Origin of the sequence: Streptomyces sp. GESEQ-35, from assembly GCF_017948485.1 — a bacterium.
Classification (GTDB): Bacteria; Actinomycetota; Actinomycetes; order Streptomycetales; family Streptomycetaceae; genus Streptomyces.
Window position 1 is genome coordinate 398,786 of sequence record NZ_JAFFSX010000003.1, and the last position, 115,343, is coordinate 514,128.

The window sequence follows — 115,343 nt, forward strand, 5'->3', positions numbered from 1 at the left end:
CCAGAGTGCCGACGGGGAGGAGTTGGTCGCCGCTACGGCATTCCTGGCCGCGTGGGCGGATGTCCTGGCCGTGGCCCACCTCGCGGGTGGCGTGCAGGCGGCCCTGGGCGTCGCTGCGGCCGTGCTCGCTGCGGATGACGGCGGTGGTGTCGAGGGGGATCCGGGCGCCGGTGGCGATACGGACGGCCTCGCCGTCGGTGAGCGTTTCGGGCTCGGCGTGCCCGGCCAGCACACCCTCGTCCCGTACGTCCCAGGGTCCCGGTCCGGCGACCGCCCAGCCGTCCATCGCGGAGGTGTCGAAGGAGGGCAGGTCGGTGAGGGCGGTGAGGGGAGCGGCCAGGGTGAGGCCGAGTGCGGCGTCGAGTGTGGCGGAGACGGGGGCCCGGCGGGCACCCGAGCGGCCCGCGCGTTCGGCGATCGTCCGGGCCTCGGGCCAGGGGGTGGCCTGGTGGCGGGGGTGTGCCGGGGGTTCGGGGGCGCTGTGCGGGGCGGGCACGGCGTTGTCCTCCCCGCCGCTGTCCTGCTTCACGAGGGCCAGCACCTCCTCGACGTCGAAGTCCTCGGCGTCGTCGCCGGCCCGGACGGCGCGGGCGGTCATCCGGCGTCCGGGGCGCTGTCGGGCTTGGCGGCGCCCTTCTCGGCGTCCGTCTCGGCCTCTTCGGCCCAGCGCAGCGCCAGCGCGGCGGCCTTTCGGGCGGCCTCCGCGACGGCTTCGGGGCCGCCCCCGGCCTGTGCGGCCGCGTAGCCGACGAGGAAGGTGGTCAGCGGAGCCGCGGGCCTGGCCACTCCGTGGGCGGCGTCGCGCGCGAGGTCGAGCAGGACACCGGTGTCGACGTCGAGATCGAGGCCCAGCTCGTCCTTGGCTGCGGAAATCCATTCATCCAACACGTGACCATGCTCCCTGATACGTGCCCTGGCAGTGGCGATGTCGTCCCAGGTGTCGCAGTCGAAGGACGCGACGGGGTCGGGGACGCGGGTGAGGCCCAGCCCGGCGGTCAGCCGGCGCAGGGGGAGGCCGGTGAGGCCGCCGTGCTCCTGAGTGAGCACGGCCAGCTCCCGGCGCAGCGCCTGCGCGCGGTACGCGGCCACCAGCGGCTGGTCGCGGCCGTCGGGGTCGGTCAGGACCGCGCCGTCGGCGGTGCCGTCCCACACCGTTGTCAGCAGCCGCCCGACCGTCCGCTCGCCGAGGAACGGCAGGTCGGCGGAGAGTACGACGACGTACGGGGCCGTGGTGTGCCGGAGCCCGGCGTCGAGCGCGGCAACGGGTCCGCCGCCGGGCGGTTCCTCGTGGGCCCAGGTCACGGGCCGCGCGGTGAGCCTGGGATCGGCGACGACGACGGTGGTCCGCGCCCCGGCGCAGGCGGTCAGCACCCGGTCGAGCAGCGCCCGCCCGCCGACCCGCACGCCGGGTTTGTCCACACCGCCGAGCCGGCGGGCGGCGCCGCCGGCGAGAACGACGGCGTCGTACACGGCGCCGGGATCGCTGGAAGGCTCGTACGCGGTCACTCCCCGAGTATGCGTGCCGTCATGATCGGAGGGAACGTCCGCGTGCCGTTGGCACATGGTGCGCAGCGGCGCCGGGCCGGTGTCACAGGGTGCGCAGCAGCACCGCCGGCTGTTCCACGCAGTCCGCCACATACCGCAGGAAGCCGCCGGCCGTGCCGCCGTCGCACACCCGGTGGTCGAAGGTGAGCGAGAGCTGGACGACCTGCCGCACGGCCAGCTCGCCCTGGTGGACCCAGGGCTTGGGGACGATACGGCCGACGCCGAGCATGGCCGCCTCTGGGTGGTTGATGATCGGCGTGGAGCCGTCGACGCCGAACACTCCGTAGTTGTTCAACGTGAAGGTGCCACCCGTGAGTTCCGCTGGGGTCAGCTTCCCCGTCCGGGCCACCTCGGTCAGCCGGGCGAACTCCGCCGTCAGCGACTCGGCGTTCCGCGCGTGCGCGTCCCGTACGACGGGCACGACGAGCCCGCGCTCGGTCTGCGCGGCGAAGCCGAGGTGGACGTGGTCGAGCTGGACGACCTCCCTGGCCTTGAGGTCGACGGTGGAGTTGAGCTCCGGGAACCGGGCGAGGGCGGCGGTGCAGATGCGTGCCAGCAGGGCGAGGAGGGAGATCTTCGTCCCCCCGGTGCTGGAGGCCTGGGGGTGTCCCCCGGAAAAGCGCTGCATCGCCTCGCGCGCCCGCATCAGCTCCGTCGCGTCGGCGTCCACCCAGCAGGTCGCGTCCGGTATCTCACGCCGGCTCCGGGACAGCTTGTCGGCGACGGCGCCCCGGACGCCCTTCAGGGGGATACGGGTGCCGCCGGGTGCGGAAGCGGCCGGGGACCCGGAGGGTGCGTGCGCCACACGGGCGACCAGGGACTCGGCGGGTGTGGGAGCGAGCGGGGTGACCGGGGCGAGCGGGGACTCGGCGGCTGGGGCGGGCGGCACGGCTGTGGATTGCGGCAGTCGGGCGTGCGACGTGGCGGCTGCCCGCAGCGCGTACTCCACGTCGGCCCGCAGGATCAGACCGTCCGGTCCGGAGCCCGTCAACTCCCGTAGATCCAGCCCGTTCTCCCGGGCGAGCCGCCGCACCAGGGGCGAGATCACGGGGACGGGGCCGTCGGCACGGTGTCCGTTGCCGGACACGGGCCCGGCGTCATTCGCTTCGGGCGTCACCGGTGCCGCAGCCGTACGAGCCGTCGGCTGCACCCTCCGGCGCCGGGCCGGGGCGGCTCCGGTGCCGTACCCCACGAGCACGTTGCCGGAGCCCTCCTGGGCGCGCTCACCAGAGCCCTCGCGCGCGTCCTCGCCGGAGCCCACGCCAGAGCCCTCTGCCGGACCGCCGGAGACCGCCGCTCCCACCGCCACCGTCAACAGCGGTGCCCCCACGGGCAGTTCCGCGCCCTCGTCGCCGAAGCGGGCCGTGACCACGCCGCCGTACGGACAGGGCACCTCGACCATCGCCTTGGCCGTCTCGACCTCGACGACCGGCTGGTCAATGGCGACGACGTCGCCGACCTCGACAAGCCAACGCACGATCTCCGCCTCGGTGAGTCCCTCTCCGAGGTCGGGGAGCTTGAACTCCAACACCTGTGCCATCAGCTCTCGGCCTCCCATTGCAGACGCCCCACAGCGTCCAGGATCCGGTCCACGCCGGGCAGGTGATGCCGCTCCAGCATCGGCGGCGGGTAGGGGATGTCGAACCCGGCCACGCGCAGCACCGGTGCCTCCAGGTAGTGGAAGCAGCGCTCCGTGACACGGGCCGCGATCTCCCCGCCCGGGCCGCCGAACCCGCCCGACTCGTGTACGACGACCGCGCGCCCGGTCCGCCGTACCGAAGCGGAGACCGTCTCGTCGTCGAACGGCACCAGGGAGCGCAGGTCGACCACTTCGAGGTCCCAGCCCTCGGCCCGCGCCGCCTCGGCGGCTTCGATGCAGACGGGTACGGACGGCCCGTACGTGATGAGCGTGGCGCTCCGGCCCGAGCGCCGCACCACCGCGCGGCCTATCGGTTCAACGGCCGTCGGCTCCTCGGGGTTCCAGGAATCCTTCGACCAGTACAGACGCTTGGGTTCGAGGAAGACGACCGGGTCGTCGGAGGCGATCGCGGCGCGCAGCAGGCCGTAGGCGTCGGCGACGGTGGCGGGCGTGACGACATGGAGCCCCGGAGTCGCCATGTAGTACGCCTCGGAGGAGTCGCTGTGGTGCTCGACGCCGCCGATGCCGCCACCGTAGGGGACACGGATGGTGATCGGCAGCGGCATCATCCCGCGCGTGCGGTTGCGCATCTTCGACACATGGCTGATGAGCTGCTCGAACGCGGGGTAGGCGAAGGCGTCGAACTGCATCTCCACGACCGGCCTGAGGCCGTACATCGCCATGCCGACCGCCGTGCCGAGGATGCCCGCCTCCGCCAGGGGTGTGTCCGTGCACCGGTCCTCGCCGAACTCCTTGGCGAGTCCGTCGGTGACCCGGAAGACACCGCCGAGGGCGCCGACGTCCTCGCCCATGACGTGCACGGCGGGGTCGGCGGCCAGGGCGTCGCGCAGCGCGCGCGTGAGGGCCTGCGCCATGGTGGCCGGTTTGAGGGCGACGGTGGTCATCAGTGCGCCCCTTCCCGCTCTGCCTCCAGCTCCGCCGCCACCTGGGCCCGCTGCTCGCGCAGTTGGGGGGTGGGCTCGGCGTACACGTGGGCGAACAGGTCCATGGGGTCGAGCACCGGGTCCTGGTTCATGTGCTCACGCAGGTCGGCGGCGAGCCGCTCGGCGTCCTCGCGCGCGTGCCGGATGCCGTCGTCGTCGATCAGGCCCCGTTTGGTCAACTCCCGCTCCAGGAGGGCGATCGGGTCGTGGGCCCGCCAGGTCTCGACCTCGGCGTCGGCCCGGTAGCGCTTGTCGTCGTCGGCGTTCGTGTGGGCCTCGATGCGGTACGTCACGGCCTCGACCAGCGTGGGGCCGCCGCCCGCCCGCGCGTGCCGTATGGCGTCGCCGAGGACCTCGTGCACGGCGGCCGCGTCATTGCCGTCGACCAGGCGGCCGGGCATGCCGTAGCCGACGGCCTTGTGGGCCAGCGACGGGGCCGCGGTCTGCTTGGCGAGCGGGACGGAGATCGCGAAGCCGTTGTTCTGGACCAGGAAGACGACCGGGGCCTGCCATACGGCGGCGAAGTTCAGCGCCTCGTGGAAGTCGCCCTCGCTGGTGCCGCCGTCGCCAACCAGGGCGAGCGCGACCACGTCGTCGCCCTTGAGGCGGGCGGCGTGCGCAAGGCCCACGGCGTGCGGAAGCTGGGTGGCGAGCGGGGTGCACAGGGGGGCGACGCGGTGCTCGTGCGGGTCGTATCCGGTGTGCCAGTCGCCGCGCAGGAGGGTAAGAGCCTGGACGGGGTCCACGCCGCGGGCGACGGCGGCCAGCGTGTCGCGGTAGCTCGGGAAGAGCCAGTCGCGCTCCTCCAGGGCCAGGGCGGCGGCCACCTCGCAGGCCTCCTGGCCGGTGCTGGAGGGGTAGACGGCGAGGCGGCCCTGCTTGGTGAGGGCGGTGGCCTGCGCGTTGTACCGGCGGCCGCGCACCAGATGGGCGTAGAGCCGGCGCAGCAGTGCGGGGTCGGCCTTCGCGGCGGCGTCCGTGCCGAGCACACGGTACGGCTCCGCGTCGGGCAACAGCGGCGCGGGGTCCATACGGGGCTGCCAGGCGGGCGGCGGCGTTGGCCGATATGCGCCCTGCTGCTCCATGACCGTCATGACGGCACCTCCTCGTGGGAGTGGCTTGGAGAGGCGCGTCGGCTGTGATGCGCCTCACCTACCGATTGTTCGGTCGACGGCACATTTTGGCTACAGGCACCTTCAGGCTGTGGACAAACGGTTCTCCACAGCCTGAAATGAACGCAGTACGTCCATGGTAGAGAGGCGGGGGGACATGGCACCTGAACAAATGGCCGAGGGTCCCGAGAGCACCGGCGCCCTGCCGCCGCCGCGGCCCCTGGACGCCATTGATCAGGACATCCTTCAGATTCTCCAGGCCGACGGCCGTGCCTCGATACGGTCGGTCGCCGAACGGGTCCATGTCTCGCGCGCCAACGCCTACGCGCGGATCAACCGCCTCATCGAGGACGGCGTCATCCGCGGCTTCGGGGCCCGCGTCGACCACCAGCGCGCGGGCCAGGGCACCTCGGCGTACATCACCCTGAAGATCGTCCAGAACACCTGGCGCACGGTGCGCGAGCAGCTGAGGCAGCTCCCCGGGGCTGCCCACATCGCCCTGGTGGGCGGCGACTTCGACGTCCTGCTCCTGGTGCACACGCCCGACAACAGGGCGCTGCGCGAGCTGGTGCTGACCCGGCTCCAGGCGATCCCCGAGGTGCTCAGCACCCGCACGCTGCTGGTGTTCGAGGAGGAGGACCTGGAGCCGCAGGGCTGACCCCCGGGGCCCGGCCTGGAGGCGCAAGGCCGATCCAGGGCACGCCTAGGAGGCCTTGCGCAGTCCCCCGAACACCAGCTGCGCCACCGCGTCGGCCACTTCGCGCTCGTTCATGCCGCGCCCGTCCGGCCGGTACCACTCGACGATCGAGTTGATCATCCCGAAGACCAGCCGGGTCGCGAGGCGCACCTCCACGTCACCGCGCACGTCCCCGTCGTCGGCGGCGGCCTTCAGCAGCTCGGCGACCCGGTGATCGAAGTCCCGGCGCTGGTCCAGGGCCCACCGCTCGGTGTCCGTGTTGCCCCGCACACGCAGCAGCAGCGTCACATACGGCAGTTCGCCGATCAGCACCTCGACCATGCGCCGGACCACGTACTGAAGGCGCTCGGCGGCACGCCCCACGCGCGCGTGCTCCTCGTCGAGGATCCCGAAGAGCCCGTCCAGCGCCCGGCTCACGGCACGGCGCAGCAGCTCCTCCTTGCCGGCCACGTGGTGGTATATCGACGACTTGGAGATACCGGCCGCCCTGGACAGGTGCTCCATGGAGGTGCCGTCGTAGCCACGCTCGTTGAAGACCTGCACGGCGACGGAGAGCAGGGTCTCCGGGGTGTACGTGTCCCGCTTGGCGGTGGTCATGACGTGCTGCCCTCCCGCTTGTCGGAGGCGTACGCGTGACGGTAGAGCGCGAGCGAGGGCGCGTAACGCCCCGAGGGTTCGCGCAGGTGCAGATCGTCGAGGAGGGCGTACGCCCAGTTGCGGCCCAGCTTGCGGCTCCATTCGAAGGGGCCGAGCGGGTAGTTGACGCCCAGCCGCATCGCGGTGTCGATGTCCTCCTCGGTGGCCACACCCTTGGCGACGGCGTCGTGTGCCAGGTCGACGATCCGCGCGACCGTGCGGGCGACGATCATGCCGGGCACGTCTCCGATGACGCTGACGTCCTTGCCGAGCGCCTGGAAGAGACCGATCGCCTCGGTGAGGGTCTGCGAGGTGGTGTCCTGGGAGGCGGACAGGGCGATACGGGTGGCCCTGCGGTAGTCGAGCGCGAGGTCGAAGTAGACGACGTCCCGGAACTCCACGGAGGTCTGGCCGTCCGCGAGCGCCAGTTGCCCGCCACTCGGCAGCACCAGCCGGGTGCCGTGGTCCTCTTCCTCCTCGCGGACGGGGATGCCCGCCTCGCGTACCAGCGCGAGGAGTTCGGCGGCGGGGCCCAGGTCGCCCTCGACGACGACGTACGCGGGCTGCTGGGCCCGTTCCGCGGTGTGCGGCTCCGAGGGCTCGGCGCCCTCCCGGTAGTCGTACCAGCCCTGTCCGGTCTTGCGGCCGAACCGGCCCGACTCGACCAGCCGCCGCTGCGCGAGCGACGGCGTGAAGCGCACGTCCTGGAAGAAGGACTGCCACACGGAGTGCGTGACCGACTCGTTGACGTCCTGGCCGATGAGGTCGGTCAGCTCGAAGGCGCCCATCCGGAAACCGCCGGACTCGCGCAGGATCGCGTCGATGGTGGCGGGGTCGGCGCCCTGGGCCTCGTAGACCGCGAAGGCTTCGGCGTAGAAGGGCCGCGCGATGCGGTTGACGATGAAGCCGGGGGTGTCGGCGCAGGCGACCGGTGTCTTGCCCCAGGCGCGTGCCGTCTCGTACGCGCGCGTGGCCATCGTGACGTCGGTGGCGTGCCCGGAGACGACCTCGACCAGCGGCAGCAGCGGTGCGGGGTTGAAGAAGTGCAGGCCGACGAAGCGGCCGGGGTCGCCGAGCGCGGCGCCGATGGCCGTCACCGACAGGGACGAGGTGTTGGTGACGAGCAGACAGTCCGCGCCGACGATGCCCTCCAGTTCGCGCAGCAGTTCCTGCTTGACGTCGAGCCGCTCCAGGACGGCCTCGGCGACCAGGGCACAGTCCGCGAGGTCGGCGAGGTTCTCGGCGGGCAGGAGACGCGCGCGTGCCGCGTCCCGGTCGGCGGCGGTGAGCCGGTCCTTCTCGACGAGCCGGTCGAGGCGGGCGCCGATTGCGGCGGCCGCCTCCTGGGCGCGTCCGGGGACGGTGTCGTACAGCCGCACGGGATGGCCGGCGACCAACGCGACCTGGGCGATGCCCTGGCCCATGGTGCCGGTGCCGACGACGGCCACGGGGCTGCTTAGGTCGAGTGCTGTCATGTGCGCGATCCTCCCGCACGGGGTTTTCCACAGATGCGGCGGACCCCCTTGTCCCGACCGATCGTTCGGTTACTCTAACTCTGTCTGGCTGTTTCTGCCCATGTCTCTGCCCAGGTCATGAGCTCAAAGACGAGTTCTTGAGACGAGGAGTTGGTCCTGCATGGCCGCCGCACTCACCACGCACCAGCTGATCGCCACCCACCGGCCCACCCTCGATCAGGCGCTGGAAGCGATCCGCACACGCGCGTACTGGTCTCCGCACCCCGAGCATCCCAAGGCCTACGGCGAGCAGGGCAGCCTGGACGCGGCGGCGGGCAAGGCCGCCTTCGACGCCCTCCTGGGCACCCGCCTCGACCTCGGCCAGCCCGGCACGGACGACTTCACGGGCGGCGAAGTCTCGCCGTACGGCATCGAGCTGGGCGTCACCTACCCGCACGCGGACCTGGACGTCCTGCTGCCCGCGATGAAGGCCGGACAGCGCGCATGGCGCGACGCCGGCGCGGAGATCCGGGCCGTGGTCTGTCTCGAAATCCTCAAGCGCATCAGCGACCGGACGCACGAGTTCGCGCACGCGGTCATGCACACCTCCGGCCAGGCCTTCATGATGGCGTTCCAGGCGGGCGGCCCGCACGCGCAGGACCGCGGCCTGGAGGCGGTGACGTACGCGTATGTGGAGCAGGTCCGCACCCCCGACACCGCGGAGTGGACCAAGCCCCAGGGCAAGCGCGACCCGCTCGCGCTCACCAAGCAGTTCACGTCGGTCCCGCGTGGGATCGCCCTCATGATCGGCTGCAACACCTTCCCGACGTGGAACGGCTATCCGGGCCTGTTCGCCTCCCTGGCCACCGGGAACGCGGTCCTGGTCAAGCCCCACCCGCGCGCGGTGCTGCCCCTCGCGCTCACCGTGCAGGTCGCGCGCCAGGTGCTGGCCGAGGCCGGCTTCGACCCGAACCTGGTGGCGCTGGCCGCCGAGCGCCCGGGCGAGGGCATCGCCAAGACCCTGGCCGTGCGCCCCGAGATCCGGATCATCGACTACACCGGTTCGACCGCCTTCGGTGACTGGCTGGAGGCCAACGCCCGCCAGGCGCAGGTCTACACGGAGAAGGCGGGCGTCAACACGGTGCTCGTGGAGTCGACCGGCAACTACAAGGGGATGCTGTCCAACCTGGCGTTCTCGCTGTCCCTGTACAGCGGCCAGATGTGCACCACCCCGCAGAACCTGCTCATCCCGCGCGACGGTATCCGTACCGAGGAGGGCCCCCGGACCTTCGACGAGGTCGTCGCCGACCTCGCCCGCTCGGTCGACGGCCTGCTCGGCGACGACGCGCGCGCGAACGGTTTGCTGGGCGCGATCGTCAATCCGGACGTGAAGGCTCGTCTGGAGGCCGCGGCCGGGCTGGGCGAAGTCGCCCTCGCCTCACGGGAGATCGCCAACCCGGAGTTCCCTGGCGCGGTGGTCCGTACCCCGGTGATCGTCAAGTTGGACGGGGCCAAGCCGGATGACGAGGCCGCCTACATGAGCGAGTGCTTCGGGCCCGTCTCCTTCGCCGTCGCCGTCGACTCCGCGTCCGACGCGGTGGAGCTGCTGCGGCGGACGATCCGCGAGAAGGGTGCGATGACGGTCGGTGCGTACACCATCGACGAGGAAGTGGAGGAGGCTGTCGTCGAGGTCTGCCTTGAGGAGTCGGCCCAGTTGTCGTTGAACCTCACGGGTGGGGTGTACGTCAACCAGACGGCTGCGTTCTCGGACTTCCACGGGTCGGGCGGCAACCCGGCGGCCAACTCTGCGCTGTGCGATGGGGCGTTCGTCGCCAACCGGTTCCGGGTTGTCGAGGTGCGTCGGGAGGCCTAAGAGCTCGGGGCCTGGTGAAGTGCGTGGCTGCGGGCCGTATGTGGCTGGTCGCGCCCACGCGGCGGTAGCCGCATATCGATACAGCCCCGCGCCCCTTAAGGGGCGCTATCCGACCCGGCGCTCCAGTGGTACAGCGTCATCGCCACGCTCGTCGCGAGGTTGTAGCTGGAGACTTGAGGGCGCATCGGCAAGGACAGCAAATGGTCGGTACGCGCGCGTAGTTCGGCCGACAGGCCGCTGCGCTCCGACCCGAAGGCGAGGACGGCGTCGTCCGGGAGCTTCACGCCCCGGATGTCGTCGCCCTCGGGGTCGAGGGCGAAGAGCGGGCCAGGTGGCAGCTCGTCCGGCGGCAGGCGTTCCACCGCGGTCGCGAAGTGCAGGCCCGCCCCGCCGCGTACGACCGTGGGGTGCCACGGGTCGAGGGTGCCGGTGGTGACCACGCCGGTGGCGCCGAATCCGGCGGCGAGGCGGATGACGGCGCCCACGTTGCCGAGGTTGCGCGGGTTGTCGAGGACGACGACGGGCGCGGTGCGGGGAGAGTGCGCCAGCTTCTCGAGGTTGGCGGCACGGGGCGGTCGTACGGCCAGGGCCGCCACGGCGGTCGGATGCGGGCGAGGCACGAGCGACCGGTACGTCGGCTCCGGGACCTCCGTCAGCAGGGCGTCCAGGGTGTCTCGTACGTCCGGCGCCAGCTCGTCGGCGAGGGCGAGCGCGGCTGTCCGGTCGACGGCCACCGCGACCGGGATACCGGCCCCGAAGCGCACCGCGTGCTTGAGAGCGTGAAATCCGTCGAGCAGGACGGAGGCCTCGACGAGCCGGTGCCAGGTGGCCAGGGGGTCGGCGGCGGTCATGCCGTGAAGCCTACGTGCGTGTGCTCGGGGTTCTCCGGGTTCTGGGTGGCGGCCGCGTCCCCGGTCCGCTGCCCCGGCACCTTGGGGCCGCCCTCGCGCCGGAACACGCGTCCACGCGCGCGTGCCGCCCAGCCGCCCAGCCGGCGCAGGAACGACGTCGGCAGGAAGACCGCGTCCGCCGCGATCATCGCCAGCGAGAAGAAGGGCAGTCCGAGGACGACGGCGATCACGGCATGCTCGGTGATCATGGCGGCCAGCAGGATGTTCTTGACCCGCCGGTGGAACAGCGTGAACGGGAAGGCGACCTGGACGGCGACGGTTCCGTAGGTCACGAGCATCACCGCGGTACCGCTGGCCGACAGCAGGTCGGCGAGGGCGGGCCAGGGCGAGAAGTAGTCGAGGTGCAGCGGGTAGTAGACGGCGGTGCCGTCCTGCCAGCGCGAGCCCTGGATCTTGTACCAGCCGGCGGTCGCGTAGATCAGACAGGCCTCGGCCATGATCACGAGCAGGGCGCCGTTGTGCACGATGTTGCCGACCACGTCGAGCAGAATCCGCGGCTCGTCGCTCTTCGCCAGGCGGCCGACGACCCACCACACGGCCAGGGCCACCCACACGCCCCAGAGGATCACCGGCACGGCCGGGTCGCCGTCGAGTTCGCCTCCCGCGGTGACCGCGACCAGCACCAGCCCGAGTGCACCCCACAGGACGGGGCCCACCCGGTCCACCACCCACTCTCCACGCGCGCGTGCCGCACTCGCGCGCCGCTCTCGGCGCTCGTCCAGCGACCACACCTGGCCGCAGCGCGTGAAGACGAGGTAGATGCACATCAGGTGCAGGACGTTGTCGCCGCCGTCGCCCATGAAGATGCTGCGGTTCTGGAGCGAGAGCACGCCGACCATGAAGAGCACGGACATGGTGCGGGTGCGCCAGCCCAGCAGCAACAGGACGCTCGTCAGTACGGCGAGCGCGTAGACGGCCTCGAACCAGACCCCGCTGTCGGACCACATCAGGGCCGTGAAAGCGCCGTTCGTCGAGATCAGCTGCTCGGCGAGGGTGAAGTCCCAGGGACCGTCGGGGCCGTACAGCTCCTGGCGGTGGGGCAACTCCCGCAACAGGAACAGCAGCCAGGTGGCGCTGAACCCGATACGGATCACGGCGGCCTGGTACGGGCCGAGGGCGGCCTCGGTGACACGGGCGATGCCGCCCGAGATCGCCAGCGCGAAGCGGTTCACCGGGCACCCCCCTCGGAGTCGCTGGTCGAAACGGACCACCAGGGCAGTACGCGGTACACCGGCCGGTCCGAGACCTGGTCCGTGCTCCACTCGGGCGGGCGCACATTGGTGGTGCGGGACCGGACCTGGACCCGCTCGATCGTGCCGCCCTGCCCGGCCGCGTCGTCGCGGTCGAGTCGCAGCATCACTGTCCGGCGCAGATAGGTCTCCGAGAGGGCGCCGCGCAGGCCGGACGGGCGGTTCTCTGCGTCGTGCGTGGCGACGAAGAAGTCCCACGCCCGACGCAGTTCGTTCTGCTGGGTGTGGCTGGGCAGCAGATTGCCGTCGATGGCCCGGCCGTCCTGCGCGGACAGGTCGTACCAGCCGCTGGTCCGCCTGCCGCCGTCCGCCGTGCTGATCTGGGCGCGGACCTGGACGGCGATGTTCTGCTGGAGCGGGTTCGGCGCGAAGAGCTTCCAGTTCTGCTCGAACTCCGGGTAGATCCAGTCGTCTATCGCCCGGCCGTGCTGCTTGGTGACCGTGTTCGAGGGCGCGACGTGCAGGAACACCATCCCGATGTGGACACAGACGGCGACGGCGACGCAGGCGAGCGCGATGGCGACGCCGATCTGGTAGCGCAGGGAGAGAGCGGCGACGCCGGTGCGGGGGTCGGCGGCCGGTTCGTCGGAGGCCTGGCGTTCGTCCGGCTCAACCACCCCGTCCGCCCCGTCCGGGGCGTTCGAGCCACCGTCGTACGCGTCCATTCCGCCCCGTTTCCCGATTCCGGTCCGTCTTCCGGCCGCTTGGACGGGAACGGTACTCAGACCCACCCGCCCGGCACACCCCCATCAGTTCTCCCGCCGGTTTTCCACAGAGGATCCCGGCAGGTTATCCACAGCGGTTGACACCTTACGGCGCCCGTCACACCATGGAATCGCACGAACCGAACGATCGGTCGGGAGCAGGCTCCGGACAGAGCCCGAGGTCGAGGGGGCCCCATGGCGACAGCAGCCGCGCAGCAGACGGCCGGCACACAGGTGTACGGCGGACAGGACGACACCGCGGACACGGCGGCGTACGAGCACGCCTTCGACACCGCGGTGGCCGCCGACGAGCGCATCGAGCCGCGCGACTGGATGCCGGACGCCTATCGCGCGACGCTGGTGCGGCAGATCGCCCAGCACGCGCACTCCGAGATCATCGGCATGCAGCCCGAGGCGAACTGGATCACCCGCGCACCCTCACTGCGCCGCAAGGCCATCCTGATGGCCAAGGTCCAGGACGAGGCGGGGCACGGCCTGTATCTCTACAGCGCGGCCGAGACCCTCGGCACCGGCCGCGACGAACTGCTGGACAAGCTTCACACCGGCCGCCAGAAGTACTCCTCGATCTTCAACTACCCGACGCTGACCTGGGCGGACGTCGGCGCGATCGGCTGGCTGGTGGACGGCGCCGCGATCACCAACCAGGTCCCCCTGTGCCGCTGCTCGTACGGCCCGTACGCACGCGCGATGGTCCGCATCTGCAAGGAGGAGTCCTTCCACCAGCGCCAGGGGTACGAACTGCTGCTGGCCCTCAGCCGCGGCACCCCGGAGCAGCACGCGATGGCGCAGGACGCGGTGGACCGCTGGTGGTGGCCGTCCCTGATGATGTTCGGCCCGCCCGACGACGAGTCCGCGCACTCCGCGCAGTCGATGGCATGGAAGATCAAGCGCCATTCGAATGACGAGCTGCGCCAGCGCTTCGTCGACATCTGCGTCCCCCAGGCCGAGTCCCTGGACCTCACACTCCCCGACCCGGACCTGAGGTGGAACGAGGAGCGGGGGCAGCACGACTTCGGCCGGATCGACTGGACGGAGTTCTGGGCGGTCCTCAAGGGCAACGGCCCGTGCAACGAACAGCGGATCACCCAGCGCAGGCAGGCGCACGACGAAGGTGCGTGGGTCCGGGAGGCGGCCGCGGCGTACGCGACCAAGCACGCCGCTCCTGCCCCGCGCACTCATGAGACGGGAGCGGCACACGCATGACGAACACCGACTGGCCCCTGTGGGAGGTCTTCGTGCGCTCCCGCCGCGGCCTCTCGCACACCCACGCCGGCAGCCTGCACGCGCCGGACGCGGAGCTCGCCCTGCGCAACGCGCGTGATCTGTACACCCGGCGCGGCGAGGGTGTCTCGATCTGGGTCGTGCCCTCGTCCGCGATCACGGCGTCCTCGCCGGACGAGAAGGACCCCTTCTTCGAGCCGGCCGCCGACAAGCCGTACCGGCACCCGACGTTCTACGAGATCCCGGAAGGGGTGAAGCACCTGTGACCGTCGCCGTTCCCACCACGGCCGCGCTCGCCCTCGGCGACGACGCGCTGGTGCTCTCGCACCGCCTGGGCGAGTGGGCGGGCCACGCGCCCGTGCTGGAGGAGGAGGTCGCCCTCGCCAACATCGCCCTCGACCTGCTGGGCCAGGCCCGGGTGCTGCTGTCGCTGGCCGGCGACGAGGACGAGCTGGCGTATCTGCGCGAGGAGCGCGCCTTCCGCAACCTCCAGCTGGTCGAGCAGCCGAACGGCGACTTCGCCCACACCATCGTCCGCCAGCTGTACTTCTCCACCTACCAGCACCTGCTGTACGCCCGCCTCGCCACCGCAGAGGGCCCCTTCGCTCCGCTCGCCGCGAAGGCCGTCAAGGAGGTCGCCTACCACCGCGACCACGCCGAGCAGTGGACCCTGCGGCTCGGCGACGGCACGGACGTCAGCCATGAGCGGATGGAGCGCGCGGGTGAGGCGCTGTGGCGGTTCACCGGCGAGATGTTCCGGCCGGTCGAGGGCCTGGACATGGACGCCCAGGAGTTGGAGGCGGCCTGGCTGGAGTCCGTGACGAGCGTCCTGAGCCGGGCCACCCTGACCGTCCCCGAAGGGCCGCGGTCCGGTGCGTGGACGGCCGGGGCGGGCCGTCAGGGCCTGCACACGGAGTCGTTCGGGCGGATGCTCGCCGAGATGCAGCATCTGCACCGCAGTCACCCGGGGGCGTCATGGTGACGGTCACCGCCCTGGAGGCGGAACTCCTCGAGGTCGCCGGGGCGGTGCCCGACCCCGAGCTGCCCGTGCTCACCCTCCTGGAGCTGGGCGTCCTGCGTGCGGTGCGCGTCCGCGGCACGGACTTGGTCGAGGTCGAGCTGACCCCGACGTACACCGGCTGCCCGGCGATCGAGGCAATGTCCCTGGACATAGAGCGGGCGCTGCACGAGCACGGCATACGGGAGGTCTCGGTCCGTACGGTGCTCTCGCCCGCCTGGTCGACGGACGACATCTCGGCCGAAGGGCGCCGCAAGCTACGGGAGTTCGGCATCGCCCCGCCGCGCGTACAGGGGGACACCGGGCCGGTGCCGGTCGCGTTCGGGCCCACCCGCACCCGCGAGACGGACCCCGTCCGCTGCCCGCACTGCGGATCCGCCGACACCGAGCTGCTCAGCCGCTTCTCCTCCACGGCGTGCAAGGCGCTGCGGCGGTGTCGGTCCTGCCTCGAACCGTTCGACCACTTCAAGGAGCTGTGATGGCCCGCTTCCACACGCTCCCCGTAGCCGCGGTCGACCGGCTCACCGACGACTCCGTGGCCCTCACCCTGACCGTGCCCCCGGAGCTGCGGGAGGAGTACCGGTACGCACCGGGCCAGCACCTCGCCCTGCGGCGCAAGGCCGACGGCACGGAGATCCGGCGCACCTACTCGATCTGCTCCCCGGCGCCCGGGCCCGAAGGCCCGCGGACCCTGCGGGTCGGGGTGCGTCTGGTCGAGGGCGGGGCCTTCTCGACGTACGCGCTCAAGGAGATCGACGTCGGCGACGAGCTGGAGGTGATGACCCCGGCCGGCCGTTTCACGCTGGCGCCCGCGCCCGGCCTGTACGCCGCGATCGTCGGCGGCAGTGGCATCACCCCGGTGCTGTCGATCGCCTCGACGCTGCTGGCGCGTGAGCCCGGGGCCCGGTTCTGCCTGATCCGCAGCGACCGTACGTCCGCCTCGACGATGTTCCTTGAGGAGGTCGCCGATCTGAAGGACCGCTACCCGGAGCGGCTGCAGCTGGTGACGGTGCTGTCCCGGGAGGAACAGCAGGCGGGGCTGCCGTCCGGGCGGCTCGACCGGGACCGGCTCACCGGGTTGCTGCCCGCGCTGCTGCCGGTGGAGGACGTGGCCGGCTGGTTCCTGTGCGGACCGTTCGGGCTGGTGCAGGGGGCCGAGCGGGCGCTCCGCGCGCTCGGAGTGGCGCGGACCCGCATCCACGAGGAGATCTTCCACGTGGACCCGCTGACGGCTCCCGCGACTGCGGTCTCGGCCCCGGCACACAGCACCATGACCGCACGCCTCGACGGCCGCGGCGGGACCTGGCCCGTCCAGGACGGCGAGTCCCTGCTGGAGACGGTCCTGCGCAACCGGTCCGACGCGCCTTACGCCTGCAAGGGCGGGGTGTGCGGGACATGCCGGGCGTTTCTGGTCTCCGGCGAGGTGCGGATGGACCGCAACTTCGCGCTGGAGCCGGAGGAGACGGAGGCGGGGTATGTGCTGGCGTGCCAGTCGCATCCGGTGACGGAGAAGGTGGAGCTGGACTTCGACCGCTAGCGCCGTCACCACGCGCCGCCCGGCAGCCTCCCACCCCGCACCACCGCCCGGCAGCTTCCCCACCCGGCACCACCGCCCGGCAGATTCCCCACCCCGCATCACCGCCCGGCGGCTTCCTCACCCGGCATCACCACCTCGCCGTTCCCTCACCCGGAGCCGCCAGGCCGTTCCCTTCTCCTAGAACCTGTTCTATCTTGACGCTCCGTCAGATCAGCGGATCCGCCGGAGGGACAAGGACTGTGGACTTCACCTTCACCGAGGAGCAGCAGGCGGCGGCCGAGGCGGCGCGAGGGGTGTTCGGCGGGGTCGCGCCGGACGCCGTGCCCAGCCCGGCGCTCACCCTGGGCGCCGTGGCCGACGACTTCGACCGGGAGCTGTGGGCCAGGCTCGGCGACGCGGACCTGCTGAGCCTGCTACTCGCCCCGGAGTACGGCGGGGCGGGCCTGGACGCCGTCGCGCTGTGCCTCGTTCTGCGGGAGTCGGCGAAGGTGCTGGCGAGGGTGCCGCTGCTGGAGAGCTGCGCGGCCGCGGCGGCCGTACAGGCTTATGGCGGCGAGGAGTTGAAGTCCGATCTGCTGGCGCGGGCGGGCCATGGCGAGGTGGTCCTGACCGTCGCCGCCGCCGGCCGCACCGGGCACGACTCCGCCGAACTCGCCGTCACCGCACGTCAGGAGGGCGACCACTGGACGCTGGACGGTGTGCAGACCGCGGTGCCGTGGGCGTACAACGCCGACTTCGTCGTCGTACCGGCCCGGACGGACGCCGGCCGGACCGTCCTCGCGCTGGTTCCGCGAGTGCACCAAGGCGTGGTGCTCGCCGAGCAGTTCTCCACGAACGGGGAGCGGTTGGCCGAACTGCACCTGGACTCCGCGCGGATCGCGGCCCGCGACATCATCGAAGCCGACGGCGCCTGGGAGTGGCTGCGCGATCTGCTGGCCACCGGGACCTGCGCGCTGGCCCTCGGGCTCGGCTCCCAGGTGCTGCGGATGACCAGCGAATACACCGGGAAACGGGAGCAGTTCGGGTTCCCGGTGGCCACCTTCCAGGCGGTCGCCGTGCAGGCCGCCGACCGCTACATCGACCTCCGTGCGATGGAGGCCACACTGTGGCAGGCCGCCTGGCGGATCGCGTCGGGGGCGCCGGGCGCGCTGCCCGCCGCCGGAGACGTGGCCGTCGCGAAGATCTGGGCGAGTGACGGCGTACGGCGGATCGTGCAGACCGCACAGCATCTGCACGGCGGATTCGGCGCCGACACCGACTATCCGCTGCACCGGTACCACGCCTGGGCCAAGCACCTTGAGCTGTCGCTCGGCCCGGCGGCGGCACACGAGGAGGCCCTGGGCGATCTGCTGGCCGCCCACCCACTGGGCTGACGGCGCCGCGCGCCTCCCAAGTCGCGGAGCCCCGGTGAAGTCCTGGACGAGTCCCGGACGCGCCTAGAGGACGAACCCGGGCTGCCCCTCGTCCGTGACGACCGGCCGGCCCGCGTGTGCCCACGTCTCCATGCCGCCGTCGACGTTCACGGCATCGATGCCCTGCTGGACGAGGTACATCGTGACCTGGGCCGAACGTCCGCCGGAACGGCAGATCACATGGACCCGGCCGTCCTGCGGAGCCGCCTCGGTCACCTCGCCGTACCGGGCCACGAACTCGCTGATGGGGACATGCAGCGCCCCATCGGCGTGACCCGCCCGCCACTCGTCGTCCTCGCGGACATCCAGCAGGAAGTCGCCGTCCTTGAGGTCACCGACCTCGACCGTGGGCACACCAGCTCCGAAACTCATGTCCCCGACGCTACCGGACCGGCTACCCGGCCCGACGGGGCGAGCGCTCCGCGGGAAGTGCGGCGAGGAGAGGTCGTCGATCGTCTGCGGCCCGGCGGTGGCTGGTCGCGCCCACGCGGCGGAGCCGCATATCGACACAGCCCCGCGCCCCTTTGCGGCGCTGTCGATCCGCAGCCGACGATCCGCAGGCGACTGCACCAAGGCCGGTCAGCGCAGCAGCTCCGCCAGCTGCGCCTCGCGCTCGGCGACCTGGGCCAGAAGCTGTTCGGCGACCTCTTCCAAGAGACGGTCGGGGTCGTCCGGTGCCAGCCGGAGCATGGCGCCGATCGCGCTCTCCTCCAGTTCCCGGGCGACGACGGCGATCAGTTCCTTGCGCTGGGCGAGCCATTCGAGGCGGGCGTAGAGCTCCTCGGCCGGGCTCGGGCGCCGCTCCTCGGGGACCGGTCCTGCGGCCCACTCCGCGGACAGCTCCCGCAGCAGGGCCTCGTCGCCACGGCTGTAGGCGGCGTTGACGCGCGTGATGAACTCCTCACGCCGCTTGCGCTCGCCCTCCTCCTGGGCCAGGTCGGGATGGGCCTTGCGGGCCAGCTCGCGGTAGAGCTTGCGGGCCTCGTCGCTGGGGCGCACCCGCTGCGGGGGGCGTACCGGCTGCTCGGTGAGCATCGCGGCGGCCTCCGGGGACAGTCCGTCCCCGTCCATCCAGCCGTGGAACAGCTCCTCGACACCCGGCATCGGCATGACCCGGGCCCGGGCCTCGTCCGCCTTACGCACGTCCTCGGGGTCGCCGGTACGGGCGGCCACGGCCTCGGCGATCCGCGCGTCCAGCTCGTCGAGCCGGGCGTACATCGGGCCGAGCCTCTGATGGTGCAGCCGCGAGAAGTTCTCCACCTCCACACGGAAGGTCTCCATCGCGATCTCGTACTCGATGAGCGCCTGCTCAGCGGCCAGCACAGCCCGCTCCAGCCGCTCCTCGGGCCGGGGCGCGGCGTCCTCGGAGGAGGCGCCGGCGTCCTGGAGCCCGGGCGCACCGTCCTCGGCCTCGGCCGACGGCACGCCGTCCTCCGGCGTCACCCCGGCCTCTCCTGCGACCCCACCCTGCTCAGCTTCCGACCTCGTCACCCGCCCAGCGTAGGCCACGGCCCGCCCGGCCCGACGGCCTCACCGCGCGCACCGTCCATGGCCCCGCCCACCGAAGGCCAAGCGCAGCGAACGTCCATCGAAAGCCAGGGCCCCGGCGCCCCGCAGAGCCAAGCCCCGCTATGGCCGGACCCGGCGAACGCCCACCGACAACCGAGCCCCGCGGCACCCACCGACAGCCAGGCCCGGCAGAGCACCGGCCGAAACCCGAGCCCCACCAAACGCCGGCCCCGTCACACCCCCGTCTCCGCCGCAACCCGCCCCGACCGCACAGCCGCCACCAGCTCCGCGTGGTCGGCCTCCGTGCGGTCGGCGTAGGCCACGGCGAAGGTGGCCATCGCCTCGTCCAGTTCCTCGTTCTTGCCGCAGTAGCCGGAGATGAGGCGGGGGTCGGCGCTGTGGGAGTGGGCGCGGGCCAGGAGGGCGCCGGTCATACGGGCGTAGTCGTCGATCTGGTCGGTGGAGAGGGCGGCGGGGTCGACGCTGCCCTTGCGGTTGCGGAACTGGCGTACCTGGAAGGGGAGTCCGTCGACCGTCGTCCAGCCCAGCAGGATGTCGCTGACGACCTGCATACGCTTCTGGCCGAGCACCACCCGGCGCCCGTCGTGGCCCACCTTCGGCGCCTCGAACCCCGCTGTCACCAGGTGCGGAACCAGCACGGAGGACCTGGCCTCCTTCACCTGGAGCACCAGCGGCTCGCCACGGTGGTCCAGCAGCAGCACGACGTACGACCGCGTGCCCACACTGCCCGTGCCGACCACGCGGAAGGCCACATCGTGCACCGCGTGCCGGGCCAGGAGGGGAAGGCGGTCCTCGGAGAGCGTCGTCAGATACTCCTCCAGGCCTGCTGCCACCGCCGCCGCCTCCGCGTCCGGCACCTGCCGCAGCACCGGAGGGGCGTCGACGAAGCGCCGCCCGCCGTCCTCGGTCGGCGCCGTCGACCTCTCCGCGAAGCGCCCGCTGGTGTTGGCCCGCGCCTTCTCGGCGACCCGCTCCAGCGTGCCGAGCAGGTCATGGGCGTCAGTGTGGGAGACGAGTTCCTCGTCCGCGATGGCGTTCCACGCGTCCAGGACCGGGAGCCTGGCCAGCAGCCGCATGGTGCGGCGGTAGGCGCCCACCGTGTCGTGCGCGGCCTTGCGGCAGGTGTCCTCGCCGGCGCCCGCCTCACGGGCCGCGAGCACCAGCGAGGCGGCGAGCCGCTTGAGGTCCCACTCCCAGGGGCCGTGGACCGTTTCGTCGAAGTCGTTCAGATCGATGACCAGGCTGCCGCGTGCGTCGCCGTACAGCCCGAAGTTGGCCGCGTGGGCGTCGCCGCAGATCTGGGCGCGGATCCGGGTCATGGGGGTGCGCGCCAGGTCGTAGGCCATCAGGCCCGCGGAGCCGCGCAGGAAGGCGAAGGGGGTCGCGGCCATGCGGCCGATCCGCAGCGGGGTGAGCTCGGGGAGCCGGCCGCGGCTGGACTCCTCGACCGCGCTCACCGCGTCGGGGCGGGAGCCGTCCGCGTCGAGTGCGGCGTGCGTGTTCCGCGGAACCAGCTTCCGCAGCGCCTTCCCCTCTTCCTTGGGCGACTGCGCCCCCGTGGCGGACCACTCGGCGAAGCCCTGCACGCGCGGCAGCCGACGCGCCGCCCGAGCACTCACGGCAGCCCCCTGGGCCACCTCAGCCACTCCCGCATCCACCTGGGTCACACCGACCGCCTCCCCCGTACACGCGTAGACGCGTACACGCACGAACATCAACTCGTGCCGACGGTACAACCGGCAGCCGAAACGCGTCAGACCCTGTGGACAACTCCACCCTGTGGAGGCCCACCGCACGCGGAGCTAACAGCCGCCGTCCCGCCCGCCCTCGGGCAGATGCTTCGCCGCCCAGTCCCCGAGCTCCTGGAGAGCCGGCCTCAGCGCCGCTCCCGCGTCCGTCAGCCGGTACAGAACCCGCAGCGGCGGCCCGTCGTCGACCTCGCGCACGACGAGTCCCGCGGCGCCCAGTTCGGTGAGGCGGTCGGAGAGCATGCGCTCGCTGATCCCGGGGACGGCCCGGCGCAGATCGGCGAAGTGCGCGGGCTGCTCCACCAGCACGGACACGATCGGGCCGGTCCAGCGCTTGCCGAGCAGCAGAAATACACGGCTGATGCCGCCGTCCACCCGCTTGCACGTCGACTCGTCGTGAATCTGCTCACCCGCCATGGCTTCAGGGTACTGCCCTGACAACAAGGGGATGAAAAAAAGTAAGTACCTGTGTTATTCATAGTCGAGTACGAAAACTTAGTTACTGCGCCTTCGTGCGGGCACCCCTCTTTGTCATCCCCGTACGGCCACCCTCTTCTTGGAGACCCCCATGGCCACGCTTCTGCACATCGACTCGTCCGTGTTCCCCCACGGCGCCTCCGCGTCCCGCGCCGTCGCGGACGCCTTCCGCAAGACCTGGGAGGAGCAGCACCCCGAGGGCACGGTGATCTACCGCGACCTCTCCGCGGAGCCCGTCGCGCACATCACCGCCGACGCCCACTCCGCCGGCTTCGCCGACCCGGCCGCGCACAGCCCCGAGCAGGCGGCCGCCTTCGCGGAGCGCCTGACGCTGATCGAGGAGCTGGAGCGGGCGGACGCCGTGCTGATCGGCGCCCCGATGTACAACTTCACGATCCCGTCCACCCTGAAGGCCTGGCTTGACCACGTGATCCTGATGGGCCGCACCGCCGCCAACGAGGACTCGGAGGTCAAGGGCACCCCGGTCACCGTCGTCGCCAGCCGCGGCGGCTCCTACGCCCCGGGCACCCCGCGCGAGGACTCCGAGTACGTGCAGAACTACCTGTCGGCGATCTTCACCGGCCTCCTCGCCATGGACCTCGACTTCATCGTCCCGGAGCTCACCATGGCCCCGCACAACCCTGCGATGGCCGAGCTGGTCCCGCTCTTCGAGGCCTCCCGCGAACGCTCCCTCGATGACGCCGCCGCCAAGGCCAAGAAGCTGGCGCAGCGCTTCGCCGCGTAGGCGCCCCCGAGGGGCGGCCGTGGTGTGATTGTCCTCTCACCTGCGACCCTGCGCCCGACCGTCCGGGAAACGAAAAAGCCCCGCAGGTCCAGGACCTGCGGGGCTTCCGTCTGGTGGGGAACCGACGAAATGCGCTGGTCAGCGGCTACCCGTGAGCAACAGAGATCGTTTCCCGGGGAGAGATTGATCCTTTCCCACCGCGCAGGTCCCACGGGCTCCCGGTCAGGTCAGACGGATGGCCTTCCCGCGCCGACCGCCGCGTTCAGAGCCGCCAGGCAATTGGCGGCTCTGTACGTAGGACGCCTCACCTTGTCGTCGCCTGCTCCCTCTGCGATAGGTGGCATGGCAATCAGAGACCTGCACGGCGAGAACAGTGGGCACCTCCCGGAGTAGGTCGCGTCCGCAATCCGCGACCTGGCCGGCGACACTGCCAGCGCCGATGAAGCCGAGCGTCGTCACGACCGGCTCTCGGTCTGCGGGTGGACGGTGAGCACCGGCTTGCCGGTGGCGCCGCCCGACTCGGCGAGCGCGTGGGCCTTGGCGGCCTCGGTGAGCGGGAAGGTGGCGGCGACGTGCGGGCGCAGCCGCCCGGCCTCGGCGAGAGCGGCGAGGCCGGTCATGCCGGACCGGTCGTGCTCGATGACCAGGTTCTTCGCCCGCACTCCCAACTCGGCGGCGCGCGCGGTCACTTCGTCGAAATCGACGGGCAGGCTGGAGACCAGGATGCCGCCGGGCCTGAGGGAGTCCAGGGCGCGCAGCCGGACCTTGCCGCCGACCACGTCGAGGACCACGTCGATGCCGTGGGCCTCCTTGACGACGTCGGCGGTGCGGTAGTCGATGACCTCGTCCGCACCCAGGCCGCGCACGAGGCCGCACTTGTCGCCGGACGCCGTGCCGATCACGTACGCGCCGCGCGCCTTGGCGACCTGCATCGCGAGGTGCCCGATACCGCCGGCCGCGCCGAGCACCAGCACCCGCTGCCCCGGCCGCAGATCGGCGGTGTCGACCAGCGCCTGCCAGGCGACCAGGCCCGCCATCGGCAGCGCGGCTGCCTCGGCGTGACTCAGCTCCGCGGGCTTGGGCGCGAAGGCGCGGACGGGACCGGTGACGTACTCGGCGTAGGCTCCGGCTCCGTTCGGGTAAGGCAGCATGCCGAACACCTCGTCGCCCACCTCGAAGAGCGAGACGCCCAGCCCGACCGCCTCGACGACACCGGACACGTCCCAGCCGAGCGTGAAGGGCGGCTCGCCCAGGAACAGGCCGAGCCTGCGGTGCTGGCCGTCGGTCGGGTTGACTCCGGCGGCGTGTACGGCGGCAAGGATCTAGCTATCACGCGATGCGCCGACGAAGGTCACCCCGGGCCGCATCCAGGATCTCGTCGGAGAGACCGGGGGCGGACTCGGCGACGGCCCGTGAGAGCAGCAGGGCGCCGACCATCTGGCTGAACGTCGCCAGCGTCAGGGCGCGTACCCGCTGCGGCTCCTCGATCCGGGTCGCGTCCCGCACGATCTGCTCGAGGCGCTCGATGTTCGCAGCCAGGCCTTTCGCGTAGTCACACATGGCGGCCGGGTCGAAGCGGCGCGCGTCGCCGGCGAAGCCTGCGTTCGGGCAGCCGTGCGCTATGTCCGCGCGATGGTCGGGCGAAAGGTAGTAGTCGAACTGGTCCGTGAGCGGGTCGGTGCCCTGCTGCGCCGAAGCGGCAGCGGCGCAGTCGAGGTCGGCGAGCCCGCGTGTCATGGCCCGGGTGACCACCTCGTCCACGAGCGCACCCTTCGAGGTGAAGTGGTTGTAGAACCCGCCCCGGGTCAGCCCCGCGGCTTTCATCAGCTCGACGAGACCGACTGCGTCCACACCACGGTCACGGAACAGCTCCTCGGCGGCGGCGATGATCGCCTCTCGGTTCTCCGCGGCCTTCTCGCGTGTCACACCCACGGCCCCATCCCATCTCGCCCCGTCCCACCGCGTCACCTCGACTTTAGCCCGATGGGATCAATCAGACAATGTCGATCGACATTGACATGCGGACTGGCTGAGCGTAGAACGATGTCAAGCGACATTGTCTTTGCGAGGAGCACTCTCATGTCCCTCATCCCGCCGCAGTCCGCGACCGGTCGGCACCCGCTGTTCGAGCCCTACAAGATGGGCCCGATCGAGCTGCCCAACCGCTTCGTCATGGCCCCGCTCACCCGCATGCGCGCCGACAACCCCCACAGCGCGCCGACCGCGCTGCACGCCGAGTACTACGCCCAGCGAGCCGGCGCCGGCCTCATCATCAGCGAAGCCACCGCGATCAGCCCGGACGGCTTCGGCTGGGCGGGAAGCCCCGGCCTGTGGAGCGCGGAGCAGGTCGCCGGCTGGCGCCAGGTGACCGACGCCGTGCACGCCGCGGGCGGACGGATCATCGCGCAGCTGTGGCACCTGGGAGCGATCTCGCACCCGGACCTGCTGCAGGGGCGCACGCCGATGTCCGCCTCCGCCGTCAACCCGCTCCAGGAGAGCGCTACCGCGGCCGGGCGCGTGCCGACCGTCACCCCGCGCGCCATGACCAAAGCAGAGATCCGCCAGACCGTCGCGGACTACGCGACCGCCGCGCGCAACGCGCACGACGCGGGGTTCGACGGCGTGGAGATCCTGGCCGGCTACCTCTACCTGATCGCCCAGTTCCTCAACCGCTCCACCAACCTGCGCACCGACGAATACGGCGGCAGCCTCGAGAACCGGGCCCGCCTGCTGTTGGAGGTCGTGGAGTCCGTCGCCGAGGCCGTCGGCCCCGAACGGACCGGCATCAAGTTGGGTCCGATGCACGAGACCGGCCCGTTCGAAGCCAACGACGAGACGCTGCCCGTAACCGAGTACGCCGTCGGCCGCCTGAACGACTTCGGCCTGTCCCACCTGCTGATGATGGGCGGCACCCGCGATCTGACCGGTACGCCGCTCCAGGCCCTGGCGGGCGACGGGATGTTCCGCCACTTCCGCCGCCTGTACCGGGGCACGCTCATCGGGACCGTCGACTTCGACCTCGAACGCGCAGGCGCCCTGATCTCCTCCGGCGACGCCGACCTGATCGCTTTCGGCAGGCCGTTCATCTCCAACCCCGACCTTGCCGCCCGCTTCGCCGCCGGCGCCCCGCTCGCCGACATCGACTGGGCCACCGTCTACGGCGGCGGTGCGCGCGGCTACAGCGACTACCCGGCCCTCGAGACCGTCACACAGGGAGCGTCATGACTGTGCCATCACAACTCGACGACGTCTTCAGCGCCTCACTTACAGGCCGGCGGGCGCTGGTCACCGGGGGCTCCAGGGGGATCGGCGCCGGTATTGTCCGCCGGCTCGCGGCCGACGGGGCCGCCGTGGCGTTCACGTACCGAGAGGGCAAGGGTGCCGCGGAAAGCCTCGAGCAGGAGATCACCAGCTCGGGCGGCCACGCCTGGGCGGTCCAGGCCGACAGCGCGGATCCCGCGGCAGTCCGCGCGGCGGTCAAGGGAGCCGTCGAGCGCTTCGGCGGCCTCGAAGTGCTGGTGAACAATGCGGGCGTCTCTCACATGGCACCCGTGGAGGAGTTCCCGCTGGACGAGTTCGACCGGCTTGTCGACGTCAACGTCCGGGCGATCTTCGTGGCGGTCCAGGCCGCCCTGCCGCACCTTGGCGCGGGCGGGCGGATCATCAGCATCGGCAGCGTGCTGGCCGACCGGGCCCCGGTCACCGGTGTCAGCGTCTACTCGCTCACGAAGGCCGCCGTGGCCGGGCTGTCTCGCAGCCTGGCACGGGAACTCGGCCCCCGCGGCATCACCGTCAACACCGTCCAGCCCGGTCCGGTGGAGACCGACTTGAATCCCGACTCCGGCGAGTTCGCCGACGCCATCCGGGCGATGACTGCCGTCGGCCGCTACGCCCAACCCCGCGACATCGCCGATGCCGTGGCGTTCCTGGCCCGAGCTGAGGCCGGGTTCGTGACCGGGGCTTCCTGGAACGTCGACGGCGGCTACGCCCTGTAAGCCTCCGGCGCCAATCATGACCGGCCCGGCCTCTCACGACCGACGGCTCGCAGCGACCATCCCACCAGCACAGACGCCTGCAACGGCTCCGAACCCGCCGGCCGGGCACGCGGGGACAGCCCCGCCTACCCAGCCGGCGGCCAAACCCATTGGAAGAAGTGACGTGGTGACGAACCAGCCAGCCCTGCCCCAACCGCTGGTCTCCACCGACTGGCTCGCAGAACACCTCGGCGACCCGGACCTGCGGATCCTGGACGCGACCGCTCACCTGGAGGGGCCCGAATCCGGCTCCGCCGGGTGGAGTCTGCGCCCCGGGCTGGACAACTACCTCGCCGCACACATCCCGGGCGCGGCGTACGCCGACGTCCTCGGCGAGCTGTCCGAGCCCGACGGGGGCATCGCCAGCAAGCCCTCCCCGGCGCGGTTCGCCGCGGCAGCCGGCCGCCTGGGCCTCGGCCCAGGCAGCCGGGTGGTGGTCTACGCGCTCGAGCCACACTGGGCCACCCGCCTGTGGTGGCTGCTGCGCGCAGGCGGTGTCGACAACGCCGCAGTGCTCGACGGCGGACTGCGCAAGTGGACCGCCGAAAGGCGGCCGACCGCAACCGGCGTGGAAACCTACCCAGCGACCGAATTCGTCGGCGAGCCGCGACCGCGAATGTTCGCCGAACTCGACGAGGTCAAGCGGGTGGTCGACGCCGGTGCCGGCGCGTGCCTGATCAACAGCCTTTCCCCACAGGACCACCACGCGGTCCAGACCGACAACTTCGCCCGTCCCGGCCACATCCCCGGCAGCGTCAACGTGTTCATGGCCCACCTGCTCGACCCGGCCACCGGCACATTCAAGCCGCCCGACCAGCTCCGCGAGATCTTCGCCGACGTGCTGTCCCAACCAGGACGCAAGGTCACCTACTGCGGCGCCGGGATCGCGGCGACCAGCGACGCGTTTGCCCTGATGCTGCTCGGCGAGCCCGACGTCGCGCTCTACGACGGCTCGCTCGAACAGTGGACCAATAACCCCGAACTCCCCCTGGAAGTAGGCTGATTACAGTGAGTATGCGCGTTTTTGTCACCGGCGCGTCCGGATGGATCGGCTCCGCCCTCATCCCCGAACTCATCAGCGCGGGCCACGAAGTCACCGGCCTCGCCCGCTCGGACGCCTCGGCCGCCGCCCTCACCGAGGCCGGGGCCCGAGTACATCGCGGCGATCTCGACGATCTCGACGCTCTGCGCAGCGCGGCCCAGGCGTCGGACGGCGTGATCCACCTCGCCTTCAACGTCGGCCTTGCGCTCTCCGGGAACTTCCAGGGCGCGGTCGACGCGGACCGACGCGCAGTCCAGGCGCTGGGCGAGGCCCTCACCGGTTCCGATCGGCCACTGGTCATGGCCTCCGTGACGCTCGTGCTGGAACCGGGGCGAGTGGGAACCGAAACCGACGCACCCGGTCTCGACCCGGCCGACGCCGTCGGGCCGCGGGCCCGAATCGTCCCGGAGCAGGCCGCGCTGTCGTTCGCTTCGCGCGGCGTCCGCGCGTCGGCCGTGCGCCTTCCCCCGACGGTCTACGGCGACGGGGATCGCGGATTCCTCGCGAGCCAGATCGCCATCGCCCAGGCCAGGGGAGTCTCCGGCTTCCTCGGCGACGGCTCGAACCGCTGGTCGGCCGTGCACCGGCTCGATGCGGCACACGCGTTCCGCCTGGCTCTGGAGAAAGCCCCGGCGGGATCGCTGCTGCACGCGGTCGCGGACGAAGGCGTGCCGACCCGCGCCATCGCCGAGGTGATCGGGCGACACCTCGAACTCCCGGTACGTTCCGTCCCCGCCGGTGACGCGAACGAGCACTTCGGCCCCCTGGCGCCCTTCCTGGCCTTCGACAACCCGGCCTCCAGTGTGCTGACCCGCAAGCTACTGGGCTGGCAGCCGACCCGACCCGGGCTCATCGAGGACCTCGACGAGGGCCACTACTTCCGCAGCCTGCCCACACCGGCAGCCGAACCCAAGGGCCATCACGGAGGAACCTCGTGAACATCGGCGTCACCCTGTCCTCCCTCCAGGCAACCCCAGGCGCCGCCAACGTCGTCGACCGTGCCGTCGATCTCGGCTCCCAGGCCGAGCGCCTCGGACTCGACTCGGTGTGGTTCCCGCAGCTGGGCGGCTACGACGCGATCGCGGTGGCCTCCGCGGTGGGCCGCGCCGTACCCCGTATCCGCGTCGGCCCCGCCGTGGTTCCGATCTTCCCCAGGCATCCGCAGCTACTCGCGTCCGCGGCCAAGACCGCACAAGCCGCCACCACCGGCCGGTTTCAACTGGGCATCGGGCTGGGCGCCAAGCACGTGCTGGAACCCGCCTACGGCCTGCCCTACCCACCACCGATCACCCACCTCCGCGAGTACCTCAGCGCGCTACGGCCGCTGCTCGCAGGCGCGGACACCGGCTTCACCGGCGCCACCGTGACCTCGCACCCGTTCGGCCCCACAGCAGTGCCTGGCGCAGAGCAGCCCATCCCCGTGGTGGTGGCCGCGATGGGACCACAGGCGCTGCGAGTCACCGGCGAACTCGCGGACGGCACCGTCACGTTCCTGGCCGGCCCGCGCGCGCTGGAGCAACACATCGTCCCCGCGCTCACGAAGGCCGCTGTCGACGCGGGCCGCCCGCCACCCCGGATCATCGTCACCGTACTCGCCGTGGTCACCGACCAGGCCGAGCAGGTGACCGCTTCCGCGACCGAGCAGCTGGCCTTCTACGAAACGATCCCCTCCCACCAGCGGGTTTTCTCCTGGGAAGGCGTGGACAGGGCCGCGGAGTTGGTCGTGGCCGGCGACGAGGACACCGTGGCCGCCGGGCTGCGCCGCTACCTCGATGCGGGCGCCACCGAAATCACGCTCTACCTCACCGAATTGGCCGGGGAGGCGGACCGGGAGCGCACCTGGCGCCTCGCCGGAGAGCTGGCCGACTGACGAGGAGCCGTCCTCGCCGGCCTGCGCCGGCGAGGGCAGGGGTGGCCGCAGCACAACCGGACGACGACGCGGTTCCCCTCGATCCGACAGCAGCAGGCCACAGGCCATTGACCAACCGCCCCGGCCCCTGGAGGAATCATGAACGACAAATGGACCGCCAGCGACGTTCCCGGCCAGTCCGGCCGTGTCGCCGTGGTCACCGGCTCCAATACCGGCATCGGATTCGACACCGCCCAGGTCCTCGCCGCGCACGGCGCGACGGTGGTGCTCGCGGTGCGGAGCACGGACAAGGGCCACCAGGCCGCCGCCCGGATCGCCGCAGCCGTTCCCCAGGCGGATGTCACCGTGCAGCCCCTCGACCTGACCTCGCTCGATTCCGTACGCGCCGCGGCTGACACGCTGCGAGCCACGTACCCCACGATCGACCTGCTGATCAACAACGCCGGGGTGATGTACACGCCCAAGAGCACCACCCGCGACGGCTTCGAGCTGCAGTTCGGCACCAACCACCTCGGCCACTTCGCACTGACCGGCTTGCTGCTGGAGCGAATGCTGCCGGTCGCCGGCTCCCGGGTGGTGACTGTCAGCAGCATCGTCCACCGTGTCCAGGCCGACGTCGACCTGGAGGACCTCCAGTGGGAACGCCGGACCTACAGCCGGGGAGGTGCCTACGGTCAGTCGAAGCTGGCGAACCTGCTGTTCACCTACGAACTCCAGCGCCGGCTCGCCGGCAAGGGCTCGACCATCGCCGTCGCCGCCCACCCGGGCATCGCGGACACAGACCTGATGCGCAACTCACCTCTGCCCGTCCGCGCGCTGGCCGCCGTGATCCGTCCGTGGCTGTTGCAGACCGCGGAGCGCGGAGCGCTGCCCACACTGCGCGCGGCGACCGATCCAGGCGTGCAGGGCGGGGAGTTCTACGGCCCGGACGGGTTCCTCGAGGGCAGAGGCCGTCCCGTGCGGGTGAAGTCCAGCAAAAAGTCCCACGACGCAAACCTGCAACACCGTCTGTGGGAGGAGTCGGAGCAGGTGACAGGTGTGTCGTTCCCCGTCTAGTTTCCCGGCCCTGAGTTCTACGGTCCGGTGGAGTTGCAGCAGGGAGACCGGGAGTCCTGCTGGTTCCCACACAGTCCGCGCGGCGGACTCCGGAGGGGCGGGCAGGCCGGCGCGGGGCGTGGCGCTGCCGGCACAGACCGTGCAGTGCGCCGACGGCCGGGGCAACATCGCGGTGGCCGCCGAGTTGGTTGAGGGTCACCCGGTCCTGCGCCGAGCGGGCGAGGTCGCCGGCACGGAACAGGACGAGCGGCGGAAGACCACCGACACGCCCGACGCCGACCTTGCCACGGACCGGGCCGCCGGCCGACGTGAGATCCCGGTGCCTGTCGTCGAGCCGGCGGGTGAAGCCGCCTGGAGCCGGCCGACACCTCAGTTGCCTGTGCCGACCCGGAGGACGGGTGCTTCCACCACGCCCTTCGCACCGGCACACCGACCTGGAGAGAGAGAAGAACCCGTGACCACCACTACGCCCGAGCAGAATCGGGCCCTTGTCCTTGAAGCGTTCGACACCCTGTTCAACCGGCGCGACTACGGCGCCGCCGAACGCTACTGGTCCCCCGACTACATCCAGCACAGCGCCCACATCGGCCCCGGACGTGACGGGCTGTTCGACCTGATCAAAGCCCTGCCCGCGCACTTCAGGCACGAGGTCGACTTCACCATGGCCGAGGACGACATGGTCATGGTCCGCGGCCGGTTCAGCGGCCACGGCCAGCCCAGGCCGTGGATCGCCGTCGACTTCGTCCGCATCGAAGACGGACTGCTCAAGGAGCACTGGGACGTCATCGAGGACGAAGCCTCCCGCACCAACTCCGCCAGCGGTCTGCCCATGTACGGAACCGCGTTCCCCGACGAGCCCTGACACCCCTGGCGCGCCAACTTTCCGCCAGATACGAGAGGACAGGGAGGACAGCTCATGCCGCTGATCGATGTGATGGCCGCTGCCGGAACGTTCGCCGACAAGCAGACCCTGGCCCAGGACCTCGCCAGGACGCTGATGCACTGGGAGCAGGTCCCCGAGATCCCCTTCTTCTCCGACAACACCGCAGCGTTCATCCACGACCTGGAGCCCGCCGCGATCTCCACTGCGGCCGGCGCGGGCAACCACGTCCGCGTCCAGGTCACCACCAACGCCGGAGCGCTCAACCGCGAACAGCAACTCGGCGTCGTCGCGGAGATCACCGCCCTGATCGCCCGAGCCGCGCAGGACCCTGGTCTCGCCGACCGGACGTGGGTGGCGCTGTGCGAGGCGGTGGAAGGCGGCTGGGGCATCGCCGGGCACGCCTACACCAACCCCGAGATCGTCCAGACGGCCCGCAGACTGCTCGGCAAGGAGTGAACCAAGTCGCGCCGCGCCCGGGTCCCGGGTGTTCGTTCCCTGAGGACCGGGACTCGGGCGCGGTGGTGAACCGTGCGGATTCTGTACTCCGTCGAGTTCCTCCCGGCCCCCGACGACCGCTGGGCCGCAGCCTGGCGGCAGACCACCGACGACCAGAGCAACGGCTTCCTCGGCGGTGTCCGCCTCCCCGACGATCTGGGAACGGGACGGCCCAGCGACGAGGTAGCGCCCGCCAGGAAGGCCCGGCGGTGTTCGGGCAGGCTCGACGCCTTGCCCGGAGCATGGCGCGGACGGCCAGATCGCGCACGCTTCACGGGGCCCGAACACCGGCAGGCACGTCCGATTCGGCCGCCTCCGCGCAGCCGGAACCGCACCGAAGCGTCGCTTCCCGAGCGGCTGACCGGGCCTGCTGGGAGGCACGCTCCGGCAGGCCCCCGGCGCCGCGGCGAGCAGGGCAAGGCCGTCAGGCTCACAGCAGCCATCGGGCTGTCACCGGTCGCGATCGCCGGGGCGGGTGCCTCGCCCTCAGTGCCTTGCGGTGCTCCTTGCGCTGATCGGCCTCATCCCGCGCTTGTTCTTGGAGGGAGGTCAATCAAGCGCAGGTCGTCGGCGCAGCTGGCGCTGAGATCCTCCAGAGCCTTGGCGGACGGGCTTCCGGGAGCCGCGGTGTAGACGACCACCCGGAGGTCGTTGCGGTGTGTGGTGAGGATGTCGCAGTCCACGTGCAGCACCCCCAGTCGCGGATGGTCGATGGTCTTGTGTTCCTGTTCGTAGAGACCGACGCGACGCAGGTCCCATAGCTTGTGGAACCTCGGGCTGGCCTCGCGCAGGTCGCTGATCAGCTGCGCCAGGCGCTGGCCTGCCGGGTACTTGCCGGAGCTCGACCGCAGGTCCGCGACGATGGCTTCTTCGTACTCGTGCTGCTGATCGGGTGTGCGCACCACGTGTGTGGGCAACTCCATGAACTGTCGCCACGCCATGTTGCGTTCGGGTTCGGGGCGCTCCAGCGGGTCGCCTATCGCCGCGGCCCACATCGCATTCCACGCGACCGGGTTCCACCCCGCGTCGTAGACGGCTGCGGGGCTTCCCGAAAGCTGCTCCACCAGCCGGCGCGTGCTGGGTGGCAGCGCGCCGGTGATGGGCTTGTCTTCGGGTACCAGGTGCCCAGCGAGCCGGAACAGGTGTTCGCGTTCGGCGTCGGTCAGGCGCAGGGCACGGGCCAGCGCGGTCAGTACCTGGACCGACGGTGCGCTCGCGCGGCCCTGTTCGAGCTGGACGAGGTAGTCGGTGGACACACCTGCCAGGCGGGCGAGTTCCTCGCGGCGAAGGCCGCGGGCCCGCCGGTTCGCAGCCGTGGGCAGCCCGAACTCCTCGGGAGTCGCCCGGTCCCGCCAGCCGCGCAGCGTCGCGCCGAACTCGTTGGTCGAAGCCGCCACGGCTTCGATTCTACGGCTGGGCACGATGCCCTGGCCTGCATCGCCTGCCTGAGTGGGGCCGGCGGAAAGCCGCCGACTGCCGCCATCCCTTGCCGCCGGAGTCGAGTGCTGGGGAGTCACAGCCGGTCAGCGAACCAATCGGCGATCGCCTGTCGCGCGGGATCGGGGTCATCCACGTTGCAGTGCTCCTCGCCGCCGTCCACGCCGTCGAAGACACGCAGTTCCTTGTCGCTGGAGCCGGCGGCCTCGAACGCCTGCTCCGCGTCGGACAACGGGATGCCCTTGTCGTCCGAAGCGTGCACGATCAGCAGCGGCTGGGTCAGGTGCGGGATCGCATCAGCGAGCCTGAAGTCCCGGACCCGCGCCAGTGCCTGCTCCATCGTCTCGGTGCCCATCACCCACGGCAGCTGCCAGAACGGCACAGGGGTGTGCTTGGACCGGGTGTCCCAGCGGTGCTGCCACAGCGCGCCGTAGTCCCATACTCCGCCCCACGCGGCCACGGCCTTGATCCGGTGCTCGAAGCTGGCGCCGCGCGGGGCGTAATAGCCGCCCAGGCTGATGCCCAGCAGCCCGATCCGGGCGGGGTCGACGTCCGGGCGCGTGACGAGGTAGTCCACGATCGCGGTGGTGGGAACCTCGTAGTCGGGTCGGGACGGCACGCCGCGCAGCCGCAGCGGCTCCCCCGTACCGGGCGTGTCGATCACGAGACAGGCGATGCCGCGGTCGGCGAATTCGTCGCGGATGAACCCGTACAGCAGTTCCTTGGTGACATCGAAACCGTTGTAGAAGATCACCACGGGGGCGGGGCCGTCGACATCGCGGGCGGGGATGAGGTAGCCGGGCAGGATCCCGTCCGGTGATTCGACCTCCACCCGCTCCAGCGGACGGTCCATGAGCGCGGCGGCCTTTGTGAACGCCGCACACGCTCGCTGGTAGCTGTTCGTCTTCTCCGGCCCCGGCGGGGTCTGCCGCTCGCCGGTCAGGTAGTAGGCGGATGCGCGCAGGAACCGGTTGACGGCGCTACGCCGCAATCCGCGGCGAAGGTCCTCCTCGGCGAACTCCGCCTGCAACGCGCCCGCGCTGTCCCACGCCTTCGTCCACGCGTCGGTGTCCGCCTCTTCGCTTTCGCGCAAGGGGGCGAGTTGGCGGTCGATCTGCCCCAGGTCGCCACCGGCCATGATCGACAACATCAACGCCGACGACCACATGTAGTTCTTCGGGAAGTAGTTGAACATGAGCGCTCCTTGATCCGGTAACCCCTGATCAGGGGTTACCGCGACCCATCGGAACAAAACGATCAAAGGTGGTGACGTCAGTACCACCCACAGTGCCTGGTGGGCACGTGGCCGACGGGTTGGGGCGCAGGGCCGTGAGAGGGACTGGTCGCTGCGGGCGAGCGGATGTCGCTCAGACCGTCTCCGGAGAGAGGCGGCCGGTGGCCTCCTTGGCTGCTAGGCCCCGACCACGACTTCCACCCGGTCGGTGTAGAAGGCAACGTGGCCGGCGATGTCCGCGACCGCCTCGTAGGGCTCGGAGTAGGACCACACCGCGTCGGCCGGGCCGCCCTCGGCGAGGGCAATGCTGTAGTAGGACGCGTTGCCCTTGTAGGGGCAGTACGTCTGGGTGGCGCTGGGTGCGAGGAGCGTCTGGTCGACGTCGTCGAGCGGGATGTACTGGACGGGCGGGTAGTTGGCCTCGCGCAGGGTCAGGGCCCTGGTGGTGTCGGCGACGATATGCGGACCGATGCCGGCCACCACGCGCACGCCGGTGGTCTCGATGGTGATCGGGTGGTCGGGTCCGGGGATCTTGGGTTCCTGTGCCGTCATGGTTCTCTCCTCGCTCTGGTGCGGGTGGCTCAGCCGGCGATGAGGTCGAACTCGTTGCCCTCGATGTCGGCGAACGTCGTCCATCGGGCGCCGTTTCGCTGGACTTCGCCGATCTTCGTCGCCCCGAGCGCGAGCAGACGCGCGGTCTCTCCCTCGTAGTCGCCGGTGATCAGATCCGGGTGGAACCGGTTCTTGACGCTCTTGGCCTCGGGAACCTTGTGGAAGGCCAGCCGCGGTCCGCTGCCGGGATCACCCGCCTCCACGACGGCATCGTGCTCGTCGGCCCCGTCGGCGACCTTGCGGTCCAGGACTGCGGCCCAGAACCGGGCGACGCGTGCGGCGTCGGTGGCGTCGAAGGACGCGCCGAAGAACTTCGTCGTGCTCATGCGCTGCTCCTTGCTCTCTGCTCTCGTCGACTGATTAGACCAGTCTGTCTCTCTGGCGCTGTAACCGTAGGCACCACCTCTCGCCCACGTCAAACGCCAGTCTGAGGCGCCAGAAGTGTTGGATCATCCGTCCGGGAGTTGACGAGACCAGACAGGTCTGTTTAGCTGAGCCCAAGAAGTAGACAGACCGGTCTAACCAATCAGTAGGAGGCACGGCCATGACCGAAACACGTTCAGCCCTTGTGACCGGCGCGACGTCCGGTATCGGCCGGGCCGCGGCGCTGAAGCTCGCCCGGGACGGATTCCAGGTCCTGGTTCACGGCCGCGACGCCGAGCGTGGGGCCGCGGTGGTCAAGGAGATCGAGAGCTCGGGCGGCAGGGCCGAGTTCCATACCGCCGACCTCGCCGATGTCCGCGCGATCATGCAGCTGGCGGCTGCGGCCAAGGACGTCGATGTCCTCGTCAACAACGCCGGGTTCTCTTGGTTCGGGCCCACCGCCGACCTGGAGCCCGGCACGTTCGACGCGTTGTTCGACGCCAACGTGCGCAGCGCCTACTACCTCACGGCCGTCATCGCGCCGGCGATGGCCGAGCGCGGCGAGGGCGTCGTGATCAACCTGGGCAGCATGGCCGGGCAAGTGGGTCTGGCGGGCGGGGCCGCCTACAGCGCCACCAAGGCCGCGCTCACCTCGCTGACCCGCTCCTGGGCCGCCGAGTACAGCCCTCAGGGCGTGCGGATCAACACCATCGCCCCCGGACCGGTCTACACCGGCGGCTCCTCCAGGGAGAACCTCACGGCCCTGGGCAAGACCACGCTCCTGGCCCGCACGGCGGAGGCCGAGGAGATCGCCGACGTCATCGCGTTCCTGGCCTCGCCGGCCGCCGGCTACATCACCGGCGCAGTCATCCCCGCCGACGGCGGACGCACCGCCGTCTGACCCCCACCGCATCTACAGAAACTGAGCAAAACCATGGACAAGCCCGTCGTATTGATCACCGGTGCCCTCACGGGCATCGGCCGTGCCGCCGCCGTCGCCTTCGCCAGGCAGGGCGCGAGTGTGGTCGCCACCGGACGCCGTGATGAGGCCGGCAAGGCCCTGGTCGAGGAGCTGCGCGGGCTCGGCTCGTGGGCCGAGTTCATCAACGCCGACGTCCGCGACGAGGACGAGGTGCGCGCCATGGTCGACGAGACCGTCGCCCGCTTCGGCCGTCTCGATGTCGCGGTGAACAACGCCGGCACCGAAGGCCGGCCCAGCCCGATCACCGAACAGAGTGCGGAGACGTACAACGCGACGTTCGACACGAACGTCCTCGGTGTGCTCCTGAGCATGAAGCACCAGGTGCGCGTCATGAAGGACCAGGGCAGCGGCAGCATCGTCAACGTCTCCTCGACGTACGGCCACGAGGGCGCGGCCGGGGCCTCCGTCTACGTCGGCAGCAAGCACGCCGTGGAAGGCATTACCAAGTCGGTGGCCCTGGAGGTCGCCGCCTCGGGAATCCGCGTGAACGGCGTGGCCCCGGGCCCCACGGACACCGGCATGCTGACCCGCTTCACCGGCACGCCGGAGAACAAGGCGGCCCTGGTGAGCGAAGTTCCGCTGGCCCGCCTCGGCCTGTCGGAGGAGGTCGCCGCCGCGATCGTGTTCATCGCATCGGACGATGCGTCGTTCATCACCGGCCACATCCTCAACGCCGACGGCGGCCACACCGCCAACTGATCCGCTCCGCATGGTGAACGCCCCCCGCGTGCCCGGATGCCCTACGTGCGGCTGCCAGAAACCGCCGTCCGGCCCACCGCCCCGCCTCCACACACTGATTCAAGGAGAAGCGCCACCATGACCGACCACACCCACGACACCGCCCCGACCCAGTTCCTCGAGGCCGGCGGCATCCGTTTCGCCTACCGGCGGTTCGGCAATGCGGCCGCCGGCCGGACCCCGGTCGTGTTCTTCCAGCACTTCATCGGCAACCTGGATGACCACGACCCGGCGATCAGCGACGGATTCGCCGCCGACCGCGAGGTCATCCTGTTCAACAACACCGGAGTGGCGTCCACCAGCGGCCTCGTCCCGGACACCATTGAGCAGATGGCTACCGACGCCGGGACGTTCATCGACGCCCTCGGGCTGGCGAGCGTGGACCTGGTCGGCCACTCCATGGGTGGCCTGGTCGCCCAGCAGGTCGCCATCCAGCGCCCCGACCTGGCCCGCATGCTGGTCCTGGTCGGCACAGGCCCGCGCGGCGGCGTAGGCATCGGCGAGACGCCGGCGGAGACCGCCGCACTGTTCACTGTCAAGCTGCCCCGGCAGGAAGACATGTGGTTGCCGGTCCTGTTCGCCCCGAGCGAGACCAGCCAGAAGCTGGGCCGCGAATACGTCGAGCGGATCGTGGCCCGCAAGGAGCGTGACGCCTCCCCGTTCGGTGAGCAGGTCTACGCCGGCCAGGGCGCCGCGATCCACACGTACGGCACCACGAAGGACCCCGCGTACTCGGTCCTGAAGAACATCAAGATCCCGGTCCTGGTGGTCAATGGTACCGACGACATCATCATCCCGACGATCAACTCGTACATCCTCCAGCAATTCCTGCCGAACGCCGAGCTGATCCTCTACCCGGACGCCAACCACGGCGCCCACTTCCAGTACCCCGACCGGTTCGTCACCCACACCAAGCTCTTCCTCGACGGCTAGGAACCCGACGACCCGATAGCCGACCCCATGTCCGGAGGCGGTCCCGCAGCGCGGTGACCGCCTCCGGACATGGCTCGGGAAGACAGACCTGTCTAGCCTTGTTAACCATGACCAGCAGCCGAAAAAGCCCCTGAGCGGAGCTGTAAACTGAACCACTGGTCTGAAGGAAGGAAAGCCCCATGCCCAGCAAGGCCACCGCCGCGAAACCGTCCGCGCGTGAGCGTCTGCTGGCCGCCGCCGACGAGCTCTTCTACAGCGAGGGCGTGCAGACCGTCGGCATCGACCGCATCGTGCAGAAGGCCGGCGTGGCCAAGGCCTCGCTCTACAACCTGTTCGGCAGCAAGGAAGAACTGGTCCAGGCGTACCTCGACGCCCGCCACGCCAACACCCGCGCACAGGTCGAACGCGCCCTGACCCGGTTCCGGACGCCACGCGAGCGGCTGCTGGGGGTTTTCGACGCACAGGGCCAGCTGTTCACCGAGCCCGACTTCAACGGCTGCGCACACATGACGGCCAGCGCGGAGGCCCGACCCGGCAGCCCCGTCGAGTGCGCCACAGACCGGTACCGGCTGTGGGTGCGGACCTTGTTCACGGATCTGGCGCAGGAGGCCGGCATCGCCAACCCCGAAGACCTGGCACGGCAGTTGCACCTGCTGTACGACGGCGCGGGAGTCTCGGCGCGGATGGACCGGGACCCCTCCGCGGCGACGACCGCCCGCGTGGCAGCCGCGGCGCTGTTCGACGCTGCAGCCAGGAACAAGGAACTGGTCGACGCCGGGCAGTAATCCGGTGAGACGCCGGAGCTCCCGCCGAGGACCAGCTCAACCAGGGCTCCCGAGGGGATTCACCCCGATCCCGAAACGCTGGGCGGTGAAGGCACCGATGGGTGGCTGGCGTCCACCGCCGTCTGCCCCTCGATCAGAGCCGACGCCTTCGTAGAACATCCCAGAAACTTAAGATCAACTGGCGTGCCTACAGTAACTCCGTCCGCGTTCCGTAGTACGCCACCGATCGATGCCGCTGCGTGTCAAAATGCGTCGCGATATCAGATCTGTGCTCGGCCGCCGTCGACGAACAGTTCGATGCCTGTGACGAAGCTCGAGTCGTCTGCGGCCAAGAACAGCGCCGCTTGGGCGAGCCTGCGTACCAGGTCGCGGTGGTCGAGGGTGAGGGCCTGCGCGACGTAGCCGCCGATCGAGAAACCGAGGACGTTGACCCGGGTGAGGCCCAGCGCCGGTCTTCTGAGGCCGGCATCGATCGCGTCGGCCCGGTCACGGGCCCATCGATCTAGCTGTGCCTTGCGTCCGCACCGACTGCCTCGGTCGCGAGCCTGCTGGCCAGGAAACGACTGATCTGCGCTGCTACGAGGGAGGGCTGCTCGATGTGCGGCCAGTGGCTGCACTTCTCGATCTCCGTCGTGGTCGTCTTCGCCGAGTCGAACCGCGCCACCACCGCGGAGGCGACGACCTTCGAGGTGACGATCGGGTCGTCGCTCCCCGCCAGGATCAGCACCGGATTGGAGAACCCGCTAGGCCGCTCGATGGGGTGACCGTTGTTCCATAGGTCGGCTGTGGCCCGTACGACCTCGGGGCGCGCCTTCGCGGCTACCGTGGCGATGCGGACCAACTCGGCTTCGGGAGCCGACGGCCCCGCTTGCTGACGCATGGCCTGAATTGCCGACGCCTCCGCTCCGGCCAACGAGCGGAAGTTCTCGATGACTTCGTCGGGCAACCGGGCTCCGGCCATCGGAATGGGTGCCAGAAGTACCAGGCCCAACGCGCCCTCGGGGCGCGCCTCGGCGACAAGTTCGACGATGGGGGCCGCCATGCTGTGGCCGACTAGCACGAACGGCTTGTCCACCGCGTCGACGACGGCCAACAGGTCGGCGGCGAACCGGTCGAACGTGAACGGCCCATTTGCCGGCGTGCGGTCTCCGAAGCCCGCCAGGTCCAACTGCACGGTCTCGAACCCGGAGCCTGACAGTTCCGCGATGACCGGGTCCCAGACGTGCAGGTCGTCGATCCAGCCGTGCATGAACACAACGGCGCGGTCGCCTACTCCGTCGCGGCGAAACACTATGTCGCTGTTCGGGATCATTGCTGAGGTCGCCATGAGGGCTCCTTGCCTGAACAAGTGGATGCTGACCAGACGGGCACCAACGGGAGGGGAGCCTTCGCAACGGCGGTCCAGCCCGGACTCTGCGGTGTCAGCCGATCTCCGTATGACATAACCGTATCTCGTTCACTACTGTTGGACAAGATGGGATGGGCGATGTTGTCGCGTGCAAGATTCTGGAGAGATGCTGCGTACTTGCATGCAGTGGGGCTCGTCTGGGCAGCGCTGTACCGATTACACTTATGTCAAATCTCGCAACGCTGGCCTCCTGATCGGCGCGGGCAAACCTGCGGGGACGGTCGGCCTGCGTCATGACCAAGGCATCGAGACACTGATCAGGCAAAGGCAACCGGCCGGTCCAGAAAGCGCCCCACATCGGCGACGAACAGTTCCGGGTACTGGAAGAGCGAGGCGTGGCCGGCGTCGGGGTAGACGATGAGCTGGGCGGCGGGGATGTGTTGGGCCAAGTGGTACGAGTTGATGGTGGGGACCATGACGTCGCGCCGGCCGTTGACCACCAGGGTCGGTTGAGTGATCGTCTCGAGCTCGGCGAAAGGCTCGCCGTGCGGAAGCTTCCAGTCGACGATCGCGGCTGTCTGCGCGTGCATGGTCTGCTTGGACGTCGGCGGGTCTACGTCAGTGGTGCGCTGGTGGCGACGCTCCCAGAACCTTTCACCGGCGGCCTGGCTGGTCGGTGTCGGCTCGAAGAAGAGGAACCGGAAGTCCTCGAGAGTCGGTACTTCATGCCGGGTGGCTACGTCGTTCACGTCGGGGTGCCGGTCCGTGTCGTCGCCGGCTCGGGGCTTGGTGCCGGCGAGAACGAGTCTGCGGACCAGTCCGCGGTGGCGGAGTGTGAGGGCCTGCGCGACATAGCCGCCGATGGAGAAGCCGAGGATGTCGACGCGGGTCAGGCCCAGCGCGTGGATGAACGCGGCCGCGTCATCACCTTGCGCTTCAACGGTGTCCGGGGTCTGGCCGCTGGAGCTTGCGACGCCTGTGTTGTTGAACAGAATGACCGGACGATTCGCGGCCAGTCCGTCTGTGACCGCCGGATCCCAGTGATCCATACCACCTCGGAAATGCTGCAAGAACACCAGCGGCGTGCCGGTCTCAGTGCCGAAGCGCCGGTAGGCGTACCGAATCCCGTTCGCCGTGACGAACTGCGTCGGAGCCGTCACATGGGAGTGACGCGGTGTGTCGGTCGGTCGGGTCGTCATCTTCAACTCCTACTTCATCAGCCGCAAGGGAGAACCCGCCTGGAATGCGGCGATGTCCTCGACGGAGTCTTGATAGAAAATCTCGTACAAGTCGCGGTTCACGTATCCGATGTGCCCCGTGAGCAGCGCGTTGGGCAGCGCCCGCAACTGATGGTCCGCAGGCAGCGGCTCGACGTCGTACACGTCGAGGGCGGCCCCTCGGATCGCGCCGTCGCGCAGGATGTCGATCAAGGCGACCTCGTCGACGACCGGCCCACGGGAGGTGTTGACCAAGAGGGCCGAGGGCTTCATCGACCGTAGTTCTGCCGCACCGACCAGCCCGCGCGTGCGCTTGCTCAGCAGCACGTGGACCGAGAGCACGTCGCTCTCGGTGAACAACTGCTCCTTCGTCACCGCCCGCACGCCGTGCTCGGCGGCGGCCTCGGGGGTCAGGTGCTGACTCCAGGCGATGGTCTCCATTCCGAACGCCTGTCCGACCCGCGCCACTCCAGAGCCGATGCGGCCCAGACCCAGAATGCCGAGAGTCTTGCCGTGCAGCCCCTCGCCGACCGATACCTGCCAGCCACCGGTGCGCATCGACTCCGCCTCGACGACCAGATTCCTCGCGGCACCGAGGATCAACGCCCAGGTGTGCTCAATGGTGGGATGGGACTCGTAACGGGTCCCGCACACCGTGATACCGAGCCTGTGCGCGGCCGCGAGGTCGATGGCGGCATTGGCCGGGCCGGTGCTGACCAGGAGTCGAAGGTCGGTCAGCCGCTCCAGGACGTCGGCCGGGAACCGCGTGCGCTCCCGCATGGCCACGAGCACGTCGAACCCGGCGAGGCTACGGACCGCCTCGTCGGCATCGGCGAACGGCTTGGTGAAAACGACCACCTCGGCTGCGAGCGAGCCCCAGTCGGCCAGGCTCGTCGCGACGTTCTGATAGTCGTCGAGAATCGCGATCTTCATCTGGGTGGCCATCGTGGGTAACCTCCGTCTTTCGTCCAGCGATTCGCCTGTCTTCGCAGGGTGGAGACCCGGCATGTCTCAGGCGAGCAGGCCCAGGGCGCTGTACCACAGCGGCCCCGGGTTGAGCCGATCACCGTGGAGCGCCATCATCTGCTCGAAGAACTCCAGCGGCTTCGGCTTGCCGGCCAGCAGCCGGATCGCGTCACGCAGGTACTGGCGGGTCTCGTCCAGGATCTTCGGGTCGTCAGGCAGGTCCCTGTTCTTGTGGCCGGCGACCACGTGGCGCGGGTCGAGCGCGGCGAGCCGGTCGATGCCGTCCAGCCATGCTTGGAGACCGCCGCCACCGCCTTCGAGCATCATCAGGTGTACGCCGTTGTAGACGACGTCCCCGGCGACGACGAGACCGATCGACGGCACGTGCAGGACGCTGGAATCGTCGGTATCGGTGTGGCCGGTCTCCACGGCCCGAAGGGTTCGGCCCTCCAGTCGGAATCCTTCGGCCGACACGGGGACGGCGAGGACCGGGGTGCTCTCCGGGACCCCGGGGAAGGTCTTCGCGAATCCGGTGTCCTTGCTCTCCCACTGCCTGCGCATCTGCCGGATGGTGCCCTCGGTGGCGTACACGACTGTGTCGGCGTCGCCGAACCGCTCCAGCAGCGTCGCCGTGCCGAACCAGTGGTCGGCGTGGCCGTGAGTGATGTAGACGAACGCCAGGCGCTTTCCGGAGCGCGCCAGACCTTCGGCGACCTGCGCGATCTGACCGTGAGTCAGCGGCGGGTCCACCAGGACCGCATCGTGCTGCCCAGAGATGAGGGTGGATGAGATCGGCGAGGACACGATCCCGTCGCCGTTCGGCAGCCGAAGATCGATCTTCCTGGGAACGCCGTCAGAGACGAGGACTTCGTAGGACATGGCAGCAGGTTCGGTCATTTCGGTCCTTCTCTCATAGCCGCGGGCCCCGAGCCGGGCTCGCACAGGGTCGCTAGCGGGCCACCTTGAGCAGGATCTTTCCGCCGCGCACGACTTGCTCGATGGCCGCATGAATGTCATCGAGGTCGAACACGGCGGCAGGCGGAACGAACAGAGCTCCGCTCGCGACCAGAGGCGCGGCTTCGCGGATGACGGGCAGCGCCTTGGTCGCGTAGTCGAAATGGCCGGCGAAGAATCCGCGGACCGTCGCGCGTTTGCCGATCAGCGTCAGTGCGTTGACGGACATCGGCTGTCCGGTCGCCGAGGCGTAGGTGACGAGCGAACCGCCGTCGGACAGCAGGTCGAGCAGGCGGGCAGGGGCGTCGCCGCCTACCGAGTCGACCGCGAGCGCGACCCGGGCATCGCCGATCGCCCTGCGAACGTCTTCGGCCGCCGTCGCGTCGTCGAGGTGGACGATGTCCGCGCCGGCTGCGGTCAGCTCGGCGAACACGGACTCGTTTCGGACGAGGTTGATCGTCCGGAATCCGCGCTTCTTCGCCAGGGCGATCAAGGAACGGCCGACACCGGAGTTCGCGGCGTTCTGCACGATCCAGTCCCCGGGCTTCAGATCCGTGTATTCGCTCAGGATCAGACCGGCCGTGGGCGGATTGCTGCCCAGCATCGAGAACTGCTCGACGTTGCCTTCCGGCAGCCGGAACAGCCCGTCGGCGGGCAACAGCAGCCGCTCGCGCCAGGCCCCGCCGAACAGCGGCAGGACTACCAGGTCACCCACCGCTACCGTCGCGACGCCGACGCCCACCTCGATGACCCGGCCGACCCCCTCGTTGCCGAGGACCAGCGGGAGCGGCGGCCGCACGAGCGCGCCGCCGACGACCAGGAGGTCGTGCAGGTTCAGCGGCGAGAACTCGACCGCGACCTTGACCTCGCCGGCGCTGGGAGCGGGCGGCTCCTGGAGATCGACGACGCGCACGACGTCTTCTGGTTTTCCGAAGTGGGTGATCTGGATGGCACGCACAGGGACTCCCGGTGAGAGGCGGCAGACACTTAGACATAGTCAAACACAGTTTGCTTCTGTCCGCATCTCCGCGTACTCGCACCACTGCCGCCCAAGACGCAGAGAGTCGCCGCCCGGCTACCGATCACCGCCACGCAGACCGGCAAATCCCGGACACGACCGAAGTGGCCTGCCGGATTGCCCACGCCGACACGCGCGCGAAACTCGAATACCTCCGCCACCTTCACACTCGCCGCCCGACCAGCCCGTCCGCCCGCTCGCCGCTTGCCCGTGTACGGCCCGCGTCGAAGCGATGCTCCATGACATCGACATAACGTGTATGCTTCTTTCACTATCTCCCACTGAAAGGCTCCACCCAGGCCTCGACCGGAGGTCGGTGCAGTGTCCGCCAGCGTGGGGATCGAAGCTGATGGGCGACGGCCAACCCGGACGCGGGAAATCACCACCGCGTCGAGGCGGAGTCCTCAACCGGACGGCCACAACGCCACGTCCACCCGCCAGCCTGTTGGGCGGGTGGACGTGGCGAGAACCGCCAAGCGATCCGCGAACGGAAGTGCGACCTTCTCGCGCCGCTCGGCGGCGCCCCCGGAAATCGGAGGATCACTCATGTACCTGCATGCGACAGGCACCACCCCGGACGTCGAAAAGCTCGCCCCGTACTGGGACGAAGAGTCGCGAGTCTTGGCCGAACTCCACGCCGAGGGCATCGTGAAGAGCCTCTTCCGACTCAACGATCGTCCGGTGGTGTACCTCATCCTCGAGGCCGACGACGTGGAGGACGCTCGCAAGCAGGTCGGGCGCCTGCCTTTCGTCAGCAAGGGGCTGCTCATGTTCGAGTTCGAGCCGGTCGAGAAGTTGATCTGAGGCTGAACGCACGGCCCGGCAGGGCTCCTCGACCGTTGCGCGCCTTGCCGGGGGCGCAGCGGTCCGGGAGATTCACCGGTCGAAGCGATGGCGGCACTGTCCATCGCCCTGCGAGATGGCATCGAACGGAGTGGCTACGTCGTCGACATCGGTAGTGCTGACGTGCTTGGCCCTGCCTACCGCAGGACGAGAGCGGCATTGGCATGCGATCCTCTTGCCGAAGCCGAAAGGCACCGGACGCCCGGAGAACGCCTACCAAGTGCGACGCACCAGGCGCTCCTTCATCGGCGTTGCGCCCCGGAATCCAGCAGGCTCGAGAACCACAGGAACGTAAGCATAAGTCTTATACTTGCTTCATAGCAGTCGGGCCAGATAGAGTGACCACTATGTCCGATCTTGCCACCGAGCGCTACGCGGCGGCCGCGGCGCCGCCGTTGTTGCGACGTGTGCAGTCCTTCCTGAACACCCGCTCCGCAGGCAGCCCGCCCGAGGCCGACCTCTTGGCGAGTCCCGCGTCGGCGAATAGCTGGATGCGCACGCTCGAGTGGCCCGCCCGGCCCCGTTTGACGACGGACGACTTGCCCCCGCTCTACCAACTGCGCGAAGCCCTCCAAACCCAACTCGAAGCCGGCCGAGCGCCATCGGAATCCCCGCTACAGCTTGACCTGGCACGCCACCTGGAGCAGCTCCGCTGGGGAATGACCCTTGAGGAGGGGCGGCTCGTCCTCTCAGCCGAAGGCGACGGCTGGCGCCTAGTCGCCGGCACTCTGCTCGGTGACATCCTGCTCGCCCAGCAGCACGAACTGTGGCCCCGCCTCAAAGCTTGTCGGAATCCGCCCTGCTCAGTGATCTTCTACGACAGCTCGAAGAACCAGTCCAGGGTGTGGCACAACACCTCGGCCTGCGGCAACCTCGTCAACCTTCGCGCTGCGCGAGCTCGCCAACGCGCAAAGGCTACGTAGCAGGGAAGCTTGGGCACCATTCTCCGGGGTCTGGCACAAGTTCGGTGCGGCGGCTACGCCTTGCAGTTGTTGGTCTCGTTTCGGGCGGTGCGGAAGTCGCCTTGAAATCGCTCGTAGCCATACGCATGGACAGCGAGGCGACACACATCGAGGCCCGGTGCACTTCGTCGGGGGCTGTCTATCCGGACTGCGCCCAGCGGTCGGAGCGGTTCACAGCTCCTACCTTCGTTTTCCGGCGGACCTGCCCACCGCCGGACGCAGGGCCCAACTCGCGTTAGGGCATGCAGATCTCTAACTCGTCTTTTTGACCTTGATTTGGGTGGGGTCGGAAGCGAGGAAGGTCGCGACGTCGGCCAGTGAGCGGAGGCGGGCGGTCTCGTCACGACGAGCTTGGGAATGTTGTTCATCGCCTCGGCATACGGCCCGGTATCGGCAGACCAGGCCTTCTCGATGATCTCGAAGGTCGCCCGCCCCATTCCGTCCGGGCCAGAGATCACAGTCCAGCGCCTTTTCGAGGTTGGCAATGGTCAGCAGGTCGGGCCACGCCTCACCGGCGAGCGCCTCGGCGATCGTGTAGCGGGCGACACCACTCTCACGCGACAACTGAGCGACGGACCAGTCCCGCTGGTCGAGCGCAGCCTTGAGCCGGGCGGCCATGGCCTGGGCGACCCGCGCCCCGTGGTGCTCCTCCATGACGGCCTCAGGCCACGCACCGCCGGCTCCGTACGCGCGCGGCAAACCGGCGGAAAGATCGTCCTGGTTCGGGTTACCGAAATCCTGTACTTCCGCATCTCCCCACGGCTGCGCGAGCTGCTCGACATCCCTGAATACGACGACCACGACCAGGGATTCGAAGCGGCCTATGCGGTCGTCCGCCGGCTCTTCCACGCGATGAAGGACGCGATGAACCCGTCCCCGCTGCCGCCCAACGGGCACCTCTCCGCAGCGAGGCCCACGAACTGACCGCAGCGGCGGACACGGACGACCTGGCGGAGCGCGAACGGCGTCTGGCCCTGTTCACCGAATTCGTGCTGGACGCCTCCGTACGCCCTCTCCACAGCCTCCTGGCGGAGCTGGCGGAAGTCTCCCTGGGCATCGACGCCGCTCCTGTCCGTACGTTCTCCCGCGGCCGTGGGGCAAAGCCCAGACCTCCGAGCGCAAGAAGAAGACCTCACTCAAGAAGAAGTACCTCTACGGCTACGACGCCCACCTCATCGTGACCCGCGACGCCGAACACGACGCCGTACTCCTCGACGACGGCGCCCCGAACCCCGAGGTCCTCCCGGTTCTCGTCCTCGGCGTCGCCCTCGACAAGCCCGGTCAGCGCCCTGCGTACAACGGTCTGAAGGTCCTCAACCGGCTCCAGGAACGGGGATACAAACCCGGCTACCTTGCCGGAGACCGCGCCTACAACAACTCCGAGCCCACGGAGTGGCAGCTTCCCGTTCGAGCCATGGGGTACAAGCCCGTCTACGACCACCGGGAAGACCAGCTCGGAAAGCAGGCCGGAACGGAGGGCGTGATCCGCCTCATGCCTAAGCAGAGCGCCGACGCCGACGGCTATCAGCGGATGATGTGCCCCGCTGAAGCGGGCAAGGCCCAGTGCCTCATCAAGCCTCACACCCTGGGCCGCGGAATCCACCTCCCCCTCATCGACCCGGAGCCCAGCCCGGCCGGCCCGGTCAAGGTCTGCCGCCAAAACGCCATCACCGTGAGCCCGGAAGCCGGCGCCAAGCAGTGGCAAGCCCTGGAATACGGCGGCCCGGAATGGCAGAAGATCTACTTCCGGCTCCGCAACAGCGTCGAGGGCTGCAACGGCTACGCGAAGAATCCATTGGCCGAGGGCATCGAGGCTGCGGGCTCCCGCCGCATCCGTGGCATCGCGGCCCAAACGATCCTTCTGGCCTTCCAGCTCGCCCACGCCAACCGCCGCAAGGTCAAGAGGTGGCTTGAGACGCTGGCACTCGGCGGCGAGCGCCCCGCCGCCGCACCCACCACAGGCGCAAGACCAAAGACCCCGGGACCTGGACACCCACCGGCCTCCTGACCCGGCACAGCGCCACCCGAAGAACAACCGGCAGCGCAAAAAAGCAGGGCCCCGACCGTGAGATACCTCACCGCCGGGGCCCTGCCACGTCTCCGTCCGGGCCGCAGCCCACCACCACAACGAGGAACGGGCCCTCACCATGACTTTCGTCACTGGCGAAGACCCGTTCCGTCGGTTCTTCCTGGTGCGCGAGGGGGGAGTTGAACCCCCACGCCCTTGCGGGCACTGGAACCTGAATCCAGCGCGTCTGCCTATTCCGCCACCCGCGCATTGGGTGTGTCCTCGGGCCCTTCCCCCTTGGGGTGTGGCGCCCTCCGACACGCAGAACATTAGCACGGTGGACGGGGTGGGTTCACATCCCTTACCCCCGGGAAGCCGCCGACCAGCGACGTCTCTCCGATCGGCCCGCCGGCCGGCCAAACCTCCGAACCCCGGGCTACGTATCAACGTGTACCGGTTCACGTATCAACCTCGTACCGGTACCGCCCGTCTCCCCAGGAGCCGGTCGGGGTCCACAGTCAGGTGCGGGACACTTGTCTGCGGCCGCCTCTACGATCCTTGGCAGGACTGTGTCCCCGAAGGAGTTCGAAGGGGACCTCCGGAGGGAACTTCGACAGGCGTCGACATCTGTCGACGGGGCCGACAGGGGGAACCAGCCGATTCACCGGCGCGTGGATACGATCAGTAAGCAGTACCAGGTAAGAAGCAGTACGCAGGACGGCAGCTTAGGAGGAGGTGCCCCATGGGAGTCCTGAAGAAGTTCGAGCAGCGTCTCGAAGGTCTGGTCAACGGCACCTTTGCCAAGGTCTTCAAGTCCGAGGTGCAGCCCGTGGAGATCGCGGGAGCACTCCAGCGGGAGTGCGACAACAACGCGACCATCTGGAACCGGGACCGCACCGTCGTACCCAATGACTTCATCGTGGAGCTGAGCACGCCGGACTTCGAGCGGCTCAGCCCCTACTCCGGCCAGCTCGGCGACGAGCTCGCCGGCATGGTGCGCGACTACGCCAAGCAGCAGCGCTACACCTTCATGGGCCCCATCAAGGTCAACCTCGAAAAGGCGGACGACCTCGACACCGGCCTGTACCGGGTGCGCAGCCGTACGCTCGCGTCCTCCACCAACCAGCAGGCTCCCGAGCGCGCCCCGGCGGCACCGCCGGCCGGCCGCCCCGGTGGCTACGGCTACCCGCCGGCCGCCGCGCCCGCCGCGCCCTCGGGCGCTCCGCCCATGCCGTCCGCGCCGCCGCCCGCCGGCCGCCCCGGCGGTTACGGCTACCCGCAGCAGCCCGCGGGCGGCCAGCGTCCCGCGGCCCCGGCGGCCGGCGGCGGGCGCACCCGCCACTGGATCGAGATCAACGGCACCCGCCATCAGATCTCCCGCGCGACCCTGGTGATGGGCCGCAGCACCGACGCCGACGTGCGGATCGACGACCCCGGCGTCTCCCGCCGGCACTGCGAGATCCGGACCGGAACGCCCTCGACGATCCAGGATCTCGGGTCCACCAACGGCATCGTGGTGGACGGGCAGCACACCACCCGCGCTACGCTCCGCGACGGCTCGCGGATCGTCGTGGGCAACACCACCATCATTTACCGGCAAGCCGAAGGGTGAAGCGGGGGCAATGTCAGAGCTGACCCTCACGGTCATGCGGCTGGGTTTCCTAGCCGTACTGTGGCTGTTCGTGATCGTGGCCGTGCAGGTCATCCGCAGCGACCTGTTCGGTACGCGTGTCACCCAGCGCGGCTCGCGCCGGGAGGCTGGCCGGGCGCAGCAGGCCCAACGCCAGGCTCCCCCGCAGCAGCGGCAGCAGCCCGCCGCAGGCCGGCAGCGCCGCAACGCCCCTTCGAAGCTGGTCGTCTCGGAGGGCACACTCACCGGCACCACGGTCGCGCTCCAGGGCCAGACCATCACCCTGGGCCGGGCGCACGACAGCACGATCGTGCTGGACGACGACTACGCCTCCAGCCGCCATGCCAGGATCTACCCGGACCGTGACGGCCAGTGGATCGTCGAGGACCTGGGCTCCACCAACGGCACGTACCTGGACCGGTCCCGGCTGACGACCCCCACACCGATCCCGCTGGGCGCGCCGATCCGCATCGGCAAGACAGTCATCGAGCTGCGGAAGTAGTACGACAATGAGCGAGCGGAGCGAGCACGCAACGGCGGTCCACACCCCGGACCCCGGCGCGCTCCCGACCGGAGGGTGGGCACCGTGCGGATGTACCCGGAGCCGACGGGCGAGGTGCGCATGAGTCTGTCACTGCGCTTCGCCGCCGGATCGCACAAAGGCATGATCCGGGAGGGCAACGAGGACTCCGGATACGCCGGACCCCGCCTGCTCGCCATCGCCGACGGCATGGGCGGCGCCGCGGCCGGCGAGGTCGCCTCTTCCGAGGCGATCTCCACGATCGTCGCGCTCGACGACGACGTCCCCGGCTCCGACATCCTCACCTCCCTCGGCACCGCCGTACAGCGGGCCAACGACCAGTTGCGCGCGATGGTCGAGGAGGACCCCCAGCTCGAGGGCATGGGCACCACGCTGACCGCCCTGCTGTGGACCGGCCAGCGGCTCGGTCTCGTGCATGTCGGCGACTCGCGCGCGTACCTGCTCCGCGACGGCGTCCTCACCCAGATCACGCAGGACCACACCTGGGTGCAGCGGCTGGTCGATGAGGGACGTATCACAGAGGAAGAGGCGACCACGCACCCGCAGCGGTCGCTCCTCATGCGCGCGCTCGGCAGTGGCGACCACGTCGAGCCCGACCTCTCCATCCGCGAAGTCCGCGCCGGCGACCGCTACTTGATCTGCTCCGACGGCCTGTCCGGCGTCGTCTCCCACCAGACGCTCGAGGACACCCTCGCCAGCTACCAGGGCCCGCAGGAGACCGTGCAGGAGCTGATCCAGCTCGCGCTGCGCGGCGGCGGCCCCGACAACATCACGGTCATCATCGCCGACGTCCTCGACCTGGACACCGGCGACACCCTCGCCGGGCAGCTGTCCGACACACCGGTCGTGGTCGGCGCGGTCGCCGAGAACCAGCTCCAGCTCCACGACAACGGCATCATGCAGACCCCGGCAGGACGCGCCTCCGGGCTCGGCCGCCAGGTCCCCGGACAGGGCGGCGGCGGCGAGTTCGGCCCGCCCGGCTCCGGCGACACCACCGGCTACGTCCCCGAGGGCAGCTTCGGGGACTACACCGACGACGACTTCGTGAAACCGCGCAGGCGCGGAAAGTGGCTGAAAAGATCCTTCTACGGCGTCCTGGCGCTGGCCGTCATCGGCGGCGGCCTCTACGGCGGCTGGCGCTGGACGCAGACGCAGTACTACGTCGGCGTCAACGACGAACATGTCGCGCTGTACCGGGGCATCAGCCAGGACCTGGCCTGGGTGTCGCTGTCGGACGTGTCCAAGGACCACCCCGAGATCGAACTCAAGTACCTGCCGCCGTACCAGCAGAAGCTGGTCGAGGGCACCATCGCCGAGGGCGATCTGACGCAGGCCCAGAAGAAGATCGACGAACTGGCCCTTCAGGCCTCCGCGTGCAAGAAGCGGTCCGAGCAGCAGGCGGCCGAGAGCACGAACAACTCCAAGACCGGCGAGGGCGAGGCCGGAGGCACCACGGGAACCACCCGTTCCTCCTTCACGTCCAAGGCGACACCGACACCCACCAATCCGTCGGGGTCGGCGGCTCCGAATCCATCCACGTCCCCGACCGCACCCACACCCACGCCCGGCCCGACTCTCTCGGAGGAAGAGCAGAAGGTCGTCTCGCAGTGCGGTACGCAGTAGGCAAGCCGTGAGAGGCCCCGTCACACGATGAGCAGTTCTACCAACACGTCGACGCACCACACGTCCACGATCGGCTCGATCGGCACCCCGAGCCGGCGCAACACCGAGCTCGCCCTGCTGGTGTTCGCCGTCCTCATCCCGGTCTTCGCCTACGCCAACGTCGGCCTCGCCATCAACGACGAGATCCCGGCCGGCCTGCTCAGCTACGGCCTGGGCCTCGGCCTCCTGGCCGGCGTCGCCCATCTCGTCGTACGCAAGTTCGCGCCGTACGCGGACCCGCTGCTGCTGCCGCTGGCAACCCTGCTGAACGGACTCGGACTTGTCGCCATCTGGCGGCTGGACCAGTCCGCACTGCTGCGGGAGATCGGCGTGGCCGGCGGCAAGGCGACCAACCAGCTGCTGTACACGGCCATGGGCATCGCGCTGTTCGCCGTCGTGATGATCTTCCTCAAGGACCACCGGGTCCTTCAGCGCTACACCTACATCTCCATGGTCGGCGCGCTGATCCTGCTGCTCCTGCCGCTCGTCCCGGGCCTCGGCGCCGAACTCACCTACGGCGCCAAGATCTGGATCCAGGTCGGCAGCTTCACCATCCAGCCCGGTGAGTTCGCCAAGATCGTGCTGGCGGTCTTCTTCGCCGGCTACCTGATGGTCAAGCGCGACGCGCTCGCCCTCGCCAGCCGCCGCTTCATGGGCCTGTACCTGCCGCGCGGCCGCGACCTCGGCCCGATCCTCGTCGTCTGGGCGATGTCGATCCTGATCCTGGTCTTCGAGACCGACCTCGGTACGTCGCTGCTGTTCTTCGGAATGTTCGTCATCATGCTGTACGTCGCCACCGAGCGGACCAGCTGGATCGTCTTCGGTCTGATGATGTCCGCGGTCGGCGCCGTCGGCGTGGCCAGCTTCGAACCGCACGTCCAGCAGCGCGTCGACGCCTGGCTCGACCCGATGCGTGAGTACACGCTCAGCCAGGAAGGCGTCTACGGCCACTCCGAGCAGGCCATGCAGGCGCTGTGGGCGTTCGGCTCCGGCGGCACCCTCGGCACCGGCTGGGGCCAGGGCCACTCCGAGCTCATCCGGTTCGCCGCCAACTCCGACTTCATCCTCGCCACCTTCGGCGAGGAGCTGGGCCTGGCCGGCGTCATGGCGCTGCTGCTGCTGTACGGCCTGATCGTGGAGCGGGGCGTGCGCACCGCCCTCGCCGCCCGCGACCCGTTCGGCAAGCTGCTCGCCATCGGCCTCTCCGGCGCCTTCGCGCTCCAGGTCTTCGTCGTCGCCGGCGGCGTCATGGGCCTGATCCCGCTGACCGGTATGACGATGCCGTTCCTGGCGTACGGCGGTTCCTCCGTCATCGCCAACTGGGCGCTCATCGGCATCCTGATCAGAATCAGCGACACCGCCCGCCGTCCCGCCCCGGCCCCCGCACCCAACCCCGACGCCGAGATGACCCAGGTGGTCCGCCCGTGAACAAGCCCCTGCGCCGGATCGCGATCTTCTGCGGACTGCTGGTCCTCACCTTGCTCATCCGGGACAACTGGCTTCAGTACGCCCAGGCCGACAGCCTGAAGGAAGACCCCAAGAACCGCCGAGTCGCCATCGCCCGGTACGCCACCCCGCGCGGCGACATCATCGTCGACGGCAACCCGATCACCGGGTACAAGGAGACCTCGGGCGACTTCAAGTACAAGCGCACGTACAAGAACGGCGCGATGTGGGCGCCCGTCACCGGCTTCGTCTCTCAGGCCTACGGCGCCAACCAGCTGGAGTCCATCGAGGACGGCATCCTCACCGGCAACGACGACCGGCTCTTCTTCCGCAACACCCTCGACATGATCACCGGCAAGGCGAAGGAGGGCGGCAATGTCGTCACCACCCTCAACGCCGCCGCGCAGAAGGCCGCGTACGACGGCCTGAAGGCCCAGGGCGGCAAGGGCGCCGTCGCCGCCATCGAGCCGTCCACCGGCAAGATCCTGGCGCTGGCCTCCTTCCCGTCGTACGACCCCTCCACGATCGCCGGCGGCAGCACCTCGGACGAAGACGCCTGGAAGAAGCTCCAGAAGAAGGACAACGACGACGACCCGATGCTCAACCGGGCGCTGCGCGAGGTCTACCCGCCGGGCTCCACCTTCAAGGTCGTCACCGCGGCCGCCGCGCTGGAGAACGGCCTGTACACGGACGCGGACTCACCGACCAAGTCGCCGCTGCCGTGGACCATGCCGGAAACCACGACCGAGCTGAAGAACGAGGGCAACATCCCCTGCAAGAACGCCACCCTGCGGGAGGCGCTGCGGGTGTCCTGCAACACCGTCTTCGGCAAGGTCGGATCCGACCTCGGCAACGAGAAGATGCTGGAAGAGGCCAAGAAGTTCGGCTTCACCGAGGAGCAGTTCACGCCGACCCGCTCCAGCGCTTCGGTCTTCTCCGGCGACATGAACCCCTCGCAGACCGCGCTGTCCTCCATCGGCCAGTTCAACACCGCCGCGAGCCCGCTCCAGATGGCCATGGTCGCCTCGGCCGTCGCCAACAACGGCACCCTGATGAAGCCGTACATGGTCGACGAGCTCCAGACGCACAACCTCGACGCCATCGAGAAGACGACCCCCGAGGAGATGAGCAAGCCGCTGTCGGCGAAGAACGCGCAGATCCTCCAGTCGATGATGGAGACCGTCGTCGCCGACGGCACCGGCCAGAACGCGAAGATCGACGGCGTCACCGTGGGCGGCAAGACCGGTACCGCCCAGCACGGCGTCGACAACAGCGAGAACCCGTACGCCTGGTTCCTCTCCTACGCCAAGACCGACGACGGCAGCGCGCCCGTCGCCGTCGCCGTGGTCATCGAAGACGAGAACGCCGTCCGTGACGACATCTCCGGCGGCGGCCTCGCGGCACCCATCGCGAAGAGCGTGATGGAGGCGGTCATCAACAGCAAGAAGTGAGAACCCCGTCACGTCGTCTTCACATCGCCGCACGTTGCGATACCGGTCCTGTATCGGCTGACGGGCTTGGCCAGGTCATACAAAGCGAGCCGGGTACGGTAGGCCCGGACGGCAGCCTCCGAGCCGCACATCAGTGCGGGTCGGGACCGACGGAGAGGGCTGGTAGGTAGCTTATGGAAGAGCCGCGTCGCCTCGGCGGCCGGTACGAGCTGGGCCAGGTGCTCGGCCGCGGTGGCATGGCGGAGGTATACCTCGCCCATGACACCCGCCTCGGCCGCACCGTGGCAGTGAAGACGCTCCGCGCGGACCTCGCGCGCGACCCGTCCTTCCAGGCCCGCTTCCGCCGGGAGGCCCAGTCGGCCGCCTCGCTCAACCACCCCGCGATCGTGGCGGTCTACGACACGGGCGAGGACTACATCGACAACGTGTCGATCCCGTACATCGTCATGGAGTACGTGGACGGCTCGACACTCCGTGAGCTGCTCCACTCCGGCCGCAAGCTGCTGCCGGAGCGTTCCCTGGAGATGACCATCGGGATCCTCCAGGCACTGGAGTACTCCCACCGCAACGGCATCGTCCACCGCGACATCAAGCCGGCCAACGTCATGCTGACGCGCAACGGCCAGGTCAAGGTGATGGACTTCGGCATCGCCCGCGCCATGGGCGACTCCGGCATGACGATGACGCAGACGTCCGCGGTCATCGGCACCGCCCAGTACCTGTCGCCGGAGCAGGCGAAGGGCGAGCAGGTGGACGCGAGGTCGGACCTCTACTCAACAGGCTGCCTGCTGTACGAGCTGCTGACCGTCCGTCCTCCCTTCGTCGGCGACTCCCCGGTCGCGGTCGCGTACCAGCACGTACGGGAAGAGCCCCAGGCCCCGTCGGTCTTCGACCCCGAGATCACGCCCGAGATGGACGCCATCGTCCTGAAGGCGCTGACCAAGGACCCGAACTACCGCTACCAGTCCGCCGACGAGATGCGCGCCGACATCGAGGCCTGCCTCGACGGCCAGCCGGTCGCGGCCACCGCCGCGATGGGTTCCGTCGGCTACGGCGGCTACCCGGACGACCAGCCCACCACCGCCCTGCGCTCCGCCGACGGCGGCGGCGCCGCCACGTCGATGCTTCCGCCCATGAATCCGGACGACGGCGGCTTCGGCTACGACGACCGGCCGGGCCGGCGGCGCCAGAAGAAGTCGAACACCTCGACGATCCTGTTGGTCGTCGCGGGTGTGCTGGTGCTGATCGGTGCGGTGCTGATCGGCAAGTGGGTGGTCGACGGCTCCAGCGGCGCCAGCAACGACACCGTGGCGGTGCCGAACTTCGTGGACCTGACGCTGGCAGACGCCAAGCAGCAGGCCAAGAACGCGGAGCTGACACTCGACCCCACGAACAAGGCGTGCGAGAACACTCCCAAGGGCTCCATCTGCTCACAGAGCCCGGCAGCCCCGACCGAGGTCAAGAAGGGCAGCTCGGTCGAGGTCGTGGTGTCCACGGGGGCGCCGAAGGTGGCGGTGCCGAGCGTCATCGGGCTGACCCTGGACGAGGCCAAGTCGAAACTCGAGGGCGACGACTACCAGTTCACGGTCAAGACGGAGACCCGCGAGGTCTCCTCGGACGATCCTGGCACCGTCCTCGACCAGGACCCGACCTCGGGCAAGGAGGTGGAGAAGGGATCGACGATCACCCTCACCATCGCCAAGGCCGAGGAGAAGGCCACAGTCCCGGACGTCACCGGCCAGACCTGTGACGATGCCAAGGCCCAGATGGAGGCCAACGACCTCACCGGCAACTGCGTCGAGGTGGAGACCGCCGACCCGAACCTGGTCGGCAAGGTCATCAACACCTCGCCGACCGCCGGTTCCTCGGTCGACAAGGACTCCACGGTCCAGATCAACATCGGCAAGGCCCAGGAGCAGCAGACCCAGGTGCCGAACGTCGTCGGAGGGACGGTGGCGCAGGCCCGGCAGACGCTTCAGGGGCAGGGCTTCACCAACATCCAGTTCGCCGACGGCAGCGACCAGAGCGACAACGCGATCGTGACGGCCCAGGACCCCGGCGCGGGCAACCCGGTCGACGACCCCGCCGGCACGACGGTCACCCTCACGACGGTGGGCTTCGGCAACGGCGGCAACGGCAACGGCGGCATCATCGGAGGCAACGACTCCGACTAGGGAAGCGACCCGCACGGAGGACTGCTTCCCCGGCACGCATGGCTGAGCCCCGGTTCCCTGCTCAGGGACCGGGGCTCAGCCATGCCCGAGGACGAGTGACGGCCACCACATCCGGGCCTCATGGGCATGGCTTACTGATCAGTTAATATGCGTCATGATCGCGTTGAACGCGATCTGAACATATGGGGGTAATCATCAAGAAGCGAATCATGGCCGTCCTCGGGGCTGCCTGTGCCTTGACCGTCCTTACGGCGGGAACGGCGAGTGCCGGGACCAACAGCGGCTTCGTCTACACGACGGACTGGGATCCCGGTGGCAAGGGGGCCTTCGGTCATGACGGGGACTGCCTGACCGTCTACGACGACCAGAGTGACGGCTACGCCGTCGAGATCCACCTCTTCCGGATGAGCGACTACAGGACGATCGCCGAACTGAGGACGACGCAGCCCGCCCAGTCGCACGAGTACAAGTGCTTCGGGAGCCAGGTGCCCGAGAACACCAAGGTCGGCGTGCGCGTCTCACTCATCAAGAGCGGCGACAAGTTCAGCGGTTTCAAGTACGACCTCACCACCTGAGCCGTCGGCGGTAGCGACAAAGCGAAGAGGACTTGCCCGCGCGACCTGCGGGCAAGTCCTCTTCGGCTTGTCCGCTACCGCAGCTCCTCCGGCAGCGTCCGCTCCCCGTCCACCTTCTCCACCCGCTCCAACTCCCCCCACACCACGTACCGATACCGGGACGTGTACACCGGCGTGCACGTCGTCAGGGTGATGTACTTGCCGGCCTTGTTCTTGCCGGATTCCTTGGGGACGGGGCCGAGGACCTTGACGTTGTACTTCGAGGTCTCGGGAAGGACGGCGTAGACCTTGTAGACGTACCACTTGTCCTTGGTCTCGAAGACGATCGGGTCGCCCTTCTCGATCTTGTCGATCTTGTGGAACTTGGCGCCGTGGCCGTCGCGGTGCGCGGCGAGGCTGAAGTTGCCGTTCTTGCCGCTGGTCGGGAGCGCGGACTTGACGGGGTCGGTGTAGTAGCCGGCGACACCGTCGTTGAGGATCTTCGACGAGGTGCCCTTCTCGACCAGGATCTCGCCCTTGCTCATCGCGGGGACGTGCAGGAAGCCGATGCCGTTCTTGCTGTCGAACGTGGCGGGGCGGGAGTCGTCCTGAGCCCAGGTGTCACGGACCTTGTCGGCCTGCTTGCCGGCCTCCCGGTCCGCGACGACGTTCGTCCACCACAGCGAGTAGACGACGAACAGGCCGAGCACCAGGCCCGCCGTGATGAGGAGTTCGCCGAAGACACTGACCGCCATCGCGATCCGCCCGGGGCCGCGGCGGCGCGGCGCGGACGCCGATCCGGGCGCGTGGGTGCGCTCTGCGTGCTCGGTGTCGTCAGTGGTCGCTGCCACGTTCATCCGCCCTTACGAGACGAGCGCATCCGGCTTCCCCTTGCTGCGCGGCCGTTCCTCGACCATCTTGCCCCAGACGATCATCCGGTACTTACTGGTGAACTCCGGCGTACAGGTCGTCAGCGTGATGTAGCGGCCGGGACCGGTGAAACCGCCGGCCTTGGGCACGGGATCGAGCACGCTCACATTGCTGGGCGAGGTCACCGGCAGGATCGACGCCATCTTGTAGACGTAGTACGTGTCCTGGGTCTCCACGACGATCGGATCGCCCGGCTGGAGCTTGTTGATGTACCGGAACGGCTCGCCATGCGTGTTGCGATGCCCCGCGAGCCCGAAGTTGCCGGTCTTCGCGCTGGGCATCGCCGTCTTCAGCTCGCCCTCGCCGTAATGGCCGACCATCCCCTTGTCGAGCACCTTCTTGTTGCTGATGCCCTCCGCTATCGGCACCACCACGTCCAGCTTGGGGATGTACAGGAGGGCGAAACCCTGCCCCGGCTCGAAGGTCCCCGGGGCTCGCTTGCCGCTCGCCCAGTCCTGCTGGAGGTTGCTCGCCGCCTTCCCGGCCTGCGCGTGCGCCCGGACGTTCGTCCACCACAGCTGGTAGGTGACGAACAGCAGCATTAGCACACCGGTGGTGATGAACACCTCGCCGATCGCCCGGCTGGCCACGACTCCGGCGCCCGGCTTGTTCGCGCGCGCCCGCCGACGGGCCTCCACACGCGACAGCGGCCGGTCGTCCTCCGCCTCGGCCGACGGAGACTCCTCCCGTGCACCGCCATGCCGCCCGTGACGGCCCTTGGCGGCCTTTCTGCGGGCCGCTCGCCCACCCGGGGCGGGGTGGGGAGCGGACGCGGCGGAAGAGGCGCCAGAAGCCGATATGGACTCGCCGCCGGCCATGGGGGGCGGATCAGGTATCCGCAGGGCGACGGTCTCCTCGTCGGCGGGAGGCAGGAAGGACTCACCGCCGGACGGTATGGAGGGGTCGTCGACGGGGGGCTGATACGAGGGTGCGTACGGCTCCTGCGCGGCGTAGGCCTGCGTTTCCGCCACCCCGTACGCCTGCGTTCCCTGGCCGTACTCCTCCGGCACCGCTTGGCCGTAGGCCTCCGGCACTCCTTGGCCGTAGGCCTCTTGCATGCCTTGGCCGTACGGCTCCTGCACGCCTTGGCCGTACGTCCCCTGCGTCCCCTGCCAGTCCTCGAACGCACCCGGCGCCCCGTACGGCTGCTCGCCGTACGAGGTCCCCTGGTCGCCGGCGTTGCCGTAGGCGGCCGCGCCGGACTCGCGCTCGGGGCGCAGGGCGGTCACGCCGTGGCCCTGCCCACCACCGGGGCGAGCCCCGCCGACCTCGCCACGGCACCCTGGTCGCCACACTCCACCAGCCAGTTGGCCAGCATCCGGTGACCGTGCTCGGTCAGCACCGATTCGGGGTGGAACTGCACACCCTCGACCGGGAGTTCGCGGTGGCGCAGACCCATGATGATGCCGTCGTGCGTACGGGCCGTGACCTCCAGCTCGGCCGGGACCGTCCCCGGCTCCGCAGCCAGGGAGTGGTAGCGCGTCGCCGTGAAGGGCGTCGGCAGACCCGCGAAGACGCCCTCGCCCTGGTGCTCGACCAGCGAGGTCTTGCCGTGCAGCAGCTCGGGCGCACGATCCACGACACCGCCGTACGCCACCTGCATCGACTGCATGCCCAGGCACACGCCGAAGACGGGCACCCCGGTGGCGGCGCAGTGCCGGACCATGTCCACACAGACCCCGGCCTCCTCCGGTGTACCGGGGCCCGGTGACAGCAGCACTCCGTCGAAACCGTCCTGGGCGTGCGCCGTCGACACCTCGTCGTTGCGCAGCACCTCGCACTCGGCGCCCAGCTGGTACAGGTACTGGACCAGGTTGAAGACGAAGCTGTCGTAGTTGTCGACGACGAGAATCCGCGCGCTCACTGGTTGTCCACCGTCACATCGTTGAAGGGAAGCAGCGGTTCGGCCCACGGGAAGACGTACTGGAAGAGGACGTAGACCATGGCAACGATGAGCATGAGCGAGAGCAGCGCCCTCACCCACGCGTTCCCCGGCAGATGCCGCCAGATCCAGCCGTACATGCCGTCCCTTCCGTCGCACCACGGCACCAGACTCACGCCGTACCCGCACCAGACTAACGGCGCAGGGCATCTGGTTTCCCGGCCTCCACAGGCTGCGTGGAGTCGAGATGCGCCCAGACGATCAGCCGGTGGCTGTGCCCCCACTCCGGATCGCAGGTGGTCAGCGTGAGATAGCGGCCCGCACGTGTGTACCCCGAATTACGTGGCACAGGGTCGATCACCTCAACGTCGGTGGGCACGGTTTTGTAGGGCCCTTTGTCGACCCTGTACGTGAACCAGGTCGTCCCGTCCGTCAGCACCACCGCATCGCCGCGCCTCAGCTCGGGAAAGTCCTTGAACGGGTCCCCGTACGTGCGCCGATGGCCCGCGACCGAGAAGTTGCCCTTCTGACCGAGCTGGGCGGTGCGCGCGTAGTGGCCGAGGCCCTTCTTGAGGGTGCCGGTGGCGGTCCCCTCGAGCACGGGCTTGTTCCACGTGAAACCAAGACGCGGGATGTACATGACCGCGAAGGGCTTGCCGCTCTCGTACGCCGCCGGCCGCGCGGGAGCGGCCGGCGCAGCGGAAGGACCGGGGGTCGCCGTCGGTGTGGGCTGCACAGCACCGCGCGCCCACTGCTCCTCGAGCTGGTCGATCTGGTCGGCCATGACATGGTCGGCCTTCACACCGGTCCAGAACAGCACATAGACGACGAACAGGACGATCAACGTACCTACGGTGATACAGAGTTCGCTGACGGTCCTGACGACGACGCGCACCGGCAGCTCCTGAACGGACTCTCACTCCACGGGCTGGGCGTACTGCAGATCCACTGTGCCCGAGTAGCCGGGCAGAGTCACCGTCCCGTCCTCCTCGACTTTCCAGCCGAGCCCGTAGACGTTGACGTACACCATGTAGTTCTGGATCGCAGGGCTCTCGACAAGCGCCTTCTGTAGCTTCTCCGGGTCCCCGACTGCCGTGATCTTGTACGGCGGTGAGTAGACGCGGCCCTGAAGGATCAGGGTGTTGCCCACACAGCGCACGGCACTGGTCGAGATCAGCCGCTGGTCCATGACCTTGATGCCCTCGGCGCCGCCCTGCCAGAGCGCGTTCACCACGGCCTGGAGGTCCTGCTGATGGATGACCAGGTAGTCGGGCTGCGGCTCGGGATAGCCGGGGAGCTTGGCGGTGGCATCCGGCGGGGCGTCGTTGAGGGTGACGGTGATCGCCTCGCCCTTGAGCTTCTGCGTGCCCGCGCCCTTCTCCAGGCCCGCCAGCTTCTCGTCCTCGGCCTTGCTGCTGCCGTCGTCCCGCTCGGCGAGCGCATCGATGTCATCACGAAGACCCGCGTTGGACTCGTCGAGCCGGCCGTTGTTGTGGCTGCGCTCCTGAATGAGGTCGGACAACTTGAGCAAGGAGTCGTCCGTGCGGATATTGGTGCCTTTGGCAGTATTGAAGCTGGTGAAGAAAATGAGTCCCGCGAGGGCGAAGACACCCGCCGTGAGCACCCGCACAGGCCGGAAACGGCGTCCGCGGGCAGGACTGGACCCCGTACCGGGAGAGTCGGCAGAATTGCTCAACGTACCCTTATCTCCTTCGGCGCCGCGGAAGCACTACGCTAACGGACGCCCGGGGGAGCGCTAAGAGTCCCCTTGTACGCTGCCCCGGAGCCCGCCCCAGTTCCCTGCGCGGCCACGCAGCGCATCGACAGGAGAGACCCTCGTGCCGAAGTCACGTATCCGCAAGAAGGCCGACTACACGCCGCCGCCGGCGAAGCAGGCGACCGCGATCAAGCTCACCAGCCGCACCTGGGTCGCGCCGGTCATGCTGGCCATGTTCCTCATCGGCCTGGCATGGATCGTCGTCTTCTACGTCACCGACGGCTCACTGCCCATCGACGGTCTCGACAACTGGAACATCGTCGTGGGCTTCGGCTTCATCGCCGCCGGTTTCGGCGTCTCGACGCAGTGGAAGTAGCGGCCACCGGCCGGTGAACACAGCTCTGCCCAGGGCTATCCGCTGAGTTATCCACAACTTGCAAAGATTTCCACACCCCGCCTGGGGATAAAGAACGACGATCTGTGGATAACCCACCGAGTGTTGACGCCGGTACGACAGTCGCACGACAGATTCGGAAACACGTTCGTCCCCTGCCTGACCTGCGGAAACACAGGTCCATGGCAGGGGGCACAACTGTTCCCACACAGCGTGCACAAGATCCGCCACACGCTGTGGACAATGCTGGGGATCAAGTGAGCTGGGCGGTCCTCAAGAGAGTCACACCGACGATCACGGCCAGGAACAGCACACAGCTGCCGTACTGGACGAGGTTCCGCCGCTCGCGCGGGGCGTGGACCATGGCGTAGCCGATGACGAGTCCGCCGACGAGTCCGCCGATGTGGGCCTGCCAGGCGATGTTGCTCCACCCGAAGGTGAAGATCAGGTTGATCACCAGGAGGGCGATGATCGGCCGCATGTCGTAGTTCAGGCGGCGTACGAGGACGGCGGTGGCGCCGAAGAGGCCGAAGATGGCGCCGGAGGCGCCGAGCGAGGCCGTGGTCGGGGACTCGATCAGATAGGTCAGGGCGCCGCCCGCCAGCCCGGAGACCAGGTAGAGGGCGATATAGCGGGCCCGGCCCAGGGCGGCTTCGAGGGGGCCGCCGAGCCACCACAGGCTGAGCATGTTGAAGGCGATGTGCCAGGGGGCCTCGTGTGTGAACATCGCCGTGAACATGCGGTACCACTCGCCCTCGGCGACGCCTTCGGTGGGTACGAAGGGGGCCGGGGGCCATTCGCCGATGAGATACAGGTCGTTCAGGAGCGACGACGATGACCGGACCGCGATGAAGACCGCGATGTTGATCCCGATCAGGATCTTGGTGATCAGTCGCGGGTCGGCGGTGACGGTGCCGCCTGCGATGGTGCGGGGCCGGGCTGCGGTGGGTGAGACGCCGGTGCCGGCGGCGCCACGGACGCATTCGGGGCACTGGAAGCCGACGGAGGCGCTGACCATGCACTCGGGGCAGATGGGGCGCTCGCAGCGGGTGCAGCGCACGCCGGTCTCGCGGCCCGGGTGCCGGTAGCAGACGGGTGCGCTCTGTGCGGGCTGAGGGCCCTGGTCGTCCGGGCCCTGCGGGCTGCCTGGCGCCTGGTCCATGGGATCCCCTCGGTCGTCGTGCTCATAAGAACCGCCCCGCCCATCCTTACGGATGAGCGGGGCGTTTGGTTCCCTGCGGGGCGCTTCGGGCATCCGCCCCTCGAGGGCTCAGCCCTCGCGGGTCTCGACGACGACCGACTCGATGACGACGTCGTTGACCGGGCGGTCGGTGCGCGGGTTGGTCTGGGCGGTCGCGATGGCGTCGATGACCTTCTGGCTCGCCGCGTCCGTGACCTCACCGAAGATGGTGTGCTTGCGGTTCAGCCAGGTCGTCGGGGCGACGGTGAAGAAGAACTGCGAGCCGTTGGTGCCCGGACCGGCGTTGGCCATGGCCAGCAGGTAGGGCTTGTCGAAGGAGAGGTCCGGGTGGAACTCGTCCTCGAACTGGTAGCCGGGACCCCCGGTGCCATTGCCCAGCGGGTCACCGCCCTGGATCATGAAGCCGCTGATCACCCGGTGGAAGACCGTGCCGTCGTAGAGCTTGTTGGTGGACCGCTCGCCAGTGGTCGGGTTGGTCCATTCACGCTCGCCGTTGGCGAGCTCGACAAAGTTCCGGACCGTCTTGGGCGTGTGGTTCGGCAGGAGCCGGACTTCGATGTCGCCGCTGTTGGTCTTCAGGGTGGCGTAAAGCTGCTCAGCCACGATCTGCCTTCCGTTGTCTTCCTGTGACCCCCTGATCCTCGCACGGTCCACGCCCTACGTCGCCCGCCGCCCTGTTCCGCACCGGTTTGCCTGCGTGTCGCTTGGGAGAAATCCGGGCGAGTGGCCCCGGGGCGGGGGCGCGGAGCAGCGATCCGTGGCATTGTCGACGACAAGCTCCTGTTGCCCCGTATTCATCCGCTATTGCACTTGATCCATGACCCGGATGCCCGCTCTCACATGCCTCGGGGTGCACCTGGAGGCATGATCCGTAAAAGGGTGGATAGCCGAAATACCGTACGCCACCGAGGAGGAGGATCCCGTGACCCGCATCGACAGCGTGCGCGCCGCGACCGGCTCGGCGAAGGACAGCGTGCTGCACGCCGCGGAAGTGGTGGCGCCCTACGCCGACACGGCCAAGGACAGGGCCACGCACTATGCGCACGAGGCACGCGTACGGCTTGCGCCGAAGGTGTCGCTGGCCGCCGAGCAGGCCCGCACCCAGTACGGCGTGTATGTCGTGCCGCGCCTGGAGCAGGCCCGTACACATGTACCGCCGAAGGTCGACCAGGCCGCCCATGAGGCTGCCGTCCGTACTCGCAAGGCTGCCAGGCAGGCCGCCGACTACTCCAAGCCGCGGATCGAGCAGGCGGTGGCCGCGGCAGGGCCCGCCAAGGACGAGGCCACCGCTCGGAGCGCCGCCGCGCTGGCCGCGCTGCGCAGCCATGTCTCGGCCGAGGACATCCAGAAGCTGGACCGCAGGCACGAGCGGCGGGCGCGAGCCGGTCGGCTGGCCAAGGCACTGGCAGTTCTGGGTGTGCTGGCGGGTGGCGCCTTCGCCGCCTGGAAGTGGTGGGACAAGCAGGCCAACCCCGACTGGCTGGTCGAGCCGCCCGCCGCGACGGAGGTGTCCGAGGGTGGCAGGCTCACGTCGGTGGACGGCACGGGTCAGGCCGTGCTCGATCCCGAGGTGCAGGCCAAGGAGGCCGAGGAGGAAGCCGCCAAGCGCGACGAGGGTCGGTGAGCGTTCCGGCAGATCGCGTCAATTGTGCGGTGGGGCGGGAGACTTGAGGGTCTCCCGCCCCACCGCGATGTTTCACGTGGAACAGTCGTGCCTTGTCCAGCCGGGCACGTGTTTACGCGCTCCGCTCACGATGACGTTTGCAACGGTCCAGTTGTGCAGGTTCCGCACAGACTTCCTTAACGGAACGCATTCCCCTGGTTACCCGCATCCGTTCACGCCAGCTCACACACCGCACGCAGGTCGGAGCGCCCCACTCGCACCACGTCGGACACGGGCGTGACCATCCCGCCGCCTCCACTCGCTGCGCCTGTTTGCGCAAATATCTGCAACGCCGCCGGGCCTGTATCGCGTGACGCACGTCACCCCTGAAATCCAGCCCAACGAAAAGACCGGCCAGGAGCCACTAAGGCACCTGACCGGTCCGAGGTGTGGAGCCTAGGGGAGTCGAACCCCTGACATCTGCCATGCAAAGACAGCGCTCTACCAACTGAGCTAAGGCCCCGGAAGACAGGCGTCCGACCGGAAGAACCGCATACCGGCGGGCGCCGCAGACCAGAGTACCGGGTCGCCCCCCGTATCTCGCAAAACGATTGGGGGTCCCGATGGACGGCCACTCTCCGTAAGATGCTCGGCGTGGTTCGCGACAGCGAACCGCCGTTTTGGGGAAAGCGATGGGGAGACGCAATGGACGCCGCACAGCAGGAAGCCACCGCAAGAGCGCGGGAACTGCAGCGGAACTGGTATGGGGAGCCGCTGGGGGCGCTCTTCCGTAAGCTGATAGACGATCTTGGCCTCAACCAGGCTCGTCTCGCGGGGGTACTGGGCCTGTCCGCACCAATGCTGTCGCAGCTGATGAGCGGCCAGCGGGCGAAGATCGGCAATCCCGCCGTGGTCCAGCGGGTGCAGTTGTTGCAGGACCTGGCCGGGCAGGTCGCGGACGGCAGCGTGAGTGCGGCCGAGGCGACTGAACGCATGGAAGAGATCAAGAAGTCGCAGGGGGGCTCGGTGCTCAGTAACACCACGACCACAACCAGCAGTTCGGGAGCGCCGACGGTCAAGCGCGTGGTCCGCGAGATCCAGTCGCTGCTGCGCTCGGTGGCGGCGGCGGGAGACATCATCGAGGCGGCGGACACCCTCGCCCCGACCCACCCGGAACTGGCAGAGTTCCTCCGGGTGTACGGCGCGGGCCGCACCTCCGACGCAGTCGCGCACTACCAGTCCCACCAGAGCTGAACGGCGGGCCCGGTCACCGAAGGGGGTTCGGCAGCCGGGTCGACGGCCGAGGAGAAGCGCCAGGGTCAGCGGAGCACGGGGGCCGCGGGCTACGGGGGCTGGTGGGGTACGGGGGCCACAGGCTTGCGGGACCGCAGGCTTACGGGGGTATCGCTCATCCAACTGAGGGCGGCAGGAGTCGTATTGCTCGTCGAGGGGGAAGCAAGGGGGACAGCCGAAGGGGGAGGAGCGACGCACAGCCATGGGTGAGGTCTTCGCTGGCCGGTATGAACTGGCCGACCCGATCGGACGCGGCGGTGTGGGCGCCGTGTGGCGCGCCTGGGACCACCGCAGGCGCCGCTATGTCGCCGCCAAGGTGCTTCAGCAGAGCGACGCGCACTCGCTGCTGCGCTTTGTGCGGGAGCAGGCGCTGCGGATCGATCACCCCCATGTGCTCGCGCCCGCCAGCTGGGCCGCCGACGACGACAAGGTCCTGTTCACCATGGATCTGGTCGCCGGCGGCTCGCTGGTCCATCTGATCGGGGACTACGGCCCCCTGCCGGCGCCGTTCGTCTGCACTCTGCTCGACCAGCTCCTCTCGGGGCTGGCCGCGGTGCATGCGGAAGGCGTCGTGCACCGCGACATCAAGCCCGCGAACGTGCTGCTGGAGGCCACCGGCACGGGTCGGCCGCGGCTGCGGCTGTCGGACTTCGGCATCGCCATGCGCCTGGGCGAGCCGCGGCTGACGGAGACCAATCTCGTGGTGGGAACGCCCGGTTATCTGGCGCCCGAGCAGATGATGGGCGCGGAACCGGACTTCCCCGCAGACCTGTTCGCCGTCGGGCTGGTGGCGCTGTATCTGCTGGAGGGCGCCAAGCCGGACGCCAAGGCACTCATCCAGTACTTCGCTGAGCACGGGACGCCTGGGGCGCCCACGGGCATTCCCGAGCCGCTGTGGCAGGTCGTGGCCACGCTGCTGCAACCGGATCCGCAGGCACGGTTCCGCACGGCCACGGGCGCGCGCAAGGCGCTCGCCTCGGCCGCGGAGCTCCTCCCGGAGGGCGGCCCCGACGACGAGCTGATCGAGATCTTCGACCAACTCGGCCCGCTTCCCCCGGGGTTCGTCCCCGACGGACCGCTCAAGCCCGCACCGGGAGTGGATCCGCTCAGGGGCGGGCGCGGGCCGACCGCCGGGCGAGGCGAAGGGGATGCGTCGGGCACGGGTTCCGTACCGAACGACTCCGGCACAGGGCATGTGTCGGCCGGCTCCGCCCCGGGGTACATGACGGCCGACCCTGCGGGGCACGGACCGGCCGGCTCCGGTGCGGGGCACATACCGGCTGGCTCCGGTGCGGGTTCCCGACCGAACGGCTCCGGCATGGGCTCTGTACCGACCGGTCCGGGTGCCGTCGTCGTACCGGCTGATCTGCGGCAGGAGACCGATCCACGGCAGCCGGGCACTCCGGGGCAGGGCACCGATCCCCGACTGCCAACGGGCTCGCAGCCGCCGAGCATGTCGGACACCGGCAGCTTCCACCTGCCGCCCCCTCAGGCCACCGACTCCTCTCGTCGGACGCCGCCCGCGGACGCCCAGGCCCAGGCACAGCCCCCAGCCCAGGCTCAGCACCATCGGCATCCAGAGCCCCAGCCATACGAGGGCAGCCAACCAAGCCCTGCCCCCTTGTCCCCCTACTCGCCTTACGACCCCACGCATGTCCTGTCCTCCCCCCAGCCGCACACACCGCGCCACTCCACTCAGGCCCTGACACCGGTGTCGCACCCTCGCGCTGATGCCTCTACTGCTTCGTACACCGCTCAAGACCCGCAGGTTCCACCTTCCGCGCAGGCAATTTCGCAGCCACGCCACCGTGCGGCCCGCCGGCCCCGCCGCCCCGGCCCACCGGCGAAGGTGGCCGTCCCGCTGCTGCTGCTCGCCCTGGCCTGCTACGCGGTGGGGTTCTGGGCGCTGACGCGCCTCTGAGCTCAGCCCGCAAGAACCCGAAGTCACCCATGTCGGGAGGGACCCGAAGTCACCCCGGCCTCGGCCCTACCAGGCCCCGACCCGCCTCCGCGCCACGAGCGTCCACACACCGAGCACCGCCAACAGCACCGTGCCCGCGCCGATCCCGCCCACGGCGACCACCGCCATCGTGGCGTCGCCGCTCCCGGACCTGTCGGAGCCGCCCTCGTTCGTGGCTTCCCGGTCCTGAGCCGTGAGCTCGAAGAGGTTCGGCGGCTGGGCTGATCCCGCGTAACCGGGCCCCGCCTCTGCCGCGCCGCTGACCCGTGTCCGCAGCGTCAGTTCGAAGGGCCCGTCGCCGAACCGTTCGCCCACCTGCTCAGCGAGATGGAGGACGAGGTAGTACGAGCCGGCGAATCGCATTCCGTTGACCTGGTCGGAATGGTCGTACCGGTTGGCGTACGCGGCCGGCGGCAGCGGATCGAGTGTCCCCGACTTCTGGCTGCCGTTGTAGCTGACGCTGACGTCGTCGACGCGGGCGCGCACGGGGTTGTAGAGGGACATGTCCAGGGCGACGGCCACCAGGCCGCCGTCGCCGCTCGAACTGCCCAACTCGGCGGTGGCGTAGAGCTGCTGTCCCCAGTCGACCGGCACCTTGTAGAAGACGGTCTGCCCGGGCCGCAGGTCGTCGCGCCAGACGCCTTGCCCGAGGGTTGTCGCCCGAGTGAAGCCGCCGCCGCCCTCACGGTGCTCGGCCTCGCTGAGCAGGGGGGTGGGCGAGGCGGAGTTCCAGTCCTCGGGTGCCTCGGTCTCAGCGGTCTGCCTCAGCCGCGGCTCGGAGACGGGGGCGAGCTCCAGGTCCCAGGCGCCGGGTGAGGAGTCGCTTCGGTCGGCGCGCTCGACGAGCAGGTAATAGGTGCCCGTGCCCTGGCAGGAGGAGCCGGTCGCGTGGGTCTCACGTGCTCCCCAGGCGGCGATCGGGTGCGGGCTGCGGCTCCCGAAGCCGACCGTCTCATACGAACAGGGGCGGCTGTTGGCGTCCCGCAGCGTCACCCTGAGGTTGTCGGTGGGGGCCACCGTGGTGCCTGCGCGTGGGACTGCGGTCACGGAGACGTAGACGTTCGACGTGGCGTCGAGTTCGAGGCGGTAGTAGAGCTTGCCGTCCTGTGGGAGGGAGCTGCGGTACGTAGTGCCCACGTCCAGCCGGTCGGCGCCCGTGGTGCCGGTCGCCCCGTCGACGGACCGGGCATCCTCATCGAAGGAGTACGGGCCAGGCGCCTCGAAGGCGTACGAGCCGGGTGTCACCCCGGCGAAGGCGGCATCACCCGGCAGGACTGTCGCCGCGCCCAGGACCGCTGCCACGACAGCCACGCGCGCGTGCCGCGACGGACGATGGCCGTGCCACCCCCTCGCACGCCACCACGCCGTACAGCGCCGCCCCATCACGCGCCACCCCTCGTCGTCGCCGGACCGGGACCGTGGCCCATCCTGCCCCGATCGGGGGTATGTCATCCGCGCAATCCGTACGAGCGGCCGAAACACCCGCCTCAAAGGCATCCCCTGACACATCCGGGGACACCCCGCAACACAAAACCCCGACCGCGAGGGCGGTCGGGGTCTTTCAGAATCCGTTGTCGATACTCACGAACCCGTGGGCACGGAGTCAGTCGCCTCCGTCCACAGATCCTGCTCGGCGCGATCCGCCTGGATCTGGCGGTACACGAGGAGCCCGCCGATGGCGGCCAGTGCGACCAGGAGAAGCTTCTTCACCGCGCGACCTCGTCTTTCCTTGACGTAGGGGACCTCTGGCGCCCGACTATACACACCGACCGATACCGATCGGTGACCTGTATCGGCAGCCAACTGCCGTCCGGAACAGCGCAGTAGAAGCGGACGTCGACGCTCCGATCGGAGGGTGATCACATCGCCACGGAGGGCGACTTTGGGTCCCTCTATCTACCTTTCAGCCCTCTTGCACCCATCCGAGTGGTGTTGATCGGAAGATCGACGCGTCACGGGCGTCGGTCCACCACTTCGCGACCCACATACACATCATGAGGAAAGTACGCAAATCGCCCAACCCGAAAGTGAGGGGCCATGGCCCGCACCAAGGTCATGAAGCTGTGGACCGCCATCGTCACCGCCTTCCTGGCGCTGTGCACGACGCTCGGACTCATCACCACGGCCGCCGCGGCGGCCGTACCGCAGACCGAGGCGGCGAGCGAGAGCGTCGCGCAGGTGACGACACCGCCGATCCCCTGGGCCTGGTCCCGCTCACTGCCCCCCACCATGAAGCAGCGCATCCACGCCGAGGCACACGGCAAGTCCCCCAGCTGCCGCCACCGCCCGTCGGCGGACACGGTTGAGGACACGGCTCTCGAAGCCGCCTCCCTCTGCGACCCGGCCGAGCCCGTCACCACCCTCCAGCGCTGACCCCCGGCACGCTCTTTCCTCCCCCATCCGGCAAAGGCGAACTTGCGTACAGCACCGCCCGGACCAAGGCCCGGCCGCTCACCGAGCGGCCGGGCCTTTCTCATGGAGCCGGATATGCCAAAGACCCCCGACCACGTTCGGTTGGGGGTCTTCATGCTGGTGGGGCTAACAGGATTTGAACCTGTGGCCTCATCCTTATCAGGGATGCGCTCTAACCAACTGAGCTATAGCCCCGCCGCGCTCTGCGGTGTGTGTCCCGCGCGCTGACCCCTGAAGATTAGCGCACGACGTGGGCAGTCCCAAAATCGATAGTCAGAGGACCGTAGGCCGAGGTTTGAAACGGCGTTCGCAGTTAATGTCACTCGTCTTCGGCCAGCGTCAGCTCGACGCCGCCCACGAAGCCCGCCGACAGGTTGTAGATGAACGCGCCGAGCGTCGCCAGTGCCGTCGCGAGGACGACGTCGATGACCGCGATGATCGACGTGAACATCAGGACGTGGGGGAGTGACAGGAACGACTGGAGGTCGAAGCCGTTCGACTCGTTCGAGCCGGTGGCCTCCGAGATCGTGCCGCCGACCGTCGAGAAGACACCCATCGCGTCCATGACCATCCACAGCACCGCCGAAGCGACGATCGTGCAGAGGCCCAGCGCGATGGAGAGCAGGAAGCTCACCTTCATGACCGACCACGGGTCGGCCTTCGAGACCCGCAGCCGAGCCTTGCGGGTGCGGGGCGTCGTACGTGCGCCCGTGCGGGGCCGACGTACGGCGCCGGCGGGCGCCGCCGCGGGCTCGTAGGCCTGCGGCGGGTGGTAGGGCCCGGCGGGCTGCTGGGGCTGGGGCTGGCGCTCCCCCGGCAGCGGAGAGGGCGACGGCTGCGGCGCCGCCTGTGCGGCGGGCTGGGCCGGCGGCTGGGGCTGGGCGCCCGGAGCGGCCGGGCCCGCTCCAGCCGGGTATTGCTGGGTCTGCGGGCCTCGGGTGTCCGGCACAGTTCCCCCCTGGGGTCCTTGAGTATCAGGCGAGTGCGAGTCGGTCGCGGATGACTTGATCGCTTGCAGATTGGTCGTGTGCGAGTCCGTCACACGCGCCGCGGAGCCAGAGGCGCCGCCGTCCGTGTTCGTACCGGTCGATCCGGCGCCCGTGGCTCCGCTCACGATGACTCACTCCTCGTGCTACTCGGCCGAGGGCGCCTCACCCTCGTCCGTGCCGGTGGTCACGACATCCTCGGCGGTCTCGTCCACGGCCACGTCGCCGTCGACTTCCTCCGCCTCGCGCCCAGCCTCGGCGTTGCGTGCGATACCGACCACGGCATCGCGCTTGCCCAGGTTGATCAGTTGGACGCCCATGGTGTCACGGCCTGTCTCCCTGACCCCGTTGACTCGCGTACGAATCACACCGCCGGACAGCGTGATGGCGAGGATCTCGTCGGTCTCCTCGACCACCAGCGCACCGACGAGCGATCCGCGGTCCTCCACGATCTTGGCGGCCTTGATACCGAGGCCGCCGCGTCCCTGGACGCGGTACTCATCGACAAGGGTCCGCTTCGCGTACCCGCCGTCTGTGGCAGTGAACACGAACGTACCGGGTCGAACAACATTCATCGAGAGCAGCTCGTCGCCCTCGCGGAAACTCATGCCCTTGACACCCGAGGTGGCACGGCCCATGGGACGAAGGGCTTCGTCCGTGGCGGTGAACCTGATCGACTGCGCCTTCCTGCTGATCAGAAGCAGATCGTCCTCGGACGAAACGAGTTCGGCTCCGATCAGTTCGTCATCGGAACCGTCCGCCGTCTCACGGAGGTTGATCGCGATGACGCCGCCGGAACGCGGCGAATCGTAATCCTTCAGAGGCGTCTTCTTGACCAGGCCGCCCTTGGTGGCGAGCACCAGGTACGGCGTCGCGTCGTAGTCGCGGATCGCGAGGATCTCGGCGATCGCCTCGTCCGGCTGGAAGGCGAGCAGGTTCGCCACATGCTGGCCTCGCGCGTCACGGCCGGCGTCGGGGAGCTCGTACGCCTTCGCCCGGTAGACACGGCCCTTGTTGGTGAAGAACAGCAGCCAGTGGTGCGTGGTGGACACGAAGAAGTGGTCGACGATGTCGTCTTCCTTGAGCTTCGCGCCGCGCACACCCTTGCCGCCGCGCTTCTGGGCGCGGTAGTCGTCGGTCTTGGTCCGCTTGACGTAACCGCCGCGGGTGACCGTCACCACGATGTCCTCTTCGGCGATGAGGTCCTCGATGGACATGTCGCCGTCGTAGGGCACCAGCATGGTCTTGCGGTCGTCGCCGAACTTGTCGACGATCGCGGCGAGTTCCTGGCTGACGATGCCACGCTGGCGGACCGGCGAAGCGAGGATCTCGTTGTACTCGTTGATCTTCGCCTGGAGTTCGGCGTGCTCCTGGACGATCTTCTGGCGCTCCAGGGCCGCGAGCCGCCGCAGCTGCATCTCGAGGATGGCGTTGGCCTGGATCTCGTCGATCTCCAGGAGCTGCATCAGGCCCACGCGGGCGATCTCGACGGTGTCACTGCGCCGGATCAGCGCGATGACCTCGTCGATGGCGTCCAGGGCCTTCAGCAGACCGCGCAGGATGTGCGCCCGCTCCTCGGCCTTGCGCAGGCGGAAGCGCGTACGGCGGACGATGACCTCGATCTGGTGCGTCACCCAGTGGCGGATGAACGCGTCGAGCGACAGCGTGCGCGGCACGCCGTCCACCAGCGCCAGCATGTTGGCGCCGAAGTTCGTCTGCAGATCGGTGTGCTTGTAGAGGTTGTTCAGTACGACCTTGGCGACCGCGTCGCGCTTCAGGACGATGACGAGACGCTGGCCCGTACGGGACGAGGTCTCGTCACGGACGTCGGCGATGCCGCCGATCTTGCCGTCCTTCACCCCGTCGGCGATCTTCTGCGCCAGGTTGTCGGGGTTGACCTGGTACGGCAGCTCCGTCACCACCAGGCACTGGCGGCCCTGGATCTCCTCGACCTCGACCACCGCCCGCATGGTGATCGAGCCGCGGCCCGTGCGGTAGGCCTCCTCGATGCCCTTACGGCCCACCGCCAGGGCTCCGGTCGGGAAGTCCGGGCCCTTGATGCGCTCGATCAGGGCGTCCAGGAGCTCCTCGTGCGAGGCCTCCGGGTTCTCCAGGTACCACTGGGCGCCGGACGCGACCTCACGCAGGTTGTGCGGCGGGATGTTGGTCGCCATGCCGACCGCGATACCGGCCGAGCCGTTGATCAGCAGGTTCGGGAACCGGGCCGGCAGGACCGTCGGCTCCTGGTTGCGGCCGTCGTAGTTGTCCGTGAAGTCGACGGTCTCCTCGTCGATGTCACGGACCATCTCCATGGACAGCGGCGCCATCTTGCACTCGGTGTAGCGCATGGCGGCCGCGGGGTCGTTGCCCGGAGAGCCGAAGTTGCCGTTGGAGTCCACCAGCGGCATCCGCATCGACCACGACTGCGCCAGGCGGACCAGCGCGTCGTAGATCGAGGAGTCGCCGTGCGGGTGGTAGGTGCCCATGACGTCACCGACGACGCGGGCGCACTTGTAGAAGCCGCGCTCGGGGCGGTAGCCGCCGTCGTACATCGCGTACAGGACGCGGCGGTGGACGGGCTTGAGTCCGTCGCGGACGTCCGGCAGCGCGCGCGAGACGATGACGGACATCGCGTAGTCGAGATACGAGCGCTGCATCTCCGTCTCGAGCCCGACGGGCTCGACGCGCAGGGTGAAGCCCTCATCTTCCGGAGTGCCTGGAGTGTTCTCGTCGGCCATTGCTGGTGAAGATCCTTCCTGGTGCGGTCAGCTGAGACCGACTCAGATGTCGAGGAAGCGGACGTCCTTGGCGTTGCGCTGGATGAACTGGCGGCGTGCCTCGACGTCCTCGCCCATCAGGACCGAGAACAGGTCGTCGGCCTGGGCGGCGTCGTCGAGGGTGACCTGGCCGAGGACGCGATGCTCCTGGTCCATCGTGGTGATGCGCAGTTCCTCGGCGTTCATCTCGCCGAGACCCTTGAAGCGCTGGACCGAGTCATCGCGGGTGCGCTTGCCGTTCTGCCGGCCGAGTTCGATCAGCGCGTCGCGCTCGCGGTCGGAGTACGCGTACTCGAAGTCGTCCCGGCCCCACTTGATCTTGTAGAGCGGCGGGCGGGAGAGGAACACGTGCCCGGCCTCGACCAGCGGCCGCATGAAGCGGAACAGGAAGGTCAGCAGCAGGGTGTTGATGTGCTGGCCGTCGACGTCGGCGTCCGCCATCAGGATGATCTTGTGATAGCGCAGCCGCTCGATATCGAAGTCCTCGTGGACTCCGGTGCCGAAGGCCGAGATCAGCGCCTGGATCTCCTGGTTCTGAAGGATCTTGTCGATCCGCGCCTTCTCGACGTTGAGGATCTTGCCTCGGATCGGGAGGATCGCCTGGTACTGCGGGTTGCGGCCGGACTTGGCCGAGCCGCCGGCGGAGTCACCCTCGACGATGAAGATCTCGCACTTGATGGGGTCGTTCGACTGGCAGTCGGAGAGCTTGCCCGGCAGCGACGCGGTCTCGAGCAGGCCCTTGCGACGGGTCAGGTCACGCGCCTTACGGGCGGCCACGCGCGCGGTGGCGGCCTGGATGCCCTTGCGGACGATGTCCGCGGCCTCGTTCGGGTTGCGGTCCAGCCAGTCGTTGAGGTGTTCGTAGACCGCCTTCTGGACGAAGGTCTTCGCCTCCGTGTTGCCCAGCTTGGTCTTGGTCTGGCCCTCGAACTGCGGCTCGCTCAGCTTCACCGAGATGATCGCGGTCAGACCCTCGCGGATGTCGTCACCCGTGAGGTTGTCGTCCTTCTCGCGGAGCAGCTTCTTGTCGCGCGCGTACTTGTTGATCAGGTTCGTCAGCGCGGCGCGGAAGCCCTCTTCGTGGGTGCCGCCCTCGTGGGTGTGGATGATGTTGGCGAAGGAGTACACACCCTCGCTGTAGCCGCTGTTCCACTGCATGGCGACTTCGAGGGAGAGGGCCTTGTCCTTGTCCTCGGCCTCGAGGTCGATCACCGTCGGGTGCACCACGTCTCCCTTGCGGGAGTTGAGGTACTTCACGAAGTCGACGATGCCGCCTTCGTAGTGGTACGTGACCGTCTTGACCTCGGCGGTCTCGTCCGCGCCGGCCTCGTCCGCCCCGGAGGTGGCCTTCGCCGACTCGCGCTCATCAGTGAGTTTGATCGTCAAACCCTTGTTGAGGAACGCCATCTCCTGGAAGCGCCGCGACAGCGTTTCGAAAGAGTAGTCGGTGGTCTCGAAGATGTCGCTGTCGGCCCAGAAGGTGACCGCTGTGCCGGTCTCCTCGGTCGCCTCGTGCTGGGCGAGCGGCGCCGTGGGGACACCCAACTTGTAGTCCTGCGTCCAGCGGTGGCCGTCGGTCTTCACCTCGACCGCGACCTTCGCGGACAGCGCGTTCACCACGGAGACGCCCACGCCGTGCAGACCACCGGAGACCGCGTAGCCGCCGCCGCCGAACTTGCCGCCCGCGTGCAGCACGGTCAGCACGACCTCAAGCGCCGGCTTGTTCTCGGAGGCGACGATGCCGACCGGGATGCCACGGCCGTTGTCGACCACGCGCACCCCGCCGTCGGGGAGGATCGTCACCTCGATGGTGTCCGCGTGGCCGGCCAGCGCCTCGTCGACGGAGTTGTCGACCACCTCGTACACGAGGTGGTGAAGTCCGCGCTCACCGGTCGAGCCGATGTACATGCCGGGTCGCTTGCGGACCGCGTCCAGACCCTCGAGGACGGTGATGGCGCTGGCGTCGTACGAGGCGGTGACCTCGCCGTTCGACGAGGTCACCGCGCCGATCTCGCCGGCGTCGGTGGACGGGATGTTCTCGTTGGGGTTGCCGGAATCGGCCACGAAGCGCCCTTTCTGGCACAGCACCAGCACGGCTCGTCGGCGGGTTGCCGGAGCGGCTGCGGCATGTTGCGTTGGTAAGCCTTGATCAGCGTTGCTCAGCTTCTCCCGGGCGGTCCCCACGGATGGGGCGGGATTAGCTTCCAGTCTACCGGTAGCGCCGACAGTGATGGGGGTTTGCCGGTACCTGAGTCCTCATGTGGCGCCCCGAATCGGTCTCTGCCGGGTCCCCATATGCGGAGCGGGGCTCCAAGAGGCTCACGGAGGCACTCAGCGCTTCCGGCTGTCAACCCTTGGCTACTTCGGAGTCAGGTCGGGATTCGCAACCGCGTCTGCTTGTGCTTCGCAGGCGTCGACGCGCGTTGATCGGCACCGCCGACGTGATGTCCGTCACCCATAGGTGTCGCCGGGTCCCGTACTGCCCGGAGCACGCAGAGGGCCATAGCGGCGGGCGGGGCCACTGGGGCCGTTCACCTTGATCATCTTCACGGTGCCGTGGCCGAGGTCCTCGTTGAGACGGGCGACCAGCGTGGGGGCGAGCAGGCGCAGATTCGTCGCCCACGCGGTGGAGTCGCAGCGCACGATCAGCACATGCTCGTCCTCGTCGTACTTCTCCGGCTCGCAGTGCTTGGCCACGTCCTCGCCGACGATCTGCGGCCAGCGGCCCATCACACCGCCCACCGCGGCCGGGGCCTCCCAACCGCGCTCGTTGATCAGGCGGTTGATCGCGGCACCGAGCGCCATGGGGTCGCGTCCATCGGCACGCGCGCCGGAGCGCAGTCCGCCGCGGCGCGCCTGCTTCTTCTGCTGCGCCGCGTCTCCACGCGCGCGTGCCTGTTCCTTCGCGGCGCGCAGCGCCACGCGCGCGAGGTCGACGCCGGACGGCTCGGGTGCCTTCTCCTCAGGTGCTCTCTTGGAGTCGTCGGTCGTCATGCGCGCTCCACCGTCCCGTCCGACACGGTGTACCGCGTCCCCGTCAGTACGTGCGGTACGTCGTCGTCCACCGCGGCCGTCACCAGCACCTGCTCACCCGGCGCGACCAGCTCGGCCAGCCGCTCGCGCCGACGGGTGTCCAGCTCGGCGAACACGTCGTCGAGGATCAGCACCGGCTCGTTCCCCTCGGCCCTGAGCAGGTCGTACGACGCCAGCCGCAGCGCCAGCGCATAGGACCAGGACTCGCCGTGGGAGGCGTATCCCTTGGCGGGCAACTGACCGAGTTTGAGATTCAAATCGTCTCGATGAGGCCCTACGAGGGTGACGCCCCGCTCGATCTCCTGCTTGCGGGCATCGGCGAGCGCGGCCATCAGCTGCGTGTAGAGGTCCTCGCGCGTGTGCGCCTCACCCGGTGCGGACGGCTTGTACTCCAGGGCGACCGGGCCGCCGCCGGGGGCCAGTTGCTCGTACGCCTTGTCGGCCAGCGGCTGGATCGCGGCTACCAGGTCCAGGCGCTGGGCGAGCAACTCGGCGCCTACACGCGCGAGGTGCTGGTCCCAGACGTCGAGGGTGGACAGGTCCATCGAGCGACCGCCGTGCCGTCGGGCCAACGCGGCCGATTTCAGCAGGGTGTTGCGCTGCTTGAGGACCCGTTCGTAGTCCGAGCGCACACCCGCCATACGCGGGGAGCGGGCGGTGATCAGCTCGTCCAGGAAACGGCGCCGCTCCCCGGGGTCGCCCTTGACCAGCGCGAGATCCTCCGGCGCGAACAGCACAGTCCGTACGATGCCCAGCACATCACGGGGTCTGACCTGCGAGGACCTATTGATGCGGGCACGGTTCGACTTGCCGGGGTTCAGCTCGAGCTCGACCAGCTGCTGCCGCTCACCCTGCTTGACCTGCGCCCGGATGACCGCACGGTCGGCGCCCATACGGACGAGGGGGGAGTCAGAGGCGACGCGATGGCTGCCGAGAGTGGCGAGGTAGCCGACCGCTTCGACGAGGTTCGTCTTGCCCTGCCCGTTGGGGCCCACGAAGGCCGTGACACCCGGGTCGAGCGGAACTTCGACCCGGGCGTACGAGCGGAAGTCGGCCAGCGACAGATGCGTGACGTGCATGGTCGTTCGCCGACCTCCCCCAGTGTCCTGTGGTGCTGGTTACTTCTTCTCGACCGCGTGACCGCCGAACTGGTTCCGCAGCGCCGCGATCATCTTCATCTGCGGAGAGTCATCCTGGCGCGAGGCGAACCGCGCGAACAGGGACGCCGTGATCGCGGGCAACGGCACGGCGTTGTCGATGGCGGCTTCCACAGTCCAGCGGCCTTCGCCGGAGTCCTGTGCATAACCGCGCAGCTGCTGAAGGTGCTCGTCCTCGTCGAGGGCGTTCACCGCGAGGTCGAGCAGCCAGGAGCGGATGACCGTCCCCTCCTGCCAGGAACGGAACACCTCCCGGACGTCGGTCACGGAGTCGACCTTCTCCAGGAGCTCCCAGCCCTCGGCATAGGCCTGCATCATCGCGTACTCGATGCCGTTGTGGACCATCTTCGCGAAGTGGCCCGCGCCGACCTTGCCGGCGTGCACCGCGCCGAGATCGCCCTTGGGCTTGAGGGCGTCGAAGACCGGCAGCACCTTGGCGACGTTCTCCGCGTCGCCGCCGTACATCAGCGCGTAGCCGTTCTCCAGGCCCCAGACGCCGCCGGAGACACCGCAGTCGACGAAACCTATGCCTTTGGCGGCCAGCTCCTCGGCGTGCTTCTCGTCGTCCGTCCAGCGCGAGTTGCCGCCGTCCACGACGACATCACCGGGCTCCAGCAGCTCGGCCAGTTCGTCGAGGGTCGACTGGGTGGGGGCACCGGCCGGGACCATCACCCATACGACGCGCGGACCGCTGAGCTTGCCCACAAGCTCTTCCAGGCTGTGGACATCGGCGAGGTCCGGGTTGCGGTCGTATCCGACGACGGTGTGGCCTGCGCGGCGGATCCGCTCGCGCATGTTGCCGCCCATCTTGCCGAGGCCGACGAGACCGAGATCCATCAGTTGTTCCTTAGGTTGCTGTGTGGCGTGTGAGGCACCTTCGTACCCACGTCCGAGCCTAAACCCGGACGCTCACGCACACCTGTGGGCATACGCGCTCATACGTACACCCCGACCTGCGGCTTCGACGGACGGGCGAGCCCGGTTGTCCACTCGGAGCTCACACCCTGTGGACAACCGACCGCGGCGTCGGCCGCTCAGCCACTCAGACGCACAGGCATGATCAGGTACTTGTAGGCCTCGTCCGCCTCGGCGTCCAGCGCCGGCTTGCCACTGAGCAGCGCGGGCTTGGTGGACGTCGTGAACGACAGCTGGGCCACCGGGGAGTCGATGGCGCTGAGGCCGTCCAGCAGGAACGTCGGGTTGAAGGCGATGGACACGTCGTCGCCCTCCAGCTGGGCGTCCACCCGTTCCACAGCCTGTGCGTCGTCGCTGGAACCGGCCTCCAGGATGAGCACACCCTGCTCGAAGCTGAGCCGCACCGGAGTGTTGCGCTCGGCGACCAGGGCCACGCGCTTGACGGCCTCCACGAAGGGGGCGGTCTCGATCACGGCGATGGAGTTGAACTCCGTCGGGAACAGCGAGCGGTACTTCGGGAGGTCGCCCTCCAGCAGACGGGTCGTCGTACGCCGGCCGGCACCCTCGAAGCCGATCAGGCCCTCGCCCGCACCCGAACCGGACAGCGCCAGGATCACGCTGTCGCCGCTGGTGAGCGCCTTGGCGGTGTCCAGGAGCGTCTTGGCAGGCACCAGGGCGACCGCGGACGCCTCGGGGTTCTCCGGCTTCCACAGGAACTCGCGGACCGCGAAGCGGTAGCGGTCGGTGGAGGCCAGGGTGACCCGGTCGCCCTCGATCTCGATACGCACACCGGTGAGGACGGGCAGCGTGTCGTCACGGCCTGCGGCGATGGCGACCTGGGAGGCGGCCGAGGCGAAGACCTCGCCGGGGACGGTGCCGGTCGCCGTCGGCATCTGCGGCAGCGCCGGGTACTCCTCCACAGGCAGTGTGTGGAGTGTGAACCGCGAGGAGCCGCAGACCACCGTCGCCCGTACACCGTCTGTGGAAATCTCCACCGGGCGGTTGGGCAGTGCGCGGCAGATGTCGGCGAGCAGCCGGCCCGATACGAGGACCGTGCCCTCCTCCTCGACCTCGGCGTCCACGGACACCCGCGCGGAGACCTCGTAGTCGAAGCTGGACAGGCTCAGCTGGCCTTCCTCGGCCTTCAGCAGAAGGCCGGCGAGGACAGGCGCCGGCGGACGGGCCGGGAGGCTGCGCGCCGCCCAGGCCACTGCCTCCGCGAGTACGTCGCGTTCCACCCGGATCTTCACTGTTGCCGCCTCCTGCTGTTGCCGGCGCTTCTCGGCCTGCCTGGCTTCGTCGTCTGTCTCGGTGTGTTCGGCCCCTGTGAGGGGAAGGACACCGGGGAACAGTCTGACGCACGGCACTGACAGTAGGTGCCTCTCGGGGTCAAGTCGTGACGAGGGGCAGTCGGACGCCGAAGAGCGAGTTGTGCACAGGACCCCCTTCTAAACGAATTCCTAGCTCTCTCTAGTTGGGAGTAGTAGTAGGGCCTGTGGATACGGTGGATAACCCTGTTTTCCCAGGTCAGCAGGGAGATTTTGTCCACGGGCCCTGTGGGCGACGACGGTGGACAACTAGGCGAATCTGTGGAGAACGGAAAGTTCTGCACACCCCGTGCACAGCCTGAGGTGACTTCTCCCCAGGGCCGTCCCCAGCTTTACCCACCTTTCCCACAGCCCAACCCGGCACCTTGATGTGACGGCTTTCACTCGACCCGGTGAGTAGGCGCGTCGCGTTGCCGAACAGTGGACAGCGGTGTGGAGAACCTGGCAATCACTGGGGACAACCTGCCCCAGCCTGTGGGTTGCCGGTGGACAACTTCGTGCACACCCTGTGGATCCTCTCGCTGTCCACAGTCTGTGGAGATCGTTCGTCCACGAATCCACAGGCACCTGACCTGGCTTGATGCTCTGTCAACAGAGTGGGCTGTGGACAGGATCTGGACAACTTCCCAGTCCCCAGGGTGTGGACGGCAGAAAGTCACCGAATCTGTGGAGAGTGGCCGTAACGCGGCCCGTATTCGAACACCGGGTTGCCGCGGCACGAAGAAGGGCGCCCTCCGGATCTCCTCCGGAGGGCGCCCTCGTCGTCGTAACTCTGTGGCTGTCAGCCGTTCTTGATGCGGTTCGTCAGCTCGGTCACCTGGTTGTAGATGGAGCGTCGCTCGGCCATCAGATTGCGGATCTTGCGGTCGGCGTGCATCACCGTCGTATGGTCGCGGCCGCCGAACAGCGCGCCGATCTTCGGCAGCGACAGGTCCGTGAGCTCGCGGCACAGGTACATGGCGATCTGGCGTGCCGTGACGAGCTGGCGGCCGCGAGAGCTGCCGCACAGGTCCTCGACCGTGAGGCCGAAGTAGTCGGCGGTCGCGCTCATGATGGCCGTCGAGGTGATCTCCGGCGTCGAGTCGTCGCCACCCGGGATGAGGTCCTTGAGGACGATCTCCGTCAGGCCCAGGTCCACCGGCTGCCGGTTGAGCGACGCGAACGCCGTCACCCGGATCAGCGCGCCCTCCAGCTCGCGGATGTTGCGCGAGATCCGGGAGGCGATGAACTCCAGTACTTCGGGCGGGGCGTTGAGCTGCTCCTGCACCGCCTTCTTACGAAGGATGGCGATACGGGTCTCCAGCTCGGGCGGCTGGACGTCGGTGATCAGACCCCACTCGAAACGGTTCCGCAGCCGGTCCTCCAGCGTGACCAGCTGCTTCGGCGGCCGGTCGCTGGAGAGCACGATCTGCTTGTTGGCGTTGTGGAGGGTGTTGAAGGTGTGGAAGAACTCCTCCTGCGTCGACTCCTTGTCCGCCAGGAACTGGATGTCGTCGACGAGCAGGATGTCCATCTCCCGGTACCGCTTGCGGAAGCTGTCGCCCTTGCCGTCGCGGATGGAGTTGATGAACTCGTTGGTGAACTCCTCCGAGCTCACGTAGCGCACGCGCGTGCCCGGGTAGAGGCTCCGCGCGTAGTGCCCGATCGCGTGCAGCAGGTGCGTCTTGCCGAGCCCGGACTCCCCATAGATGAAGAGGGGGTTGTACGCCTTCGCCGGTGCTTCGGCGACGGCCACCGCGGCCGCGTGTGCGAAGCGGTTGGAGGCGCCGATGACGAACGTGTCGAAGAGGTACTTCGGATTCAGGCGCGCGGTCGGTTCGCCGGGACCGGTCGCCGGCGCGGGCTGCGCGGCCAGCGGACCGGGAGCGCCGGTGGTGGGAAGGGTGGGGCCTACCGGTCCGCCGCGATGCACATGACCGGAGGCGGACGGCGGCTCGGGCCGTTCCCGGCGGGGGTCACGCTGGTTGTATTCGGAGCGGGACTGCTCGTACTCGGAGCGCTGTGTGTCGTAGGACGGGCGCTCCATTGACTGCGGACGGTAGTCCTGGGACGGCGGGGGGTACGAGTCCTGGGATCCGTACGAGTCCTGAGAGCCGTAGGAATCCTGGGATCCGTACGAGTCCTGCGACGGTGACGCGTACGGGTCGCGTTCCGGGAAGCCGAGCCGCTGCTGCTGCCAGCCGTAGTCGTCCTGGGAGCCGCGCGGCCAGGCGCCGGGCTCGGGGCGCTGGTATTCCGAGGGGTACGCGGGACGGGCTGTCGGGAGCTGATCCGCGCGGGGCGGGGGCAGTTGGTCGCTCGGGGTGCCGGGGCGGTCGTCGGCGCGGTGGCGGCCGTAGCCCTCGTATTGGGAGGGGGGTTCCGGCTCGTCGTACCGAGGGCGCGTGGGTGGTGCCGGCGGGGTCGGGGGCTCGCCGGCGGAGTCGTCGACGGTGATCGCGATGCGGATCGGGCGGCCGCACTCGCGGCTCAGTGTCTCGCTGACGATGGGCGCGAGACGGCCTTCCAGTACGCCCTTCGCGAATTCGTTCGGTACGGCGAGCAGGGCGGTGTCCGCGACCAGTGCGAGCGGCTGGCAGCGGCGGATCCAGCGCTCGTCCTTCGCCTCGACTCCCTGTCCGCGGCCCTCGCCGAGGAGCTGCTCGAGTACTCGTGGCCACACTGCGGCAAGATCGGCAGGCACATCAGCCACAGGGCACGCTCTCTCGTGGGTCCCACGAACGTGTGGTTGTGGGACGGCTTGGGATTCAAATCGGGTGGGACGGGCGAATGGGAGTCCAGCCACGGTAGTCAGGGCGACGGGTGCGGTTCAAGTTGTTGTCCCCAGGCTGTGGATAGTGTCTCCTGAGGGCTGTTGGTTTGACCGGATGGCGTAGCCCCGCGTACCGTGACCAGGTCGAGTTGTCGATGGCTGCTGCCGCCTGCCTCCGATGGGCACAGATCGCGTCAAGGTGATCGGGAAGCGGTGCACTCGGGCGTTAACGCGAGCTACTCGTGGGCGCACGGTGACAGCCAGGACGGCACCCGCCACTACCGATTGATTTCTGGAGCCCCCGAGTGAGCAAGCGCACCTTCCAGCCGAACAACCGTCGTCGCGCGAAGACCCACGGCTTCCGCCTGCGGATGCGTACCCGTGCCGGTCGCGCGATTCTCGCCAACCGCCGTAGCAAGGGTCGCGCCAGCCTGTCCGCCTGATTCTGATCAGGTCATGACGTCGTGCTGCCTACCGAGCATCGGCTGAGGCGGCGCGAAGACTTCGCGACCGCTGTACGGCGAGGACGCAGGGCCGGCCGCCCGACTCTTGTCGTCCACCTTCGTAGCGGTGCCACGGACCCGCACGCGCCTGGGGAGAGCGCTCCCCCGACGCGTGCGGGTTTCGTCGTGAGCAAGGCGGTGGGCGGTGCGGTCGTACGGAACAAGGTGAAGCGCAGACTCCGGCATCTGATGCGGGAGCGAGTCGCCCTGTTGCCCCCCGGTAGCCTGGTAGTCGTACGAGCGTTGCCCGGCGCGGGCGACGCCGACCATGGACAACTGGCCCAAGACCTGGATGCCGCTCTGGAGCGGCTGCTGGGAGGGGGCGCACGATGAAGTACCCGCTACTGGCTCTGATCAAGCTCTATCAGTGGACGATCAGTCCGCTGCTCGGGCCGGTCTGCAAGTACTACCCGTCGTGCTCCCACTACGGCTATACGGCCATCGACCGGCACGGTGCCATCAAGGGAACGGCACTCACCGCCTGGCGCATCCTGCGGTGCAATCCGTGGTCGCTCGGTGGTGTGGACCATGTCCCGCCGCGCAAGCGCCCGCGGTGGCACGAAATGCTGCGTGACGCCTGGCGTGCACGCAAGGGCGGGCACTCCGCCGCCGAAACGGCCACAGAGGGACAGAGTCCTTCGAGCCCGGCCGCAGAGACCCCGTCCCATGCCCAAGGAGCATGATTAGTGGACACGATTGCCAGCCTCTTCAGCTTCATCACGACACCTGTCTCCTGGGTCATCGTCCAGTTCCACTCGGTGTACGGCGCCCTCTTCGGCGACGACACCGGGTGGGCCTGGGGCCTGTCCATCGTGTCCCTGGTGATTCTGATCCGTATCTGCTTGATCCCGCTCTTCGTGAAGCAGATCAAGTCGACCCGGGCGATGCAGACGCTTCAGCCCGAGATGAAGAAGATCCAGGAGCGCTACAAGAACGACAAACAGCGTCAGTCCGAAGAGATGATGAAGCTGTACAAGGAGACGGGCACCAACCCGCTCTCCTCGTGCCTTCCCATCCTGGCGCAGTCGCCGTTCTTCTTCGCCCTGTACCACGTGCTCAACAGCATCGCGACGAACGACACGATCGGCGTGATCAACAAGGGTCTGCTGGAGAGCGCGCAGAAGGCGCATATCTTCGGTGCCCCCCTCGCCTCGAAGTTCACCGACAGCTCGTCGAAGGTGGAGGCGCTCGGCGCCACGCTGACCGACGTCCGGATCGTCACCGCGATCATGATCGTCATGATGTCTGCGTCGCAGTTCTACACGCAGCGCCAGTTGATGACGAAGAACGTCGACACCACGGTGAAGACGCCCTTCATGCAGCAGCAGAAGATGCTGATGTACATCTTCCCGGTCATGTTCGCCGTCTTCGGCATCAACTTCCCGGTCGGTGTCCTCGTCTACTGGCTGACCACCAACGTGTGGACCATGGGCCAGCAGATGTACGTCATCCGCAACAACCCGACCCCGGGTTCCAAGGCCCAGGCCGCGTACCTGGAGCGCCTGACCAAGCACGTCACGCACCAGGGCAAGGCTCGTCGGCGCAGTGAGCGCAACATCGTCAAGGCCATCGTCGCCAAGGGCCGTGACCGCAACGAGTACGAGCGCAAGTTCATCAACGGCCTGAGCAAGGCCGGCCTCGTGGCGCAGGCGGACGGTTTCGTCGTGAAGGGCGAGGCCGCGACCGCTGTCGAGACCGAGGACGGTGCGCCGACGACCGGCACCCCCAAGCGCCAGCAGCCCAAGCGGCAGAGCAAGGCTCAGCGGCAGTCCGGCAGCCCCAAGGCGGCCGGTGAGTCCTCCGAGCCGAAGACGTCGCTGAGCAAGTCCGACGAGCCCGAGGACGCCAAGCCTGCCGCAAAGAAGACCGAGCAGAAGCCCGGCTCCGGTAGTTCCGGTGGCCGCAGCAAGGCTCAGTCCGGGCAGCGCAAGGGCCCGCAGCGGCCCAAGTCCCCGTCCAAGAAGTAAGAAGGAGTCCATCCCGTGACGGAAGGCACCACCTCCGCTGCTGCCGAGGGTGCAGACACAGACACCCTGTCCCGCCTGGAGCAGGAGGGCGAGATCGCTGCGGACTACCTCGAGGGTCTGCTGGACATCGCCGATCTCGATGGCGACATCGACATGGATGTCGAGGCGGACCGCGCCGCTGTGTCGATCATCAGCGACTCGAGCGGCCGTGACCTGCAGAAGTTGGTCGGCCGTGACGGTGAGGTACTGGAGGCGCTCCAGGAGCTCACGCGCCTGGCCGTGCACCGGGAGACCGGGGATCGCAGCCGTCTGATGCTGGACATCGCCGGCTACCGGGCCAAGAAGCGCACGGAGCTTTCCGAGCTGGGCGCGAAGGCCGCCGCCGAGGTCAGGAGCAGCGGTGAGCCCGTAAAGCTGAATCCGATGACTCCATTCGAGCGCAAGGTCGTGCACGACGCGGTCAAGTCCGCGGGTCTGCGCAGTGAGTCCGAGGGCGAGGAGCCGCAGCGCTTCGTCGTTGTACTTCCTGCCTGATCGGTCCTTACGGTCCTCCGGCCCCGTCTGCCCGGCAGGCGGGGCCGAACTTTGTCAGCCTGATAGTTCTGGTGGTTCTCGTGGTCGGCGCTCGGTACGCCGATGCGGTACGGAAGGACGGTCCCCCGTGACGGAGGCAGCGGAGCTTCCCCCCGCGCCCGAGCAGGCGCGTGAGGTGTTCGGCGATCGCTTCGCGGATGCGGTGCGCTATGCCGAGCTGCTCGCTGAGGCGGGCGTTCAGCGCGGTCTGATCGGCCCGCGTGAGGTGCCCCGCCTGTGGGAGCGGCACCTGCTGAACTGTGCGGTGCTCTCCGAGGTCGTGCCCGAGGGGGTGACTGTGTGCGACGTCGGCTCGGGTGCCGGCCTGCCCGGCATTCCTCTGGCACTGGTTCGGGAGGACCTGAAGATCACGCTGTTGGAGCCGCTGCTTCGGCGTACCACCTTCCTGACCGAGGTCGTCGAGCTTCTGGACCTCGACCATGTGACCGTCGTGCGCGGGCGCGCCGAAGAGGTCATGGGGAAGGTCACCCCCGTGCATGTCGTGACCGCACGTGCCGTGGCTCCGCTGGACCGACTGGCCGCCTGGGGTATCCCGCTACTGCGCCCGTACGGCGAGATGCTCGCCCTCAAGGGCGATACCGCTGAGGAGGAGCTCAAGGCGGCCACTACGGCGCTGAGCAAGCTTGGTGCGGTGGAGACGTCCATCATCCATGTGGGCGAAGGAGTGGTGGATCCGCTGTCCACGGTCGTACGGGTTGAGGTGGGCGAGAGTCCGGGCGGTGTGCGCTTCGCGGCGAAGCGTGCGAAGGCGGCCAGGACTGGACGTGCGCGGCGGCGCCGCTGATCCGTCCTGATGACGAGACGTACTCCACACAAGCCGCCAAACCTACCCATGCCGGAGTGTCGCGACAGTTCGGCCGCACCTGGTGTGCATCGTGTTTCACGTGAAACGTCGCTCACTGCTCCACGGCATCATCAGCCGCGGTCGCGCGGCCGAACCCCGCGATCGGAAGCCTCTCGGGTCACTCCGAGAGGTAACGGAGTTGTCCACAGAGGTGGATTTCTCCACAGAACAACAGGCCTCACTGGTTCACGACCCCGAAGGCATGGGAGGCTCTGTTCATTGCGAGCCTGAAGTCGAGGAGAGTGAATCCTTGCGGTCCGACGCCAACATCGCGGGACCGATGACCGATCCGGTCCCCGGTCCCCGTACCGAATCGATGGGGGACGATGTTTCACGTGAAACACCGCCCCCGATGGACGACACTCCCATCGGTCGTGCTGCCCAACTGGCGGTGGAGGCCCTGGGCCGCGCCGGCGAGGGTCTGCCACGGCCGGAGCAGACCCGGGTCATGGTGGTCGCCAACCAGAAGGGAGGCGTGGGCAAGACAACGACGACCGTCAATCTTGCCGCTTCGCTGGCCCTTCATGGCGGCCGTGTCCTGGTGATCGACCTCGACCCACAGGGCAATGCGTCCACCGCCCTGGGAATCGACCATCACGCCGAAGTCCCATCCATCTATGACGTATTGGTCGAGAGCAGGCCGCTTTCGGAGGTCGTTCAGCCGGTCCCTGATGTCGAGGGGCTCTTCTGCGCGCCCGCCACGATCGACCTCGCTGGTGCCGAGATCGAGCTGGTGTCCCTGGTGGCCCGTGAGAGCCGGCTCCAGCGGGCCATCCAGGCCTACGAGCAGCCGCTGGACTACGTCCTCATCGACTGCCCGCCCTCGCTCGGCCTCTTGACGGTCAACGCGCTGGTGGCCGGGGCGGAGGTCCTCATCCCCATCCAGTGCGAGTACTACGCGCTGGAAGGCTTGGGCCAACTCCTGCGCAATGTCGACCTGGTGCGGGGGCACCTCAACCCCGCCCTGCATGTATCGACGATCCTGCTCACCATGTACGACGGCCGGACGCGCCTTGCGTCCCAGGTCGCGGACGAGGTGCGCAACCACTTCGGTGACGAGGTGCTACGAACGAGCATCCCTCGCTCGGTCCGTATCTCCGAGGCACCGAGCTACGGGCAGACGGTACTGACCTACGATCCCGGATCGAGCGGTGCCCTGTCCTATCTTGAGGCGGCACGAGAAATCGCGCTGAAGGGCGTCGGCGTCAACTACGAAGCGACGAACGCCCATATCGGTGCCCAGAGTGACCCGAGCATGGTGGAGGGGATCCAGTGAGCGAGCGACGGAGGGGGTTGGGCCGTGGTCTCGGCGCACTGATCCCTGCTGCCCCGACGGAAAAGGCGGTGCCTCCAGCTGTGGGGGGCGCTGCCACGTCACCCGCGGCGGTACCGGTGCTGACTACCGACCGCGGAGTGGCCGCGGCGAAGGTGGCAATGCTGCCGCCTGTTTCACATGAAACCGAGGAGCCGTCGGTCAATGGTGTGGCGGAGACGCCGGCGCCGCCGATTGGCGCCCACTTCGCTGAGATTCCCCTCGACGCCATCACGCCGAACCCGCGTCAGCCGCGTGAGGTCTTCGACGAGGATGCGCTGCAGGAGCTCGTCACCTCCATCCAGGAGGTCGGTCTCCTCCAGCCCGTCGTCGTACGGCAGGTCGGCCCCGCCCGCTACGAGCTCATCATGGGCGAGCGGCGCTGGCGGGCCTGCCGTGAGGCGGGGCTCGAGGCGATCCCGGCGATCGTGCGAGCCACGGACGACGAGAAGCTTCTCCTGGACGCCCTTCTGGAGAACCTGCACCGTGCTCAGCTGAACCCGATCGAAGAGGCGGCTGCCTACGATCAGCTGCTCAAGGACTTCAACTGCACGCACGATCAGCTGGCGGACCGCATCGGCCGGTCCCGTCCGCAGGTGTCCAACACCCTGCGTCTGTTGAAGCTCACGCCGAAGGTTCAGAACCGGGTGGCTGCCGGGGTGCTCTCCGCCGGGCATGCGCGGGCGCTTCTCTCCGTCGATGATCCGGAGGAACAGGAGCGGCTGGCCTACCGGGTCGTGGCGGAGGGGCTCTCGGTCAGGTCCGTCGAGGAGATCGTGACCTTGATGGGCTCCCGCCCGCAGAAGGCCCAGCGTGCCAAGGGGCCGCGGGCCGGTGCCCGGGTTTCCCCGGCGCTGACCGACCTCGCAGGCCGTCTCTCGGACCGCTTCGAGACGCGGGTGAAGGTCGACCTCGGCCAGAAGAAGGGCAAGATCACGGTCGAGTTCGCGTCGATAGAGGATCTTGAGCGCATCCTCGGCTCCATTGCTCCCGGCGAAGGACCCGTTCTCCAGAAGAGTCTTCTGGACGACGACGCGGAGGACACCGAGGACTGAGTGTTCGGCCGATGGGACGGGAGTTCCGCCCGCGTCGGCCGACAGAGCGGGCCGTGTCCGGTGTGTACCGGAACACGGCCTGCTCTTTGCTTTTTGGCAGTATCGATGGAATCGCATCGTGGATACGATGCGTTCGGGTATGGCGCATCCACCCGGCAGCACCTCTCAGGGGAGGCAGAGGCCATGCGAACGGTGAGCCGCACCGGACTGGTGAGCGCGGGCTTGGGGCTGGGCGCGGTCGGCGGATTCGTCGGCAGCCTGCTCCGGGAGCGAAGCGCACTGACGGCCGCCCGCGACGCGGCGGGAGAAGGAAGCGAGGAACAGCCTTCATGGGGCGCCGGCTCGTACCGCTCACGCTGGACAACCTTCAGGACCTTCCCAAGCGCTGTCGCACGTGTGTCTTCTGGGAGCTGGACCCAGTCAGCGGCGAAGCAGCGGTAAAGGCGGGCACCCCGGCCCTGGAGAAGGAGGCCTGGATCTCCGCAGTCCTGCTGGACTGGGGGTCCTGCGGCCGTGTCGTGTACGTCGACGACGTGCCCGTGGGCTTTGTGCTCTACGCTCCCCCCGCATACGTCCCTCGCGCGACAGCATTTCCCACGAGCCCTGTCTCACCCGACGCCGTGCAGTTGATGACCGCGTTCATCATGCCGGGCTACCAGGGGCAGGGGCTGGGCCGAGTGATGGTTCAGACGGTCGCCAAGGATCTGCTGCGTCGGGGCTTCAGGGCGATCGAAGCCTTCGGGGACGCTCGTTGGTCGGAGCCTGCCTGCGTTCTGCCCGCCGATCATCTGACGGCCGTGGGCTTCAAGACGGTTCGGCCCCACCCCACATATCCGCGTCTGCGTCTGGAACTGCGGACGACCCTCTCCTGGAAGGAAGACGTGGAGATGGCATTGGACCGGCTACTGGGGGCGGTGCAGAAGGAGCCGGTGCTGCGGCCGCTGTAGAGGCGTTTCACGTGAAACACGAATGGGCCGAACCCCGGAAGGGTTGGCCCATTCGTGTTTCACGTGAAACATCGACTACTCGGCGATGAAGTCCTCAAGGTCGCGGACGATCGCGGCCTTCGGCTTCGCGCCGACGATGGTCTTGGCGACCTCGCCGTTGTGGTAGACGTTCAGCGTCGGGATGGACATGACGCCGTACTTGGCGGCCGTACCCGGGTTCTCGTCGATGTTCAGCTTGACGATCTCGATCTTGTCGCCGTACTCGGCGGCGATCGCCTCGAGGGACGGCGCGATCTGGCGGCACGGACCGCACCAGGCGGCCCAGAAGTCCACCAGAACGGGCTTGTCGCTCTTGAGGACGTCCTGCTCGAAAGAGTCGTCGGTTACGTGCTTGAGGGTGCCGGCCACGGCGGGCTCCTTAACTGGTTGGTGCGTGGGGCGGATGGGGGTCAGACAGAGGTCTTCTCGGGCTCGGCCTTCTCCTCGTCCGCGAGGGCGGAGAGGTAGCGCTCGGCGTCGAGAGCGGCGGAGCAGCCCGTGCCCGCCGCGGTGATCGCCTGGCGGTAGGTGTGGTCCACCACGTCACCGGCGCCGAAGACACCAGTCAGGTTGGTGCGCGTCGACGGAGCGCCTACCTTCAGGTAGCCCTCCTCGTCCAGGTCGAGCTGGCCCTTGAAGAGCTCGGTGCGCGGGTCGTGGCCGATCGCGATGAACAGGCCGGTCACCGGCAGGTCCGAGAGCTCGCCCGTCTTGACGTTGCGCAGCTTCAGGCCCGACAGCTTCTGGTCGCCCTGAACCTCGGCGATCTCGCTGTCCCAGACGAACTTGATCTTCGGGTCGGCAAAGGCGCGCTCCTGCATCGCCTTGGAGGCACGCAGGGTGTCGCGGCGGTGGACGACGGTCACGGACTTGGCGAAGCGGGAGAGGAACGTGGCCTCTTCCATCGCGGTGTCGCCGCCGCCGATCACGGCGATGTCCTGGTCCTTGAAGAAGAAGCCGTCGCAGGTGGCACACCAGGAGACACCGCGCCCGGAGAGCGCGTCCTCGTTCGGCAGGCCCAGCTTGCGGTGCTGCGAGCCGGTGGCGACGATCACGGCCTTCGCCTGGTGGACCGTGCCCGCGGTGTCCGTCACGGTCTTGATCTCACCGGCCAGGTCGACAGCCACCACATCGTCCGGGACAAGCTCGGCACCGAAGCGCTCGGCCTGGGCGCGCATGTTGTCCATGAGCTCGGGACCCATGATGCCGTCCTGGAAGCCCGGGAAGTTCTCCACGTCGGTGGTGTTCATCAGGGCGCCACCCGCGGTGACGGCGCCCTCGAACACCAGCGGCTTCAGCGACGCGCGTGCGGTGTACAGCGCCGCCGTGTAGCCGGCGGGCCCTGAGCCGATGATGATCACGTTACGGACGTCGCTCACGACTTGATTCCTCGTCTCTGGACTGCGTCAGTACGGCCGGTGGAGCCCTCGCGGAACTCTCACCCCACCCAACGGATCCTAAGGGGCGTGCATTCCCGGTGTGTCCGGGCACACGAAGAGGGAAACACCGTACGGGATACCACGTAGGACGAAGACGAAGCGTCCGGGCTCAGGAACGCGTGTAGGAGTGCTTCAGCAGGACCTTGGCCGTGTCGGACGACGGGTGGGCGACACAGGTGGCATCCATGACATAGGCGATGACCCGGGTGGCATCGGAGGGGTCGGGCAGCACCACGAGCATGGCGTCGGTCCCCTGGTAGGTACCGTCCTGGGTTGCGATAGCCATGTCGTTGCTGCCGATGCCCTGCTGGATGCACGGCGGGACTGTGGGCTGCTTGAAGACTCGAGGGCCGTCGCTGTTGGGAGCCGTCTGCGCCCCCAGACTGTGCGGGGCCCGGGAGCCGTTCCCGGAGCCCTGGCTCTCGGCGACCAGATCGGCGACCTGGTTCTCCAGCTTCCCCTCGGAGAAGGTGTCCGCGGCGTTGGCCGTATCACCGGACGGCTTGCCGTCATTCAACGATGTCAGCAGCACGGAACCGAATCCCAGAGCGGCCACTGCGAAGACGGCGCCAAGAACGGTGGCCTTGCGGCGCCCGCCTCGCTTGCGTTCCTTGCGGCCCGGGCCGGTGGTCGTCGTACGGGCGTGCCCTGTGGGGCGGTCTGCCGATGCCGATGTTTCACGTGAAACATGAGCGTGGTCGTCGGGCGTGGGAGTGCCGACGGGTGCTGGGGCATTCACGGCACCGGGCGCGGTGGCATGGAGAAGGGCCTCAGCGGCGAGGGCGGCATCGATGCGGCCGGCAACGTCGTCGGGCATGCGCTGTGCATCCGGCAGCGTTCCGAGCAGGTCCCGGATCTCTGCGAGCGATGCGTGGACGTCAGCGCAGAGCTCGCACTCGTCCAGATGTCGCCGTACGTCTGCGGTCCTTGACGGCGGGAGCACGCCCTCGGTGAGGTCGGAGATCTCGGCGACGTCCGGGTGCCCGGCCGTGTCTGTCGTGGATGTCACGCTCGCCCACCTCCGCCCTTCACAGCAGCTGAATCACTGGGTCCTGTATCGCGTGAACCGGGGTCCTGTGGTTCCGCTGCCGGTGGGACGGATGTCCCGTGCGGCCGGTTCCGTCCCCGGCCGGGTTCTCTGTCGTCGTCGGCGTTTTCCGGCCTCAGATGGGTGAGAAGGGGGAGGAGTCGCGCTCTGCCCCGGGCACAGCGGCTCTTCACGGTGCCGGTCGGTACATCGAGGATTCTGGCGGCTTCGGCGACCGGGTAGGCCTGCATGTCCACCAGAACGAGGGCCGCGCGCTGGTCGGGTGGAAGCGTACCGAGTGCTTCGAGGAGCTGGCGGTGCAGATCCTTGCGCTCCGCGGGGGCCGAGGCCGACTCATGCGGCTCCAGCAGTTGCTCCAGGCGTTCGGTGTCATCGACGGGAGAGGTCTTGCGTGAGGCCGCCTTGCGGGCGCGGTCGAGGCAGGCGTTCACCGTGATGCGATGGAGCCACGTCGTGACGGCCGACTGGCCCCGGAAGGTGTGGGCGGCCCGGTAGGCGGAGACGAGGGCGTCCTGCACCGCGTCAGCGGCCTCCTCGCGGTCGCCCAGCGTCCGCAGGGCCACGGCCCAGAGTCGGTCACGGTGGCGCCGTACGATCTCGCCGAAGGCGTCGGGGTCGCCTTCCACATGGCGAGCGAGGAGGTCCTGATCGCTTGCGTCGCCGTATGCGGTGCCATCTGCCATCGGACCTCCTCCCCTGGGACGCGGCGGGCCGTCAGCCTGCGAACTTCACGTCGGTGATGGCCTGCTTGTAGCCGGGCTGGCTGTAGTTGGCGGAATCCTCTCCCGAATAGGGCATCGCTGTCAGCCAGACCAGCACGTAGCGGCTCTTCTCCGGCTTGTCGACCGTCACCTTTGCGGAGGTGCTGCTCGTGGTCACCTCGCCCAGCTCCTTCATCGAGCTCAGGGGCGTGGAGGAATCCAGTGAGTCCGTCGCGTACAGCTCGACGGTGGTGTGAGGGCCGCCGTAGCGGAGGGAGAGCGACGCGGTCGACACCTCCTGGGCGGAGCCGAGGTCGTAGACGATGCCGACACCGGGCTTGATCAGTATCTTCGGGCCGTCGTTGTAGCTGTTGGTCCGCCACCCCGTCGATGAGCTGTCGTCGTACGTCAGGTCCACATCGCCGGGATGCTGGGCATCGCCTCCGGCCACGTACTCCTGGGCACCCTTGATGCCGAGCGATTCGGTCGGCTTGCCCTGGTCGCCGTTCTTGTCGTTGTCGTCCGTCGTCTGCGTCTGGTCGGTGTCGTCGGACTTGTTGCCCTGGTCCATGAGCGCATCGGCGAGCTGCCAGCTGCCCAGTCCCAGGGCCGCGATCAAAAGGGCAGAGACGGCCCACTTCAGAGCCTTGCCGGTACGGCTCTGTAGCGGAGGGGGTGGCGCCTGCACCGGTTGGGGGGCTCCGGGGCGCGGCGCCTGACGGCCGTACGTGCCCTGCTGGTACGTCGTGCGCTGGTACTCGGGCGGGGCGGTGAACGTCGGCTCAGGCGGGCGGATGCGGGGCATCTCGCCGACCGCCTTCACCAGTTCCTCCGGCGTGGTGCACGGGGACTCGTGACGGGAAGCGGTCGCTCCGTCGTTGGCGAGCGCGCGCATGGCGAGCTCGGACAGACCGCGGTGGACGCCGGCCCGCACCTGGTCGGGGGCGATCAGCCCGACGTCCTTGGGCAGCCCGGACAGGCCGTAGGCATCGCTCTCGTACGGCCAGCGCTGGGTGAGCGCCGCGTACAGCAGGGCGCCGATGGACTCCGTGTCCGTGCGCTGCGGCGTGTCCGAACTGATGCCGCGCAACGCGGCGTTCACGGCAAGGCCGCGGATCCGCCACTGACCGGAAGAGGTGCGCAGGACCGCGTTGGGGTTGAGACGCAGATGGGCCAGACCCTCGCGGTGCGCGGCGGCCATCGCGGCGGCCACATGGCTGGCCATCTGATACGCGTCGTGCGGTTCCAGCGGCCCGGGGGCGAGCAGCGAGGTCAACTCGACGGCGTCGGGAAGCCATTCGTGGACGACGTAGACGAGATCGTTCTCCTCGACGGCATCGAGGACCTGGACGAACCGGGGATCACCGAGCAGGGCCGAGGAGCGGGCCGCCGCGAGGACGGAACGCGCCCGCGTGTGATCCGCGGGCAGGATGTGGACGCCGACAGCGCGACGGAGTTTCTCGTCCACCGCCCGCCAGCTGCTGAATCCGTCCAGACGGGTGACGCACTCCTCGAGGCGGTAGCGTCTGGCGAGCTTGTGACCGCTGTGCAGCTCGGGCGGTGAGGCCTTTTCGGGACGCTCGGTCCCGCCGCTCCCCTGTGCCTCGTCGGTGTCCGTGTCCAGCTCCCGATTCTTGACCACCCCGTCGGCCGTGGACTGGTCCGCCTGTGCGGTCAGCGGCTCGTCACCGCTGTTGTCTGCCACGTCGACGGCAGCCGTACTCCGATCCGCCACCGTCGTTCCTGCCTCCCCATTCATTGCGCGCCGTTCGACTTCCGTGCGCGCCGTCCGACACCGAAACCAATTGTGCCCACAGTCCGCCGCTATGCACGACACACGGTGGCGGTCGATGGTTGTGCGCCTACCCCCGACCTAGCGCCCCAGACGCCCGCGGACCATGCCGACGAGCGAATTCAGCTCCTCGATGCGCATGCGACGGGCGGCGATGAAGAAGACCCCGAGCAGTACGGCTCCGCCGACGAGGATCGCGGCGAAGGAGCCTGCCACGCCCTGGCCGAGCGAGTGGCCGATGCCGTAGCAGGCTGCGCCGCTGAGCACTGCCGCGGGGATCGAGGCGATGCAGAGCCGGGCGTACGTCCGCATCACCCGGGTGCCGTCCAGGTCGCCGCCCAGGCGCTTGCGCAGCCGGCTCCAGGCAACACCGACGCCGATTGCGTACGCGAGGCCGTACGAGGCGGCCATGCCGACGACGGCCCAGCGGGCCGGGATCAGGAAGTAACAGGCGGCCGAGGCGCTCGCGTTCACCGCGGCCACGATGACCGTGTTGTAGAAGGGGGTCCGGGTGTCCTCGTAGGCGTAGAAGGCCCGCAGGACGACGTACTGCACGGAGTACGGGATCAAGCCGAGGGCGAAGGCCATCAGCATGTATCCCATGTTCGTCGCCTCGCTGGTGCCCGAGGAGCCGAAGATCAGCGTGCACATCGGGATGCCGAGAGCGACGAAGCCGAAGGCGATCGGGACGATCGCGACGGCCGTTGTGCGCAGCCCCTGGGAGATGTCGTCCCGCACGGCACCGGCGTCGCTCTCGGCGGCCGACCGCGAGATCCGCGGGAGCAGAGCCGCCATCAGGGAGACCGTGATGATGGCTTGCGGCAGGCCCCAGATGAGCTGGGCGTTGGCGTAAGCGGCGAAGCCGGTGCCCTTGACGTCCGAGTCCACACCGGCCGCGGTTGACAGCTGGGTGACGACCATGGCACCCGCCTGGTTGGCGAGGACGAAGAAGAAGGTCCACTTGGCGAGCATCGCGGCCTTGCCCAGGCCGTGGCCCTTCCAGTCGAAGCGCAGCCGCGGCCGGAACCCGGTCTCGCGCAGGTACGGGATCATCGCAAGGGCCTGCACGACGAGGCCGAGCAGGACACCGATGCCCAGGAGCCGCTGGCCCTCCGGCGGGATGTTCGTGACGTCCATCCCGGAAGTCCCCGAGGTGCCGTACACCCAGATGAACATCCCGAGCGTCACGATGATGACGATGTTGTTGAGGACCGGGGTCCACATCATCGCGCCGAACTTTCCACGGGCGTTGAGGATCTGTCCCATCACCACGTGAATGCCCATGAAGAAGATCGAGGGCAGGAAGTAGCGAGTGAAGGTGACGGCGACCTCGTTGGCCTCGGGGTTGCTGGCGATCGGGTTCGACAGCATGCGGACCAGAAGCGGCGCCGCCAACATCGCGAGTCCGGTAAGTACGCCGAGGGCGACCACCACGAGGGTCAGCAGACGGTTGGCGTATGCCTGGCCGCCGTCCTCGTCGTCCTTCATGGCGCGCACGAGCTGCGGCACGAAGACGGAGTTGAGACCACCGCCGACGGTCAGGATGTAGATCATCGTCGGCAGCTGGTAGGCGACCTGGAAGGAGTCGCCGAGAAGGCCGAGGCCCAGCGCGGAGACGATCAGCGCGGAGCGGATGAAACCGGTGAGACGGGAGACCATCGTGCCCGCCGCCATCACGGCACTCGACTTCAGCAGGCCGCCCGCCCGGCCGCCCTTCCTGGTCGCCGCCGGGGCGGGAGCGGGTGCCTCGTCCGCAAGAGGAGGCGGCGTCGCCGCGGGGTACTGACCGTACTGTCCTGGCGCGGGCTGGCCGTACTGTCCCGGCGCCGGGGACGGGCCGGGTACCGACGGGGGCTCGTACTGGGGATGGCCACTGCCCTGCTGCTGGTCCCGGAAGAGATGCGCGAAGGCGTCCGGCTCGTGGCGTTCCTCGGAGGAGTGGGTGACGAGGTCGTCGACGCCCACGTACTGGGTGGTGCGGGGATCGTCGCCGTACGGCAGGTACTGGGTCGCGCCGTCCGGCTCGGGTGCCGGGGTCTGGGCCCACACGCGCGGGTCGGGGGCGTACGGCGACTGCGGCGGCTGGGCGTAGAGCTGCTGCGGCGGCGGGTACGTGCCCGGGGGCGGCGGCGGGTGTGCGGCACGGTCGTAGAGCGCCTCGGCGACCGGGTCCTGGGCCGAGAGGTCCTGCGCCCGGTAGGGGTCCTGGTCGTAGGCGTCCTGGAGGTACATGTCCGCGGGAGGCTCCGGCGGTACCTGGCCGTGCTCGGGCGGCTGGCCCTCGGGATGGCCCGAGCTGCCCGCGGCCTGGCCGCCGTCACCGTCGTACGGCGCGTTCATGGTTACCCCACCTCATCGTCCCGGGCCGACCGGCCACGACATCCTCAACGGTCCACTCTCTCACCCGTGCCGGACGGGTCTGTGCTTTCCGCTGGGGTGTCCGGTGCCGGGTCACTCGGCTGCTCCGGGTCGCCTGCTTGGGGCCGGGCGCCGGACTCCTTCTTGAGACGGTCTTCGGGGCCCCCGGGGTTCTGCGGGCCGTCCTCACCCTCGCCTGCCGCGTCGGGGCCGTCCCCGTCGGCCTCGCGGGCGGCGGCGCGCTTGCGCTGGGTGTACATCCGGAAGCCGGCCAGGACGAGCAGGAGGACACCACCGCCGATGACCAGCATCACGGTGGCCGTGATCTCGGTGACCTTCACGTCGAAGGTGACCTGTCGGCCGTACGCCTGGCCGTCCTCCGTGTACAGCTGGGCGATCACCGTGGCCCGGCCGTTGGCCTTGGCCGAGGTGGTGAACTTCACCGTCTGGCTGTGCCCGCCGGAGACCGTGACGGGCTGTTCCTCGTAGGTGGCGCCGCCGATCTGGAGCCGGTTCGGGTTGGTCGAGGTGAGGCGCAGAACCAGGTGCTCGACGCCCTGCACCAGGTTGTTCTGCACCGTCACGGGGATGGTGGCACTGCGTCCGGAGAGCTTGGTCTCGGACTTCTCGATCAACGTGACCTGACCGACGAGTGACTCGAGATAGGACTCCACGTCGGTCCGGAAGCTCAACGCGGTGTCGGCCCGGCCGCGCCACGACGTGGACATCTCGCGGTTCATCGCCCGCCCGAAGGGGGTCACCACACGGGACTGGTCGGAGAGGATCACCTTGAAGTTGTCCAGCTTGTTCTGCGTGGACGCGATCTGCTCGAAGGCCGACCGGGGCAGCTCCTGCTTGCGCAGCGACGAGGGGTAGGCGGAGCTGGAGGGCACCTCCGTGGTGGCGCCCTCGTCCGGCTCCGCGGCTGCGGTCGCCGTGAGTTCCTGGGACTCGGACCAGGAGCCGCTCTGGAGCGCCGTCACCGCCTCGGCCATCGCCTGGGCCTGTCGGCCCGTCGGCATGCGCTGCGGGGCGACGACGATGCTGCGCTGATTGTCCGTCTGGAGGTTCATCGTGAGGCTCTGGGCGAGGAACTTCTGTACGGCGAGCGTGGACGCCGACGCCTTCGTCATGTCGCCCTGGAAGCCCGTCGACAGCCGTGCGTCCGCGACCACCGCCGTTGTGCCACCGCCGATCGGACGCGCCGCCGAGGGCGTGTACGGCAGGCCGCCCGTCTCCTCCAGGCTGTCACTGCGCGCGATCACCTTGTCGGCGCCGGCCGACGTGGCGACCTTCACGATCGACGGATCGACGGCGCCGTCCACGGGCCAGGCGAAGTCCGTGATCGGTTCCACGTGGAGGATCGTCTCCACCGTGTTGGCGACGACGTCGGTGGCTTCCTTGAGGTGACTCAGCGAACCGGTGACGCTGGTGCCGTTGTGAGCGAGGGAGGCCAGGTCGGGGTCGGCGAAGGGCAGGGCGACGACCTCCTTGTCGACCACCGCTTCCTGGAGCGAGGCAAGCCACTTCTTCGCCACCGCCTGACGGGTGCCGGCCGTGGTGGTGCCGTCGTCGTTCTTCACCCGGTAGCCGCGCGTCATCGCATCGACCGAGGCCAGCAGGTCCGGGTCGATCACCCAGGTGACGTCGAGGTTCTTGCCCAGCGACAGGAGCTGGTCCAGCCGGCCCCCGGGGGAGATCTCCTTGGCGAGGTCGTCGTTGAGGAAGACCGGAGTCTGCTGCTCGTTCGACCCCGTCTCCGCCGTCATGTGGACCGTGGAGACGAGCGGCCACAGGACGGTCGTCTTCGTCCTGGTGTCGGCCTCCCCGGGCTGCCAGGGCAGGAACGTCCGCTCGATGCCGAGCACCTGCTGCCACGGCTGCGCGGAGGTCTCGCCGGAGAGGGAGACGGCGAACTGGTAGACCCCGTCCGGGCCGAGGTCCAGCTTGTCGACGGGTACGGCGATGCTGAAGCGCTCGGATACGCCCGGCGTGAGCTTCGAGAACTCCTCGACGTAGTCCTCGCCGACCGGCGTGCCGTCGGCGCCCTCCTGGTAGCCGGTGCGCTGGGCGGCGGTGTCGATGGCCGAGCGGGTGGTCAGCCGGGGGCCCAGGCGCAGATCGACCTCGGCGCCGGTGACGGCCTGCTTGCCGTTGTTGGTCACGGTGCCGGACACGGTCAGGGTGTCGCCCTCGACGGGGGCGCTGGGGCTGAGCGAGTCGAGAGCGATGGCCACTGTGCTCGAGCCCGAGGCGGCCTTCGCGGAGGTCTGTCCGGCGGCGCCCGCGGGCATGGCGGCAGGCAGCTGGAGCAGCCCGGCCAGCAGGGGCGCCCCGGCGAGCACTGCTCCCGTGCGCCGCAGCCACCGGCGGGCAGGTGAGGGACGGGTCCCCTGGAAGTCTGCCGCCTCGGCCACGCGCTCGTCCGTCCCTCGTCGTCGTCAGTGGTCGTCGGAATGTCCGCCCACGCATGGTAACGATGCGCGCTGAGGGGAAGTGCCGCGGACCGCTCCACAAGATCGGGGGACGCCGCCGGGCTGTCCCGTATATGCCCGTATAAAGAGGAGCGTCTGCCGCACGTTGCCAGGACAGATCTTGTGCGGGTATCAGGGAGGCGAGGTGCCAGTCACTTTTGGGCGAGCCGCCGGTCCCCTCCATAATGGGGGCGCTCTGGGCCGCCCGCGCCACGTACCCTCTTCTGTTGTGCCGAACGCCAACGAAGACAACCTCAGTGCCCTGAGCCAGGTGCAGCACCGCGCGGTCAGTGAACTGCTGCGGGTCGCTCCTGTCGCCGACGACCTCGCCCGCCGCTTCCAGGAGGCCGGGTTCTCACTCGCCTTGGTCGGCGGATCGGTCAGGGACGCGTTGCTCGGCCGGCTCGGCAACGACCTCGACTTCACGACGGATGCCCGACCCGAGGACGTACTGAAGATCGTCCGACCGTGGGCGGACGCCGTGTGGGAGGTCGGAATCGCCTTCGGGACCGTCGGGGTGCAGAAGGATGCCCGCGTCGGAGACGCTGATCGACGCTTTGAGATCGAGGTGACCACCTACCGGTCCGAGGCGTACGACCGAACCTCACGCAAGCCCGAGGTGTCGTACGGCGACTCCATCGAGGAGGACCTCGTCCGGCGTGACTTCACGGTGAACGCGATGGCGGTTGCGCTCCCGGAGAAGGAGTTCATCGATCCGCACGGCGGTCTCAAGGACCTCTCTGAGCGTGTGCTCCGCACCCCGGGCACCCCTGAGGAGTCCTTCTCGGACGATCCGCTGCGAATGATGCGGGCCGCGCGCTTCGCCGCGCAGCTTGACTTCGAGGTGGCTCCCGAGGTCGTCACGGCGATGAAGGAAATGGCGGAGCGTATCGAGATCGTCTCGGCCGAGCGAGTCAGGGAGGAGCTGAACAAGCTGATCCTGTCCGCGCACCCCCGCAAGGGACTGACGTTGCTGGTCGACACCGGGCTCGCCGACCATGTGCTCCCCGAGCTTCCGGCACTCCGCCTGGAGCGCGACGAGCATCACCGGCACAAGGATGTCTACGACCACACGCTGATCGTTCTGGAGCAGGCGATCGAGCTTGAGGACGACGGCCCCGACCTCACCCTCCGCCTGGCTGCGCTCCTGCATGACATCGGCAAGCCGCGCACCCGTCGCTTCGAAAAGGACGGCGGGGTCTCCTTCCACCACCACGAAGTGGTCGGCGCGAAGATGACCAAGAAGCGAATGACGGCGCTGAAGTACTCCAACGAGCTCGTGAAGGATGTTTCCCGTCTGGTCGAGCTCCACCTGCGTTTCCACGGCTACGGCACCGGAGAGTGGACGGACTCCGCGGTCCGCCGCTACGTCCGTGATGCCGGCCCCCTCCTCGACCGCCTCCATAAACTGACCCGCTCGGACTGCACGACCCGCAACAAGCGCAAGGCGGCCACGCTCGCGCGTGCCTATGACGGCCTGGAAGAGCGGATCGCGCAACTCCAGGAGCAGGAAGAGCTGGACGCGATCCGTCCCGATCTCGACGGCAACCAGATCATGGAAATCCTGGGTGTCGGCCCTGGGCCGGCCATCGGGCGTGCGTACAAGCACATGCTGGAGCTTCGCCTGGAGAACGGGCCGATGGCGTACGACGCGGCAGTGGCGGTGCTCAAGGAGTGGTGGGCCGAGCAGGGCTGAGTGCGTGAAACGGGGCAATGTTTCACGTGAAACATTGCCCCGCCCGAGACGCGCCGAGGGGCGGTGTTTCACGTGAAACATTGCCCCTCTGAGTGCCTGTCCTACTTCGTGTAGTCCTTCAGGCAGAGCAGGAAGTCGCTGCTGTCGCCGCTCTCGGTGTACACGTACTGGAAGTCCTTGGTCTTGGCCTCGCACTGGGTGCTGGCCGCGGCGTCGGTGGTGTAGGAACCTTCGATCTTGGCCAGCACCACGTACTGGGCGTCCGAAGAGCTGCACTCGACGACTTCGAGGTCCGGCTCGTTGTTGTTGGTGCTTCCGCGGTGCATGCAGTCGCCCACCGCGGCCGTCTTGGCGTCATCCTGGCTGGCAATGATGCTGCCGATGACCGCGCCGATGATGGCTACGGCGATCACTATGTTCCTGATCAACTTGAAGCTGGCCCTGCGGCGGGGCTGCTCCGGCGGGACCGGCGGGTACGGCGCGGCGCCCTGCTGGGGGAAGCCGGGCTGGCCGGGCTGCTGCGGGTAGCTGCCCTGGGGCGGGTACGGGGCCTGACCCTGGGGCTGGGCGTAAGGGTTCTGGCCCTGCGCGAATGGGTTCTGGCCCTGAGGCGGCGGAGTTGTCACTGAGGTCCCCCTGGAACTGGATGCATGACGCGAACATGGCGCGAAATAAGACGCACGTAAGTTACCGGTCCCCACTGACAACTCTGTGGCGAGGAGTGGCTCTGTGTCATTGATGTGACACTTACTGGCGTTCAAGTCTGGACATAGTGGAAGCAACTGCCCCGTAGATAACGGCGACTGTGACCACCAGCGGCACCGACCGGCCGTCCGGGGGCAGCATCACGGCGGCGACAGCGGCGGCGCCGACGAACGCGGCGTTGAACAGGACGTCGTAGACCGAAAAGACCCGGCCACGGAAGCCGTCGTCGACCGAGGACTGCACGATCGTGTCCGTGGCGATCTTCGCGCCTTGGGTGGTGAGGCCCAGGACGAATGCCGCGACCAGTATGGGTGTTGTGGCGAAGGGCAGGCCGAGAGCGAGTTCCAGGACCGAGGCCGCCGCCGCGCACACGACGATCCAGCGGCCGGGGCCGAGACGACCCGCCGCCCAGGGAGTCAGTACCGCCGCCGCGAAGAAGCCGGCGCCGGAAATGGCCAACGCCAGGCCCAGCAGGGCGAGTCCGTCCTCCGAGGTGGAGGTGAAGGCGTACCGGCAGAGCATCAGCACCATGACCGTCAGGGCGCCGTAGCAGAACCTCATCATCGTCATCGCGCACAGCGCCCACGTCGCCTCCCGGCGCTGTGGCGCGGCGAGATGACGTACGGCTGCCGTCAGGTCGCGCGCGGTGCCGGAGAGTGCCGCTCTGAGGCGGGGCTGGACCATTTCCCGGTCGGGGCCCAGCAGTTCCCGGGAGATCCGCAGCGAGGCCAGCCCGGCGCACAGGTACAGCACGGCGCCCAGCAGCACCACCGCCGCGTCGGAGTCCGCGAACAGGAGCCGTACGACGAAGGCGAGGCCGCCGCCGGCGGTCGCGGCGAGCGTTCCGGCAGTCGGGGACAAGGAGTTGGCGATCACCAGTCGGTCCGTGTCGACCACGCGGGGCAGTGCGGCGGACAGGCCCGCGAGGACGAAGCGGTTGACGGCGGTGACGCACAGGGCGGAGACGTAGAAGAGCCAGTCCGGGACGTGGCTGACCATCAGGGCGGCCGTCGCCGTGGCGAGCAGGGCACGCAGCAGGCCGCAGTACAGCAGAACCTGACGGCGGCGCCAGCGGTCCAGCAGGACGCCGGCGAAGGGGCCCACCAGGGAGTACGGGAGGAGCAGGACCGCCATCGCGGAGGCGATCGCGGTGGCCGAGGTCTGCTTCTCCGGAGAGAAGACGACGTAGGAGGCGAGTGCGACCTGGTAGACACCGTCGGCTCCCTGGGAGAGCAGGCGTACGGCGAGCAGGCGTCGGAAGCCCTGGAAGCGCAGGAGGACGCGCAGGTCACGGACGACGGCCATGGGGCACAGCCTCACATACGGGGAGGGTCCCCGAGCGGAGTGCCCCGGGGACCCTCAATTTCGAGCAAGACCTGGGTCTTTAGCGCTCGACCTCGCCCTTGATGAACTTCTCCACGTTCTCCCGCGCCTCGTCGTCGAAGTACTGGACCGGCGGGGACTTCATGAAGTAGCTCGACGCCGACAGGATCGGGCCGCCGATGCCGCGGTCCTTGGCGATCTTCGCGGCGCGCAGGGCGTCGATGATGACGCCGGCGGAGTTCGGGGAGTCCCAGACCTCGAGCTTGTACTCCAGGTTCAGCGGGACGTCACCGAAGGCGCGGCCCTCGAGACGGACGTACGCCCACTTGCGGTCGTCGAGCCAGGCGACGTAGTCGGACGGGCCGATGTGGACGTTGTCCGCGCCCAGCTCGCGGTCGCGGATCTGGGAGGTGACGGCCTGCGTCTTGGAGATCTTCTTGGACTCCAGGCGGTCGCGCTCCAGCATGTTCTTGAAGTCCATGTTGCCGCCGACGTTCAGCTGCATCGTGCGGTCCAGCACGACGCCGCGGTCCTCGAACAGCTTCGCCATGACGCGGTGCGTGATGGTGGCGCCGACCTGCGACTTGATGTCGTCGCCGACGATCGGGACGCCCGCCTCGGTGAACTTGTCCGCCCACTCCTTGGTGCCGGCGATGAAGACCGGAAGGGCGTTGACGAAGGCGACCTTGGCGTCGATGGCGCACTGGGCGTAGAACTTCGCCGCGTCCTCGGAGCCGACGGGCAGGTAGCAGACGAGGACGTCGACCTGCTTGTCCTTGAGGATCTGGACGATGTCGACCGGCGCCTCGGCGGACTCCTCGATGGTCTCGCGGTAGTACTTGCCGAGGCCGTCGAGCGTGTGGCCGCGCTGGACGGTCACGCCGCTGTTCGGCACGTCGCAGATCTTGATGGTGTTGTTCTCGGAGGCGCCGATGGCGTCCGCGAGGTCCAGGCCGACCTTCTTCGCGTCGACGTCGAACGCGGCGACGAACTCCACGTCACTGACGTGGTAGTCGCCGAACTGGACGTGCATCAGGCCGGGGACCCTCGACGCCGGATCGGCGTCCTTGTAGTACTCGACTCCCTGCACCAGCGACGCAGCGCAGTTGCCGACGCCGACGATGGCTACGCGAACCGAACCCATTCCGGTTGCTCCCTGTGTGTACGAGTGAGGCCCTGGCAGGGGTCTCACGTGGTGGTGTCGCCGGGCGTATCCGGACCGGGGGTGTCCCCGGTCCGGGGCAGGACGCCCGGCGCTCCCTCTGTGGTGTCGCGAGCGGCTTCCCCGTGGGCGGGACCCTTCAGGTCCCGGCCCGCCCGCTCACTTTCGATGAGCTCGTTCAGCCAGCGCACTTCGCGCTCCACGGACTCCATCCCGTGGCGCTGGAGCTCAAGCGTGTAGTCGTCGAGGCGCTCCCGGGTGCGCGCCAGGGAGGCGCGCATCTTCTCCAGGCGCTCTTCCAGCCGGCTGCGTCGCCCCTCGAGCACGCGCATGCGTACGTCGCGCGACGTCTGCCCGAAGAAGGCGAAGCGAGCAGCGAAGTGCTCGTCCTCGTACGCGTCGGGCCCGGTCTGCGAGAGCAGTTCCTCGAAGTGCTCCTTACCTTCCGCCGTCAGCCGGTAGACGATCTTGGCGCGGCGGCCGGCGAGGGGCGCGGCGAGGGCGTCCTCGGACGTGTTCCCCGGCTCTTCGATCAACCAGCCGTTGGCGACCAGCGTCTTGAGGCAGGGGTAGAGCGTCCCGTAGCTGAACGCACGGAACACACCCAGTGATGTGTTGAGTCGTTTGCGCAGCTCATAGCCGTGCATCGGGGATTCGCGGAGCAGGCCGAGTACGGCGAACTCGAGGATCCCGGAACGCCGGCTCATCGTCGCCTCCTCTCTGCCGCGGCCCGCCAGACGGGCGCCGTGACGGTCTTTATGCCGAGCTGATGTATCGACTCGATACATCACGACGATAGAACGACCTTGCGGATGCGACAAGAGGGAGGACGGTGAACGGGATCACATCACCGATTCGTAGGAAGTAAGTTGCCTGTTTTGGGGTGAACTTCGGGACTCGGTAGGTTTTGACGGTGCGTAGTCTGTGCGGCATGCAGACCACCGGGAACCGAGTGACGCCTGGGGACGTCCTCGTCCCCGGTGCAGTACGGGTGAATGCAGGACCGACCACATCCGTACTTCGGGGGGACCGGAAACCTGCCGCCGTTTCCAGGCGCGCCACGGTGCGCCTGCCCTAGGAGTAGTCGTTCGATGAGCGAGCACCGTCGCAAACCGCCGCAGCCGCAGGGAGGCGGACGTGCCGCGGCCCGACGCGGCCAGTCCAGCCTGCCCACCGGCCGCCGCGCGGCACCGCGAGGCGCCACCGGGTCTCCTTCCGACGCGTACGGGTCGGATTCCGGGTCGGGTGGCGAGGAGCGGCCGTACGGCGGCCGCGCCGAGGCCCGGCGTGCGGCACAGAGAAGCGGAGCCGGCCGCCGCAGAGCGGCCGACCCCGGCCATGGCGGCCGGCGAGCCGGTCCGGGCGGTCCCGGACGGGGCCGAGGGCGTGCGGTCCCTCCCGGCAGGAAGCGGATCATCGACTACCCGCGGGCCGGTAAGTACGGCTGGCAGCGCTGGGTGCCGTCATGGAAGCTGGTCTCCGGCCTGTGCATCGGCTTCTTCGGCAGCCTGGTTGCCGTGGCGGGCATCGGATACGCGATGGTGGGCATCCCCGACATCCAGAAGACCGCAGAGGCACAGAACAACGTCTTCTACTGGTCCGACGGCAGCGAGATGGTCTCCACGGGTGGCGAGACGAACCGCCAGATCGTCAACCTCTCGCAAATCCCTGAGGCGATGCGGAACGCCGTCATCTCCCAGGAGAACAAGACCTTCTACACCGACAGCGGCATCGACCCGAAGGGCATCGGCCGCGCCGTGTTCAACATGGCCAGGGGCGGCGAGACACAGGGTGGCTCCACGATCACCCAGCAGTACGTCAAGAACGCGATGCTCAACGACCAGTCGCAGACCATCTCCCGGAAGTTCCAGGAGATCTTCGTGTCCATCAAGGTGGGCTCGCAGCTCTCCAAGGACGAGATCATGGCGGGCTACCTGAACTCCGCGTACTACGGCCGCGGGGCCTACGGCATCCAGGCGGCCGCGCGCGCGTACTTCAACAAGGACGCCATCGACCTGAACCCGGGCCAGTGCGCTTTCCTGGCGGCGACTCTCAAGGGCGCCACGTATTACGACCCGGCGGGTTCGCCCTCCATCGACTCGGTGGGTGCCAGTGCCGAGGCGAACCAAAAGCGGGCCAAGGCTCAAATGCAGGACACCCTGGACAAGATGGTCGCGTACGGCCATCTGGACGCCGCGACGCGGGCCAAGTACACCGAGCTCCCCAAGACCCAGAGTCCGCGCTCGAACGCGGCGCTGAGCGGCCAGGTCGGCTATCTCGTCGACCTTGCCAAGGCGTATCTGGTCAACAACACGAAGATCACGCAGAGCAATCTGGAGCAGGGTGGCTACTCGATCTACACGACCTTCGACAAGAAGAAGGTCAAGGAGCTCGAGGACTCGGTCAAGAAGGTCCAGAAGGCCAACATCGACCCGAAGAAGCGCCCGAAGACGGACACACACGTCCAGTTCGGCGGTGCCTCCGTGGACCCGAAGACCGGTGCGATCAAGGCCATCTACGGCGGTGAGGACGCGACCAAGCACTTCACCAACAACGCCGACGTCACCGGCGCCCAGGTCGGTTCGACGTTCAAGCCGTTCGTGCTCGCGGCGGCGATGACGTGGGGTGTGCGGGATCCGGAGCTGGGTGCGGCACAAGCACAGGACGAGCGGACCCAGGTGTCCCCGAAGAGCCTCTTCAGCGGCAAGAACAAGCTCAAGATCAAGGACTACAACGGAGATATCTGGAAGAACGAGGAGGATAAAGAGTGGCTGCAGGTCAATGACGGCGACGAGTCGTACGGCACTCCACCCGACTACCAGATCGACCTCCGTGAGGCGATGCGGGAGTCGGTGAACTCCGCTTTTGTGCAGCTCGGCATGGACGTCGGCCTGGACAAGGTGAAGGAGGCCTCCATGAACGCGGGCCTCAAGGAGGACAGCCTGGCCGGCACCAACTATCCGACGTTCTCCGTCGGCACGTCCGACCCCAGCGCGATCCGCATGGCGGGTGCGTACGCCACGTTCGCGGCCAGCGGCAAGCAGCGCGAACCGTTCTCCGTGCTGAAGGTCACGAGCAAGGACGGCGCGGTCTACACGCACGAGACGGCGACCAATGAGGCGTTCACCTCGGATGTCGCCGACAACGTCACGGACGTCCTGAAGACGGTCGTCGAGGACGGAACGGGTACCAGTGCCCAGCTGGAGGGCCGTGATGTGGCCGGCAAGACCGGTACCACGGACGGCAACAAGTCCGCCTGGTTCGTCGGCTACACACCGCAGCTGTCCACGTCGATCACGATGTTCCGGTACGACGACGACGAGTCCCAGAAGAACCGCGAGTTCCTGAAGATGTTCGGCACGGGTGGCCAGGAGAAGATCCACGGTGCTTCGTTCCCGGCCGAGATCTGGCACGACTACATGGAAGAAGCGCTGAAGGGTCTGCCGTCGGAGGACTTCCCGACGCCCAAGCCCATCGGCAAGATCGTCAACGAGCCGACGCCGACCCCGACTCCCACCATCACGGAGACGCAGGAGGAGAGCCCGACGCCGACTCCGACGCCCAGTGAGTCCCTGACCTCTCCCACGCCCACGGAGACCGAGACCTGCGGCTTCTTCGGCTGTGAGGAAACGGGTGGCACCGACTCGGGCGGTACGGACTCCGGAGGCACGGACGGCGGCGTGACGTCCTCACCAACGGCCACGGAGACGGGCGACGAGAGCGGAAACAACGGCAACGGCAACGGAGGCCTTTTTGGAGGCTCAAGCGGCTAAAAAAAGGCCTGCTGCGCACGGCTGAACCATCGTTCGTCGCCAACGGCAGGAATGACGAGGGCCCCGGAGCAACTCCGGGGCCCTCGTCATGTCGCGGCAGGGCCGGGTTTACCAGTAGCTGCTGCACCACAGCTCACCCGTGCCGCCGTCCTCATGGCAGACGCGGTAGTAGTAATTCGATCCACCGAGCATGTTGGACCAGTCGGAGCCGCCATCGGGGATTGTCACGTACAGCGCCTTCACCAGCGGCTGGCCGCTCGCCGTGCTGTGCTTCTCGATCCATGCATAGTGTGGCCAGAAGTCGTTGCCAGGGGTCGGGTCACTCCCGCGAACCCATGCGGCCTGGCAGCTTGCCGACCATCGCAGTTCCGCCTTCCTGATCCCGTCGGAGACCGTCTTCTTGGTCACCGCGTCGCCGTCGCAGCCGTAGGTGACCGGACCCTTGTTGTCACAGCCTGTTCCGGAACACGAGGCGGCATATGACGTTCCGGCCAGTGGTATCAGTACGGCCGCCATGGCCGCGGTGACGACCACGGAAACTCTGGCCGACAGTTTCTTTCTCACTGAACCTCCATCGAAGAAGGGTTGCATAGCTGTTGCTGCCGGGCGGCATATGAAGGGGCTGAATATGCTGCGGCTACGTCCATCGCCATGTGTTTGTTAAGCGGCTTCGTCCAACAGCCCGAGTTCACTCACACGCAATCCGAGCGCAAATCGCCCACGCGCTTCCAGATGTTCCATCAACCGGTTCACTCTGCGTTGGATGGTCCGGTGTCCCAACGCGAGATGCTGGGCAATTGCTTGATCCGGGAGGCCGTTCCGCATGAGGCGGAGGATTTCCAGATCCAAGTCATCGGCACACGGTTGGTTACGCACTCCTGATCCCCCAGTGATCGAAACTACCATCAGGCTGTGGTGGTAAATTCCGCGCTCTTTCTTCACTTTACTGACGAGAACTCCGCACGAGCAAGGTCCACGATGCTCGCCTATGGGGCATGTTGGGGCGAAAAGCTGGCGTAATTGCGCCACATCCGCAGGTGTTTCACATGTTTGTGAGGGAATATCTATCGGTTCGCCTAGTTTAGTCACGGGCCAGCGTGACGTAAATACGCCAGGGTTGAAAAGTGATTTCGTAGCCCCGTCCGTGATGTCATTTATTGATTTACCCCCGCAGGTGTCTATTGACGGGTGGTCATCAGGGCGTCCCGCCTTGCTGCGGGAACCTCAATGGGGAGAAAACATTGATATCGAGACGCATGAGAAGGCGATTCCTGGCGTCGGTCACGGTCAGCGTGGCCACGGCACTGGCCATTCCGCTGACCATGCCCGCGCAGGCATCCGAGCCGACCCCGCCGAAGAACGCCGCGCAGTGGCAGGCCCCGGACACCAGTGATGTCGACAAGCCCGCCGCTGTCGCCTCGAAGGACCGGGCCGCTCTCCTCGGCAGCGCCTACAAGAAGTCCACCGACACCGCTTTTACCACCTCAGGTGACGGCACGGGCTTCCACCTCCTCGTCGCCGAGGAGAGCAACGGCTACGCCTGGAAGACCGCTGCCACCCTCTCCGAGCCCGGGTTCGACACCGACACCTGGATCGGCAACGCCTGTCTGACCGCCTCCGGCAAGCGGGCAGTTGTCTCCTACGCCCCGCGCACCTTCACCAACAAGCCCGAACTGATGGCGCGGGGAGCCTTCGCGGCCACCGTGGACCTCACCACCGGCAAGGTCACCAAGCTGCCCTTCCAGGCATCGCTGGCCTACTTCAGCCCCGGCTGCGGTTCAGGCGAGCAGGCCGTGTTCACACAGCTCTCCCACGAGGGCGACACCCAGCAGCAGACCCGCCTGATCAGTGTGGACGCCACCACAGGCAGGGCCGGCACGTCGGTCACGTATCCAGGGCAGGTCACCTCGGCCGTCCCGACCAAGGGCGGCATCGTCGCCGCCCACGGGAACCGGTTGGTCAGCGCCGGAGCCAAGGGCAGGCTGAGGGAGATCACCCGCACCAAGGCGGTCCCGTTCCAGCTCACGGTGGACGCCGACGGCGGCCTGACCTACATCGACCGCACCAGGACAACCGGCACGACGACGTCATCGACCGGTTACGCCCAACACATGGGCGCCGGCCAACTCCGCACGAGCAGCGCCAAGGCCGCCACGGTGGCTTCCGGCAAGCTCACCGACTGGGACCTCGCCTCCTCGGCCGACGGCACTGTCTACATCACCGGCAAAGCCACCGGCGAGAGCACCCTGCCGAGAACAGTGCGGAACCCCGGCGGCATCACCAAGGGCGCCTTGCTTTCCAGCCACGGCCACGCCGCGGTCACCACCGCCTGGGCGGACGGCAAGGACACTCGCATCCGGCCCGAAGAAGCCCTGACCGAGCGCACCGCACGCACCTGGCTGCACCTGCTGGGCACAGAGAAAGCCGTCACCCTGGACGCCCGGCCAGGCAAGGACCGTATCGGCGGACAGAAGGCCGAAGAGCAAGGTGCGGCAGCATCCCCGGCACTGCCGCAGCCCAGCATGACGTCCCGACCGGAGAAGGACTCGGCGGGTTCCACGGCCGGCGGCGTCAGCCTGGCCACGCAGACGCCGCGCACCCAGCTGCTGGCCGCCTCGCCCTCCGACCCGAGTGAGGACGAGTCCGAGCGCACCTGCAGCGTTGCCCGCAACGACGTGAAGAAACAGGCGTTCCAGCCGACTCCACGCCAGGTCGAGTGGGCGGTGGACCAGGCCGTTGTCGGCAAGCTGGACTTCTACCGGGCCGCGAACTGGAAGAACACCGGCATGGGCGGCTATCAGCCTCAGGGCCTCTTCCCGCCGATCCTCCTCGAAGGTGACCCCAACGGGTCGCTGGACACCGAAGACGGTGACAACGACCGCTGGCACATTCCGTCCCAGATCCTCCTCGGCATCACCGCCCAGGAATCCAACATGTGGCAGGCCACCCGCTACGCCGTGCCCGGCGTCACCGCCAACAGCCTCATCGGCAACTACTACGGCGTTGACTACACCGCGAGCGGCGAACAGCAGGACCCGTGGGCGATCAACTGGGCGGATGCCGACTGCGGCTATGGCATCACCCAGGCCACCGACGGCATGCGCCTGCCCGGCCACGACCAGCCCACCAAGTCCGTACTCCAGCAAGAGGCCATCGCGCTGGACTACACCGCCAACATCGCGGCCGGTGCTCAGATCCTTTCGCAGAAGTGGAACGAGACCCGCAAGGCGGGGATGAAGGTCAACGACGGTCATCCCAAGTCGATCGAGAACTGGTTCTTCGCCCTGTGGGCCTACAACTCCGGCTTCTACCCTCAGTCCGACGCGGACTCCTCCGGGCACTGGGGCGTGGGCTGGACCAACAATCCCGCCAACCCACTGTGGAAGGCCAACCGGCTGCCGTTCCTGGAGAACGCGTCAGGCGGCGACAACTACGCGGACGCCGCACACCCGCAGGACTGGCCGTACGAGGAGAAAGTCATCGGCTGGGCGGCGCGCCCCATCGCGGCCGTGTCCGCGCCGGGCCAGGTCACGGCGGGTTATGTCGCCGCGTGGTGGAACAACAACGCCTACCGCACATCGGCCAAGCCGCCGGTCGACCTGTTCTGCGACTCGTCCAACTCCTGCGTCCCATCGAAGATCGGCGACAACGACTCCAACGATCCCGGTCAGGGTGCCTGCACGCTCGACAGCGGGAACGACGAGACCAACCCGCACTGGCTGCACTGCTGGTGGAACAAGTCGGTGGAGTGGAAGAACTGCACGGCCCTCGCTCAGTGCGGCAACCAGGTCCACCGGTTCAACACCAGCTACCCCGAGCAGCCCGACGCCAACTCCTACCCGCCGCGCTGCACCAGCGGGCTGCCCAGCGGCGCGTTCGTCATCGACGATCTCCCCAACGGCGTGACCCCGGCCGGCTCGGCTTCGCGTGGCTGCGGAGCGGCCAAGTCCGACGGAACGTTCACTTTCAACTACAACATGTGGAACGGCACTTATCCGGGGAAGATGGACACCCACCAGATCGGGGCCGGATACGGCAACCACTTCTGGTTCGCCCACACCCGTCAGCCGGAGTCCACGACGGGTACCGCCAACCGCATGGAGGTCACCGGCACCTGGAAGCTCGGCCAGGCGATCTCCGGCCAGGCCAAGGTCTACGCCCACATTCCCGACCACGGGGCGCAGACGGCCGAAGCCAACTACAAGATCAAGACAGCGTCCGGCACGAGGACCAAGACGATCTCCCAGACCGCCAACGAGTCCAACAAGTGGGTGGACCTGGGTGCCTACCGCTTCAACGGCACCACCCCGGAAGTCAGCTTGTCCAACTTCAACAGCGGCGGCACCGGCGACAAGGACATCGCCTGGGACGCGGTGGCGTTCGTGCCGGGCGACTACGACGACTTCGGGGAGATCTCCTTCCCCGACGCCGACCCCGACGCGCCGGACCCGGAGATCCCGGACTCGCCCAAGACCATCGCGGGCGACGTGTTCCCGACCGGTGTGGCCGGCGCCGAGCAGTCGGCCGACCTGTCGCCGGCCGCCCGCACCATGAAGGGCATGGAGTGCCGGGAGACGCCGGGGCGTGACGACACCGAGGTGTGCATCGGCACGACGGCCAAGGACTCGAAGACGTCAAGGGCGGCGGCCGCCGTCACGCCCGACGAGAACGCCAGCTGCTCGATAGCCGGCCGGTCCAAGAGCTACACCCGGTTCGAGGCCTGTATGACCTCCGAGGTGACGGTCGGCATCATCAAGAACGGCGTCCCGCAGGGCAATGCCTACCTCGACTACCGGCACGAGATCGACCTCGCGGTCAACAGCAAGACCATCACCCAGCGGGTGTCGCTGAAGCCGAAAAGGTACGACCCCACGGTCTCGGAGTTCCTGTTCAGCATCAACATCCAGGGCTTCTGCCTGCCGGCCTGCACCGTCGCGAACCAGACCTGGTCCGGGTCCCCGCAGTGGACGACGTACACCGACTTCCACGAGGCCACGACGACCATCAAGTTCGACTGGGACGGAGAGGTCGGGCACGCCACCGACTACCTCAACTGGATCCTGTCCGGCAAGGTCGACGGCAAGGAGACCACGGGCGTCGACTACGACGAACCCGAGCTGAAGGTCCGCTGCGACAACGAGTTCTCCGGCAAGAACGCCGGCTGTGTCTTCCAGGAGTACGTTCCGTCGTACCCGGTGAACACCAAGGCGTATCCCGCCGCGGCGACGCTGTACTGGGTGCTCCAGCAGAAGCTGGCCAACCACCCGGGCAGCAAGGAGCACAACATGCCGCTGCACCGCCTGGCGGACACGGCTCTCCAGGAGGCCAACCGGAACATCATGTGCAAGCTCGCTGCCGCCAAGTTCCTGAAGCATGACGCCACCCCCGACGCCAGCTGCGACGAGTACGCGTTCGCGGCGTCCCGGGAAAGCGGCGGTATGCAGCCAGGCGTCGAGTCCGGCGCCGACTGTGCGCAGTTCTTTGCGACGAAGGAGAGCACCGGCTGGAAGCTGTACCTCGACGACCGTTACGACCTGCCCACCTACAACGAGGTGTGCG

General features: G+C 68.6%; 104 protein-coding genes, 3 tRNA genes and 1 pseudogene (2 of these 108 running past the window's edge). 48 read left to right on the top strand and 60 right to left on the bottom strand.

Annotated elements, in window-relative coordinates:
* From KCH87_RS08815 to pdhA, 5 genes are all read right to left on the bottom strand, one after another.
* Positions 1-598 carry the start of a molybdopterin molybdotransferase MoeA gene (locus KCH87_RS08815; protein ID WP_210585357.1) on the bottom strand. Its footprint begins 752 nt before the window's first position, so the window shows 598 of its 1,350 coding nt (coding positions 1-598); the start codon lies at positions 596-598; the stop codon falls past the left edge of the window.
* Positions 595-1,506: an NTP transferase domain-containing protein gene (locus tag KCH87_RS08820; RefSeq protein ID WP_308298785.1), complete on the bottom strand. Its 912-nt coding sequence runs from the start codon at positions 1,504-1,506 to the stop codon at positions 595-597. The genes KCH87_RS08815 and KCH87_RS08820 overlap by 4 nt, the downstream gene beginning before the upstream one ends.
* Positions 1,507-1,588: 82 nt before the next feature.
* The gene (locus KCH87_RS08825; protein WP_210585359.1) at positions 1,589-3,085 is read right to left on the bottom strand and encodes a dihydrolipoamide acetyltransferase family protein; all 1,497 of its coding nucleotides are present in this window, start codon (positions 3,083-3,085) and stop codon (positions 1,589-1,591) included.
* Positions 3,085-4,089, bottom strand: coding sequence for an alpha-ketoacid dehydrogenase subunit beta (locus KCH87_RS08830; protein WP_210585361.1), 1,005 nt, complete (start codon positions 4,087-4,089; stop codon positions 3,085-3,087). The genes KCH87_RS08825 and KCH87_RS08830 overlap by 1 nt, the downstream gene beginning before the upstream one ends.
* Positions 4,089-5,222 carry a pyruvate dehydrogenase (acetyl-transferring) E1 component subunit alpha gene (pdhA, locus tag KCH87_RS08835; RefSeq protein WP_210585363.1) on the bottom strand — a complete coding sequence of 378 codons (1,134 nt, stop codon included), beginning with the start codon at positions 5,220-5,222 and terminating at the stop codon, positions 4,089-4,091. Before pdhA ends, KCH87_RS08830 begins: the two co-directional genes overlap by 1 nt.
* A 175-nt stretch (positions 5,223-5,397) precedes the next feature.
* Between pdhA and KCH87_RS08840 the strand changes: the two genes are divergently transcribed.
* Positions 5,398-5,898 (top strand): Lrp/AsnC family transcriptional regulator, encoded by a 501-nt coding sequence (locus KCH87_RS08840; protein WP_374198980.1) that lies wholly within the window; start codon positions 5,398-5,400, stop codon positions 5,896-5,898.
* Positions 5,899-5,943: 45 nt separating this feature from the next.
* Here the strand turns inward: KCH87_RS08840 and KCH87_RS08845 are convergent, their stop codons facing one another.
* The gene (locus tag KCH87_RS08845) at positions 5,944-6,534 is read right to left on the bottom strand and encodes a TetR/AcrR family transcriptional regulator (protein ID WP_210585365.1); all 591 of its coding nucleotides are present in this window, start codon (positions 6,532-6,534) and stop codon (positions 5,944-5,946) included.
* Entirely contained in the window at positions 6,531-8,048 is a 1,518-nt protein-coding gene (locus KCH87_RS08850; RefSeq protein ID WP_210585366.1) for a 3-hydroxyacyl-CoA dehydrogenase, read from the bottom strand. The genes KCH87_RS08845 and KCH87_RS08850 overlap by 4 nt, the downstream gene beginning before the upstream one ends.
* 160 nt (positions 8,049-8,208) lie before the next feature.
* Here KCH87_RS08850 and paaN point away from each other — a divergent pair, with 160 nt between their 5' ends.
* A complete protein-coding gene (gene paaN / locus KCH87_RS08855) occupies positions 8,209-9,900 on the top strand; it encodes a phenylacetic acid degradation protein PaaN (protein WP_210585367.1) in 1,692 nt (563 codons plus the stop codon).
* A 95-nt stretch (positions 9,901-9,995) separates the two neighbouring features.
* Here paaN and KCH87_RS08860 read toward each other — a convergent pair whose 3' ends face one another.
* The 3 genes from KCH87_RS08860 to KCH87_RS08870 are packed head-to-tail and all read right to left on the bottom strand — an operon-like array spanning position 9,996 to position 12,726.
* Positions 9,996-10,751 (bottom strand): RNA methyltransferase, encoded by a 756-nt coding sequence (locus KCH87_RS08860; protein WP_210585368.1) that lies wholly within the window; start codon positions 10,749-10,751, stop codon positions 9,996-9,998.
* Positions 10,748-11,983: an HTTM domain-containing protein gene (locus KCH87_RS08865; protein ID WP_210585369.1), complete on the bottom strand. Its 1,236-nt coding sequence runs from the start codon at positions 11,981-11,983 to the stop codon at positions 10,748-10,750. Before KCH87_RS08865 ends, KCH87_RS08860 begins: the two co-directional genes overlap by 4 nt.
* On the bottom strand, positions 11,980-12,726 hold the full coding sequence (locus KCH87_RS08870; RefSeq protein ID WP_210585370.1) for a DUF5819 family protein: 747 nt from the start codon (positions 12,724-12,726) through the stop codon (positions 11,980-11,982). Before KCH87_RS08870 ends, KCH87_RS08865 begins: the two co-directional genes overlap by 4 nt.
* Before the next feature lie 234 nt (positions 12,727-12,960).
* Here KCH87_RS08870 and paaA point away from each other — a divergent pair, with 234 nt between their 5' ends.
* The 6 genes from paaA (at position 12,961) to KCH87_RS08900 (ending at position 17,935) form a co-directional block, all read left to right on the top strand.
* Positions 12,961-13,989 (top strand): 1,2-phenylacetyl-CoA epoxidase subunit PaaA, encoded by a 1,029-nt coding sequence (gene paaA / locus KCH87_RS08875; RefSeq protein ID WP_210585372.1) that lies wholly within the window; start codon positions 12,961-12,963, stop codon positions 13,987-13,989.
* Entirely contained in the window at positions 13,986-14,273 is a 288-nt protein-coding gene (gene paaB / locus KCH87_RS08880) for a 1,2-phenylacetyl-CoA epoxidase subunit PaaB (protein ID WP_073944895.1), read from the top strand. The genes paaA and paaB overlap by 4 nt, the downstream gene beginning before the upstream one ends.
* Positions 14,270-14,989, top strand: coding sequence for a 1,2-phenylacetyl-CoA epoxidase subunit PaaC (gene paaC, locus KCH87_RS08885; RefSeq protein ID WP_210585373.1), 720 nt, complete (start codon positions 14,270-14,272; stop codon positions 14,987-14,989). The genes paaB and paaC overlap by 4 nt, the downstream gene beginning before the upstream one ends.
* Positions 14,983-15,504, top strand: a complete 522-nt coding sequence (gene paaD / locus KCH87_RS08890) for a 1,2-phenylacetyl-CoA epoxidase subunit PaaD (protein ID WP_210585375.1) — start codon at positions 14,983-14,985, stop codon at positions 15,502-15,504. Before paaC ends, paaD begins: the two co-directional genes overlap by 7 nt.
* Entirely contained in the window at positions 15,504-16,562 is a 1,059-nt protein-coding gene (locus tag KCH87_RS08895) for a 2Fe-2S iron-sulfur cluster-binding protein (protein WP_210585376.1), read from the top strand. Before paaD ends, KCH87_RS08895 begins: the two co-directional genes overlap by 1 nt.
* Positions 16,563-16,801: 239 nt before the next feature.
* Positions 16,802-17,935 (top strand): acyl-CoA dehydrogenase family protein, encoded by a 1,134-nt coding sequence (locus KCH87_RS08900; RefSeq protein WP_210585377.1) that lies wholly within the window; start codon positions 16,802-16,804, stop codon positions 17,933-17,935.
* A 63-nt stretch (positions 17,936-17,998) separates the two neighbouring features.
* Here the strand turns inward: KCH87_RS08900 and KCH87_RS08905 are convergent, their stop codons facing one another.
* The 4 genes from KCH87_RS08905 to KCH87_RS08920 all read right to left on the bottom strand — a co-directional run bounded on the left by KCH87_RS08905 (position 17,999) and on the right by KCH87_RS08920 (position 21,669).
* Positions 17,999-18,328: a rhodanese-like domain-containing protein gene (locus tag KCH87_RS08905; protein ID WP_210585481.1), complete on the bottom strand. Its 330-nt coding sequence runs from the start codon at positions 18,326-18,328 to the stop codon at positions 17,999-18,001.
* A gap of 225 nt (positions 18,329-18,553) precedes the next feature.
* Positions 18,554-19,465: a hypothetical protein gene (locus tag KCH87_RS08910; protein WP_308298786.1), complete on the bottom strand. Its 912-nt coding sequence runs from the start codon at positions 19,463-19,465 to the stop codon at positions 18,554-18,556.
* A gap of 251 nt (positions 19,466-19,716) precedes the next feature.
* The gene (locus KCH87_RS08915) at positions 19,717-21,219 is read right to left on the bottom strand and encodes a DUF2252 domain-containing protein (protein ID WP_210585381.1); all 1,503 of its coding nucleotides are present in this window, start codon (positions 21,217-21,219) and stop codon (positions 19,717-19,719) included.
* 87 nt (positions 21,220-21,306) lie between these two features.
* Positions 21,307-21,669, bottom strand: a complete 363-nt coding sequence (locus tag KCH87_RS08920) for a helix-turn-helix domain-containing protein (RefSeq protein ID WP_210585382.1) — start codon at positions 21,667-21,669, stop codon at positions 21,307-21,309.
* 151 nt (positions 21,670-21,820) lie between these two features.
* Between KCH87_RS08920 and KCH87_RS08925 the strand changes: the two genes are divergently transcribed.
* Entirely contained in the window at positions 21,821-22,474 is a 654-nt protein-coding gene (locus KCH87_RS08925; protein WP_210585384.1) for an FMN-dependent NADH-azoreductase, read from the top strand.
* Between the two features lie 455 nt (positions 22,475-22,929).
* Here KCH87_RS08925 and KCH87_RS08930 read toward each other — a convergent pair whose 3' ends face one another.
* Together KCH87_RS08930 and KCH87_RS08935 are read right to left on the bottom strand one after the other, a co-directional pair.
* Positions 22,930-23,796 carry an NADP-dependent oxidoreductase gene (locus tag KCH87_RS08930; protein ID WP_308298792.1) on the bottom strand — a complete coding sequence of 289 codons (867 nt, stop codon included), beginning with the start codon at positions 23,794-23,796 and terminating at the stop codon, positions 22,930-22,932.
* Positions 23,797-23,803: 7 nt separating this feature from the next.
* Positions 23,804-24,406, bottom strand: a complete 603-nt coding sequence (locus tag KCH87_RS08935; protein WP_210585386.1) for a TetR/AcrR family transcriptional regulator — start codon at positions 24,404-24,406, stop codon at positions 23,804-23,806.
* A gap of 147 nt (positions 24,407-24,553) precedes the next feature.
* Between KCH87_RS08935 and KCH87_RS08940 the strand changes: the two genes are divergently transcribed.
* From KCH87_RS08940 to KCH87_RS08975, 8 genes are all read left to right on the top strand, one after another.
* The gene (locus KCH87_RS08940) at positions 24,554-25,699 is read left to right on the top strand and encodes an alkene reductase (RefSeq protein WP_210585387.1); all 1,146 of its coding nucleotides are present in this window, start codon (positions 24,554-24,556) and stop codon (positions 25,697-25,699) included.
* Entirely contained in the window at positions 25,696-26,469 is a 774-nt protein-coding gene (locus tag KCH87_RS08945) for a 3-oxoacyl-ACP reductase family protein (protein WP_210585388.1), read from the top strand. The genes KCH87_RS08940 and KCH87_RS08945 overlap by 4 nt, the downstream gene beginning before the upstream one ends.
* A gap of 166 nt (positions 26,470-26,635) precedes the next feature.
* On the top strand, positions 26,636-27,511 hold the full coding sequence (locus KCH87_RS08950; RefSeq protein ID WP_210585389.1) for a sulfurtransferase: 876 nt from the start codon (positions 26,636-26,638) through the stop codon (positions 27,509-27,511).
* Between the two features lie 11 nt (positions 27,512-27,522).
* Positions 27,523-28,488 carry an SDR family oxidoreductase gene (locus tag KCH87_RS08955; protein ID WP_210585390.1) on the top strand — a complete coding sequence of 322 codons (966 nt, stop codon included), beginning with the start codon at positions 27,523-27,525 and terminating at the stop codon, positions 28,486-28,488.
* The gene (locus KCH87_RS08960; protein WP_210585391.1) at positions 28,485-29,420 is read left to right on the top strand and encodes a TIGR03564 family F420-dependent LLM class oxidoreductase; all 936 of its coding nucleotides are present in this window, start codon (positions 28,485-28,487) and stop codon (positions 29,418-29,420) included. The genes KCH87_RS08955 and KCH87_RS08960 overlap by 4 nt, the downstream gene beginning before the upstream one ends.
* Before the next feature lie 138 nt (positions 29,421-29,558).
* A complete protein-coding gene (locus KCH87_RS08965; RefSeq protein ID WP_210585392.1) occupies positions 29,559-30,476 on the top strand; it encodes an SDR family NAD(P)-dependent oxidoreductase in 918 nt (305 codons plus the stop codon).
* A 118-nt stretch (positions 30,477-30,594) separates the two neighbouring features.
* Entirely contained in the window at positions 30,595-31,338 is a 744-nt protein-coding gene (locus KCH87_RS48920) for a nuclear transport factor 2 family protein (RefSeq protein ID WP_308298787.1), read from the top strand.
* 54 nt (positions 31,339-31,392) lie between these two features.
* Positions 31,393-31,815 (top strand): hypothetical protein, encoded by a 423-nt coding sequence (locus tag KCH87_RS08975; protein ID WP_210585393.1) that lies wholly within the window; start codon positions 31,393-31,395, stop codon positions 31,813-31,815.
* 120 nt (positions 31,816-31,935) lie between these two features.
* Here KCH87_RS08975 and KCH87_RS48925 read toward each other — a convergent pair.
* From KCH87_RS48925 to KCH87_RS08995, 5 genes and pseudogenes are all read right to left on the bottom strand, one after another.
* Positions 31,936-32,235: pseudogene (locus KCH87_RS48925) on the bottom strand (DUF6193 family natural product biosynthesis protein); the annotation flags it as partial.
* A gap of 140 nt (positions 32,236-32,375) precedes the next feature.
* Positions 32,376-33,251: a helix-turn-helix transcriptional regulator gene (locus KCH87_RS08980; protein WP_308298788.1), complete on the bottom strand. Its 876-nt coding sequence runs from the start codon at positions 33,249-33,251 to the stop codon at positions 32,376-32,378.
* Positions 33,252-33,367: 116 nt separating this feature from the next.
* Positions 33,368-34,486 carry an alpha/beta hydrolase gene (locus KCH87_RS08985; RefSeq protein ID WP_210585394.1) on the bottom strand — a complete coding sequence of 373 codons (1,119 nt, stop codon included), beginning with the start codon at positions 34,484-34,486 and terminating at the stop codon, positions 33,368-33,370.
* A 216-nt stretch (positions 34,487-34,702) separates the two neighbouring features.
* A complete protein-coding gene (locus KCH87_RS08990; protein ID WP_210585395.1) occupies positions 34,703-35,077 on the bottom strand; it encodes a DUF427 domain-containing protein in 375 nt (124 codons plus the stop codon).
* A 29-nt stretch (positions 35,078-35,106) separates the two neighbouring features.
* Entirely contained in the window at positions 35,107-35,463 is a 357-nt protein-coding gene (locus tag KCH87_RS08995) for a VOC family protein (protein ID WP_210585396.1), read from the bottom strand.
* Between the two features lie 218 nt (positions 35,464-35,681).
* Here KCH87_RS08995 and KCH87_RS09000 point away from each other — a divergent pair, with 218 nt between their 5' ends.
* The 4 genes from KCH87_RS09000 (at position 35,682) to KCH87_RS09015 (ending at position 38,938) form a co-directional block, all read left to right on the top strand.
* On the top strand, positions 35,682-36,401 hold the full coding sequence (locus KCH87_RS09000) for an SDR family NAD(P)-dependent oxidoreductase (RefSeq protein WP_210585397.1): 720 nt from the start codon (positions 35,682-35,684) through the stop codon (positions 36,399-36,401).
* A gap of 33 nt (positions 36,402-36,434) precedes the next feature.
* Positions 36,435-37,181: an SDR family NAD(P)-dependent oxidoreductase gene (locus KCH87_RS09005; protein WP_210585398.1), complete on the top strand. Its 747-nt coding sequence runs from the start codon at positions 36,435-36,437 to the stop codon at positions 37,179-37,181.
* Positions 37,182-37,298: 117 nt separating this feature from the next.
* Positions 37,299-38,153, top strand: coding sequence for an alpha/beta fold hydrolase (locus KCH87_RS09010; protein WP_210585399.1), 855 nt, complete (start codon positions 37,299-37,301; stop codon positions 38,151-38,153).
* Between the two features lie 179 nt (positions 38,154-38,332).
* Complete coding sequence (locus KCH87_RS09015; protein ID WP_210585400.1) at positions 38,333-38,938, top strand: TetR/AcrR family transcriptional regulator; 606 nt, start codon at positions 38,333-38,335, stop codon at positions 38,936-38,938.
* A 502-nt stretch (positions 38,939-39,440) separates the two neighbouring features.
* Here KCH87_RS09015 and KCH87_RS09020 read toward each other — a convergent pair.
* The 5 genes from KCH87_RS09020 to KCH87_RS50390 all read right to left on the bottom strand — a co-directional run bounded on the left by KCH87_RS09020 (position 39,441) and on the right by KCH87_RS50390 (position 44,381).
* Positions 39,441-40,265 carry an alpha/beta fold hydrolase gene (locus KCH87_RS09020; RefSeq protein WP_210585401.1) on the bottom strand — a complete coding sequence of 275 codons (825 nt, stop codon included), beginning with the start codon at positions 40,263-40,265 and terminating at the stop codon, positions 39,441-39,443.
* A gap of 338 nt (positions 40,266-40,603) precedes the next feature.
* The gene (locus tag KCH87_RS09025; RefSeq protein ID WP_210585402.1) at positions 40,604-41,485 is read right to left on the bottom strand and encodes an alpha/beta fold hydrolase; all 882 of its coding nucleotides are present in this window, start codon (positions 41,483-41,485) and stop codon (positions 40,604-40,606) included.
* Between the two features lie 9 nt (positions 41,486-41,494).
* Positions 41,495-42,448, bottom strand: coding sequence for a D-2-hydroxyacid dehydrogenase family protein (locus KCH87_RS09030; RefSeq protein ID WP_210585403.1), 954 nt, complete (start codon positions 42,446-42,448; stop codon positions 41,495-41,497).
* Between the two features lie 66 nt (positions 42,449-42,514).
* Positions 42,515-43,366 (bottom strand): MBL fold metallo-hydrolase, encoded by an 852-nt coding sequence (locus tag KCH87_RS09035; protein WP_247195904.1) that lies wholly within the window; start codon positions 43,364-43,366, stop codon positions 42,515-42,517.
* Positions 43,367-43,418: 52 nt separating this feature from the next.
* Positions 43,419-44,381 (bottom strand): zinc-dependent alcohol dehydrogenase family protein, encoded by a 963-nt coding sequence (locus tag KCH87_RS50390; RefSeq protein WP_210585404.1) that lies wholly within the window; start codon positions 44,379-44,381, stop codon positions 43,419-43,421.
* Positions 44,382-44,987: 606 nt separating this feature from the next.
* On the opposite strand from KCH87_RS50390, the gene KCH87_RS09045 reads away from it, so the two are divergent.
* A complete protein-coding gene (locus KCH87_RS09045; RefSeq protein ID WP_210585405.1) occupies positions 44,988-45,245 on the top strand; it encodes a hypothetical protein in 258 nt (85 codons plus the stop codon).
* Positions 45,246-45,631: 386 nt separating this feature from the next.
* Positions 45,632-46,207 (top strand): CGNR zinc finger domain-containing protein, encoded by a 576-nt coding sequence (locus KCH87_RS09050; protein WP_210585406.1) that lies wholly within the window; start codon positions 45,632-45,634, stop codon positions 46,205-46,207.
* A gap of 291 nt (positions 46,208-46,498) precedes the next feature.
* Here KCH87_RS09050 and KCH87_RS50395 read toward each other — a convergent pair whose 3' ends face one another.
* Positions 46,499-47,095 (bottom strand): helix-turn-helix transcriptional regulator, encoded by a 597-nt coding sequence (locus KCH87_RS50395; protein ID WP_308298789.1) that lies wholly within the window; start codon positions 47,093-47,095, stop codon positions 46,499-46,501.
* Positions 47,096-47,423: 328 nt separating this feature from the next.
* Here KCH87_RS50395 and KCH87_RS09060 point away from each other — a divergent pair, with 328 nt between their 5' ends.
* Positions 47,424-48,254 carry a hypothetical protein gene (locus tag KCH87_RS09060; protein WP_210585407.1) on the top strand — a complete coding sequence of 277 codons (831 nt, stop codon included), beginning with the start codon at positions 47,424-47,426 and terminating at the stop codon, positions 48,252-48,254.
* Positions 48,255-48,436: 182 nt separating this feature from the next.
* Here KCH87_RS09060 and KCH87_RS09065 read toward each other — a convergent pair.
* Positions 48,437-48,523 (bottom strand) — tRNA-Leu (locus KCH87_RS09065).
* A 473-nt stretch (positions 48,524-48,996) separates the two neighbouring features.
* Here KCH87_RS09065 and KCH87_RS09070 point away from each other — a divergent pair.
* The 7 genes from KCH87_RS09070 (at position 48,997) to KCH87_RS09100 (ending at position 57,733) form a co-directional block, all read left to right on the top strand.
* A complete protein-coding gene (locus tag KCH87_RS09070) occupies positions 48,997-49,866 on the top strand; it encodes a DUF3662 and FHA domain-containing protein (protein ID WP_210585408.1) in 870 nt (289 codons plus the stop codon).
* Between the two features lie 10 nt (positions 49,867-49,876).
* Positions 49,877-50,386 (top strand): FHA domain-containing protein, encoded by a 510-nt coding sequence (locus KCH87_RS09075; RefSeq protein WP_210585409.1) that lies wholly within the window; start codon positions 49,877-49,879, stop codon positions 50,384-50,386.
* A gap of 120 nt (positions 50,387-50,506) precedes the next feature.
* Positions 50,507-52,048, top strand: a complete 1,542-nt coding sequence (locus KCH87_RS09080) for a Stp1/IreP family PP2C-type Ser/Thr phosphatase (RefSeq protein ID WP_247195905.1) — start codon at positions 50,507-50,509, stop codon at positions 52,046-52,048.
* A 27-nt stretch (positions 52,049-52,075) separates the two neighbouring features.
* A complete protein-coding gene (locus KCH87_RS09085; RefSeq protein ID WP_210585410.1) occupies positions 52,076-53,515 on the top strand; it encodes an FtsW/RodA/SpoVE family cell cycle protein in 1,440 nt (479 codons plus the stop codon).
* Positions 53,512-54,984, top strand: a complete 1,473-nt coding sequence (locus KCH87_RS09090) for a penicillin-binding protein 2 (RefSeq protein WP_210585411.1) — start codon at positions 53,512-53,514, stop codon at positions 54,982-54,984. The genes KCH87_RS09085 and KCH87_RS09090 overlap by 4 nt, the downstream gene beginning before the upstream one ends.
* Positions 54,985-55,157: 173 nt before the next feature.
* Positions 55,158-57,158, top strand: a complete 2,001-nt coding sequence (gene pknB / locus KCH87_RS09095) for a Stk1 family PASTA domain-containing Ser/Thr kinase (RefSeq protein ID WP_210585412.1) — start codon at positions 55,158-55,160, stop codon at positions 57,156-57,158.
* Between the two features lie 209 nt (positions 57,159-57,367).
* Positions 57,368-57,733: a hypothetical protein gene (locus tag KCH87_RS09100; protein WP_210585413.1), complete on the top strand. Its 366-nt coding sequence runs from the start codon at positions 57,368-57,370 to the stop codon at positions 57,731-57,733.
* 74 nt (positions 57,734-57,807) lie between these two features.
* Here the strand turns inward: KCH87_RS09100 and KCH87_RS09105 are convergent, their stop codons facing one another.
* Genes KCH87_RS09105 through KCH87_RS09130 form a run of 6 tightly spaced genes read right to left on the bottom strand, consistent with a single transcriptional unit; the run spans position 57,808 to position 62,220 of the window.
* The gene (locus tag KCH87_RS09105) at positions 57,808-58,569 is read right to left on the bottom strand and encodes a class E sortase (protein ID WP_210585414.1); all 762 of its coding nucleotides are present in this window, start codon (positions 58,567-58,569) and stop codon (positions 57,808-57,810) included.
* Positions 58,570-58,575: 6 nt separating this feature from the next.
* On the bottom strand, positions 58,576-59,871 hold the full coding sequence (locus KCH87_RS09110; protein WP_210585415.1) for a class E sortase: 1,296 nt from the start codon (positions 59,869-59,871) through the stop codon (positions 58,576-58,578).
* The gene (locus tag KCH87_RS09115) at positions 59,868-60,506 is read right to left on the bottom strand and encodes an aminodeoxychorismate/anthranilate synthase component II (protein ID WP_210585416.1); all 639 of its coding nucleotides are present in this window, start codon (positions 60,504-60,506) and stop codon (positions 59,868-59,870) included. The genes KCH87_RS09110 and KCH87_RS09115 overlap by 4 nt, the downstream gene beginning before the upstream one ends.
* Positions 60,503-60,700: a hypothetical protein gene (locus KCH87_RS09120; protein ID WP_210585491.1), complete on the bottom strand. Its 198-nt coding sequence runs from the start codon at positions 60,698-60,700 to the stop codon at positions 60,503-60,505. Before KCH87_RS09120 ends, KCH87_RS09115 begins: the two co-directional genes overlap by 4 nt.
* Before the next feature lie 17 nt (positions 60,701-60,717).
* Positions 60,718-61,419 carry a class E sortase gene (locus KCH87_RS09125; protein WP_210585417.1) on the bottom strand — a complete coding sequence of 234 codons (702 nt, stop codon included), beginning with the start codon at positions 61,417-61,419 and terminating at the stop codon, positions 60,718-60,720.
* Between the two features lie 21 nt (positions 61,420-61,440).
* Positions 61,441-62,220, bottom strand: coding sequence for a DUF881 domain-containing protein (locus tag KCH87_RS09130; RefSeq protein WP_210585418.1), 780 nt, complete (start codon positions 62,218-62,220; stop codon positions 61,441-61,443).
* A 142-nt stretch (positions 62,221-62,362) separates the two neighbouring features.
* Here KCH87_RS09130 and crgA point away from each other — a divergent pair, with 142 nt between their 5' ends.
* Positions 62,363-62,617: a cell division protein CrgA gene (crgA, locus tag KCH87_RS09135; RefSeq protein WP_210585419.1), complete on the top strand. Its 255-nt coding sequence runs from the start codon at positions 62,363-62,365 to the stop codon at positions 62,615-62,617.
* A 271-nt stretch (positions 62,618-62,888) separates the two neighbouring features.
* On the opposite strand, the gene KCH87_RS09140 is transcribed toward crgA, so the two are convergent.
* Both KCH87_RS09140 and KCH87_RS09145 read right to left on the bottom strand, forming a co-directional pair.
* Positions 62,889-63,797, bottom strand: a complete 909-nt coding sequence (locus tag KCH87_RS09140; RefSeq protein ID WP_210585420.1) for a rhomboid family intramembrane serine protease — start codon at positions 63,795-63,797, stop codon at positions 62,889-62,891.
* 108 nt (positions 63,798-63,905) lie between these two features.
* Positions 63,906-64,439, bottom strand: a complete 534-nt coding sequence (locus tag KCH87_RS09145) for a peptidylprolyl isomerase (protein ID WP_210585421.1) — start codon at positions 64,437-64,439, stop codon at positions 63,906-63,908.
* A 319-nt stretch (positions 64,440-64,758) separates the two neighbouring features.
* Between KCH87_RS09145 and KCH87_RS09150 the strand changes: the two genes are divergently transcribed.
* Positions 64,759-65,460 (top strand): DUF5324 family protein, encoded by a 702-nt coding sequence (locus KCH87_RS09150; protein ID WP_210585422.1) that lies wholly within the window; start codon positions 64,759-64,761, stop codon positions 65,458-65,460.
* 429 nt (positions 65,461-65,889) lie between these two features.
* Here KCH87_RS09150 and KCH87_RS09155 read toward each other — a convergent pair.
* Positions 65,890-65,962: transfer RNA gene (locus KCH87_RS09155), tRNA-Ala, on the bottom strand.
* Between the two features lie 182 nt (positions 65,963-66,144).
* On the opposite strand from KCH87_RS09155, the gene KCH87_RS09160 reads away from it, so the two are divergent.
* The gene (locus KCH87_RS09160; RefSeq protein ID WP_210573411.1) at positions 66,145-66,693 is read left to right on the top strand and encodes a DNA-binding protein; all 549 of its coding nucleotides are present in this window, start codon (positions 66,145-66,147) and stop codon (positions 66,691-66,693) included.
* A 241-nt stretch (positions 66,694-66,934) separates the two neighbouring features.
* Positions 66,935-68,653, top strand: coding sequence for a serine/threonine-protein kinase (locus KCH87_RS09165; RefSeq protein WP_210585423.1), 1,719 nt, complete (start codon positions 66,935-66,937; stop codon positions 68,651-68,653).
* A 66-nt stretch (positions 68,654-68,719) separates the two neighbouring features.
* On the opposite strand, the gene KCH87_RS09170 is transcribed toward KCH87_RS09165, so the two are convergent.
* Positions 68,720-70,003 carry a hypothetical protein gene (locus tag KCH87_RS09170; protein ID WP_308298790.1) on the bottom strand — a complete coding sequence of 428 codons (1,284 nt, stop codon included), beginning with the start codon at positions 70,001-70,003 and terminating at the stop codon, positions 68,720-68,722.
* 270 nt (positions 70,004-70,273) lie between these two features.
* Positions 70,274-70,402 carry a DLW-39 family protein gene (locus tag KCH87_RS09175; RefSeq protein ID WP_003999697.1) on the bottom strand — a complete coding sequence of 43 codons (129 nt, stop codon included), beginning with the start codon at positions 70,400-70,402 and terminating at the stop codon, positions 70,274-70,276.
* Positions 70,403-70,729: 327 nt separating this feature from the next.
* Between KCH87_RS09175 and KCH87_RS09180 the strand changes: the two genes are divergently transcribed.
* Entirely contained in the window at positions 70,730-71,065 is a 336-nt protein-coding gene (locus tag KCH87_RS09180; protein WP_210585424.1) for a DUF6344 domain-containing protein, read from the top strand.
* A gap of 157 nt (positions 71,066-71,222) precedes the next feature.
* Here the strand turns inward: KCH87_RS09180 and KCH87_RS09185 are convergent.
* From KCH87_RS09185 to dnaA, 9 genes are all read right to left on the bottom strand, one after another.
* Positions 71,223-71,299, bottom strand: a tRNA-Ile gene (locus KCH87_RS09185).
* Between the two features lie 124 nt (positions 71,300-71,423).
* The gene (locus tag KCH87_RS09190) at positions 71,424-72,218 is read right to left on the bottom strand and encodes a DUF3566 domain-containing protein (RefSeq protein WP_210585425.1); all 795 of its coding nucleotides are present in this window, start codon (positions 72,216-72,218) and stop codon (positions 71,424-71,426) included.
* An 18-nt stretch (positions 72,219-72,236) separates the two neighbouring features.
* Positions 72,237-74,828 carry a DNA gyrase subunit A gene (gene gyrA, locus KCH87_RS09195; RefSeq protein WP_210585426.1) on the bottom strand — a complete coding sequence of 864 codons (2,592 nt, stop codon included), beginning with the start codon at positions 74,826-74,828 and terminating at the stop codon, positions 72,237-72,239.
* A gap of 42 nt (positions 74,829-74,870) precedes the next feature.
* Positions 74,871-76,955 carry a DNA topoisomerase (ATP-hydrolyzing) subunit B gene (gene gyrB / locus KCH87_RS09200; protein ID WP_210585427.1) on the bottom strand — a complete coding sequence of 695 codons (2,085 nt, stop codon included), beginning with the start codon at positions 76,953-76,955 and terminating at the stop codon, positions 74,871-74,873.
* A 363-nt stretch (positions 76,956-77,318) separates the two neighbouring features.
* Positions 77,319-77,861 (bottom strand): DUF721 domain-containing protein, encoded by a 543-nt coding sequence (locus tag KCH87_RS09205; RefSeq protein ID WP_210585428.1) that lies wholly within the window; start codon positions 77,859-77,861, stop codon positions 77,319-77,321.
* Entirely contained in the window at positions 77,858-78,979 is a 1,122-nt protein-coding gene (gene recF / locus KCH87_RS09210; protein ID WP_210585429.1) for a DNA replication/repair protein RecF, read from the bottom strand. The genes KCH87_RS09205 and recF overlap by 4 nt, the downstream gene beginning before the upstream one ends.
* Before the next feature lie 39 nt (positions 78,980-79,018).
* Positions 79,019-79,894, bottom strand: coding sequence for a phosphogluconate dehydrogenase (NAD(+)-dependent, decarboxylating) (gnd, locus tag KCH87_RS09215; RefSeq protein ID WP_210585430.1), 876 nt, complete (start codon positions 79,892-79,894; stop codon positions 79,019-79,021).
* A gap of 197 nt (positions 79,895-80,091) precedes the next feature.
* Positions 80,092-81,222 (bottom strand): DNA polymerase III subunit beta, encoded by a 1,131-nt coding sequence (gene dnaN / locus KCH87_RS09220; RefSeq protein WP_210585431.1) that lies wholly within the window; start codon positions 81,220-81,222, stop codon positions 80,092-80,094.
* Positions 81,223-82,081: 859 nt separating this feature from the next.
* On the bottom strand, positions 82,082-83,992 hold the full coding sequence (gene dnaA, locus KCH87_RS09225) for a chromosomal replication initiator protein DnaA (protein WP_210585432.1): 1,911 nt from the start codon (positions 83,990-83,992) through the stop codon (positions 82,082-82,084).
* 365 nt (positions 83,993-84,357) lie between these two features.
* On the opposite strand from dnaA, the gene rpmH reads away from it, so the two are divergent.
* From rpmH to KCH87_RS09270, 9 genes are all read left to right on the top strand, one after another.
* The gene (rpmH, locus tag KCH87_RS09230; protein ID WP_005482975.1) at positions 84,358-84,495 is read left to right on the top strand and encodes a 50S ribosomal protein L34; all 138 of its coding nucleotides are present in this window, start codon (positions 84,358-84,360) and stop codon (positions 84,493-84,495) included.
* Between the two features lie 21 nt (positions 84,496-84,516).
* Entirely contained in the window at positions 84,517-84,888 is a 372-nt protein-coding gene (gene rnpA, locus KCH87_RS09235) for a ribonuclease P protein component (RefSeq protein ID WP_210585433.1), read from the top strand.
* A complete protein-coding gene (yidD, locus tag KCH87_RS09240) occupies positions 84,885-85,238 on the top strand; it encodes a membrane protein insertion efficiency factor YidD (protein ID WP_210585434.1) in 354 nt (117 codons plus the stop codon). The genes rnpA and yidD overlap by 4 nt, the downstream gene beginning before the upstream one ends.
* 3 nt (positions 85,239-85,241) lie before the next feature.
* On the top strand, positions 85,242-86,522 hold the full coding sequence (yidC, locus tag KCH87_RS09245) for a membrane protein insertase YidC (RefSeq protein ID WP_210585435.1): 1,281 nt from the start codon (positions 85,242-85,244) through the stop codon (positions 86,520-86,522).
* Between the two features lie 15 nt (positions 86,523-86,537).
* Entirely contained in the window at positions 86,538-87,056 is a 519-nt protein-coding gene (locus KCH87_RS09250; protein ID WP_210585436.1) for a R3H domain-containing nucleic acid-binding protein, read from the top strand.
* Positions 87,057-87,183: 127 nt separating this feature from the next.
* Positions 87,184-87,900, top strand: a complete 717-nt coding sequence (gene rsmG, locus KCH87_RS09255) for a 16S rRNA (guanine(527)-N(7))-methyltransferase RsmG (RefSeq protein WP_210585437.1) — start codon at positions 87,184-87,186, stop codon at positions 87,898-87,900.
* Positions 87,901-88,162: 262 nt separating this feature from the next.
* A complete protein-coding gene (locus tag KCH87_RS09260) occupies positions 88,163-89,236 on the top strand; it encodes a ParA family protein (RefSeq protein ID WP_210585487.1) in 1,074 nt (357 codons plus the stop codon).
* Positions 89,233-90,327 carry a ParB/RepB/Spo0J family partition protein gene (locus KCH87_RS09265; protein WP_210585438.1) on the top strand — a complete coding sequence of 365 codons (1,095 nt, stop codon included), beginning with the start codon at positions 89,233-89,235 and terminating at the stop codon, positions 90,325-90,327. Before KCH87_RS09260 ends, KCH87_RS09265 begins: the two co-directional genes overlap by 4 nt.
* 329 nt (positions 90,328-90,656) lie before the next feature.
* Positions 90,657-91,274 carry a GNAT family N-acetyltransferase gene (locus tag KCH87_RS09270; RefSeq protein WP_210585439.1) on the top strand — a complete coding sequence of 206 codons (618 nt, stop codon included), beginning with the start codon at positions 90,657-90,659 and terminating at the stop codon, positions 91,272-91,274.
* Positions 91,275-91,349: 75 nt separating this feature from the next.
* On the opposite strand, the gene trxA is transcribed toward KCH87_RS09270, so the two are convergent.
* The 7 genes from trxA to KCH87_RS09305 all read right to left on the bottom strand — a co-directional run bounded on the left by trxA (position 91,350) and on the right by KCH87_RS09305 (position 101,068).
* Positions 91,350-91,682: a thioredoxin gene (gene trxA / locus KCH87_RS09275; protein ID WP_210585440.1), complete on the bottom strand. Its 333-nt coding sequence runs from the start codon at positions 91,680-91,682 to the stop codon at positions 91,350-91,352.
* Positions 91,683-91,723: 41 nt separating this feature from the next.
* Entirely contained in the window at positions 91,724-92,692 is a 969-nt protein-coding gene (gene trxB / locus KCH87_RS09280; RefSeq protein ID WP_210585441.1) for a thioredoxin-disulfide reductase, read from the bottom strand.
* Positions 92,693-92,861: 169 nt separating this feature from the next.
* Entirely contained in the window at positions 92,862-93,761 is a 900-nt protein-coding gene (locus KCH87_RS09285) for an anti-sigma factor (protein WP_210585442.1), read from the bottom strand.
* Entirely contained in the window at positions 93,758-94,483 is a 726-nt protein-coding gene (gene sigM / locus KCH87_RS09290) for an RNA polymerase sigma factor SigM (RefSeq protein WP_210585443.1), read from the bottom strand. Before sigM ends, KCH87_RS09285 begins: the two co-directional genes overlap by 4 nt.
* A gap of 31 nt (positions 94,484-94,514) precedes the next feature.
* Positions 94,515-96,236, bottom strand: coding sequence for a protein kinase family protein (locus KCH87_RS09295; RefSeq protein ID WP_210585444.1), 1,722 nt, complete (start codon positions 96,234-96,236; stop codon positions 94,515-94,517).
* A 138-nt stretch (positions 96,237-96,374) separates the two neighbouring features.
* Positions 96,375-98,633, bottom strand: coding sequence for a murein biosynthesis integral membrane protein MurJ (murJ, locus tag KCH87_RS09300; RefSeq protein ID WP_210585445.1), 2,259 nt, complete (start codon positions 98,631-98,633; stop codon positions 96,375-96,377).
* Between the two features lie 44 nt (positions 98,634-98,677).
* Positions 98,678-101,068, bottom strand: coding sequence for a DUF6049 family protein (locus tag KCH87_RS09305; RefSeq protein WP_210585446.1), 2,391 nt, complete (start codon positions 101,066-101,068; stop codon positions 98,678-98,680).
* Between the two features lie 286 nt (positions 101,069-101,354).
* Between KCH87_RS09305 and KCH87_RS09310 the strand changes: the two genes are divergently transcribed.
* Entirely contained in the window at positions 101,355-102,821 is a 1,467-nt protein-coding gene (locus KCH87_RS09310) for a CCA tRNA nucleotidyltransferase (protein WP_210585447.1), read from the top strand.
* Positions 102,822-102,922: 101 nt separating this feature from the next.
* Here the strand turns inward: KCH87_RS09310 and KCH87_RS09315 are convergent, their stop codons facing one another.
* The 4 genes from KCH87_RS09315 to KCH87_RS09330 all read right to left on the bottom strand — a co-directional run bounded on the left by KCH87_RS09315 (position 102,923) and on the right by KCH87_RS09330 (position 106,718).
* The gene (locus tag KCH87_RS09315) at positions 102,923-103,447 is read right to left on the bottom strand and encodes a hypothetical protein (protein WP_210585448.1); all 525 of its coding nucleotides are present in this window, start codon (positions 103,445-103,447) and stop codon (positions 102,923-102,925) included.
* A gap of 121 nt (positions 103,448-103,568) precedes the next feature.
* Positions 103,569-104,831, bottom strand: coding sequence for an MFS transporter (locus KCH87_RS09320; protein ID WP_210585449.1), 1,263 nt, complete (start codon positions 104,829-104,831; stop codon positions 103,569-103,571).
* Between the two features lie 79 nt (positions 104,832-104,910).
* The gene (locus KCH87_RS09325; protein ID WP_210585450.1) at positions 104,911-105,993 is read right to left on the bottom strand and encodes an inositol-3-phosphate synthase; all 1,083 of its coding nucleotides are present in this window, start codon (positions 105,991-105,993) and stop codon (positions 104,911-104,913) included.
* A 44-nt stretch (positions 105,994-106,037) separates the two neighbouring features.
* On the bottom strand, positions 106,038-106,718 hold the full coding sequence (locus KCH87_RS09330) for a PadR family transcriptional regulator (protein ID WP_210585451.1): 681 nt from the start codon (positions 106,716-106,718) through the stop codon (positions 106,038-106,040).
* Between the two features lie 384 nt (positions 106,719-107,102).
* Here KCH87_RS09330 and KCH87_RS09335 point away from each other — a divergent pair, with 384 nt between their 5' ends.
* The gene (locus tag KCH87_RS09335; protein ID WP_210585452.1) at positions 107,103-109,784 is read left to right on the top strand and encodes a transglycosylase domain-containing protein; all 2,682 of its coding nucleotides are present in this window, start codon (positions 107,103-107,105) and stop codon (positions 109,782-109,784) included.
* A gap of 108 nt (positions 109,785-109,892) precedes the next feature.
* On the opposite strand, the gene KCH87_RS09340 is transcribed toward KCH87_RS09335, so the two are convergent.
* A complete protein-coding gene (locus KCH87_RS09340) occupies positions 109,893-110,348 on the bottom strand; it encodes a DUF2690 domain-containing protein (RefSeq protein ID WP_210585453.1) in 456 nt (151 codons plus the stop codon).
* Positions 110,349-111,040: 692 nt separating this feature from the next.
* Between KCH87_RS09340 and KCH87_RS09345 the strand changes: the two genes are divergently transcribed.
* A protein-coding gene (locus KCH87_RS09345; protein WP_210585454.1) for a hypothetical protein crosses the window boundary here: on the top strand, positions 111,041-115,343 show its 5' portion. The gene runs 158 nt beyond the window's last position; the window shows 4,303 of its 4,461 coding nt (coding positions 1-4,303); it begins with the start codon at positions 111,041-111,043; the stop codon falls past the right edge of the window.

Excerpts from the sequence above, each read along its gene's own strand:
- paaA (WP_210585372.1), top strand. The coding sequence starts at position 12,961 with ATGGCGACAGCAGCCGCGCAGCAGACGGCCGGCACACAGGTGTACGGC.
- recF (WP_210585429.1), bottom strand. The coding sequence starts at position 78,979 with ATGCACGTCACGCATCTGTCGCTGGCCGACTTCCGCTCGTACGCCCGG.
- KCH87_RS08985 (WP_210585394.1), bottom strand. The coding sequence starts at position 34,486 with ATGTTCAACTACTTCCCGAAGAACTACATGTGGTCGTCGGCGTTGATG.
- KCH87_RS09160 (WP_210573411.1), top strand. The coding sequence starts at position 66,145 with ATGGACGCCGCACAGCAGGAAGCCACCGCAAGAGCGCGGGAACTGCAG.
- KCH87_RS08845 (WP_210585365.1), bottom strand. The coding sequence starts at position 6,534 with ATGACCACCGCCAAGCGGGACACGTACACCCCGGAGACCCTGCTCTCC.
- KCH87_RS09085 (WP_210585410.1), top strand. The coding sequence starts at position 52,076 with ATGAGCAGTTCTACCAACACGTCGACGCACCACACGTCCACGATCGGC.
- KCH87_RS08840 (WP_374198980.1), top strand. The coding sequence starts at position 5,398 with ATGGCACCTGAACAAATGGCCGAGGGTCCCGAGAGCACCGGCGCCCTG.
- KCH87_RS08860 (WP_210585368.1), bottom strand. The coding sequence starts at position 10,751 with ATGACCGCCGCCGACCCCCTGGCCACCTGGCACCGGCTCGTCGAGGCC.
- paaB (WP_073944895.1), top strand. The coding sequence starts at position 13,986 with ATGACGAACACCGACTGGCCCCTGTGGGAGGTCTTCGTGCGCTCCCGC.
- paaD (WP_210585375.1), top strand. The coding sequence starts at position 14,983 with ATGGTGACGGTCACCGCCCTGGAGGCGGAACTCCTCGAGGTCGCCGGG.
- KCH87_RS09030 (WP_210585403.1), bottom strand. The coding sequence starts at position 42,448 with ATGGCCACCCAGATGAAGATCGCGATTCTCGACGACTATCAGAACGTC.
- KCH87_RS09270 (WP_210585439.1), top strand. The coding sequence starts at position 90,657 with ATGGGGCGCCGGCTCGTACCGCTCACGCTGGACAACCTTCAGGACCTT.
- KCH87_RS08925 (WP_210585384.1), top strand. The coding sequence starts at position 21,821 with ATGGCCACGCTTCTGCACATCGACTCGTCCGTGTTCCCCCACGGCGCC.
- KCH87_RS08920 (WP_210585382.1), bottom strand. The coding sequence starts at position 21,669 with ATGGCGGGTGAGCAGATTCACGACGAGTCGACGTGCAAGCGGGTGGAC.
- KCH87_RS08995 (WP_210585396.1), bottom strand. The coding sequence starts at position 35,463 with ATGAGCACGACGAAGTTCTTCGGCGCGTCCTTCGACGCCACCGACGCC.
- pknB (WP_210585412.1), top strand. The coding sequence starts at position 55,158 with ATGGAAGAGCCGCGTCGCCTCGGCGGCCGGTACGAGCTGGGCCAGGTG.
- yidD (WP_210585434.1), top strand. The coding sequence starts at position 84,885 with ATGAAGTACCCGCTACTGGCTCTGATCAAGCTCTATCAGTGGACGATC.
- KCH87_RS08945 (WP_210585388.1), top strand. The coding sequence starts at position 25,696 with ATGACTGTGCCATCACAACTCGACGACGTCTTCAGCGCCTCACTTACA.
- KCH87_RS09000 (WP_210585397.1), top strand. The coding sequence starts at position 35,682 with ATGACCGAAACACGTTCAGCCCTTGTGACCGGCGCGACGTCCGGTATC.
- KCH87_RS08965 (WP_210585392.1), top strand. The coding sequence starts at position 29,559 with ATGAACGACAAATGGACCGCCAGCGACGTTCCCGGCCAGTCCGGCCGT.
- KCH87_RS09050 (WP_210585406.1), top strand. The coding sequence starts at position 45,632 with ATGTCCGATCTTGCCACCGAGCGCTACGCGGCGGCCGCGGCGCCGCCG.
- gyrA (WP_210585426.1), bottom strand. The coding sequence starts at position 74,828 with ATGGCCGACGAGAACACTCCAGGCACTCCGGAAGATGAGGGCTTCACC.
- KCH87_RS08895 (WP_210585376.1), top strand. The coding sequence starts at position 15,504 with ATGGCCCGCTTCCACACGCTCCCCGTAGCCGCGGTCGACCGGCTCACC.
- KCH87_RS09100 (WP_210585413.1), top strand. The coding sequence starts at position 57,368 with ATGGCCGTCCTCGGGGCTGCCTGTGCCTTGACCGTCCTTACGGCGGGA.
- KCH87_RS08870 (WP_210585370.1), bottom strand. The coding sequence starts at position 12,726 with ATGGACGCGTACGACGGTGGCTCGAACGCCCCGGACGGGGCGGACGGG.
- KCH87_RS09325 (WP_210585450.1), bottom strand. The coding sequence starts at position 105,993 with ATGGGTTCGGTTCGCGTAGCCATCGTCGGCGTCGGCAACTGCGCTGCG.
- KCH87_RS08830 (WP_210585361.1), bottom strand. The coding sequence starts at position 4,089 with ATGACCACCGTCGCCCTCAAACCGGCCACCATGGCGCAGGCCCTCACG.
- KCH87_RS09205 (WP_210585428.1), bottom strand. The coding sequence starts at position 77,861 with ATGACGACCGACGACTCCAAGAGAGCACCTGAGGAGAAGGCACCCGAG.
- KCH87_RS09330 (WP_210585451.1), bottom strand. The coding sequence starts at position 106,718 with ATGAGCCGGCGTTCCGGGATCCTCGAGTTCGCCGTACTCGGCCTGCTC.
- pdhA (WP_210585363.1), bottom strand. The coding sequence starts at position 5,222 with ATGACGGTCATGGAGCAGCAGGGCGCATATCGGCCAACGCCGCCGCCC.
- KCH87_RS09015 (WP_210585400.1), top strand. The coding sequence starts at position 38,333 with ATGCCCAGCAAGGCCACCGCCGCGAAACCGTCCGCGCGTGAGCGTCTG.
- KCH87_RS08940 (WP_210585387.1), top strand. The coding sequence starts at position 24,554 with ATGTCCCTCATCCCGCCGCAGTCCGCGACCGGTCGGCACCCGCTGTTC.
- KCH87_RS09070 (WP_210585408.1), top strand. The coding sequence starts at position 48,997 with ATGGGAGTCCTGAAGAAGTTCGAGCAGCGTCTCGAAGGTCTGGTCAAC.
- KCH87_RS09080 (WP_247195905.1), top strand. The coding sequence starts at position 50,507 with ATGAGTCTGTCACTGCGCTTCGCCGCCGGATCGCACAAAGGCATGATC.
- gnd (WP_210585430.1), bottom strand. The coding sequence starts at position 79,894 with ATGGATCTCGGTCTCGTCGGCCTCGGCAAGATGGGCGGCAACATGCGC.
- KCH87_RS09260 (WP_210585487.1), top strand. The coding sequence starts at position 88,163 with ATGGGAGGCTCTGTTCATTGCGAGCCTGAAGTCGAGGAGAGTGAATCC.
- paaN (WP_210585367.1), top strand. The coding sequence starts at position 8,209 with ATGGCCGCCGCACTCACCACGCACCAGCTGATCGCCACCCACCGGCCC.
- KCH87_RS09180 (WP_210585424.1), top strand. The coding sequence starts at position 70,730 with ATGGCCCGCACCAAGGTCATGAAGCTGTGGACCGCCATCGTCACCGCC.
- KCH87_RS08990 (WP_210585395.1), bottom strand. The coding sequence starts at position 35,077 with ATGACGGCACAGGAACCCAAGATCCCCGGACCCGACCACCCGATCACC.
- KCH87_RS08915 (WP_210585381.1), bottom strand. The coding sequence starts at position 21,219 with ATGTTCGTGCGTGTACGCGTCTACGCGTGTACGGGGGAGGCGGTCGGT.
- KCH87_RS09035 (WP_247195904.1), bottom strand. The coding sequence starts at position 43,366 with ATGACCGAACCTGCTGCCATGTCCTACGAAGTCCTCGTCTCTGACGGC.
- sigM (WP_210585443.1), bottom strand. The coding sequence starts at position 94,483 with ATGGCAGATGGCACCGCATACGGCGACGCAAGCGATCAGGACCTCCTC.
- KCH87_RS08850 (WP_210585366.1), bottom strand. The coding sequence starts at position 8,048 with ATGACAGCACTCGACCTAAGCAGCCCCGTGGCCGTCGTCGGCACCGGC.
- KCH87_RS09165 (WP_210585423.1), top strand. The coding sequence starts at position 66,935 with ATGGGTGAGGTCTTCGCTGGCCGGTATGAACTGGCCGACCCGATCGGA.
- KCH87_RS09045 (WP_210585405.1), top strand. The coding sequence starts at position 44,988 with ATGTACCTGCATGCGACAGGCACCACCCCGGACGTCGAAAAGCTCGCC.
- KCH87_RS09020 (WP_210585401.1), bottom strand. The coding sequence starts at position 40,265 with ATGGCGACCTCAGCAATGATCCCGAACAGCGACATAGTGTTTCGCCGC.
- KCH87_RS09105 (WP_210585414.1), bottom strand. The coding sequence starts at position 58,569 with ATGAACGTGGCAGCGACCACTGACGACACCGAGCACGCAGAGCGCACC.
- KCH87_RS09025 (WP_210585402.1), bottom strand. The coding sequence starts at position 41,485 with ATGACGACCCGACCGACCGACACACCGCGTCACTCCCATGTGACGGCT.
- KCH87_RS08825 (WP_210585359.1), bottom strand. The coding sequence starts at position 3,085 with ATGGCACAGGTGTTGGAGTTCAAGCTCCCCGACCTCGGAGAGGGACTC.
- murJ (WP_210585445.1), bottom strand. The coding sequence starts at position 98,633 with ATGAACGCGCCGTACGACGGTGACGGCGGCCAGGCCGCGGGCAGCTCG.
- KCH87_RS08955 (WP_210585390.1), top strand. The coding sequence starts at position 27,523 with ATGCGCGTTTTTGTCACCGGCGCGTCCGGATGGATCGGCTCCGCCCTC.
- KCH87_RS08975 (WP_210585393.1), top strand. The coding sequence starts at position 31,393 with ATGCCGCTGATCGATGTGATGGCCGCTGCCGGAACGTTCGCCGACAAG.
- KCH87_RS09075 (WP_210585409.1), top strand. The coding sequence starts at position 49,877 with ATGTCAGAGCTGACCCTCACGGTCATGCGGCTGGGTTTCCTAGCCGTA.
- KCH87_RS09140 (WP_210585420.1), bottom strand. The coding sequence starts at position 63,797 with ATGGACCAGGCGCCAGGCAGCCCGCAGGGCCCGGACGACCAGGGCCCT.
- KCH87_RS09005 (WP_210585398.1), top strand. The coding sequence starts at position 36,435 with ATGGACAAGCCCGTCGTATTGATCACCGGTGCCCTCACGGGCATCGGC.
- KCH87_RS09335 (WP_210585452.1), top strand. The coding sequence starts at position 107,103 with ATGAGCGAGCACCGTCGCAAACCGCCGCAGCCGCAGGGAGGCGGACGT.
- KCH87_RS09010 (WP_210585399.1), top strand. The coding sequence starts at position 37,299 with ATGACCGACCACACCCACGACACCGCCCCGACCCAGTTCCTCGAGGCC.
- KCH87_RS09320 (WP_210585449.1), bottom strand. The coding sequence starts at position 104,831 with ATGGCCGTCGTCCGTGACCTGCGCGTCCTCCTGCGCTTCCAGGGCTTC.